The 115,343-nt window shown below is 55.1% G+C and carries 101 protein-coding genes, 1 tRNA gene, 1 pseudogene and 1 riboswitch (1 of these 104 running past the window's edge); of the genes and pseudogenes, 57 read left to right on the top strand and 46 right to left on the bottom strand.

Annotated features, from left to right (window positions below):
- From yqhD to phnE (HX778_RS06565), 6 genes are all read left to right on the top strand, one after another.
- A protein-coding gene (gene yqhD, locus HX778_RS06590) for an alcohol dehydrogenase (RefSeq protein ID WP_176981565.1) crosses the window boundary here: on the top strand, nt 1-151 show its end. 1,013 nt of this gene lie to the left of the window's left edge; the window shows 151 of its 1,164 coding nt (coding positions 1,014-1,164); its start codon lies beyond the left edge, outside the window; it ends in the stop codon at nt 149-151.
- Nucleotides 152-254: 103 nt separating this feature from the next.
- Entirely contained in the window at nt 255-1,082 is an 828-nt protein-coding gene (dkgA, locus tag HX778_RS06585; RefSeq protein ID WP_176981564.1) for a 2,5-didehydrogluconate reductase DkgA, read from the top strand.
- A gap of 219 nt (nt 1,083-1,301) precedes the next feature.
- Nucleotides 1,302-2,144 carry a phosphonate ABC transporter ATP-binding protein gene (gene phnC, locus HX778_RS06580; protein ID WP_176981563.1) on the top strand — a complete coding sequence of 281 codons (843 nt, stop codon included), beginning with the start codon at nt 1,302-1,304 and terminating at the stop codon, nt 2,142-2,144.
- A 35-nt stretch (nt 2,145-2,179) separates the two neighbouring features.
- Complete coding sequence (gene phnD, locus HX778_RS06575; protein WP_038478866.1) at nt 2,180-3,121, top strand: phosphonate ABC transporter substrate-binding protein; 942 nt, start codon at nt 2,180-2,182, stop codon at nt 3,119-3,121.
- A 100-nt stretch (nt 3,122-3,221) separates the two neighbouring features.
- Complete coding sequence (gene phnE, locus HX778_RS06570) at nt 3,222-4,091, top strand: phosphonate ABC transporter, permease protein PhnE (protein WP_038478862.1); 870 nt, start codon at nt 3,222-3,224, stop codon at nt 4,089-4,091.
- Complete coding sequence (phnE, locus tag HX778_RS06565; RefSeq protein ID WP_176981562.1) at nt 4,088-4,969, top strand: phosphonate ABC transporter, permease protein PhnE; 882 nt, start codon at nt 4,088-4,090, stop codon at nt 4,967-4,969. Before phnE (HX778_RS06570) ends, phnE (HX778_RS06565) begins: the two co-directional genes overlap by 4 nt.
- Before the next feature lie 41 nt (nt 4,970-5,010).
- On the opposite strand, the gene HX778_RS06560 is transcribed toward phnE (HX778_RS06565), so the two are convergent.
- The 6 genes and pseudogenes from HX778_RS06560 to HX778_RS06535 form a co-directional block, all read right to left on the bottom strand.
- Entirely contained in the window at nt 5,011-5,673 is a 663-nt protein-coding gene (locus tag HX778_RS06560) for an HAD family phosphatase (RefSeq protein ID WP_176981561.1), read from the bottom strand.
- 120 nt (nt 5,674-5,793) lie between these two features.
- Nucleotides 5,794-8,012, bottom strand: a pseudogene (locus tag HX778_RS06555) (YgiQ family radical SAM protein); the annotation flags it as partial.
- A gap of 96 nt (nt 8,013-8,108) precedes the next feature.
- Entirely contained in the window at nt 8,109-9,521 is a 1,413-nt protein-coding gene (gene ftsP / locus HX778_RS06550; RefSeq protein ID WP_038478853.1) for a cell division protein FtsP, read from the bottom strand.
- A 62-nt stretch (nt 9,522-9,583) separates the two neighbouring features.
- Entirely contained in the window at nt 9,584-10,339 is a 756-nt protein-coding gene (locus tag HX778_RS06545; RefSeq protein WP_038478850.1) for a 1-acylglycerol-3-phosphate O-acyltransferase, read from the bottom strand.
- 90 nt (nt 10,340-10,429) lie between these two features.
- The gene (parC, locus tag HX778_RS06540) at nt 10,430-12,700 is read right to left on the bottom strand and encodes a DNA topoisomerase IV subunit A (protein WP_038478847.1); all 2,271 of its coding nucleotides are present in this window, start codon (nt 12,698-12,700) and stop codon (nt 10,430-10,432) included.
- A gap of 147 nt (nt 12,701-12,847) precedes the next feature.
- A complete protein-coding gene (locus HX778_RS06535; RefSeq protein ID WP_176981559.1) occupies nt 12,848-13,249 on the bottom strand; it encodes a YgiW/YdeI family stress tolerance OB fold protein in 402 nt (133 codons plus the stop codon).
- A gap of 191 nt (nt 13,250-13,440) precedes the next feature.
- Between HX778_RS06535 and qseB the strand changes: the two genes are divergently transcribed.
- From qseB to HX778_RS06515, 4 genes are all read left to right on the top strand, one after another.
- Nucleotides 13,441-14,103, top strand: a complete 663-nt coding sequence (gene qseB / locus HX778_RS06530) for a quorum sensing response regulator transcription factor QseB (RefSeq protein ID WP_176981558.1) — start codon at nt 13,441-13,443, stop codon at nt 14,101-14,103.
- A complete protein-coding gene (gene qseC / locus HX778_RS06525; protein ID WP_176981557.1) occupies nt 14,097-15,458 on the top strand; it encodes a quorum sensing histidine kinase QseC in 1,362 nt (453 codons plus the stop codon). Before qseB ends, qseC begins: the two co-directional genes overlap by 7 nt.
- A 116-nt stretch (nt 15,459-15,574) precedes the next feature.
- A complete protein-coding gene (locus tag HX778_RS06520; protein WP_038478839.1) occupies nt 15,575-16,156 on the top strand; it encodes an NAD(P)H-dependent oxidoreductase in 582 nt (193 codons plus the stop codon).
- Nucleotides 16,157-16,186: 30 nt separating this feature from the next.
- A complete protein-coding gene (locus HX778_RS06515) occupies nt 16,187-16,504 on the top strand; it encodes a putative quinol monooxygenase (protein WP_038478836.1) in 318 nt (105 codons plus the stop codon).
- A 65-nt stretch (nt 16,505-16,569) separates the two neighbouring features.
- On the opposite strand, the gene parE is transcribed toward HX778_RS06515, so the two are convergent.
- The 5 genes from parE to nudF form a co-directional block, all read right to left on the bottom strand.
- Nucleotides 16,570-18,462: a DNA topoisomerase IV subunit B gene (parE, locus tag HX778_RS06510; RefSeq protein ID WP_038478833.1), complete on the bottom strand. Its 1,893-nt coding sequence runs from the start codon at nt 18,460-18,462 to the stop codon at nt 16,570-16,572.
- A gap of 45 nt (nt 18,463-18,507) precedes the next feature.
- Entirely contained in the window at nt 18,508-19,083 is a 576-nt protein-coding gene (gene yqiA / locus HX778_RS06505; RefSeq protein WP_176981556.1) for an esterase YqiA, read from the bottom strand.
- Nucleotides 19,083-19,910, bottom strand: coding sequence for a 3',5'-cyclic-AMP phosphodiesterase (gene cpdA, locus HX778_RS06500; protein ID WP_176981555.1), 828 nt, complete (start codon nt 19,908-19,910; stop codon nt 19,083-19,085). Before cpdA ends, yqiA begins: the two co-directional genes overlap by 1 nt.
- 159 nt (nt 19,911-20,069) lie before the next feature.
- Nucleotides 20,070-20,495 (bottom strand): DUF1249 family protein, encoded by a 426-nt coding sequence (locus tag HX778_RS06495; RefSeq protein ID WP_038478824.1) that lies wholly within the window; start codon nt 20,493-20,495, stop codon nt 20,070-20,072.
- Between the two features lie 2 nt (nt 20,496-20,497).
- Nucleotides 20,498-21,130: an ADP-ribose diphosphatase gene (gene nudF, locus HX778_RS06490; RefSeq protein WP_038478821.1), complete on the bottom strand. Its 633-nt coding sequence runs from the start codon at nt 21,128-21,130 to the stop codon at nt 20,498-20,500.
- 212 nt (nt 21,131-21,342) lie between these two features.
- On the opposite strand from nudF, the gene tolC reads away from it, so the two are divergent.
- The 3 genes from tolC to HX778_RS06475 all read left to right on the top strand — a co-directional run bounded on the left by tolC (nt 21,343) and on the right by HX778_RS06475 (nt 24,838).
- Entirely contained in the window at nt 21,343-22,827 is a 1,485-nt protein-coding gene (gene tolC, locus HX778_RS06485; protein WP_038478818.1) for an outer membrane channel protein TolC, read from the top strand.
- A 169-nt stretch (nt 22,828-22,996) separates the two neighbouring features.
- The gene (locus HX778_RS06480; protein WP_038478815.1) at nt 22,997-23,671 is read left to right on the top strand and encodes a DUF1190 family protein; all 675 of its coding nucleotides are present in this window, start codon (nt 22,997-22,999) and stop codon (nt 23,669-23,671) included.
- 6 nt (nt 23,672-23,677) lie between these two features.
- Entirely contained in the window at nt 23,678-24,838 is a 1,161-nt protein-coding gene (locus HX778_RS06475; RefSeq protein WP_038478812.1) for a glutathionylspermidine synthase family protein, read from the top strand.
- Between the two features lie 35 nt (nt 24,839-24,873).
- Here the strand turns inward: HX778_RS06475 and ygiD are convergent, their stop codons facing one another.
- Both ygiD and ribB read right to left on the bottom strand, forming a co-directional pair.
- Nucleotides 24,874-25,662, bottom strand: coding sequence for a 4,5-DOPA dioxygenase extradiol (gene ygiD, locus HX778_RS06470; RefSeq protein ID WP_176981554.1), 789 nt, complete (start codon nt 25,660-25,662; stop codon nt 24,874-24,876).
- Nucleotides 25,663-25,839: 177 nt separating this feature from the next.
- Complete coding sequence (gene ribB / locus HX778_RS06465; RefSeq protein WP_038478806.1) at nt 25,840-26,493, bottom strand: 3,4-dihydroxy-2-butanone-4-phosphate synthase; 654 nt, start codon at nt 26,491-26,493, stop codon at nt 25,840-25,842.
- Nucleotides 26,494-26,586: 93 nt separating this feature from the next.
- Nucleotides 26,587-26,735, bottom strand: a riboswitch (FMN riboswitch).
- Nucleotides 26,736-26,857: 122 nt separating this feature from the next.
- On the opposite strand from ribB, the gene HX778_RS06460 reads away from it, so the two are divergent.
- Nucleotides 26,858-27,118, top strand: a complete 261-nt coding sequence (locus tag HX778_RS06460) for an accessory factor UbiK family protein (RefSeq protein ID WP_038478803.1) — start codon at nt 26,858-26,860, stop codon at nt 27,116-27,118.
- 114 nt (nt 27,119-27,232) lie between these two features.
- Nucleotides 27,233-27,817, top strand: coding sequence for a hypothetical protein (locus tag HX778_RS06455; protein WP_255483353.1), 585 nt, complete (start codon nt 27,233-27,235; stop codon nt 27,815-27,817).
- A 43-nt stretch (nt 27,818-27,860) separates the two neighbouring features.
- Here HX778_RS06455 and tsr read toward each other — a convergent pair whose 3' ends face one another.
- Nucleotides 27,861-29,525, bottom strand: a complete 1,665-nt coding sequence (tsr, locus tag HX778_RS06450; protein ID WP_176981553.1) for a methyl-accepting chemotaxis protein — start codon at nt 29,523-29,525, stop codon at nt 27,861-27,863.
- A gap of 213 nt (nt 29,526-29,738) precedes the next feature.
- Here tsr and fimW point away from each other — a divergent pair, with 213 nt between their 5' ends.
- The 4 genes from fimW to fimZ all read left to right on the top strand — a co-directional run bounded on the left by fimW (nt 29,739) and on the right by fimZ (nt 33,247).
- Entirely contained in the window at nt 29,739-30,341 is a 603-nt protein-coding gene (fimW, locus tag HX778_RS06445) for a fimbria biosynthesis transcriptional regulator FimW (protein WP_038478794.1), read from the top strand.
- A 252-nt stretch (nt 30,342-30,593) separates the two neighbouring features.
- Nucleotides 30,594-31,301 (top strand): EAL domain-containing protein, encoded by a 708-nt coding sequence (locus HX778_RS06440; protein ID WP_038478791.1) that lies wholly within the window; start codon nt 30,594-30,596, stop codon nt 31,299-31,301.
- A gap of 8 nt (nt 31,302-31,309) precedes the next feature.
- Nucleotides 31,310-32,050 (top strand): DNA-binding response regulator, encoded by a 741-nt coding sequence (locus HX778_RS06435; RefSeq protein ID WP_176981552.1) that lies wholly within the window; start codon nt 31,310-31,312, stop codon nt 32,048-32,050.
- 564 nt (nt 32,051-32,614) lie between these two features.
- Nucleotides 32,615-33,247, top strand: a complete 633-nt coding sequence (fimZ, locus tag HX778_RS06430) for a fimbria biosynthesis transcriptional regulator FimZ (RefSeq protein ID WP_038478785.1) — start codon at nt 32,615-32,617, stop codon at nt 33,245-33,247.
- 75 nt (nt 33,248-33,322) lie between these two features.
- On the opposite strand, the gene sfmF is transcribed toward fimZ, so the two are convergent.
- The 6 genes from sfmF to fimA all read right to left on the bottom strand — a co-directional run bounded on the left by sfmF (nt 33,323) and on the right by fimA (nt 39,431).
- Nucleotides 33,323-33,844, bottom strand: coding sequence for a fimbria assembly protein (gene sfmF, locus HX778_RS06425; protein ID WP_038478782.1), 522 nt, complete (start codon nt 33,842-33,844; stop codon nt 33,323-33,325).
- Nucleotides 33,845-33,854: 10 nt separating this feature from the next.
- Entirely contained in the window at nt 33,855-34,859 is a 1,005-nt protein-coding gene (gene fimH / locus HX778_RS06420; protein WP_176981551.1) for a type 1 fimbria D-mannose specific adhesin FimH, read from the bottom strand.
- Between the two features lie 27 nt (nt 34,860-34,886).
- Nucleotides 34,887-37,481 (bottom strand): fimbrial biogenesis usher protein, encoded by a 2,595-nt coding sequence (locus HX778_RS06415; RefSeq protein WP_176981550.1) that lies wholly within the window; start codon nt 37,479-37,481, stop codon nt 34,887-34,889.
- A gap of 31 nt (nt 37,482-37,512) precedes the next feature.
- The gene (fimC, locus tag HX778_RS06410) at nt 37,513-38,175 is read right to left on the bottom strand and encodes a type 1 fimbria chaperone FimC (protein WP_370527356.1); all 663 of its coding nucleotides are present in this window, start codon (nt 38,173-38,175) and stop codon (nt 37,513-37,515) included.
- Nucleotides 38,176-38,252: 77 nt separating this feature from the next.
- On the bottom strand, nt 38,253-38,798 hold the full coding sequence (gene fimI, locus HX778_RS06405) for a type 1 fimbrial protein subunit FimI (protein ID WP_038483179.1): 546 nt from the start codon (nt 38,796-38,798) through the stop codon (nt 38,253-38,255).
- Between the two features lie 78 nt (nt 38,799-38,876).
- Entirely contained in the window at nt 38,877-39,431 is a 555-nt protein-coding gene (gene fimA / locus HX778_RS06400; protein ID WP_038478773.1) for a type 1 fimbrial major subunit FimA, read from the bottom strand.
- A gap of 589 nt (nt 39,432-40,020) precedes the next feature.
- On the opposite strand from fimA, the gene nepI reads away from it, so the two are divergent.
- Nucleotides 40,021-41,202 (top strand): purine ribonucleoside efflux pump NepI, encoded by a 1,182-nt coding sequence (nepI, locus tag HX778_RS06395; RefSeq protein ID WP_038478770.1) that lies wholly within the window; start codon nt 40,021-40,023, stop codon nt 41,200-41,202.
- A 43-nt stretch (nt 41,203-41,245) separates the two neighbouring features.
- Here nepI and tauD read toward each other — a convergent pair whose 3' ends face one another.
- The 8 genes from tauD to HX778_RS06355 all read right to left on the bottom strand — a co-directional run bounded on the left by tauD (nt 41,246) and on the right by HX778_RS06355 (nt 49,844).
- A complete protein-coding gene (gene tauD, locus HX778_RS06390) occupies nt 41,246-42,094 on the bottom strand; it encodes a taurine dioxygenase (protein ID WP_038478767.1) in 849 nt (282 codons plus the stop codon).
- Nucleotides 42,091-42,918: a taurine ABC transporter permease TauC gene (gene tauC, locus HX778_RS06385; protein ID WP_038478764.1), complete on the bottom strand. Its 828-nt coding sequence runs from the start codon at nt 42,916-42,918 to the stop codon at nt 42,091-42,093. The genes tauD and tauC overlap by 4 nt, the downstream gene beginning before the upstream one ends.
- A complete protein-coding gene (tauB, locus tag HX778_RS06380; RefSeq protein ID WP_176981549.1) occupies nt 42,915-43,682 on the bottom strand; it encodes a taurine ABC transporter ATP-binding subunit in 768 nt (255 codons plus the stop codon). Before tauB ends, tauC begins: the two co-directional genes overlap by 4 nt.
- A gap of 21 nt (nt 43,683-43,703) precedes the next feature.
- The gene (gene tauA, locus HX778_RS06375; RefSeq protein ID WP_176981548.1) at nt 43,704-44,678 is read right to left on the bottom strand and encodes a taurine ABC transporter substrate-binding protein; all 975 of its coding nucleotides are present in this window, start codon (nt 44,676-44,678) and stop codon (nt 43,704-43,706) included.
- 173 nt (nt 44,679-44,851) lie between these two features.
- On the bottom strand, nt 44,852-46,303 hold the full coding sequence (gene murP / locus HX778_RS06370) for a PTS N-acetylmuramic acid transporter subunit IIBC (protein WP_176981547.1): 1,452 nt from the start codon (nt 46,301-46,303) through the stop codon (nt 44,852-44,854).
- A 2-nt stretch (nt 46,304-46,305) separates the two neighbouring features.
- Nucleotides 46,306-47,214: an N-acetylmuramic acid 6-phosphate etherase gene (gene murQ, locus HX778_RS06365; protein ID WP_176981546.1), complete on the bottom strand. Its 909-nt coding sequence runs from the start codon at nt 47,212-47,214 to the stop codon at nt 46,306-46,308.
- 152 nt (nt 47,215-47,366) lie between these two features.
- Nucleotides 47,367-48,557: a cystathionine beta-lyase gene (metC, locus tag HX778_RS06360; RefSeq protein WP_038478751.1), complete on the bottom strand. Its 1,191-nt coding sequence runs from the start codon at nt 48,555-48,557 to the stop codon at nt 47,367-47,369.
- A 42-nt stretch (nt 48,558-48,599) separates the two neighbouring features.
- Nucleotides 48,600-49,844: a dicarboxylate/amino acid:cation symporter gene (locus tag HX778_RS06355; protein ID WP_176981545.1), complete on the bottom strand. Its 1,245-nt coding sequence runs from the start codon at nt 49,842-49,844 to the stop codon at nt 48,600-48,602.
- 225 nt (nt 49,845-50,069) lie between these two features.
- Between HX778_RS06355 and HX778_RS06350 the strand changes: the two genes are divergently transcribed.
- Both HX778_RS06350 and HX778_RS06345 read left to right on the top strand, forming a co-directional pair.
- On the top strand, nt 50,070-50,993 hold the full coding sequence (locus HX778_RS06350; RefSeq protein ID WP_176981544.1) for a LysR family transcriptional regulator: 924 nt from the start codon (nt 50,070-50,072) through the stop codon (nt 50,991-50,993).
- A gap of 208 nt (nt 50,994-51,201) precedes the next feature.
- Complete coding sequence (locus tag HX778_RS06345; protein WP_038478742.1) at nt 51,202-51,459, top strand: YjhX family toxin; 258 nt, start codon at nt 51,202-51,204, stop codon at nt 51,457-51,459.
- Between the two features lie 71 nt (nt 51,460-51,530).
- Here HX778_RS06345 and HX778_RS06340 read toward each other — a convergent pair whose 3' ends face one another.
- From HX778_RS06340 to HX778_RS06330, 3 genes are all read right to left on the bottom strand, one after another.
- On the bottom strand, nt 51,531-51,731 hold the full coding sequence (locus HX778_RS06340; RefSeq protein ID WP_038478739.1) for a glycogen synthase: 201 nt from the start codon (nt 51,729-51,731) through the stop codon (nt 51,531-51,533).
- A 139-nt stretch (nt 51,732-51,870) separates the two neighbouring features.
- On the bottom strand, nt 51,871-53,151 hold the full coding sequence (locus HX778_RS06335) for a CyaA/EF/ExoY family adenylyl cyclase toxin (RefSeq protein WP_255483352.1): 1,281 nt from the start codon (nt 53,149-53,151) through the stop codon (nt 51,871-51,873).
- A gap of 46 nt (nt 53,152-53,197) precedes the next feature.
- Nucleotides 53,198-53,530, bottom strand: a complete 333-nt coding sequence (locus HX778_RS06330) for a YegP family protein (RefSeq protein ID WP_176981543.1) — start codon at nt 53,528-53,530, stop codon at nt 53,198-53,200.
- 217 nt (nt 53,531-53,747) lie between these two features.
- Between HX778_RS06330 and HX778_RS06325 the strand changes: the two genes are divergently transcribed.
- The 13 genes from HX778_RS06325 to HX778_RS06265 all read left to right on the top strand — a co-directional run bounded on the left by HX778_RS06325 (nt 53,748) and on the right by HX778_RS06265 (nt 69,844).
- Complete coding sequence (locus HX778_RS06325) at nt 53,748-54,446, top strand: Crp/Fnr family transcriptional regulator (protein WP_370527351.1); 699 nt, start codon at nt 53,748-53,750, stop codon at nt 54,444-54,446.
- Nucleotides 54,447-54,504: 58 nt separating this feature from the next.
- Nucleotides 54,505-55,251, top strand: coding sequence for a nucleoside phosphorylase (locus HX778_RS06320; RefSeq protein WP_038478733.1), 747 nt, complete (start codon nt 54,505-54,507; stop codon nt 55,249-55,251).
- 2 nt (nt 55,252-55,253) lie between these two features.
- A complete protein-coding gene (pnuC, locus tag HX778_RS06315; protein WP_176981542.1) occupies nt 55,254-55,970 on the top strand; it encodes a nicotinamide riboside transporter PnuC in 717 nt (238 codons plus the stop codon).
- A 470-nt stretch (nt 55,971-56,440) separates the two neighbouring features.
- Complete coding sequence (gene sodC / locus HX778_RS06310) at nt 56,441-56,968, top strand: superoxide dismutase family protein (RefSeq protein ID WP_218167033.1); 528 nt, start codon at nt 56,441-56,443, stop codon at nt 56,966-56,968.
- Nucleotides 56,965-57,489, top strand: coding sequence for a DUF3455 domain-containing protein (locus HX778_RS06305; RefSeq protein ID WP_176981541.1), 525 nt, complete (start codon nt 56,965-56,967; stop codon nt 57,487-57,489). Before sodC ends, HX778_RS06305 begins: the two co-directional genes overlap by 4 nt.
- A 200-nt stretch (nt 57,490-57,689) precedes the next feature.
- Nucleotides 57,690-57,950 carry a helix-turn-helix domain-containing protein gene (locus HX778_RS06300; RefSeq protein ID WP_370527350.1) on the top strand — a complete coding sequence of 87 codons (261 nt, stop codon included), beginning with the start codon at nt 57,690-57,692 and terminating at the stop codon, nt 57,948-57,950.
- Between the two features lie 3 nt (nt 57,951-57,953).
- Nucleotides 57,954-59,255: a type II toxin-antitoxin system HipA family toxin gene (locus HX778_RS06295; RefSeq protein ID WP_176981540.1), complete on the top strand. Its 1,302-nt coding sequence runs from the start codon at nt 57,954-57,956 to the stop codon at nt 59,253-59,255.
- A gap of 596 nt (nt 59,256-59,851) precedes the next feature.
- Nucleotides 59,852-60,139 carry a helix-turn-helix transcriptional regulator gene (locus HX778_RS06290; protein ID WP_176981539.1) on the top strand — a complete coding sequence of 96 codons (288 nt, stop codon included), beginning with the start codon at nt 59,852-59,854 and terminating at the stop codon, nt 60,137-60,139.
- A 79-nt stretch (nt 60,140-60,218) separates the two neighbouring features.
- The gene (locus HX778_RS06285) at nt 60,219-61,217 is read left to right on the top strand and encodes an endonuclease/exonuclease/phosphatase family protein (RefSeq protein WP_255483351.1); all 999 of its coding nucleotides are present in this window, start codon (nt 60,219-60,221) and stop codon (nt 61,215-61,217) included.
- A gap of 333 nt (nt 61,218-61,550) precedes the next feature.
- Entirely contained in the window at nt 61,551-62,720 is a 1,170-nt protein-coding gene (locus HX778_RS06280; protein ID WP_176981537.1) for a restriction endonuclease, read from the top strand.
- 97 nt (nt 62,721-62,817) lie between these two features.
- Nucleotides 62,818-65,181 (top strand): class I SAM-dependent DNA methyltransferase, encoded by a 2,364-nt coding sequence (locus HX778_RS06275; RefSeq protein ID WP_176981536.1) that lies wholly within the window; start codon nt 62,818-62,820, stop codon nt 65,179-65,181.
- Nucleotides 65,181-66,599, top strand: a complete 1,419-nt coding sequence (locus HX778_RS06270) for a restriction endonuclease subunit S (protein ID WP_176981535.1) — start codon at nt 65,181-65,183, stop codon at nt 66,597-66,599. Before HX778_RS06275 ends, HX778_RS06270 begins: the two co-directional genes overlap by 1 nt.
- Nucleotides 66,596-69,844 (top strand): type I restriction endonuclease subunit R, encoded by a 3,249-nt coding sequence (locus tag HX778_RS06265; protein WP_176981534.1) that lies wholly within the window; start codon nt 66,596-66,598, stop codon nt 69,842-69,844. Before HX778_RS06270 ends, HX778_RS06265 begins: the two co-directional genes overlap by 4 nt.
- Before the next feature lie 53 nt (nt 69,845-69,897).
- Here HX778_RS06265 and HX778_RS06260 read toward each other — a convergent pair whose 3' ends face one another.
- The gene (locus HX778_RS06260) at nt 69,898-70,953 is read right to left on the bottom strand and encodes a hypothetical protein (RefSeq protein ID WP_176981533.1); all 1,056 of its coding nucleotides are present in this window, start codon (nt 70,951-70,953) and stop codon (nt 69,898-69,900) included.
- Between the two features lie 143 nt (nt 70,954-71,096).
- Nucleotides 71,097-71,181: transfer RNA gene (locus HX778_RS06255), tRNA-Leu, on the bottom strand.
- Nucleotides 71,182-71,447: 266 nt separating this feature from the next.
- Here HX778_RS06255 and HX778_RS06250 point away from each other — a divergent pair.
- From HX778_RS06250 to HX778_RS06235, 4 genes are all read left to right on the top strand, one after another.
- Nucleotides 71,448-72,470, top strand: a complete 1,023-nt coding sequence (locus tag HX778_RS06250; protein WP_176981532.1) for an HNH endonuclease — start codon at nt 71,448-71,450, stop codon at nt 72,468-72,470.
- A complete protein-coding gene (locus tag HX778_RS06245) occupies nt 72,470-73,048 on the top strand; it encodes a bifunctional 2-polyprenyl-6-hydroxyphenol methylase/3-demethylubiquinol 3-O-methyltransferase UbiG (protein WP_176981531.1) in 579 nt (192 codons plus the stop codon). Before HX778_RS06250 ends, HX778_RS06245 begins: the two co-directional genes overlap by 1 nt.
- 20 nt (nt 73,049-73,068) lie before the next feature.
- Nucleotides 73,069-74,127 carry a Gfo/Idh/MocA family protein gene (locus HX778_RS06240; protein WP_176981530.1) on the top strand — a complete coding sequence of 353 codons (1,059 nt, stop codon included), beginning with the start codon at nt 73,069-73,071 and terminating at the stop codon, nt 74,125-74,127.
- 81 nt (nt 74,128-74,208) lie between these two features.
- On the top strand, nt 74,209-75,228 hold the full coding sequence (locus tag HX778_RS06235; protein WP_154188442.1) for an NAD(P)-dependent alcohol dehydrogenase: 1,020 nt from the start codon (nt 74,209-74,211) through the stop codon (nt 75,226-75,228).
- 34 nt (nt 75,229-75,262) lie between these two features.
- On the opposite strand, the gene HX778_RS06230 is transcribed toward HX778_RS06235, so the two are convergent.
- Nucleotides 75,263-76,903, bottom strand: a complete 1,641-nt coding sequence (locus HX778_RS06230; RefSeq protein WP_176981529.1) for a dihydroxyacetone kinase subunit DhaK — start codon at nt 76,901-76,903, stop codon at nt 75,263-75,265.
- A 136-nt stretch (nt 76,904-77,039) separates the two neighbouring features.
- On the opposite strand from HX778_RS06230, the gene HX778_RS06225 reads away from it, so the two are divergent.
- Entirely contained in the window at nt 77,040-78,542 is a 1,503-nt protein-coding gene (locus HX778_RS06225) for a helicase HerA-like C-terminal domain-containing protein (protein ID WP_176981528.1), read from the top strand.
- Between the two features lie 179 nt (nt 78,543-78,721).
- On the top strand, nt 78,722-79,951 hold the full coding sequence (locus HX778_RS06220; RefSeq protein WP_038478661.1) for an amino acid permease: 1,230 nt from the start codon (nt 78,722-78,724) through the stop codon (nt 79,949-79,951).
- Nucleotides 79,952-80,014: 63 nt separating this feature from the next.
- On the opposite strand, the gene lptG is transcribed toward HX778_RS06220, so the two are convergent.
- Together lptG and lptF are read right to left on the bottom strand one after the other, a co-directional pair.
- Nucleotides 80,015-81,094: an LPS export ABC transporter permease LptG gene (lptG, locus tag HX778_RS06215; protein WP_038478658.1), complete on the bottom strand. Its 1,080-nt coding sequence runs from the start codon at nt 81,092-81,094 to the stop codon at nt 80,015-80,017.
- Nucleotides 81,095-82,195 carry an LPS export ABC transporter permease LptF gene (gene lptF / locus HX778_RS06210; RefSeq protein WP_038478655.1) on the bottom strand — a complete coding sequence of 367 codons (1,101 nt, stop codon included), beginning with the start codon at nt 82,193-82,195 and terminating at the stop codon, nt 81,095-81,097. It lies immediately after the preceding gene.
- A gap of 274 nt (nt 82,196-82,469) precedes the next feature.
- On the opposite strand from lptF, the gene pepA reads away from it, so the two are divergent.
- The 4 genes from pepA to HX778_RS06190 all read left to right on the top strand — a co-directional run bounded on the left by pepA (nt 82,470) and on the right by HX778_RS06190 (nt 88,050).
- Nucleotides 82,470-83,981, top strand: a complete 1,512-nt coding sequence (pepA, locus tag HX778_RS06205; protein WP_038478652.1) for a leucyl aminopeptidase — start codon at nt 82,470-82,472, stop codon at nt 83,979-83,981.
- A 117-nt stretch (nt 83,982-84,098) separates the two neighbouring features.
- Entirely contained in the window at nt 84,099-84,557 is a 459-nt protein-coding gene (locus HX778_RS06200; protein ID WP_038478649.1) for a DNA polymerase III subunit chi, read from the top strand.
- A gap of 6 nt (nt 84,558-84,563) precedes the next feature.
- Complete coding sequence (locus HX778_RS06195; protein ID WP_176981527.1) at nt 84,564-87,419, top strand: valine--tRNA ligase; 2,856 nt, start codon at nt 84,564-84,566, stop codon at nt 87,417-87,419.
- Nucleotides 87,420-87,540: 121 nt separating this feature from the next.
- Complete coding sequence (locus tag HX778_RS06190; protein WP_038483156.1) at nt 87,541-88,050, top strand: GNAT family N-acetyltransferase; 510 nt, start codon at nt 87,541-87,543, stop codon at nt 88,048-88,050.
- Nucleotides 88,051-88,070: 20 nt separating this feature from the next.
- Here HX778_RS06190 and HX778_RS06185 read toward each other — a convergent pair whose 3' ends face one another.
- The 8 genes from HX778_RS06185 to rraB form a co-directional block, all read right to left on the bottom strand.
- Nucleotides 88,071-88,523, bottom strand: coding sequence for a DUF1198 domain-containing protein (locus HX778_RS06185; protein ID WP_038478642.1), 453 nt, complete (start codon nt 88,521-88,523; stop codon nt 88,071-88,073).
- 156 nt (nt 88,524-88,679) lie between these two features.
- Complete coding sequence (gene uhpT, locus HX778_RS06180) at nt 88,680-90,071, bottom strand: hexose-6-phosphate:phosphate antiporter (RefSeq protein WP_038478639.1); 1,392 nt, start codon at nt 90,069-90,071, stop codon at nt 88,680-88,682.
- Nucleotides 90,072-90,209: 138 nt separating this feature from the next.
- Nucleotides 90,210-91,538, bottom strand: coding sequence for an MFS transporter (locus tag HX778_RS06175; protein ID WP_038478635.1), 1,329 nt, complete (start codon nt 91,536-91,538; stop codon nt 90,210-90,212).
- Nucleotides 91,539-91,547: 9 nt separating this feature from the next.
- Nucleotides 91,548-93,050 carry a signal transduction histidine-protein kinase/phosphatase UhpB gene (uhpB, locus tag HX778_RS06170; RefSeq protein ID WP_176981526.1) on the bottom strand — a complete coding sequence of 501 codons (1,503 nt, stop codon included), beginning with the start codon at nt 93,048-93,050 and terminating at the stop codon, nt 91,548-91,550.
- Nucleotides 93,050-93,640: a transcriptional regulator UhpA gene (gene uhpA / locus HX778_RS06165; protein ID WP_038483153.1), complete on the bottom strand. Its 591-nt coding sequence runs from the start codon at nt 93,638-93,640 to the stop codon at nt 93,050-93,052. The genes uhpB and uhpA overlap by 1 nt, the downstream gene beginning before the upstream one ends.
- Before the next feature lie 92 nt (nt 93,641-93,732).
- The gene (locus HX778_RS06160; protein WP_038478629.1) at nt 93,733-94,548 is read right to left on the bottom strand and encodes a hypothetical protein; all 816 of its coding nucleotides are present in this window, start codon (nt 94,546-94,548) and stop codon (nt 93,733-93,735) included.
- Nucleotides 94,549-94,559: 11 nt separating this feature from the next.
- Nucleotides 94,560-95,321 (bottom strand): tRNA isopentenyl-2-thiomethyl-A-37 hydroxylase MiaE, encoded by a 762-nt coding sequence (locus tag HX778_RS06155; RefSeq protein ID WP_176981525.1) that lies wholly within the window; start codon nt 95,319-95,321, stop codon nt 94,560-94,562.
- 47 nt (nt 95,322-95,368) lie between these two features.
- Nucleotides 95,369-95,797 carry a ribonuclease E inhibitor RraB gene (gene rraB / locus HX778_RS06150; protein ID WP_038478623.1) on the bottom strand — a complete coding sequence of 143 codons (429 nt, stop codon included), beginning with the start codon at nt 95,795-95,797 and terminating at the stop codon, nt 95,369-95,371.
- 163 nt (nt 95,798-95,960) lie between these two features.
- Between rraB and argF (HX778_RS06145) the strand changes: the two genes are divergently transcribed.
- The 9 genes from argF (HX778_RS06145) to ridA all read left to right on the top strand — a co-directional run bounded on the left by argF (HX778_RS06145) (nt 95,961) and on the right by ridA (nt 105,269).
- Nucleotides 95,961-96,965, top strand: a complete 1,005-nt coding sequence (gene argF / locus HX778_RS06145) for an ornithine carbamoyltransferase (RefSeq protein ID WP_176981524.1) — start codon at nt 95,961-95,963, stop codon at nt 96,963-96,965.
- 650 nt (nt 96,966-97,615) lie between these two features.
- Nucleotides 97,616-98,836 carry an arginine deiminase gene (arcA, locus tag HX778_RS06140; RefSeq protein WP_038478617.1) on the top strand — a complete coding sequence of 407 codons (1,221 nt, stop codon included), beginning with the start codon at nt 97,616-97,618 and terminating at the stop codon, nt 98,834-98,836.
- Between the two features lie 13 nt (nt 98,837-98,849).
- A complete protein-coding gene (locus HX778_RS06135) occupies nt 98,850-99,764 on the top strand; it encodes a carbamate kinase (protein WP_176981523.1) in 915 nt (304 codons plus the stop codon).
- 184 nt (nt 99,765-99,948) lie between these two features.
- The gene (argF, locus tag HX778_RS06130; protein ID WP_038478609.1) at nt 99,949-100,953 is read left to right on the top strand and encodes an ornithine carbamoyltransferase; all 1,005 of its coding nucleotides are present in this window, start codon (nt 99,949-99,951) and stop codon (nt 100,951-100,953) included.
- 73 nt (nt 100,954-101,026) lie between these two features.
- The gene (gene arcD, locus HX778_RS06125; RefSeq protein ID WP_176981522.1) at nt 101,027-102,496 is read left to right on the top strand and encodes an arginine-ornithine antiporter; all 1,470 of its coding nucleotides are present in this window, start codon (nt 101,027-101,029) and stop codon (nt 102,494-102,496) included.
- Between the two features lie 155 nt (nt 102,497-102,651).
- A complete protein-coding gene (locus HX778_RS06120; protein WP_038483150.1) occupies nt 102,652-103,131 on the top strand; it encodes an arginine repressor in 480 nt (159 codons plus the stop codon).
- Nucleotides 103,132-103,398: 267 nt separating this feature from the next.
- Nucleotides 103,399-104,331 carry an aspartate carbamoyltransferase gene (pyrB, locus tag HX778_RS06115; RefSeq protein ID WP_038478601.1) on the top strand — a complete coding sequence of 311 codons (933 nt, stop codon included), beginning with the start codon at nt 103,399-103,401 and terminating at the stop codon, nt 104,329-104,331.
- Nucleotides 104,332-104,347: 16 nt separating this feature from the next.
- The gene (gene pyrI / locus HX778_RS06110) at nt 104,348-104,809 is read left to right on the top strand and encodes an aspartate carbamoyltransferase regulatory subunit (RefSeq protein ID WP_176981521.1); all 462 of its coding nucleotides are present in this window, start codon (nt 104,348-104,350) and stop codon (nt 104,807-104,809) included.
- A 73-nt stretch (nt 104,810-104,882) separates the two neighbouring features.
- Nucleotides 104,883-105,269, top strand: a complete 387-nt coding sequence (gene ridA, locus HX778_RS06105; RefSeq protein ID WP_038478595.1) for a 2-iminobutanoate/2-iminopropanoate deaminase — start codon at nt 104,883-104,885, stop codon at nt 105,267-105,269.
- Between the two features lie 54 nt (nt 105,270-105,323).
- Here ridA and HX778_RS06100 read toward each other — a convergent pair whose 3' ends face one another.
- Nucleotides 105,324-107,714 carry a beta-N-acetylhexosaminidase gene (locus HX778_RS06100; protein ID WP_176981520.1) on the bottom strand — a complete coding sequence of 797 codons (2,391 nt, stop codon included), beginning with the start codon at nt 107,712-107,714 and terminating at the stop codon, nt 105,324-105,326.
- Nucleotides 107,715-107,829: 115 nt separating this feature from the next.
- Nucleotides 107,830-110,547: a magnesium-translocating P-type ATPase gene (gene mgtA / locus HX778_RS06095; protein WP_176981519.1), complete on the bottom strand. Its 2,718-nt coding sequence runs from the start codon at nt 110,545-110,547 to the stop codon at nt 107,830-107,832.
- 504 nt (nt 110,548-111,051) lie between these two features.
- On the opposite strand from mgtA, the gene treR reads away from it, so the two are divergent.
- From treR to treC, 3 genes are all read left to right on the top strand, one after another.
- Nucleotides 111,052-111,999: a trehalose operon repressor TreR gene (gene treR / locus HX778_RS06090; protein ID WP_176981518.1), complete on the top strand. Its 948-nt coding sequence runs from the start codon at nt 111,052-111,054 to the stop codon at nt 111,997-111,999.
- A 120-nt stretch (nt 112,000-112,119) separates the two neighbouring features.
- On the top strand, nt 112,120-113,538 hold the full coding sequence (gene treB, locus HX778_RS06085) for a PTS trehalose transporter subunit IIBC (protein WP_038478582.1): 1,419 nt from the start codon (nt 112,120-112,122) through the stop codon (nt 113,536-113,538).
- A gap of 52 nt (nt 113,539-113,590) precedes the next feature.
- On the top strand, nt 113,591-115,249 hold the full coding sequence (gene treC / locus HX778_RS06080) for an alpha,alpha-phosphotrehalase (protein WP_176981517.1): 1,659 nt from the start codon (nt 113,591-113,593) through the stop codon (nt 115,247-115,249).
- Nucleotides 115,250-115,343 lie beyond the last annotated feature (94 nt).

Genomic DNA, 115,343 nt, shown 5'->3' with positions numbered 1-115,343 from the left:
CACCGCGACTCGCCTGTCCGCCTACGGCCTGGACGGCAGCTCCATCCCTGCTCTGCTGGTGAAACTGGAAGAAAAAGGCATGACTAAGCTGGGTGAACATCAGGACATCACGCTGGACGTTAGCCGCCGCATTTACGAAGCCGCTCGCTAAGAGAATCCTGGTGATGGCTTTCATTGCCTGAGTTTCGACTAGACTTAATAAAAAACTTACACCGGGCTTGCCCGGTGTTTTTCGCACTATTAAGGAGGTACGTATGACTCATCCAACCTTAATCAAGCTCCAGGATGGCAACGTGATGCCGCAGCTTGGGCTCGGTGTCTGGCAGGCAAGCAACGACCAGGTCAGGACAGCCATTGAGAAAGCGCTGGAGGTGGGGTACCGCTCCATTGACACCGCCGCCGCCTACAAAAATGAGGACGGCGTAGGCGCCGCGCTGAAGAGCGCAGGCGTTGCGCGTGACGACCTGTTCATTACTACAAAGCTATGGAACAGCGACCAGCAGCGGCCTCGCCAGGCGCTGGAAGACAGCCTTGAAAAGCTGCAGCTCGACTACGTCGATCTCTACCTGCTGCACTGGCCGGTGCCGAGTAAGGATCGCTACCTCGAAGCCTGGAAAGGGCTGATTGAGCTGCAAAAAGAGGGCCTGGTGACGAGTATCGGGGTGTGTAACTTCAATATTAATCATCTCCAGCGGCTGATCGACGAAACCGGCGTTAGCCCGGTTATTAACCAGATTGAGCTGCACCCACTGCTGCAGCAGCGCCAGATTCATGCGTGGAACGCTACCCATAAGATTCAGACCGAGTCATGGAGCCCGCTGGCTCAGGGCGGCGAAGACGTGTTTGATCAGAAAATCATTCGTGATTTAGCGGAGAAATACGGCAAAACGCCGGCGCAGGTTGTGATTCGCTGGCACCTGGATAGCGGACTGGTGGTTATCCCTAAATCGGTCACGCCTGCTCGTATTGCCGAAAACTTTGAGGTGTTCGACTTCCGGCTGGACAAAGACGAGCTGGCTGAAATTGCGAAGCTCGACTGCGGCAAACGTCTTGGGCCAGACCCGGATGTGTTTGTCGGCTAAGTCCAGATTTTCTTTCCCAAACCACCTTCGCCTTAACGGGCCGGGTGGTTTTTTATTTCCTGTACACCCCCTGCCCAAGCGGTTTCTACGCGCAACACATCCGTTCTGACGGTGACTGAATTTTCACGGCGTTCATTATTTGTTCTTTTAGCCGTAATCAAAAAGTCACACAACACCACGATAAATAGGGCCAGCTTCGCTAACTCATTTGGAATGGTTATGAACAGATCCCTTGCCGTTGTTACCAACTCTGACCTGGAGTCTCTGCCGCAGTTTGCACCCGCTCCGGGCCGTAAAGTACTGAGCGTTAAGAGCCTGAGTAAGGCCTATAACTCCCATCAGACCGTGCTGCACGACATTAACTTCGACCTGCATGCCGGTGAGCTGGTTGGCGTGATTGGCCGCTCAGGCGCGGGCAAATCCACGCTGCTGCATATTCTTAACGGTACGCATACTGCCACGTCGGGCGAGATCCTCAGCTTTCCAGAAGTCGGGATGCCGCACGATGTGTCTAAACTCAGCGGTCGCGCTCTGAACCAGTGGCGCACCGAATGCGGCATGATTTTCCAGGATTTCTGCCTGGTGCCGAGACTGGACGTGCTGACTAACGTGCTGCTGGGCCGCCTGAGCCAGACCTCCACGCTGAAATCCCTGTTTAAAGTTTTCCCTGAGGCAGACCGCGCCCGCGCCATTTCCCTGCTGGAGTGGATGAACATGCTGCCTCACGCCCTGCAGCGCGCCGAGAACCTTTCCGGCGGCCAGATGCAGCGCGTAGCCATTTGCCGGGCGCTGATGCAAAACCCAGGCATCCTGCTGGCCGATGAGCCGGTAGCTTCCCTCGACCCGAAAAATACCCAACGCATCATGAAAGTGCTGCGTGAAGTGTGTGAGCAAGGCATTAGCGTGATGGTGAACCTGCATTCCATCGAGCTGGTGAAGGAGTACTGCACCCGCGTTATCGGGGTTGCAAAAGGAAATATCGTGTTTGACGGTCATCCGGCGATGTTAACGGAGGACGTGCTGCATCTCTTGTACGGCGATGAAATCAATCAAGTGCATTAATTCTCTCTCCAATTGATACAACACAGGCAATGATAATGAAAAAGCAACTGACTGGCGCATTACGTTTATCTGCAGTGATTACTGGCCTTGTGATTGCAGGCCACGCAATGGCTGCTGACCAGCCGCGCGAACTGAACCTCGGGATCCTCGGCGGGCAGAATGCGACCCAGCAAATTGGTGATAACCAGTGTGTGAAGCAGTTCATGGATAAAGAACTGAATGTCGACACTAAACTGCGTAACTCTTCTGACTACTCTGGCGTTATTCAGGGCCTGATCGGCGGTAAAGTCGACCTGGTGCTGAGCATGTCCCCTTCTTCCTACGCTTCGGTGTACATGAACGATCCGAAAGCGGTGGATATCGTTGGCATCGCGGTTGACGATAAAGATCAGTCCCGCGGCTACCACTCTGTGGTTATCGTTAAGGCCGACAGCCCGTACAAAACCATCGAAGATCTGAAAGGGAAATCCTTCGGCTTCGCCGATCCTGACTCCACTTCAGGCTACCTGATCCCTAACCACGAGTTCAAACAGAAGCTCGGCGGCACTCCGGACAACAAATACAACAACTTCTTCTCCAGCGTGACCTTCTCCGGCGGCCACGAGCAGGACATCCTGGGCGTGCTGAACGGCCAGTTTGCCGGCGCGGTGACCTGGGCTTCAATGGTCGGCGACTATAACGACGGCTATAGCGCCGGGGCGTTTAACCGCCTGATCCGTATGGATCACCCTGACCTGATGAAGCAGATCCGCATCATCTGGACTTCCCCACTGATCCCGAACGGCCCGATCCTGGTCAGCAACAAGCTGCCGGCTGACTTCAAGGCCAAAGTCGTGGATGCGGTGAAGAAACTGGATAAAGAAGATCACGGTTGCTTCGTGAAGGCGATGGGCGGCACCCAGCACATCGGCCCGGCATCTGTGGCTGACTTCCAGCAGATCATCGACATGAAGCGTGAGCTGGTTAGCGCCCGCTAATTGCGAACGCCGCATAAAAATCGCACCCCGGCGACCTGCCAGGGTGCTTTTTTATCAGGACGGGGCGACCCGTCACCGGAAACAAACCGGATAATAAGTGATGATGTTGAATACGGAATTTGAACGTTACTATCACCAGATCAGAATGCGCCAGAAGCGCGACACCCTGATTTGGTCTCTGCTGCTGGTAGGCCTGTATCTTACCGCCGGTCACATCGCTGAGTTCAGCCTGACTACCATCTGGCAATCACTACCAAACTTCTTCGACTACATGTTCGAAACCCTGCCGACGCTGCACCTGTCGGTTCTGCTGGCCGACGTCCACACCAAAGGCTCACTGGCCTATTGGGGCTACCGTCTCCCCATTCAGCTCCCGCTGATTTGGGAAACCCTGCAGCTGGCGCTGGCTTCGACGCTGATTTCGACCTGTATTGCCGCCGTGCTGGCATTTCTTGCCGCCGGTAATACCTGGACGCCGCCCGCCGTACGCTTCGGCGTTCGCGCGTCGGTTGCGTTTCTGAGAACCATGCCGGAGCTGGCGTGGGCGGTGATGTTCGTGATGGCCTTTGGTATCGGCGCCATTCCGGGATTTCTGGCGCTGGCGCTGCACACCGTTGGCAGCCTGACCAAGCTGTTTTACGAAGCCATCGAAAGTGCATCTGACAAACCGGTACGCGGGCTCATGGCCTGCGGCGCTACGCCACTCCAGCGCGTACGCTTCGCCCTGTGGCCTCAGGTAAAACCTATTTTTCTGTCCTACAGCTTCATGCGTTTTGAGATTAACTTCCGTTCCTCCACCATCCTCGGCCTCGTGGGCGCGGGCGGGATTGGGCAGGAGCTGATGACCAACATTAAACTCGACCGCTACGACCAGGTCAGCATCACGCTGCTGCTGATTATCGTGGTGGTTTCGGTCCTCGATGTCCTGTCCGGCAGGCTGCGCCGCTGGGTTCTGGAAGGGAAAAAATGAATACTTTTCAGGCAACGCCGGATATCACCCAAAGCCGCGAGCAGCACCGCGAACTTTACCGTATGCAGGGGCGTTATCTGCGCCACATCGGCCTGCTGGCCGCCGCCATCCTCGGCTACTACATCTGGTTCTTTTTCACCTTCGGCATCGACTCCGGGCAAATTCTCAGCGGCATGGTTCAGCTGGGGCGCTACTTCCTGCGTATGTTTGTCTGGCATGATTTTATGAACTGGCCGTTCGCCTATTACTTCTCGCAAATCGCCATTACGCTCGCCATCGTTTTCGCCGGGACGTTAACCGCCACGGTGCTGGCGCTGCTGCTATCGTTTTTTGCCGCCCGCAATATCATGCAGGGCCCGGTAGCACGCATCGTCGCGCTGCTGGTGCGCCGCCTGTTTGACCTGCTGCGCGGCGTCGACATGGCCATTTGGGGGCTGATTTTCGTACGTGCGGTTGGGCTTGGCCCGCTGGCAGGCGTGCTGGCAATTATCATGCAGGATACCGGGCTGCTGGGCAGGCTGTATGCCGAGGGGCACGAAGCGGTAGAGCGCTCTCCGAGTCGGGGATTAACCGCCGTGGGCGCGGCGGGCATTCAGAAACACCGCTTCGGGATTTTCACCCAGTCGTTCCCGGCGTTTCTCTCTCTCAGCCTGTACCAGATTGAGTCCAACACCCGCTCGGCGGCAGTGCTGGGCTTTGTTGGAGCGGGCGGCGTAGGCCTGGTGTACGCCGAGAACATGCGGCTGTGGAACTGGGACGTGGTGATGTTTATCACCCTGATTCTGGTCTGCGTGGTGATGGCGATGGATGCTGTTTCTGCCTGGCTGCGCCGCCGCTATATCACCGGGAAGCCGGTGCCGCTCTATTCTCCGCAATAACGTCTAAAACGGGGCGCGGTCTTCGCCGTGCCCCGCTCATGCTACAAAGACCAGTTCAGCGTTTGCCAACCGTAGCGTGCGCCCTGCGCCGCAAGCTTCTGGCAAGGATTGACCATCAATACCCGGTCGGCCTCCAGACACAACGGCAGATCGTTAATGGAATCGGTATAAAACGTCAGTTCCCCGCTGTATTCCGGATTCACCTGCAGCCACTCCTTCAGGCGGGTAATTTTCCCGGTCTGGTAGCTCGGCACGCCGCTTATCACGCTGGTGTAAGCGTTATTGCCGGTCACCAGGTCGATACCTATCGCATGTTTAATGCCAAGCCGTGGTGCAATGGCTTTCACCAGCAGGCTGACGGACGCAGAGATAATCATCATCTGCTGGCCCTGGGCGTGCAATTGCTCAATCAGGCGCTTCGCCTGCGGGTAAACCAGCGGCAGAACGTCGGTTCCTACGCAGCGGGCAACGAGGGTGTCCACATCGGCAATCGTCATACCCGCCAGCGGAGCCAGCGTCACGCCAACGTATTCGTGGATATTCATTTCGCCGCGCTGATAATCGAGCATCAGCTTGTGTTCTTTAGCCAGATAATCGGGGTCTTTAATCAGCCCTTCGCGGGAAAGGAAGCGGCTCCAGAGGGTGCTGCAGTCGGCGTCTATCAGGGTGTGATCGAGGTCAAAAACGTAAAGCGGGTTAGACATGTTCATTTCTCATTTCAGCAAAGAGGCCGCCGGGCAGCTTAGCGCCAGGCCCGGCGATCAAGGGTTCCCTACCCTCTTTGTCGCAGAAAAAAATGACAGCGGCATGAAAGCACGCCGTTACTTCCCGAGCGGCTTCCTCTTTCCTGCTGCTGCCGTGCGGCGCTGATGCGCAAGCGGGGTATGCTTTGTGAGCGCCGGGCGGGCGTGACGGGTGTTTCGGCGGGCCTCACGCATCTCCTCGAGCGTCGGAGAAGGCACCAGGCATTCGCGTCTGCCGCCGATCAGGTGCTTTTTGCCCATCGCCTCCAGCGCCTCGCGAATCAACGGCCAGTTCGCCGGATCGTGATAGCGCAACAGTGCCTTGTGGAGACGGCGCTGACGATCGCCGCGCGGCACCACGATATCCTCGCTTTTATAGCTCACCTTGCTCAGCGGATTTTTGCCGGTGTAATACATGGTGGTGGAGTTAGCCAACGGCGACGGATAGAAGTTTTGTACCTGATCGAGGCGGAAACGATGCTGCTTAAGCCACAGCGCCAGATTCACCATATCCTCATCACGCGTTCCAGGGTGAGCGGAGATAAAGTATGGGATCAGATACTGTTCTTTGCCAGCCTGCTTCGAATAGGTATCAAACAGCTCTTTAAAGCGGTGATAGCTCCCCATCCCCGGCTTCATCATTTTCGACAGCGGCCCTTCTTCGGTGTGTTCAGGGGCAATTTTCAGATAGCCACCAACGTGATGAGTTGCCAACTCCTTGATGTAACGCGGATCGGCTACCGCCAGATCGTACCGCACGCCGGAGGCGATTAAGATCTTTTTGACGCCCTTAAGATCGCGTGCACGACGATAGAGATCGATAGTCGGCTGATGGTTGGTGTCCATATGCTGGCAAATTTCCGGGTAAACGCACGACAGGCGGCGGCAGGTTTGCTCCGCGCGCGGCGACTTACAGCGCAGCATATACATGTTGGCCGTTGGGCCGCCCAGGTCTGAAACCACGCCGGTAAAGCCCGGTACGCTGTCGCGCATCGCTTCGATTTCGCTGATGATGGAATCTTCGGATCGGCTTTGAATAATGCGGCCTTCGTGCTCTGTGATGGAGCAGAAAGAGCAGCCGCCGAAGCAGCCACGCATAATGTTTACCGAGAAGCGGATCATCTCATAGGCCGGAATACGCGCCTTGCCATAGGAAGGGTGAGGGATGCGTTGGTAAGGCAGCGCAAACACGCTGTCCATTTCCTCGGTTGAAAGCGGGATCGCCGGTGGGTTGATCCAGATATAGCGATCGCCGTGCTTCTGCATCAGCGCTCTGGCACAGCCGGGATTGGTTTCGTGATGCAGGATCCGCGAAGCGTGAGCGTACATCACCTTATCCGCCTTCACCTTTTCAAAGGACGGCAGCAGGACATAGGTCTTCTCCCACGGTTTTGGTCGCGGTGGCTGCACGGTAACGGCTTTGGCTTCATCCGCCTTTGGCTCGTTCGGTTTATTGCCGTCGGCACAGGGGAGATCGTCGCCGTAAGGATGTGGGATCGGATCGATTTTTCCTGGCGTATCAAGACGGGTGGAATCTACACCTGCCCAGCCGGGCATCGCCTCTTTGCGCATGATGGCGGTATTGCGCACATCACAAATTTCAGCGATCCCTTCTCCGTTCGCCAGACGATGCGCCACTTCCACCAGCGGGCGCTCACCATTGCCGAAAATCAGCATATCCGCTTTGGCATCCACCAGAATCGAACGGCGCACGGTATCGGACCAGTAGTCATAATGCGCGGTGCGGCGCAGGCTGGCCTCTATGCCACCAAGGATCACCGGCACATCGCGCCACGCCTCTTTGCAGCGCTGGGTATAGACCAGAGAAGCACGATCGGGACGCTTGCCTGCTACGTTATCCGGCGTGTAGGCATCGTCATGGCGCAGCTTACGGTCTGCCGTGTAGCGGTTAATCATCGAGTCCATGTTCCCTGCGGTGACGCCAAAGAACAGGTTTGGCTTGCCGAGGCGCATAAAGTCCTGCTTCGTGGACCAGTCCGGCTGGGAAATAATACCAACGCGGAAGCCCTGCGCCTCCAGCATACGGCCGCAGATCGCCATCCCGAAGCTTGGGTGGTCAACATAGGCATCACCGGTAACCAGAATGATGTCGCAGCTGTCCCAGCCGAGTTCATCCATCTCCTCACGGGACATGGGTAAAAACGGTGCCGGTCCAAAACAGGCGGCCCAGTATTGTGGCCACGAAAAGAGTTCGCGATCCGGCTGGATCAGGCTTTTGACGCTCATAGGATGTCCGAAAAGATGATGTAGAAATGAACAAAAGGGCGGCGATTATACGCCTATTAGCAGTAATTTTTGAAGGGTTATTCTGGGTTTTATGCCCCCTCACCTCAACCCTCGCCCCTTTGGGGAGAGGGTTAGGGTGAGGGTAAAAACTACGGAGCGGGCTGAACCAGCAGTTGACCAATAGAACCGCGGTCGGCAAGCTCCAGCGTCTGGCTGGAATAAAGGAACGGGAAATGCTCCCAGGACGGCTGGCCAAAATAGACCAGAAGCTCGACCTGCCCGTCTACCCACACGGTATCCTTCCACCCGCGATCTTCCCCAAATGGCGAAGCCCCGTTGACGTTACGAACCAGGAAACTGACGCCTTCAATGTGGAAAGACTGCGGCGTGTCTGCGCGCACCGTCCAGCGCTCCCAGGTTCCCTGCTGGGTCTGAATATCAATACGCTTCATATCCCACAGCTGGCCGTTAATACCGGGATCGTCACCGAGGGTGATTTCACGGCTGCGCGTCGGGTTACCGCCCATGATCTCTTCCGGCAGCAGGCGCATTGGCAGCGTATCGGTGACCAGCGGCAGCAGCCCTGTCGGACGCAGCGTTAACACCAGCGTGGAAATCAAAATGCTCGACGGCTCAAAGAAGCCGCGAATGCGGTCCATAATGCCGGCAGCTTCACCGGCGGTGATCGACACTTCTTTCCCTTCGGTCATGTCGATAAGAATTTCCCGACGCTCTCCCGGCGCCAGCGACAGCTGTTTGACCGAAACCGGCGCAGGCAGGAAGCCCTGATCGCTGGAAATCACCGCTATCGAACGGCCGTCGCTCATTTGCAGCTGATAGCGGCGAGAGTTGGATGCATTCAACAAGCGCAGCCGCACCCAGCCGCGGGACACTTCAACGTATGGACTTTGCACCCCGTTAACCAACAGCGTATCGCCAACAAAACCCCCGCTGCCCGGCTCCTGGTATTCTGGCGCACCGAAATTATCGAGACGTTTGTCCTGGATGATGATCGGGAAGTCGTCGACGCCGTAGTGGTTAGGAATGGGCAGGGACTTGCTGACCTCGTCCTCAATCAACCACATCCCCGCCAGGCCGTTGTAAACCTGCCTTGCGGTACGATTTGGCGTATTGGCGTGATACCAAAGCGTTGCGGCTCGTTGGCGAATGGGCAGCACGGGTGCCCAGTCCACGTTAGGCGACATCATACGTGCAGCACCGCCAATCAGCGGGCCCGGCACCTGCAGGCCAGCAATGGTCATCGCGACGTTTTCTTGCAGGCGGTTGCTGTAAATCATCTTCACGTCGTCACCGCTCCAGACGCGAATCGTTGGCCCCATATAGCGCCCGTTTAAGCCCCAAACGGGGGCTTTTGCGCCACCGGTAAATGACCAGTGGGCACGCTGCAACGTCAGGAATAACGGCTGGCCACGGCGAGATTCAAGCAGGGGGGGAACCGGTAAAGGTTGCTGCTGCCCTGCCGCGTTTGCCCTCAGCGGCACCGAGCTGGCACAAAGCGCAACTCCGGATGCCTGAATAAACTGACGCCGACTGAGTGACATAATTGCTCCATGTAAAACTGAATAACGAGGGGCGATACAAACCGTACCGCCAAAGTCGGCGATTAATGCGCCTGATTCTTTTCAACTTTGCCGGCGGCTTCACGCGCGGCGACTTCCTGATTTAGTTCGTCGATTTTGGCCATCATCAGTTCACGACAGTCGGTGGCCAGCTTACGTACCTGATCTTTACCATAAGCGCTGATATCAACAGGCGGCAGCATTTCGACAATGACTAAGCCGTTGTTCCAACGGTTTAGCTTAATTTTATTACTGGTATTGGAAACACACACCGGAATAATCGGGACACCCGCCGCAATGGCCGCATGAAACGCACCGGTTTTAAACGGCAGCAGGCCACGCCCGCGGCTACGGGTGCCCTCTGGGAACATCCAGATAGACACGTTGCGCTTGCGAATCTGGTCAACAACCTGAGAAATGGTGCTGTGGGCTTTTGCCCGGTTATCGCGGTCAATCAGCAGGTTGCCCGTCAGCCAGTAAAGCTGGCCAAAGAACGGGATCCACATCAGGCTTTTTTTCCCGACCGTAACCGTTGGCGGCTGGACGATATTAGCGGCGGTGACCATATCGTAGTTGTTCTGATGGTTCCCGATGTATATCGCAGTAGGGTGATTTTCAGCCCCGGCAGGTAAGCGGGTTTCTACCTTAAGACCAAATACCGGCGCAAGACGCCCGAAAAGGTGCCCAAAGGTTGCCACATGGCGCGGATTACGTGGGCTAAACAGACAATAAATTGAACCTAAGATGCATACCAGGATGCAGTAAATAACGACAATAATAAAACGTACAATCGCTAGCATAACTACCTCATGAGCCGAAGCCGTTGATAAGTATATCGGCTTTAGCGTAAAACACACCGGACGGCGGCAACCTCGCCGCCGTACCCCGGATTATTCTTCGCTGTCTCCAGCCCCTGCCCGCATTGGGGAGTCGACATCTACCCGATCTATGCGCTGCAGGCCGCGCATTAACGTCCCGCGACGACCTCGCTCACCGGTGATTTTCTGCAGTTCTTCAGGGCGCAGCTTAATTTTGCGCTTGCCAACGTGCAGGGTCAGGGTGCTCTGCGGCGGCAGGATAAACAGGTGCGCCAGCTTATCTTCACCTTTGGCCGCTTCTGCCGCCGGAATAGAGATAATCTTATTGCCCTTACCTTTAGACAGTTCCGGCAAATCACTCACCGGGAACATCAGCATACGCCCGGCGGCAGTGATAGCCAGCAGCATGTCGTCTGCGCTATGAATTTCCAGCGGTGGGAGGATGCGTGCATTATCAGGCAGGGAAATCAGCGCTTTACCTGCGCGATTACGCGACACGACGTCGTTAAAGGTACAGACAAAACCATAGCCTGCATCCGAAGCCATCAGCAGTTTCTGATCGTCTGCAGCCATCAGAACATAGTCCACGGTCGCGCCCGGCGGCGGCGTAAGTTTACCCGTTAAAGGCTCACCCTGACCGCGCGCTGACGGTAAAGTGATTGGGTCCAGCGCATAGCTTCTTCCCGTGGAGTCGATGAACGCCACAGGCTGGTTGCTTTTGCCTTTGGCTGAGCCCAGATAGCTGTCACCGGCTTTGTAGCTCAGGCCCGGTGCGTCAATATCGTGGCCTTTGGCGCTACGCACCCAGCCCATCTGCGACAGCACGATGGTGACCGGTTCAGACGGCACCATGTCGTGCTCGCTCATCGCTTTCGCTTCGCCGCGCTCATGCAGTGGAGAACGACGAGCGTCGCCGTAGGTATCGGCGTCTGATTGCAGTTCTTTTTTCAGCAGGGTGTTCATTTTACGCTCGGAAGCGAGAATGCCCTGCAGCTGATCGCGTTCTTTTTCCAGCTCGTCCTGCTCACCGCGGATCTTCACTTCTTCGAGCCTGGCGAGGTGGCGAAGTTTCAGCTCAAGGATGGCTTCGGCCTGAGTTTCGCTGATACCAAAACGGGACATCAGCGCCGGCTTGGGCTCATCCTCGCTACGAATGATGTGGATCACTTCGTCGATATTGAGGAACGCCACCAGCAAACCTTCGAGGATATGCAGGCGCTTGAGGACTTTTTCCAGACGATAGTTCAGGCGACGGCGCACCGTATCGCGGCGGTAAACCAGCCATTCGCTGAGGATCTCCAGCAGGTTTTTCACCGCCGGACGACCGTCCAGACCGATCATGTTCAGGTTAATGCGATAGCTTTTTTCCAGATCGGTGGTTGCGAAGAGATGGTTCATCACCTGTTCGACGTCCACGCGATTAGAACGAGGCACAATCACCAGGCGCGTCGGGTTTTCATGGTTCGATTCATCCCGCAGGTCTTCCACCATCGGCAGCTTTTTAGCGCGCATCTGGCTGGCAATCTGCTCCAACACGCGAGCACCGGACACCTGGTGAGGCAAGGCGGTAATCACCACATCACCGTCTTCTTTACGCCATACCGCACGCATGCGGACTGAACCGCGCCCGTTCTGGTAAATTTTGCGGATATCTTCACGCGGCGTAATGATCTCAGCCTCGGTCGGATAGTCAGGACCGTGAACGATATCGAGCAGGTCGTCGAGCGTAGTTTTAGGCTGATCAATGAGCGTAATGGCGGCCTGAGCAACCTCACGCAGGTTATGCGGAGGAATGTCGGTTGCCATACCCACGGCGATCCCGGTTGTCCCGTTAAGCAGGATGTTCGGTAAACGCGCAGGCAGCATTTTCGGTTCCTGCAGCGTACCGTCAAAGTTCGGGACGTAATCTACCGTTCCCTGACCGAGTTCCCCGAGCAGCAGCTCCGCGTATTTCGACAGGCGAGATTCGGTATAACGCATCGCGGCAAAGGACTTAGGATCATCCGGTGCCCCCCAGTTCCCCTGCCCGTCTACCAACGGATAGCGGTATGAGAATGGCTGCGCCATCAGGACCATCGCTTCATAACAGGCGCTGTCGCCATGCGGATGGTATTTACCCAGCACATCACCCACGGTACGTGCAGATTTTTTGAATTTCGCGCTGGCGTTTAGCCCCAGCTCTGACATCGCATATACGATTCGACGCTGAACCGGCTTAAGCCCGTCACCGATAAACGGCAGGGCGCGGTCCATGATGACGTACATGGAATAGTTGAGATACGCATTTTCCGTGAATTCGTGCAGCGCAAGACGCTCAGCACCATCATGAGTCAAATCACTCATTGCTCATTCATCCTCAAACTGACGAGCCGATTGTGGCCACAATCGACGTAATTGCCGCCGATAGTACCTTATCTGGCCTGTCGAGTCATAGCGATGAATAGCTTTAAACGAAGCGGTAGCCCGAGAAGGCTTACCGCTTTTTTGGCGTTACTTCAGTTTGTTAATTTGCTTTACGTCGATTTCAATCGAGTTCCAGTCTTTATCGACCTTACCCTGAATTTCGACGGTATCCTGCGGGGTAACAGTCTGGCCGTTCCAGCGCTTATGGTCGATGTCCACGTTGATGCTGTCGGTCGCGTCACGGAAGATGTAGTCATCACCACCAATGCGCTGTTCGACTTTACCGGTCAGCGTTACCCAGGTGTCATCAGAGAATGTTTTTGCCTGCTTCACCGTGGTTTTACTGCCCGTTGGGCCAACGAAGCCGCCCTGCTGTACCGGCTGAGTTTGCACAGCCGCATTCGGGTCAACAAAACCGCCCGTTTGCGCGGCAAAAAGAGGGGCGGAAGTTAAAGCAATAATGGCGAACAAAGCTGCAGTCTTTTTCATAATGTTATTCTCCTTTCGTTTCTTAGCCCCTATTAAAGCGCCCAAATCTTAGCGGGATCTTAATCCTTGCGGCATAAACTGTTTTTTTTATGCATTTGCGATTATTGCCGAAGGCCCGGGCTTTTCTTCTGTACACACAAGCGCTTCGGGTATTTACTTCACCTCTCAACGGCAGCAACAAGGAGTGCACCATGCGCCTACTATTAATTGAGGACGATCCGCTGATTGGCGACGGCATCAAAGCCGGGTTGATCAAAATGGGGTTTGCGGTCGACTGGTTTAGCGATGGAGCACAAGGGCGTGCCGCGCTCGGCCAGGCACCTTACGACGCCGTCGTACTGGACCTAAGCCTGCCGGGCATGGATGGTCTGGACATTCTACGAACCTGGCGTAAAGAAGGGCACAACGAACCGGTGCTGATTTTAACGGCCAGAGATTCTCTGGACGAGCGCATTGAAGGTCTCCAACTGGGTGCGGATGACTACCTTTGTAAACCTTTTGCGCTTACCGAAGTGGCTGTCCGGCTGCAGGTACTCATTCGCCGTGCGCACGGCCACGCACAGCCTGAACTGACCTACGGCAACGTCGTGCTTTCCCCGACAAACCTCACCGCCTCGCTCAATGGTGACCCCTTACAGCTAAAGCCTAAGGAATTTGCCCTGCTGGAACTGCTGATGCGAAACGCCGGACGCGTTCTGCCACGCACGTTAATCGAGGAAAAAATCTATAACTGGGACGACGAAGTGTCACGCAATGCCCTTGAAGTCCACATCCACCATCTACGCAAAAAGCTGGGTAGCGGCTTTATTCGCACCGTGCATGGTATTGGCTATACGTTGGGTGATACATGCTGAGGACGTTGACCAAAAGCCTGCGCACCCGCCTGACAGTAGGTTTTATCGTGCTTACCCTTGCAGCAGCGGCCTTTGCCAGCACCGCCGCGTGGTACGAAGCCCGTAAATCACTAAACAAGCTTTTCGATACGCAGCAACTGCTGTTTGCCAAGCGGTTAAGCGTGCTGGATTTTGACGTCGCGACAAACGCTGAATCACAGCTTCCCCGCAGTAAAAACATGCTAAAAAAACACCGCGGTAAGCTTGATGATGACACGCTCGCTTTTGCCATTTTTACCGCAGACGGCAGGCTTGTACTCAATGATGGCGATAGCGGTAAGGGGCTGACTTACTCCTGGCATAGAGACGGATTTGTTGATGGGCAACTTGAGCACGATGACGATCTGTGGCGGCTGGTATGGCTGACAACGCCGGATGGGCGTTATCGCATAGTGGTCGGTCAGGAGTGGGACTACAGGAACGACATGGCCCTGGATATTGTTTCTGCTCAGTTAACGCCCTGGCTAATCGCGCTGCCGCTGATGCTGGTATTGCTGATTTGGCTAGTCACTGCCGAACTGGCCCCGCTGCGTAAACTGGCGCAGAAGCTACAGCACCGCCCGCCGGGCGACAACAGCCGGCTGGAAACACGGCCGCTCCCGCTTGAAGTCAGACCGCTTGTTGAAGCACTAAACCAGCTATTTGATCGCACAGAGGCGTTCATGCAGCGCGAACGACGCTTTACGTCCGATGCCGCCCACGAACTCCGCAGCCCGCTGGCTGCCCTGAAAGTACAGGCTGAGGTGGCCCAACTGGCAGAAAATGACGCTCAGGTCAGGGAACAAGCGCTTAATCACCTCCACCAGGGCATTGACCGTGCGTCACGCCTTGTTGAGCAACTGCTGACGCTGTCGCGGTTAGATTCCCTGGCCGGGCTCAATGACGTACAGGAAGTCTCGCTGCAGAAGCTGCTTCAGGAAAGCGTGATGGAAGCCTGGCACGGCGCTCAACGCGAGCAAGTCGATATTCGCCTGCAAATGCAGGAGCAACCGGTTATTCGCCGTGGTCAGCCACTTCTTCTCGGGCTAATGCTGCGTAACATTCTCGATAACGCCGTACGCTACAGCCCGCCTGGCAGCATTGTGCACGTCGTTTTACGCGAACATGCGCTGGAGATCATCGACAATGGGCCTGGCGTAAGTCCTGAGCACCTGACCTCGCTGGGCGAACGCTTCTTCCGACCTCCGGGCCAGCTTAAAACCGGCAGCGGACTGGGATTATCCATTGTGAGTAGAATTGCCGCTTTGCACGATATGCAGACCGCTTTCGGTAACGCGGAGAACGGCGGTTTCCGGGTTTGCATCAGCTGGCGCTAACCTACTCACAGCTGATTATTGCTTGTACAGCAAAAGTCTTTGCACATTTTAGCCATTTTTTCGTGATGACGATCTCATTACAATGGTTGTCAAACGTAATTATTTAAGGGCTAACGATGAGCAATATCCTGATTATCAACGGCGGTAAAAAATTCGGTCACTCCAACGGCCAGCTTAATGACACCCTGACTGAAGTCGCGGAAAGCTATTTGCGCGACCTCGGGCATGATGTTCAGGTGACCCGCGCGGACAGCGAATACGACGTCAAAGCGGAAGTTGAGAAGTTCCTCTGGGCTGACAGCATCATCTGGCAGATGCCGGGCTGGTGGATGGGTGCCCCGTGGACGGTCAAAAAATACATCGACGATGTGTTCACCGAAGGCCACGGCTCCCTGTACGCAAGCGACGGCCGTACCCGTTCAGATGCGTCTAAAAAATATGGCTCCGGCGGCTTGATTCAGGGTAAAACCTACATGATCTCCCTGACGTGGAACGCGCCTTTAGAAGCTTTCACCGAAAAAGATCAGTTCTTCCATGGCGTTGGCGTAGACGGCGTGTATCTTCCGTTCCACAAGGCTAACCAGTTCCTGGGCATGGAAGGGTTACCTACCTTTATCGCTAATGACGTCATCAAATCTCCGGACGTGCCACATTATGTAGCAGAATATCGCAAGCATCTGGCTGGTATTTTTGCTTAACTGTTTGCCGGACAACATAAGGAGTTAGTCATGCTGACAGTGATTGCAGAAATTCGCACACGTCCCGGTTCACACCACCGCCAGGCTGTGATTGCGGCATTTGAGAAGATTATTCCAACCGTACTGCAAGAAGACGGCTGCCACGGCTACGCGCCGCTGGTCGATCACAACGCCCAGGTCGCATTCCAGACCACCGCCCCGGATTCCATCTTCATGCTGGAAAAATGGGAAAGCGTTGCTCATCTGGAAGCCCATCTTCAGACTACGCACATGAAAGAGCATAGCGCTCGCGTGAAAGAAGACGTGCTGGAAGTACATATCCGCATTCTCGAAGAAGCCGTGAAATAACCGGCTGGCTGGAATGCAAAAAGGGATGGCTATGGCCATCCCTTTTACGTTTTGGATAAAGGTTTTTAACCCTCGATATCGGCCATGTCGCCTTTTTCTTGCAGCCAGTTACGACGGTCTTCTGAACGTTTCTTGGCAAGCAGCATATCCATAGTCGCCAGGGTGCGCTGATCGTCTTCATCGCTGATGGTCAGTTGAACAAGACGGCGGGTATTAGGATCAAGCGTGGTTTCGCGCAGCTGAAGCGGGTTCATCTCGCCCAGGCCTTTAAAGCGCTGCACGTTTGGCTTCCCTTTCTTACGCTTAAGCTGTTCCAGCACGCCCGCTTTTTCTTCTTCGTCCAGCGCGTAATAAACCTCTTTACCCAAATCGATGCGGTAGAGCGGCGGCATTGCCACATAAACGTGACCGCCTTTCACTAACGACCGGAAGTGGCGTACAAAGAGCGCGCACAGCAGCGTGGCAATGTGCAGACCGTCGGAGTCCGCATCCGCAAGAATACAAACTTTGCCGTAGCGCAGCTGGCTCAGATCTTCGCTGTCAGGATCGATACCGATCGCCACGGAGATGTCGTGAACTTCCTGCGAGGCCAGCACTTCGTCAGAGGAAACTTCCCATGTGTTCAGGATCTTACCTTTCAGCGGCATGATCGCCTGATACTCACGGTCGCGAGCCTGCTTCGCAGAGCCTCCCGCCGAGTCCCCTTCCACCAGGAAAAGTTCGGTGCGGGTTAAATCCTGCGCGCTACAGTCCGCCAGCTTGCCAGGTAACGCCGGGCCGCTGGTCAGCTTCTTACGCACAACTTTTTTCGCCGCACGCATACGCCTCTGGGCGCTGGAAATAGCCAGCTCGGCCAGCTGTTCCGCCGCCTGCACGTTCTGGTTCAGCCACAGGCTGAAGGCATCTTTCACTACGCCAGAGACAAAAGCCGCACACTGGCGCGAAGACAGACGTTCTTTGGTCTGACCGGCAAACTGAGGATCCTGCATTTTGACCGACAGCACGTAGGCGCAGCGCTCCCAGATATCTTCCGCAGAAAGCTTCACGCCACGCGGCAGAATATTGCGGTATTCGCAGAACTCCCGCATCGCGTCGAGCAGGCCCTGACGCAGGCCATTGACATGCGTCCCGCCCTGCATGGTTGGGATCAGGTTGACGTAGCTTTCCGTCAGCAGCTCGCCGCCTTCCGGCAGCCAGAGCAGCGCCCAGTCAACCGCTTCGGTATCGCCAGAAAAATTGCCGATAAATGGCGCTTCCGGCAGCGTTATCAGGCCATTCACCGCTTCGCACAGGTAATCGTTCAGGCCATCCAGATAGCACCAGCGCTGCTCGGTGTTATTCACTTTATCGGTAAAGGTAATTTCTACCCCAGGGCACAGCACGGCCTTCGCTTTCAGCAGGTGGCTGAGGCGTGAAACGGAAAAACGCGGGCTATCGAAGAAGCTTTCATCCGGCCAGAAGTGAACGCTGGTGCCGGTATTACGCTTACCGCAGGTGCCAATCACTTCCAGATCCTGCACTTTATCGCCGTTTTCAAAAGCGATGCTGTATACCTGAGCGTCACGGCGGACGGTCACTTCAACGCGTTTGGAAAGGGCGTTAACCACGGAAATCCCTACGCCGTGAAGGCCGCCGGAAAACTGGTAGTTTTTATTGGAGAATTTACCGCCTGCGTGCAGGCGACAAAGGATCAGCTCAATGGCCGGAACCTTCTCTTCGGAATGGATATCAACAGGCATCCCTCGCCCGTCGTCAATGACTTCCAGAGACTGATCGGCATGCAGGATGACGTCCACGCGTTTGGCGTGGCCCGCCAGCGCTTCATCCACGCTGTTATCAATGACTTCCTGCCCTAAATGGTTAGGACGAGTGGTGTCGGTGTACATCCCCGGGCGGCGGCGAACTGGCTCAAGCCCGGTGAGCACCTCTATATCATCGGCATTATAGGATTGCGTCATGGTTTATTCATTCAGATAGCGAAACAGGAAATCGGCCGTCTGGCCTCAGCGTAAGCCGAGGAAGTCGACAATCTGTGTGAAATAATCTTCGAAGCCCGTAAAAGCGTGATTGCCTCCGGGTTTCACCGTCTGGCGGCAAAGCGCGTAGTACGCAACGGCCTGGCGGTAATCAAGCACCTCATCGCCCGTTTGTTGCAGCAGCCAAATCAAATCTGGCGCTTCCAACGGGTCAATCTGCATGACTTTCAGATCGTAAATATGGCGTGACTCTAGCACATATTGCTGCCCGGTGTAGGGGTTCTCGTTCTTGCCGAGATAATCCACCAACAGCTCAAAGGGGCGGACGGCCGGGTTGACCACCACCGCAGGCAGCGTGAAGCACTGCGAAAGCCAGGTTGCGTAATAGCCGCCCAACGAGGAACCAACAATGCCCAGCGGCTCACCGCCGCGTTCAAGCACCAGCGACTCCAGCAGCTCGGAGGCATCCGCCGGGTACGGTGGAAGCTGTGGCACAATCATTTCTATTTCGGGGTGATGCTGCGTCAGCCACGCCTTAAAGCGGGTAGCCTTCGCGGAAGCAGGCGAGCTGTTAAACCCGTGCAGATAAAGTAACGCCGGCATTAATAACCCTCAGAAGCCGTGTCAGGGCTGAATTTACCGGTTTGCAGTCGACAAACTTCGGTAGTCAGGCTGCCATCAGGATACAGATCGAGCCAGCGCCAGCCGGGTTCAATGGTGTCGAGCGTAAAATTAGCGCAGTGCGGTTTGAACTGGACGCATGTCGAAGGCGTCGCCAGCATTCTGCGGCCGTTCCAGTCGAGATCCAGTTCCTGATGAATATGCCCGCAGAGCAGGGTTTTCACCTGCGGCCAGGGCCTGAGTACCGCATCCAATGCCGCAGCGTTACGCAGGCTATGCTGATCCAGCCAGCTACAACCAGCAGGCAGAGGATGATGGTGCAGCAGAAGTAACGTGTGGCGTTCCGGCGCAGCGGCCAGCTGTCGCTCCAGCCATTCCAACTGATAGTCGCTTAGTTCACCATGAGGAACGCCGAAGACCTGACTGTCCAGCAGCAAAATTTGCCAGTGGTCGCCGATATAGACCCGCTTTGCCGGGGAAATGCCGGCTTCCTGCAGGGCGCCAAACATCGCCGGCTGGAAATCATGATTGCCCGGGAGCCAAACGCAGGGCGCAGCAATACTGGAGATCCCTTCAGCAAAATGCTGATAAGCCTCCACGCTGTGATCCTGAGCCAAATCGCCGGTTGCCACCAGCAAGTCACAGGTACGCTGTTCGGCGTGGATAGCGGCCAGCACTGCCTGATAGCTCTTCCAGGTATTAATACCGAGCAGCGTTTCGTTCTTCCCAGCGAACAGATGGGTATCGGTTATTTGCAATATCCTGATTCGGCCCCCATCGGCCACAGGAAGGGTTAACAGGCTTTCCAAATGGTGTCCTTAGGTTTCACGCACACTTACTCCCCACCATACTTACTACCCACCGCACTTAAGCTGCTGATATCCAGGCCGCAGCTCGGTTCATTCAGGGTATTAATACCATCCATTATTCAGGGCGTAGTGCCGTTAGCCGTCCTCGTCCCTAAAAAACTAGGTATAAACCGGAACCGCCATTGCTCCATGCGCTAAACAGTAGCGCAGCCAATCGGCAAGAAACTGGTTAATTTGATGCTTTTCGTCGCGTTGATGCAACTTTTTATTCGGATAATCATAACGTGCTTTGAAGCGAAAGATCTGCTGGCTTGAACACACTTCCGCGACCATCGCATCGTGATACAGCCTGACCGACATCGACGGCAGGCTCCAGTAACTCACGGCGGGCAGCGTTTGTTCTATTTCCACAAGGGTTGTATAACGTGTTGATTCTGAAATAGTTAATCGATATCTGGCGCTATTAACCTGATATGTTACCGTTTCGCCTGGCGCATCATTTTGCGGCAGCAGGCGGCGCAGCTGCGCGAAGTTGGTTTCGCACAAACGCATCATTTCAGGGAAGTCAGGGGTATAGCGCTTCATAATCAGTGATTCCACTCTTTTCTTAGTTGCTCATAATGCAGCTGCAGCCATTGCAAAGCGATGACCGACGCCGCGTTGTCGATGCTCCCCTCTTCAACACACTGGTAAGCCTGCTCCCGGCTGACCACATGAACACGAATATCTTCGTTTTCTTCCACCAGGCCATGAATACCTTTGGCCTGAGTGGCGTCCACTTCGCCTACTAAGATAGACAGCCTTTCGCTGGTGCCGCCGGGGCTGGCCAAATAGCTCAGTACCGGTTTGGTGCGGCCAACGACCAGGCCTGCTTCTTCTACTGCTTCACGGCGCGCAACATCTTCTACGCTCTCGCCCTCTTCAATCATGCCGGCGACCATTTCCAGCAGCCACGGCGTTTCGCTGGAGTCCCAGGCGGCGATACGAATCTGCTCTACCAGCACGACTTCATCACGCACAGGGTCATAGGGTAGCAGCACCGCAGCGTGACCGCGCTCAAAAATTTCACGCCTCACTTCACCGCTCATTTCGCCGTTAAACAAGCGATGGCGAAAGCGATAAAGATCGAGTGAAAAAAAGCCACGATAAAGCGTTTCACGTGCAATAATTTCTACATCCTTTTTGGCGAAAGTAGCCACTTGCTTTACTGACTTGTTCATAGATGATGTCCTGATGGCAAATGGGCGCTGGCCGGGCGATTTCAACCCCGCACAACTGCCCTTTCAATTTTGATGTGGTAGATTGGTGAAAATTAAGGTAGATGGCACTTTACGCCAACCTGCCCGGCTGACGGAATCTGTAGAATTGGCGATCATATTTGACTCCTGTCGGCGTTAAACAAAATAATTCTGCTTCACAACAAGGAATGCAAATGAAGAAATTGCTCCCCATTCTTATCGGTCTGAGCCTGGCAGGTTTCAGCGCTATGAGCCAGGCAGAGAATCTGCTGCAGGTTTACCAACAGGCCCGCACCAGCAACCCGGATCTGCGTAAATCCGCTGCTGACCGTGACGCCGCATTCGAAAAAATTAATGAAACACGCAGCCCATTACTGCCACAGCTGGGTCTGGGTGCAGATTATGGCTACGGCAGCGGCTACCGCGACTCTAACGGCGTTAACTCCAACGCGACCAGCGCAACGTTACAGCTGACGCAAACCATTTTTGATATGTCAAAATGGCGTGCATTGAGCCTGCAGGAAAAAACCGCAGGCATTCAGGACGTCAGCTTCCAGACAGACCAGCAGGCGCTGATCCTGAATACCGCGACGGCCTATTTTAACGTGCTGAGCGCGATTGATGCACTCTCCTACACCGAAGCGCAGAAACAGGCTATTTATCGCCAGTTGGATCAAACCACTCAGCGCTTTAACGTAGGCCTGGTTGCTATTACCGACGTGCAGAACGCCCGTGCGCAGTACGACACCGTGCTGGCGAATGAAGTCACCGCCCGTAATAACCTGGATAATGCGGTGGAGTCTCTGCGTCAGGTCACCGGTAACGACTATCTGAACCTCGCGTCTCTGAACGTTGATGGTTTCAAAACCACCAAGCCAGATGCGGTAAACAGCCTGCTGAAAGAAGCCGAAAAGCGCAACCTCAGCCTGCTGCAGGCTCGCCTGAGCCAGGACCTGGCTCGCGAGCAGATTCGTCTGGCAGAAGATGGCCACCTGCCAACGCTGAGCCTGACTGCCTCCACCGGTGTATCTAACACCAGCTATAACGGCTCTAAAACCAGCGATCAAACTCGTTACGGCAACAGCTACGATGGCCAAAACAAAGTGGGCCTGAGCTTCTCCCTGCCGCTTTATCAGGGCGGCCAGGTTAACTCTCAGGTTAAACAGGCTCAGTACAACTTCGTGGGTGCCAGCGAGCAGTTGGAAAGCGCGCACCGCAGCGTAGTCCAGACCGTACGTTCTTCCTTTAACAACGTGAATGCCTCCATCAGCACCATCAACGCCTACAAACAGGCCGTTGTGTCTGCGCAAAGCTCATTGGATGCCATGGAAGCCGGTTACTCCGTCGGGACTCGTACCATCGTTGACGTCCTGGATGCTACCACCACGCTGTATAACGCGAAGCAACAGCTTTCCAGCGCACGTTATAACTACCTGATTAACCAGCTGAATATCAAATCAGCGCTGGGTACGTTGAACGAGCAGGATCTGCAGGTTCTGAACAGCGCCCTAGGCAAGCCGGTTTCTACGGCGGCTGACAGCGTGGCGCCAGAAACGCCAGATCAGGATGCCCGTGCCGACGGTTACAACACAACCGCCGCCTCCGCATCGACTAAACCGGCTCATGCCACTCCGGCAGCGGCCACCAGCGGTAAAAAAGCCAACCCATTCGGCAATTAATCGCGAAAACATCATTATCAGGGGCGTGAAAACACGCCCCTTTTTTTTCGCCTCACGTTTAAACGTAAGGCAACGTAAAGATCCCCTGCCAACAGGCCGACATCGCTTCAATTTCAACCGCTCATCCCCTATCCTTAGCACCAAACCTACTGGGCTCAGGACTGATTAAATGAAACGGACAAAAAATATAAATCATTCATCGTTCCGCAAAAGCTGGAACGCTCGCCATTTAACGCCGGTGGCGTTGGCCGTCACCGCCGTCTTTATGCTGGCTGGCTGTGAACAAAGTGACGAAACCGTCTCCATGTATCAAAACGCGGATGACTGCTCGCAGGCAAACCCGAGCAAAAGCGCGGAATGTACCACCGCCTATAACAATGCGCTGAAAGAAGCCGAGCGCACCGCGCCGAAGTACGCCTCACGTGAAGCCTGTGTCGCCGAGTTTGGCGAAGGTCAGTGCCAGCAGGCGCCAGCTCAGGCAAGCCTTGCCGGCGAAAGCCAGGCTCAGGCCCAACCGCAGCAAAGCGGCAGCTTCTGGATGCCGCTGATGGCGGGCTACATGATGGGTCGCCTGATGGGCGGCGGTGCGGGCTTTGCTCAACAGCCGCTGTTCAGCTCGAAAAATCCGGCCAGCCCGGCTTACGGTAAATACGCCGATGCCAGCGGCAAGAGCTACGGCGCAGCCACGCCAGGCCGCACCACCACAGTACCAAAAACCGCTATGGCACCAAAACCAGCCACAACCTCTACGGTCACTCGCGGCGGCTTTGGTGAGTCAGTGGCCAAACAGTCCACCATGCAGCGCAGCAGCGCCTCCGGCACCAGCCGTTCGATGGGCGGCTGATAAATCATGGAAAGAGTTTCTATTGTCGAGCGCCCTGACTGGCGCGAAAAGGCCACGGAATACGGCTTTAACTTCCACACCATGTACGGCGAGCCGTACTGGTGTGAAGATGCCTATTACAAGCTGACGCTGGCGCAGGTTGAACGCCTGGAAGACGTTACCGCCGAGCTGCATCAGATGTGCCTTCAGGTCGTGGAAAAGGTGGTTGCCAGCGACGAGCTGATGGCCCGCTTCCGCATTCCGAAACACACCTGGGAGTTCGTGCGTCAGTCATGGCGCAGCCAGCAGCCGTCCCTTTATTCACGCCTGGACCTGGCGTGGGACGGCGTGGGTGAACCCAAGCTGCTTGAAAACAACGCCGATACGCCAACGTCACTGTACGAAGCGGCGTTCTTCCAGTGGATTTGGCTTGAAGATCAGGTCGCGGCGGGCAACCTGCCCGAAGGCGCAGACCAGTTCAACAGCCTGCAGGAAAAGCTGATTGAACGCTTCGCAGAGCTAAAACAGCAGCACGGCTTTAACCTGCTGCATTTCGCCTGCTGCCAGGACACGGTAGAAGATCGCGGGACGGTGCAATATCTGCAGGACTGCGCCACTGAATCAGACGTCGCCAGCGAATTCCTCTTTATTGAGGAAATTGGTCTTGGAGAGAAAGGGCAGTTTACCGATCTGCAGGATCAGGTTATCAGCAACCTGTTCAAGCTCTACCCATGGGAGCACATGCTGCGCGAGATGTTCTCCACCAAGCTGGAAGATGCGGGCGTACGCTGGCTGGAGCCAGCGTGGAAAAGCATTATCTCCAACAAGGCCCTGCTGCCGATGCTGTGGGAAATGTTCCCGGATCACCCTAACCTGCTGCCGGCTTACTTCGCCGAAGATACCTTCCCGCCGATGGAAAAATACGTCGTGAAGCCCATCTTCTCCCGCGAAGGTGCCAACGTGAAGATCATCGAAAATGGTCAGGAGATCGCGCGCGTTGACGGGCCGTACGGCGAAGAAGGCATGATAGTTCAGCAGTTCTATCAACTGCCTAAATTCGGCGACAGCTATACGCTGATTGGCAGCTGGCTCATCAACGATCGGCCCGCCGGGATCGGCATTCGCGAAGATCGCGAGCTTATCACGCAGGATCTTTCACGCTTCTACCCGCATATTTTTGTTGAGTAAAGCAGTAAAAAAGCGCCCATTGGGCGCTTTTTCGTTTATCCAATAACAACCGACAGCATGCTAAGCGATCCCATCTCTATTCCGTCTACCGGAATCGTCACCGGCTCTTTACCGTCCCACGCGCCTAAAATATAAAGCAGCGGCAGGAAGTGATCCGCCGTCGGGTTCGACAGTGAGCCACCTTCGTGGTCGAGATAGTTCACCAGCGGATGCTGCCCGGCAGGCCCCTGCCATGTCAGGTTTGTTTTCACGTAATCGTTAAACGACTCGGCCCACGGGTATGGCGTATTTTCACCGTGCCAGCGCGCTGTGCGCAGGTTGTGCACAACGTTACCGCTCGCCACCAGCATAATGCCCTGGTCCCGCAGCGTGGCCAGTTTGCGGCCCATCTCCAGATGCCAGGCTGCAGGCTTGGTGCTGTCGATGCTCAACTGCACCATCGGGATATCCGCATTCGGGTACATTTTAATAAGCACGCCCCACGAACCGTGGTCAAAGCCCCAGGCTTCTTTATCCAGCGCGACCGGAACCGGAGCTAGTAACTCGACCAGCTGCTGCGCCAGTTCAGGCGAGCCGGGGGCCGGGTAATGCGTGTCATACAGCGCCTGCGGAAAACCGCCAAAGTCGTGAATCGTTTTCGGAGCTTCCATCGCCGTCACGCCCGTCCCCCGGGTGAACCAGTGGGCCGACACCACCACAATCGCTTTTGGCCGCGGCAGCGTTTCACCAAGCTGCGCCCAGGCGCGGGTATAGCGGTTATCTTCCAGCACGTTCATCGGGCTACCGTGACCAAGGAACAGCGCGGGCATACGTTGGGTTGTCATGAGGGTGTCCTTAAATGGCTAAGCTTTAATGCACACAGATTACGCCCAATTTTTGGGGGAAGAACTCAGATAAGCATGATGATGATCATCAGAAATTTTGAACAGGTCTGAACGAGCGGAAAACGGTGAGGCGGAGGTGAGAAGTAAAGCCCGATCGCGCTGACCGGGCTTTATTTTTTAGCTGGCTTTGCGCGCTTGCGCCTGGCGGTATTCCACCAGATCTTCAATGGTCACAACGGCCATATTGTGTTTGCGGGCGAACTCCATGCACTCCGGCGCACGCGCCATGGTGCCGTCGTCGTTGGTCAGCTCACACAGGACGCCAGCAGGTTTGAAACCGGCCAGAGAAACCAGGTCGATAGTCGCTTCGGTGTGGCCGCCGCGGGTTAACACGCCGCCCGGCTGCGCGCGCAGCGGGAATACGTGACCAGGGCGATGCAGATCGCTCGGTTTCGCGCCGTCGGCAATCGCCGCGCGTACGGTGGTCAGGCGGTCAGCAGCAGAAACGCCGGTCGTGACACCGTGAGCGGCTTCAATGGTCACGGTAAAGCCTGTGCCAAAAGCGCTGGTGTTGTTTTCGACCATCATTGGCAGATCGAGCTGTTTACGGCGTTCGTCGGTCAGGCACAGGCAGACAATACCGCTGCCGTGGCGAATGGTCAGCGCCATTTGCTCAACGGTCATGGTTTCAGCCGGGAAGATCATATCGCCTTCATTCTCACGATTTTCGTCGTCGAGAACCATGGCGCCACGGCCTTCGCGAAGCGCATCAAGAGCACGCTCAACGCGCTCAGTCGGGGTGCCAAATGCAGAAAGTAGCGTCTGATTCATGGTAAAAAAACCTCATTAAAATTATGGTTACCAGAATCAGGGCAGTCTTAGGAGCTAAAAAAATAACGCGGGCAGGCCGAGGCCTGACGTGATCGTTACTCTCTCCCATCCGGACTTTAACCGTCGGCCCCGGAATTACACCGGATCTGCTGACCTTCAGGCCAAGCCTGAAGCGCTCGCGGGCTTTCAGCGTAAGCTGATTTACCGCCGGTGGGGAGTTTCGCCCCGCCCTGAGAATAAGCAGGTTCACTATAGCGCTAATCATTTTTGTGGGCAACGATTACGCAGGCAACATTTCCAGTTTATCCCCTGGCAATCAGGCATTACAATTAGCCCAATCACCCGCCAGATAATGGAAGCCGCTATGATTGACCCGAAAAAAATTGAACAAATCGCCCGTCAGGTCCATGAGTCAATGCCGAAAGGGATTCGTGAGTTCGGGGATGATGTGGAGAAGAAAGTACGCCAGGTGCTGCAGTCTCAGCTAACCCGCCTCGACCTGGTGAGCCGCGAAGAGTTTGACGTCCAGACTCAGGTCCTGCTGCGCACCCGTGAGAAGCTGGCTCTGCTGGAGCAACGCCTGACCGAGCTGGAAAATCGCGAAGCCCCGAAAGACACAGAGTAATACCCCGGCCCCTCGCCTGCCTGGCGAGGGGTACATCGCCTATTCAAATACCTACCAAAACGGCCGATAATAATAACGTCTCATTAAACTCAACAAATTGGGTTCTCGCTGAACATGGACGTCAAAAGCAAAATAAATAAGCTGCTTAGCTATATTTTTTCTAAACAATTCATGGTGACAGCCGTCTTCATGTCTTTTTTTGCCGCAATAATGTGGTACATGCTCTGGGCCATGTCTATCTCGCACTACACCGTTTTGGTAAAAGACTTTCCTGAGCTCCGAATTTACCTTGGCTTTGGGTTCTCTATAGGCCTGATATTGACGCTTGGCTCCCTGCGCCACCTGCCCACAACAAAAAAGCTCAAATATTTAGGTGAAAAGTTTTTCGGCTACTCTACGGTATTCACCGTCCTGGTATTAAACAGCGCGGATGTTTATGTTTATCTCTTCCCCGACAAAACCATCGGCTACCTTTCCGAATATGACGTCGAGTTTCCAGGCCCGGCCAGAGGCAAAAGCGGCCACTGCGAGGCTGGACTGTGGATTAAAGATCCCCATACGGACAGATGGAAAGAACTGTGCACCAGCAAAGCAGCATTACTTGTGGAACGAAGACAAGGCATGGATGCCGTGTGGGTCACGGCGAGGGTGAACAAACTGGGCTCTTACATTGTGAACTACGAGTTTGCTTATAAATAACCACGGCAGCACAGGCCGCCGTAGTTTACTTAACGTCATTAAATCAGAAGGTTTCCCAGTTATCGTCAGACGCGGCGGCAACGGCTTTGCGCGGGGCAGGCGTCGTCGCGACGGACTTAGGCGCGGCAGACTGTGCTTTTGCCTGGCGCTCCTGAGCGATACGGAACACGGACACGGACTGAGTGAGGCGACTGGCCTGCTCTTCCAGCGCTGCGGCTGCGGCTGCGGACTCCTCGACCAGCGCGGCGTTTTGCTGAGTCACGCGATCCATTTCTGCAACGGCTAAGCCAACCTGATCGATACCACGGCTTTGCTCGTCGGACGCGGAAGCGATTTCCCCCATGATATCGGTCACGCGGGTTACCGCATTGACGATCTCACCCATTGTTTCCCCGGCACTTTCAACCAGCGTCGAGCCGGTATCCACTTTGCTGACCGAGTCTTCAATCAGGGTTTTAATCTCTTTTGCGGCCTGGGCGCTGCGCTGCGCCAGGTTGCGAACCTCACCGGCTACAACCGCAAAACCACGCCCCTGCTCACCCGCACGAGCGGCTTCAACGGCGGCGTTCAGCGCCAGAATATTGGTCTGGAAGGCGATACCGTCAATCACGCTAATAATGTCGGCAATTTTCTGCGAGCTGCCGGCAATTTCGCTCATGGTATGCACCACGTTATCCACGACTTTTCCGCCACGCTGGGCGGTTTCAGAGGCGCTCAGCGCCAGTTGGCTGGCCTGACGAGCGTTTTCAGCATTCTGCTTAACCGTGGCGGTCAGCTGTTCCATGCTCGCGGCAGTTTCCTCAAGCGAAGCTGCCTGCTGCTCGGTACGAGAAGAGAGATCGTTGTTACCGATAGAAATCTCGCTGGCGCCGCTATAAATCGCGTTCGCGCCGTTACGCACTTCGCCCACGGTGATAACCAGCTCGTTTTGCATATGGCGCAGATTCTCAGCCAACTGCCCCATCTCGTTGGTGCCTTCAACGTCGATTTTGCACACCAGGTCACCGCCAGCAATATGGCGGATGCTTTCAATCAGGCGGTTAAGCGGAGAAATAAGCGTCGTGCGGATCCCTTGCCAGACCACAAGAATCACCACCAGGACGACAATCAGCACGCCAATCAGGATCCAGATAGCCATGCTGTAAGAGCTGTTGCTGCTGTCTACGGCTTCCTGATACAGATGGTCGTTTTGCTGCAGGTAGTTAACGTATTGCTTCTCAAAACCGTCCTGATACCCCTGAGTCGGCTGATCGAAGAATTCATTAATTTTGCCCGCGCCAAGCAGCTGAATCAGCTCCGCCAGCGCGCCATGATAAATGTCGTAGTTGCGCTTAATTTCCTGCGCGGCGGCATCGCTCTGGCGCGGGTCACGCGGCAGGGCTTCATAAGCCGCCCACTCGACCTCGGCCTGTTTCAGCGAGGTGCTGGCAATCGCCATCAGCTCTTCAACGGTCGAACCGCTGCCAATTTTATTGGCATCCATCATATAGCGGATGCCCGCGCGATTCAGGGTATTACGGGTTTGCAGCAGCGCAACCCAGCTGCCGTTTAGCGTTGACTGCTGCTGACGAATAGTTTGTAAAACGGTGAAATTTTCTTTGTCCTGCTTCAGCGCGTTAAAGAACAATCCGCCGGAAGCTATCTGCAAAATGCCAAACAGCCCCAGGACGACCAGTAAGCTTGTAACGATTTTGATACGGTTTAACATTGCTTCTCATTCCCTGTAAGACAAGTCTTAATCATCGGCGTAACAGCAGAAAACTTTACCCAAAGCGTTTTTTTGCCGCTTTTTCTGCTACTCCCAGGAAATGGCCTGGCAATAATTCATCCTCCACTACCGCGGGGTTAAGTCGTAACACATTCATAATCCGAGTTTTTTTCACTATCATTTTTTTAATAGTCAACCAGCCCGGAGGAAGGCATGCTTACCGTTGCTATCTGTGAAAGAAATAGCCATTTTGCAAATGGCATTAAAATTATTATCCAGCAGCTCTGTCGTCAGTTTAGCGAGACTTATCATTTCTTACCGTTGGCGCACCAGGACGTCGCCGACCTGGTATTTTTCGCGCTCGATGACAACTGGTCCACCGCCAACTGCTACAAAATCCCGCAAACGACGCGCCACCAGCGGGTGATCCTCATCTGCCGTAAACAGGATCAGGAAAACCTGATGTTCCGCCCTTGCCTGTATATGCTGCCGTCAATTTATCGGGAGGATGAGGTCGAGGATGTCAGGCTCAAACTGGCGCCCTGGGTTGATCCCGAGCGGCGTAGAAAAAATACCCTGCCGGTCCCAACGTCTATTTGCCACTACTGCACAACCCGGCATTTCAACCTGCAGGAACGCGAATTGCTCAAGCTTATGGCCTGTGGCTACTCGCTGGTCGATGCGGCCTTTATTATGCATATTGATGAAAATGTCGCTCGGGATAAACGACTGTCGATTATGAAAAAACTTAATATCAAGAACCAATATAAACTCATGAATTATATCAAGCTCAATTTACCTTTCTTGCTGGACTGAAGTATTTAATTAAGTCTTTTCTTATTACGTCAGGGAATTAATCTTAATTATTAAAAAAATCACCCCTTCACATATCAGGGTTGCGAATTTTCGCAACCTGGAATAAGTCATCCCCGGTATTCACCCCGTCAAGGCACTGAGAGAATACCTTCAGAATAATCTCCAAATTAGCTGGATGCACACCGCCTCTTCCTCTCAGGTCCCTGATCGTTCAGCAATTCAGTTCTAGTTGTCACAATTAGCGACAAAATAATGATAAATATTTCTGCCGATAACATTTTATTATCTGTTAACCAACATATATCCGGACTCCGCCTGGAGCCGATTGTTAATTTATTTAGCGGGCAGGTGATTAGCCACGAAGTCCTCAGCCAGTTACCGCCGTCGCGCGATCCTGAAGCTTTTTTTGCAAAACTACCGGTTACCGATAGCGTGGCGCTCTTTTGCCATCAGGTTGACCTGCTAAAGTCTCTGCAAAAATCTGGCAGATACTTTCTTAACCTTCCCCTTAAGGCGCTGATTGACGATCGGTTGTTCGCGCGGCTGCTTGATGTTTGTGAATCGTGGATAACAATTGAGATACAGGATGCCCCACTTTTTGGCACGCTCGCCCGGCAGCATCAGCGCTGCCTGTGTGAGCGAATTAAGCTACTACAGCAAGAAAGGATATCGGTATGGCTTGATGACCTTACCGACCGCTGTATGGAAAGCTTCCATCGCTACGCCTTTGATGTCGGCGGAGTAAAAATTGACAAGTACGCATTCTGGGCCCTCTGCAATAACCGCCGGGCGCTTCGGCAATTGGTTGCACAATGCGCGGATATTTCGCCTCAAATTGTTATCGAAGGTATCGAAGACTCGCTTCATCTTGAGCTGGCCCGGCAATCCGGCGCCAACCTCGGGCAAGGCTATTTATGGCCGCATAAACGCTGGTCACTCACCGATTCATTGCCGTTGTGAGGGGGCTTATGTGCGCTGCTATCAGGCGAAATAAACACCGCCGTAGTCGGACAGATTATTTTCTAAACCCCGCCAACTACACCGCGCCGCTTTTTTTCGATCGACTTGAATATCTTCAGCAGCAATTAATCGGAGGACAAAAACCAAAGAAGCCCGACGCCATCCTGGTGTCTGCCGACGGCTTTCTCAGTAGCGCAATCACCGGCAGCCTTTTTCATCACCTTAACATTCCGGTTTACCCTTCACTGGATGACGTCGTCGCGCACCAAACCCTTTCTTCTTTACCGCGTCTGATTATTGACCTCGACAGCCTGGAGACGCCTATGCTTGAAGTCCTGAAAGCTATTCGCCAACAAATTATCACCACGCCACAGCACCAGATAACCCTGCTTAGCGCCCAGCGCAAGCCTGAGATTACACGATTTATTCGCTATGCCGTCGACTGCCAGATAGTCGAACGCCGTCTTTCCCCCGAGGGGCTGAAACAGGCGTTAAGCAGCAGCCCGTCCGATTTAGTCGCGCTTTACAGCACGCCTCGTTTTTCCATTAGAGAATGGATGATTTTGCTGGCTCTGAGCCGCGGGGAGTCATTGAAATCTATCGCTCTTTTTCTGGAGAGACCCTATCATCACGTCGTTTACCGCTTCAACGTTTTGTTGGCCAGGCTGGCGCTTGAAAATCGCAGTAAATTGCTGCACCTGCTTAATGAAATTTCTGTTGCAGGTAGTGTGCATTGCCGTTCGAACTAACCTACTGAGCGGTAAGATATTTTAGGAATTTACTTAATTTTTATGTTTGATGTGGGTTAAAAATAAACAAAACAATAACAAGTATAACTATTCCTGGAAGCAATTTTTCCGCTCTGCCGCCAATCAGCACTTTTTGATCCAAAACAAATCAACAACAATCAGAACTAAATGTCATTTTTTCTAGAATAAAAAGTCTTTTCAACCACCCTAACTCAAAATTAAGGTTTCTTAATTCAATTTATAAAAATGACGATCAATTACGCAGCATTTCGTATTGACTCTGATTAACCCCAGGAACATCAGACTTTTCCCACAAGAACTGCGCTGTATAATCACCTCATCACATATTTATATTTGCCAGGGCATTTATAACGTTTAAATGTGAAGTTATTTAGGCAGTCGTTCTCCAGCCATGAATAACGAATTTAAAAAGGGATAAGTATTAATATAAACAAGGAGGTTCCCGCATAAAGACCGGCAACCGCCAACTCACTGTTTATCACTTTCGCTGCCATTGACGCTGTGTCAAAGCGATGTTTTTATCAAACACTCGAGGCAAAAAAAATGAAACCGGCATCCGTAATCATTATGGACGAACACCCTATTGTCAGAATGTCGATAGAAGTGCTGCTCCAGAAGAATAAAGATATTAATGTTGTTTTAAAAACAGATGATGGTCGGGAAGTTATCGACTATATGCGAGCGAATCCCGTCGACCTGGTGATTCTTGATATTGAACTCCCAAACACCGACGGCTTCACATTACTCAAGAGAATCAAAGGAATACAGGAAAAAACCAAGATCCTTTTCCTGTCATCAAAATCAGAGTCTTTTTACGCCGGACGCGCGATTCAGGCGGGTGCCAACGGATTTGTTAGCAAACGTAAGGAGCAGGAAGATATATTTAACGCGGTGGAAATGCTGCTGTCGGGCTACTCCTTTTTCCCTTCGGAGACGCTGCATTTTATCAGCAGCCATAAATCTCGCCGGGGAACGATGGACGACATGCCATTATCCAACCGTGAGGTAACCGTGCTGCGCTATTTGGCAAATGGGCTATCAAATAAAGAGATTGCCGAGCAACTCCTGCTTAGCAATAAAACCATTAGCGCACATAAAGCGAATATATTCTCTAAACTTGGACTCACTTCAATTGTCGAGCTGATTGACTATGCCAAGGTGCACGAGCTGCTATAAGGGACAATCGAGCGCTGGAAGCGGAAATACCGGGAACGCTCCTCCCGGTTATTTTCTGGAACCATCTGGATTCTTTTAGTTGTAGTTAATCAGAAACGTCGCATCGGCATTGGCCAGCCCGGCATCGGCGTTGTCCGCCGTCGCTATATAGTTTGCCCAAAACTTCATCGTTACGTCACCGTTAGCATCCACTTGCATCGTTTTACTGGCGTTATTCAGCAACAGCCGGGACTTATCCTCATTGAGAAGTTCAATCGCCACGTTCTTCGCCGTGCTGGCCGCGTTCAGCGCCAGCAGCCCGCTGCCGGTATCCTTTCCGGTAAAGGTTATCGACGCAGCGCCGCCTGGCGGGCAGCCGGTTAGCTTCAGGTTGAACGGCATGGCCTGTGTCGTGCTACCTGCGGTGCGCAGCTGTTTGGTCGGCCACGATCCCAGTTTCACGGTCTTGTTGTCGCTCGCCGTCTCAATGACACAGGTGTAATCCACAATATTGCCACGCAGCTCAACGTTGATTTCCCCCAGCGGAGAGGCCGCTTTGGCCATGGGATTCAACAACGCTGAAAACAGAGTCAGCGCGGCCAGGGATAATTTTTTCATCCTTTTCCCCTTAATCAAAATCAACACGCAGATAGCCGCGGGCGGTGAATGGCCCTTCTTTCGGCTTAACGCCCGTGACGCTCACCGGCCAGGCGCGAATCCCCACCCTTGCCGCCGCCGTATCATCAAGCTGGAAATTAATCTTGCTGCCCAGGTTGTTTGGCGTCAGCGGCGTGCCGCTGGAGTTGGCCACGATAAAGCCGAGATCGCTGTTATCGGACACCATCATATTGCCGCTGGCCTTTTCGGCTTCAAGACGCAGCGTAAGGTAAGCCTGAGCGTCAATATTGGTGCATTTGATGCCGACGGTTTTGCTCTGCGGCGTCACGCTTTGCGGGCGATTACCGGCTCCGGCCTGGCTGAACAGCGATGCGCCAATGCTGCCAAAGTCGAACTCGACCACCTGGCCGGCGTTGATTTCACAGGTCTGCGGCACTTCAACTTTGCCGCTATAGCTGATGGTGTAAACCACCGTACTTAACGGATCGCCGGTAGTGGTCGTGACGTAGACACGGAACATCGTCTGGCGTGGGATCGGCACCATATTGATAAAACGGCGGGTAACTTTAAGACGAAATACCAGTTTCGAATCTGTGACCCCAAAAGGCTTATTCTTCGACACGTTAGGGTGAGAGCCCATCTGCATGTAGTTCACAGGAGGATAAAAATCACCGGCATAGCTGTCGTTGATTTTCATCGCGCCGTTAAGACAATCATTTATTTTTAGATACTTATAACTACCCACTACTTCCTGGATAGGTAAATCTGTCACGTAGCTACGCTTGGTGGTATTCCCCGATGTTCCCTTAGGGCAAACCGCATTCACGCCAATCAGACCTGATTTTTCAGACAGGGTCACAATCTGCCCGACGTTGTTATTGCTGCTATTAAATTTGTCAGACAAATCATAAGCAATATCGGTCGGAATGCCTTTCTCGTTTGAGCAAACCGTCGCCGCAGCGGGCCCCGCGCAGGCCAGCAGCAGCCCGCCGGTAATCAAAGTGTTCAGTTTCATCTTCATCTTCCTGAATCTCTCCGCACGCTATGAGCAGGTGGCGGTCGCCATGACGACAGCCTGCTTCAGGCTCTCCTCCGGCAGGGAGTAGTTGGCGCGGCACTGGGAACCCTTCCCGTCGCCCCATTGGATCAACAAGTTACCTTTCAACGGCAGGCCGCTGAGGTAGATTTGCCCGTCGTCGCCGGCCATGCTGGTCACGCCGCTTTGCACCTCCCGCACCACTGAGCCGAACGGCACCGGGCGGTCACCGCGCTTAACGGTAATGATGGCGCGCACGCCGATACGGGCATCGAAAGCGGCTCGCACCAGCGCGCCTTCGGTCGGCACCACGCTGCTGACGTTATTTTCAATGTCGGTGTGGTTGTCCATTGTGTTGGTATCCAGCGCCACGCGGTTGTAGCGGTAAACCGTGGCGTACGGCATCACGGCATAGCCGCGCCAGTCCGTTTTCACACCGGTCTGGTTTTCAATGCTGACGCCGGAAGCGCCGGGCGCTTTGATCAGCACGTTGGTGTCGCCCAACGGCTGGCTGAAGGTCACCCCGTCAGCATGCCCCACTACGCCGCCGGAAGCCTGCCAGTTGAAGTCATGCTGGCTGCGGTCATAGTTGTAGCCCAGGCCAAGCGTGCCGTAAGTCGCCTGCCAGTTGGCGGTGGCGCTGCCGGAATAGCCGTTAGTGCTGGTATGGCCCTGGGTAACGCTGTAGTTCAGGTTACGGCCTTCCAGCAGCGTCCCGCCGACCCCGCTTTGCCAGCTGTTTTTGCCGTCAGAGCTGCGGCTTGTGGCCATCGTGGCATAGGCACGATCCAGCGCCGTATCGCGCGAATAGCCGTGACCAAGCAGCGTGCTAAACGGAACCGAGAGGTTAAACGCGATGATGCGGTTGGTGTCTGAAAGGCCGAGGGATTTACTCCAGGACAAGGAAAGCGAATAGCTGATGCCGCGCCAGCCGCTGGAATAACCCAGCTGATACCAGGTGTTGTCCTGATCGGTTCCCCAGTAGGTTTGCTGGCTGCCGGAAACATAGACCGAGCCGTAATCTCCCAGAGACTGAGAAATGTTGACCTGAAACCGGCCCTTTTTGTTGTAGCGCAGGTTGTGATAGCTGGTCGCCACCAGCTCCTGCCGGTTGCTGTCGTTGTTTTGCCACTCATACTGGTAGCCTTCCATGTTGCGGTAGGCCACGTCATCCAGCGTGTAAAAACCACGCGTGGAGTAGCGGTAGCCGAGCAGCTGGAAGTTGGTGCCATAGTCGCTCAAGGATTTTGCATACAGGAAGCGCAAGGACTGCCCCTGATGCTCACTGTCATCCGCCAGCTTGCTGCGTGCGTGGGTCAAATCAAGGGAGATAGCCCCCCAGTCGCCAAGGTTTTTACCGGCACCTAACGCAACTGCGGTATAGCGTTCAGCCAGCTGCGTCCCGCCGTAGGCGGTATAGCCGTTCGGCAGACCGGCAACCAGCGTCCCCTGGGTAAAGAACGGTTTATCCTGCTGGTTATTCCCGCTGCGGAAGTCGCCCATCACCACGTCATACTTAAAACGCCCTTCACGCTGCAGCAGCGGAACGGTGGAATAAGGCACGGTATATTTCTGCTGGGTGCCGTCTTTCTCCTCAACCGTCACCTCAAGGTCACCGCTTGAAGAGGTCGGGTTAAGGTCGCTAATGGCAAACGCGCCCGGAGAGACATAGCTCTGATAAATCACATAGCTGTTTTGACGAATGACGATCTTGGCGTTGGTGCGAGCAATCCCACGCACGGTCGGCGCGTAGCCCTGCAGGCTGTCCGGGTACATGCTGTCTGAAGAATAAAGGCGCGCGCCGCGGAATCCGAGGCTGTCGAACACGTCACTGCCGGTGTTGCTGTCGCCCATGACCAGCTCACCCTTAAGCGGAATAATCGTGCGCTGCAGCGTGGTGCTGATGTTCTGCCACTGATTCTGACGGCGGCCATCGCCGCTGCTGTAGTTCCAGGCCCCGTTATTACGCAGGCGCCACGGGCCGAAATTCAGGCCGCTTTGCAGGTTCAGATAATAGCTATCGTTGTAAGTCCCACGGTTGCCGGTAAAGGTGTAGTTCAGCAGCGCGGCAGGGATCCCTTCATCCCACTGATCCGGCGGAATGTAACCACGGGCGCTGTTGATAAGCGAAGCCTGAGGCAGGCTAATATCAAGGCGCAGGCGAGAAAAGTCGTAGCTAATCTCGGCTCCCGGCACCGCCGTCGTCACCGGCACGCACTCCCCGGGCTTAAATTTTGCCAGCTCGGGATAGGCGAGCATATTCAGCCCAAGGCGCTTGAGCCATTCGGTGTCCAGGCAAGGCGTTAGTCCGCCGGATTTCACGGCTTCAGAAGCAGACAGTTTCTTATCCGCCGCAGCAAAGTTCACGTCTTCGGTGGCAACAAACTCATCGTTACGCCAGATGTCCACGCGGTAGACGCCCGGCGGCTGGCTGCTGCCTTTTTCGAAACGAGACAGATCCGCCACCGCCGCGGTATCGTCCGACAAGAATGCCGGGTTGAAATAGCTCTCGGCGACGGCGAGTCCAGGCCAGAGTGATGCCAGGATGGTCGCCGTCAGCGGCGCTAGCGTAAAAACCTTACGCGAGACTGATGTCTTCATGATTTACCTGCTTCCCTTTGCCAGCCCGGCTTTACTGCATGACACCCGCTTGTGCTTTCGTCACCGCGCCGTAATCGTTCACGCTCTGGAAGCTCACGGCGCCCTGAACGCCAGACGGCACGGCAACCTGCACGCTATTTTTTGGTGCCACCATGGTGTTAGGCAGCTTCTCGTTGCCCATCTTCAGGTTGACCAGCGACACATAGTAAGGAGAAGGGTTGCTGATTTTCAGGTACTGGCCGCTGCGGGCGAAGCGAATCTGCTTGAGGGCGTCTTCGGGCTGCATCTGCAGGTTTTTAGGACGTACAAACAGCTTAATGCGGGAGAGAACCGCCAGTTGGAGGACGTTCTTGCCCTCAACACTGTTTTTATCCACCGAAGGAATCGCCTTAACGTTCATCCAGAAGATGGACTCACGGTCGCTCGGCAGCTGCGGTCCGGCATAGATAATACGCAGCGTGTTCTCGCTTTTTGGCTCGCTGACAAACAGCGGCGGCGTGACCACGAAGCTTTTCTCTTTCTGCCCCAGATCGTTTTCAATCCAGGAGTTCACCAGAAAGCGTTCTTTAGGATCGCTATTGGTGATGGCCAGCGACGTTTGTTTCGCATCGGCCGGGTAAATAACGCGCGTGGCGCCCAGGGCAATACCGCCCGCAGCCTGCGCATTAAGAGAGGTAATCATTAAAGAGAGCATCAGCGCCGAAGCGGCTTTATATAATTTGTTCATCACGACAGGTACCATCAAAATAGCCAGAATGGAGAAGCAGAGGTTCAGGGATAAACCAGCGTGAACCAGACGTCGGAGCGAATATTTCCGGGCGACATGTGCTTAGAAACCGAACGATAACGCGCAGTAAAATGAAAGCTCATTTCCTGCGTGGTTATTGGCGAATATGAAGCCGGTTCGCTATTTGGAATAATCAACTGCTGCTGTTGGTCAAATAACGCCAGGCCAATCCCGCTGCTGGCGTCATTGCCGCTTACGCTGGATGTAGCCAGAAATACCTGAGGATCTTCCGCCGGGGTTGAGCCCTGGAACGCGATACCAACATGGTCATAAACCTCCGGGCGGCAGTCCGTCAGCCGAAGGGTAAAAGGGATGCTGGGCGGCGCGTAGCTGCCAACATCTTTAAAAACGTTGCTTGGGTACTGACCCATTTGCACGGTCATTTCCTGACTTTCAGGCGCGACGGCGCAGGCGCCGTTGACCAACTCGCCCTGCATGTGCACTTCACCGCCGTGGATAACCACAATGCGCTTTGCCTGAACGGGATTCACCGCTGCCAGAATAGCCAGGAGCAGGATTTTCCTTGTCATCATCGTCCTCTCTGGACTCACGTCGGACAAGCCTCGTCCCTGAGGCTGAATCATCCTTGTGCTATCAGCTGTCGCTGATTATTCGTATTTCATTACGAAGGTAGCGTCCGCGTTTGCAGCACCGGCAGTGGCGGTAGCAGCAGTAGCTTTATAGCGAGCGGTGAACGGAATGGTGTTCTCACCGTCGTTCAGAGTCTGAGCGGTAGAGAACACGGTCCCGTTTGGAGACAGCGTCTTAGAACCACGATCCAGGATCTCGATACCTACGCCTTTCGCGGTGGTAGCGTTACCGCCTGAGTTCACCGCCAGCAGGGTTGGATCGGTTGCATCAGTCTGGCCGGTGAATGCCACAGAAGCGGTAGCCGCAACGGTGCTATCGCAATCGGTCAGCACGATGTTGAATGGAATCTGGGAAGAGGTATCGCCCACTTTGGTGAAAGCGGCGGTACGGTACTGGCCCAGCTTAACGATCTGGCCGTCGGACTGAGTGCTTACTGCGCAAGCGGCGTTAACCAGCTCGCCCTGGAAATGCACGGTACCGCCATTAACGGTAACTGGATCTGCTGCGTTAGCGGCGCCGCTTACCAGAGCAACGGTGGCGATCAGTGAAGAGGCGATTTTGCTTAATTTCATGGGTATTCCTTCATATATAAAACGCACATCGGAGCAATGCATCCTTCATTACGCCGTTTGAATCATCATCGGTCTTAAATGACCGCATAACGCATTTCCCACATCCTGTGGGAATTCCTTAGAATGCTCAGTATTTTCATGAGAATTAAAGACAAACGATTCCCCGGCCCGTTATTTCATGGCCGTAAAGAAGTCATCCTTAATAATCAAAAATAAAATTTATATATATTCGCACCAGGTGACGAAGTGGGGCTAAATTAAGCCAAATTTGAATTAAGTAATAGATGCCAATTCTTTATGTTAGGTAAGTCCGGTCTTAATAACGCCTAAGAAATCACCAGGACAACCTTTCGGGAATACGGGGATAAAGCAGCAAAAACCTCGTTTATTTAGGGGGTTATGCGTCCCTCCAGGCATGAGAATATTGTATATTTATTGTTAAATTTGTTTATTTTTTGTTTAACACAGGAAAGGGAATCTTGAACGCCAAATGCGCAATACCGTGCAAAGTTGCCAAAACGTTAAAGTCGTTGCGCAAGCGGTGATACACTGGAGGGCTTGCCATCGAAAACTTACCCAGGACTTCAGGATGAATGAGACCGCTCCCCACGCCATTCCGGCGACCTCGATAACCCGCCCCAATTGGTCAGCAGTATTTGCTATCGCTTTTTGCGTCGCCTGCCTGATTACCGTTGAGTTTTTGCCGGTTAGCCTGTTGACCCCTATGGCACAGGAACTGAATATCTCCGAGGGCGTTGCCGGGCAGTCGGTCACCGTCACCGCGTTTGTGGCCATGTTCGCCAGCCTGTTTATCACCAACCTCATTGGCTCCACCGATCGCCGCCGCGTGGTGCTGCTTTTTGCCGTCCTGCTCACCGCCTCCTGCCTGCTGGTTTCATTTGCCGGTAATTTCTCCCTGCTGCTTTTGGGCCGCGCCTGCCTCGGGCTGGCGCTTGGCGGCTTCTGGGCCATGTCGGCTTCGTTGACCATGCGCCTCGTTCCTGCCCGCACGGTGCCAAAGGCGCTGTCGGTTATCTTCGGCGCGGTGTCGATTGCGTTAGTGATTGCCGCCCCGCTGGGCAGCTTTCTCGGCGGAATAATAGGCTGGCGCAACGTCTTTAACGCCGCGGCGCTGATGGGCGTAGCCTGTATTATTTGGGTCTGGAAGGCGCTGCCTTCGCTGCCGGGTGAACCGGCGCACCAGAAGCAAAACATGTTTGGCCTGTTAAAGCGGCCGGGCGTGCTGGCGGGCATGCTCGCCATCTTCATGGCGTTTGCGGGTCAGTTCTCGTTCTTTACCTATATCCGTCCGGTTTACATGACGATGTCGGGCTTCGACGTTGACGGCCTGACGCTGGTGCTGCTGAGCTTTGGTATCGCAAGCTTCGTCGGCACCTCGCTTTCCGCGCCTATTCTGAAACGCTCGTTAAAGCTGGCGCTGGCCTGCGCGCCGCTGATTCTCGCCGTTAGCGCTGCGGTGCTGGTGCTGTGGGGAACGAATAAAACGGTGGCTTCGGTGATTGCGGTTGTCTGGGGCCTGGCCTTTGCCCTGGTGCCGGTAGGCTGGTCAACGTGGATCACCCGTTCGCTGGCGGACCAGGCGGAAAAAGCCGGGTCGATTCAGGTGGCCGTTATTCAGCTGGCCAACACCTGCGGCGCGGCGGTGGGCGGCCTGGCGCTGGATAACCTCGGCCTGCTGGCTCCGCTGATGCTATCCGGCAGCCTGATGCTGCTGACGGCCCTGCTGGTTGCGGTGAAGGTTCGGGCTTAAAAAAATCTAAAAATAGCGCCTGATATCAGGCGCTATTTTTTTATCAACCGCGCCAGAAAGGCTTATCGCCCAGAATAGTCGCGCGGTGCATGATGCGGCGAGCCGGGAGATAATCAGCGTTGGCATAATGCTGGGTGACGCGGTTATCCCAAATGGCAATATCGTTTTGCTGCCAGCGCCAGCGCACCTGGAACTCCGGTTTGGTGATGTGGGCAAACAGGAAGCCCAGCAGCGCCTCGCTCTCTTTTTCCGTCAGGTTGACGATGCGGGTGGTAAAGCCTTCGTTGACGAAAAGCGCCTGCTTGCCGCTGACCGGATGAGTACGAATCACCGGATGGCGCAGCGGCGGGTTCTTCGCCACGGCTTCGCGCCAGCGCTGGTGCTCGACCTCGTTATGGGAGTACTTGTACTCCTGGAACGATTTGCGGAAGTCATGTTCTGCCTCCAGCCCGGACAGCAGCTTTTTAAACGGCTCCGACAGCGCCTCAAAGGCAGCAATCCCGCTGGTCCACAGCGTATCCCCGCCGGTTTCCGGCAGCTGCTTCGCGGCCAGAATCGCCCCGGCAGGCGGCGTTTCAATAAAGGTCACGTCGGTGTGCCAGTTGTCGTTATCCGGCGGATTATCGTTGTGGGTATCCAGCACGATAATTTCTTCCACACCTTCCGCATGCGGGTAAACCGGATGGATATGCAGGTCGCCGAAGCGCAGAGCCAGCGCGCGCTGCTGAGAAGGCGTTATCTCCTGTTCGCGGAAGAACAGCACCTGATGGCGGATCAGCGCGTGGTAAATCTGCTCGAACTGGTTATCGCTCAGGCCACGCGTCAGATCCACGCCGCTGACCTGCGCCCCGATGTACGGCCCCAATGGCTTAACGTTCACTTTTTCACTCATTGCCCTTCTCCATGCCACGGGGTCAGGCGGCGCTGTAGCGCCCGCAGCCCCAGTTCTAAACAAAATGCGATGACGGCTATTACGCCGATCCCGGCCAGTACCACATCTGTTGCCAGAAACTCACCGGCCGACTGCACCATAAAGCCCAGCCCGCGCGTCGCGGCAATAAGCTCTGCGGCCACCAGCGTGGACCAGCCCACGCCCAGCCCGATGCGGAAGCCGGTCAGAATTTCAGGCAGCGCTCCCGGCAAAATCACATGCCAGATGACCTGCAAACGGGACGCGCCCAGCGCCTGGGCGGCACGAATACGGACCTGCTTCGCGCTGCGCACGCCCGCCATGGTGGACATGGCTACCGGCGCAAAAATCGCGAGGTAAATCAGCAGGATTTTGGAGGTCTCGCCGATGCCAAACCAAATCACCATCAGCGGCAAATAGGCCAGCGGCGGCACCGGACGGTAAAGCTCGATCAGCGGATCAAGGATGCCGCGCACGGTGGAGCTCAGCCCCATCGCAATGCCCACCGGGATGCCTATCAGCACCGCAGCGGCAAGCGCGGTAAGAATGCGCCCCAGGCTGGCGGCCAGGTGCTGCCACAGCGTGGCGTCCATAAAGCCCTGCGGCCCGGCTATGGTAATCAGCTTCGAGAGCACCTGCCCCGGCGGCGGAAGAAACAGCGGGCTGACCCAGTGCTGAGAGGCAACCCACCACCACAGCAGCACCAGAGTCACCAGCGTTGCCGCGCTAAGCGTCAGCTGCCGGGAAAACGGCCAGCGCAGCGTAAGGCGGCGGCGCACAGGTTTGTCCTGAATGACTACGCTCATAAGAAGCCCTCCCGCTGTTCAAACACGCGGCTCAGCACGTATTCGCGCTTAGCGATAAATTCAGGGTCAGATTTGATGCTGCGGCACGGCTCTCCGGCGGCAAAACGACGACCGAAATCAAGCTGTAGCCGCTCCAGCACGCGGCCTGGGCCCGGTGACAGCAACACTAACTCTGTCGCCAGGAACACCGCTTCCTCAATATCATGAGTAATCAGCAGCACCTGACGGCGGCTCTCGTGCCACAGCTTTAGCAGCAGGGTTTGCATCTGCTCGCGGGTAAAGGCATCCAGCGCGCCGAAGGGTTCATCCAGTAGTAAAAGCTGAGGCTTTGTTGCCAGCGCGCGGGCAATGCCCACCCGCTGCCGCTGCCCGCCGGAAAGCTGCCAGATGGCGCGTTTGGCTTTATCTTCCAGGCCAACCTTGCGCAGCATGTCGAGCGCAAGCTCTTCACGCTGCGGCTTAGGCTGCCCGGCAAGCTGCAGCCCGAAAGCCACGTTATGCAGCACCGAGCGCCAGGGCAGCAGCCCCTCGTTCTGGAAAACAACCCCGCGCTCGGCGCCAGGGCCCTCAACCGTTTTGCCCTGCAGCGTAATACTGCCGGAGTGATAGGGGACGAAACCGGCGATCAGGTTAAGCAGCGTGGTCTTACCGCAGCCGGAAGGGCCGAGCACCACCAGCAGTTCGCCCTCGTCCACCGTCAGATTAATGTCGTCGAGTACCGCTTTACCGCCGTACTCCGCGCTAAGATGCGAAACCTGTAGCATCGCCGTGCCTCCTGTTAACGGTTACTGCGCCAGCGGCTTCACGAAGCGGTCGGTCACAAACTGGCTATAGTCGGTTGCCACCGCAGGTACTTTGCCCTGCTCTTTCAGGAACTTCGCGGTATCGACGATAGCTTTATTCACCGGGCCGCTAAGCTGCTCGACCTGCTGTTTCGCCGTCAGGTAGGTATTGCCCTTCACCAGCCCAGGGACGTCGGTTTCCGGCACGCCGCTCAGGCGCGAGAGCTTGCTCAGGTTGTCCGGCTGCTTGAGCCACTGCTCCGGGTTGTCGATATAGCCTTTTTGGGCCGCAATGGCGCTGCGGGCAAAGGCGGTGACGACATCAGGGTGTTTTTCGGCGAAGTCTTTACGCACCACCCACACGTCGAGCGTTGGGGAACCCCATTTGCCCACCTGCGCAGAGTCCGTCAGCACGTTGCCGTCTTTTTCCAGTTCTTTCACCGCGGGCGCCCAGACATAGGCGGCGTCGATGTCGCCGCGCTGCCAGGCGGCAATAATTGCCGGAGGCTGTAGGTTAAGAATTTGAACCTGATCCGGCTTAATACCCCAATGCTTGAGGGAAGCCAGCAGGCTGTAATGGGTGGTGGAAATAAACGGCACCGCGATACGTTTACCGATGAGATCCTGCGGAGATTTGATGCTTTTTTTGACCACCAGCGCTTCCGAATTACCGAGCTGGGAGGCCAGCAGGAAGACCTCAATCGGCACGTTCTGGCTGGCCGCCACGGCTAGCGGGCTGGAGCCGATATTGCCGATTTGAACGTCGCCGGAAGCCAGCGCGCGAACCACGCTCGCGCCGCTGTCGAATTTGCGCCATTCCGCTTTTGCCCCGCTGTCTTTGGCAAAAGCATCATCGGCTTGCGCAACTTTGGCGGGTTCGGCGGAAGTCTGGTACGCCACGGTGACGTCCACCGCGTGGGCCTGAGCTGCGATTAAGGCCAGTGCAACCAGCCAAAGTGAGTGTCGTTTTGCTGCCATGATTCTGCTCCTGTCTCGGGGGAGAAAGCAGTATTTCCAACGGCAACGATTCCATAAAAGAATAAAAAATTATCGCTAATGCTTTTCTGTCCTTAGAAAAAAAGTGGGTAACGATAGATGTGAAGTGGGAATAATGCCGCCCGCAGAGCGCGGGCGGGCAGAGGTATATTAACTTAAGTTAAATCAACGTTCTTGCTGCCAAAGAACCAGGTCATGATAAAACCGGCGGCGTAGGCGATAATAATCCCGGCGACGTAAACCGCCATCCCGGCGAAGATCCCCTGACTTGAGGTCATCAGCGGAATCGACACTAATCCGGACGGGCCAAAGACGGTATTCAGCCCGACGGGCAGCCCGAGCCAGGCCACCAGCCCGATGAAGAACCCACCAATCCCGCCGCCGATACAGGCGGTGATAAACGGCTTAAGGCGCGGCAGCGTCACGCCGTAAATCAACGGCTCACCAATGCCCAGCAGGCCGGGAATAATGGCCCCTTTGATTTGCGTGCGCAGCATCGAGCCTTTTGGAGAGCGGGCAAACAGGGCCAGCGCCGCGCCTACCTGCCCCGCACCGGCCATCGCCAGAATAGGGAACAGCGAGTTGAAACCCTGGGCATCCATCAGCGCGAAATACACCGGGACAAAGCCCTGATGAATACCAAATACCACGGCAATCAGGAACAGCCCGGCCAGAATCGCCGTCCCGAATGGGTTGCCGTTCAGGTGCATAAACAGCCACGACATGCCTTTGAACAGCTCGCCGCCGATGGGCATGATCGCCACAAAAGTGATAGCCCCGGTGATCAGCAAGGTGATCGTCGAGGTAAGGATCATGTCCAGGTTATCCGGGATCATCCGCCGCACCTGGCGTTCGATCCACGCCCCCAGAATACATGCCAGCAGTACGCCAATGATGTTGCCGCGCGGGTCGATTGTCAGCCCAAAGAAGGTATCCATCCCGGCGTAATAGCCCACTTTGCCTTCCGGCACGTAGCGCAGAATAAACAGCGAGGCGATGATGGCCCCGTTCACGCCGGTGCCGCCGAAAGCCTTCTGGGTATTGAAGCCGATAAGAATGCTCAGGAAGGTAAACAGCCCGATGCTGAACACCTTCATATAGGCAATAAGCTGGGTCAGCCACGCCGCAGGGGTTGTGCCTTCCACCACCAGCGTTTGCTGCAGCAGCGTGGCAATCCCCAGCAGCAGCCCGGCGGCAATAAAGCCCGGGATCAGCGGCGTGAAAATGGTGGCAAACTTGGTGAGGAAGTTATGCACCGCGCTGTTCTGCTTCGCCTTCATCTGCTTTTTGTTCTGGCTGGCGAGCGCGGCCAGATCCGCACTTTCGCCGTTCTCCGGCTCGCTTTGGCCGCCCTGCTTCAGCATCGAATTCATCAGCTCGCTGGCGGTTTGCGCTTTGCCAGGGCCGAGAATGATTTGCAGCTGATCGTCGCCGTTGACCACGCCCATCACGCCGGGAATTTTTTTCAGTTCGTCGTGTTGGACGAGATCTCTGTCTTTGAGCGTCAGCCTGAGGCGCGTCATGCAGTTGCCGCAGACAAGAATATTGCCGCTGCCGCCCGTCAGGCGCAGGACTTGTTCCATCATCGAGCCGGTGATTTTCGCCATAGCTATCCTTTTAACCCCTGCAATGCTTTGCGTATAAAGCCCTGATTTTTCGCCAGCAGCTCGCTGGCCTCTGCGGCAGACAGGCCGCTCAGCAGCATGAAGATCGCCGTTTTACAGTGACGGTGGCAGGCATTGAGCGCCTCTTCTGCCTGCGCAGGGCTGGAATCGGTAGCCTCAACCACGATATTAATCTGGCGCTGAATCAGCTTGGCGTTGGTGGCTTCCACGTCAACCATCAGGTTGCCGTAGACTTTGCCGCTGCGGATCATCGACCCGGTGGTGATCATATTCAGGATCAGCTTTTGCGCCGTGCCCGCCTTCATGCGTGAAGAGCCGGTGACGACTTCGGGGCCGACCACGGGTTCGATGGCGATATCTGCCGCCAGGCTCATTTCGCTGCCGGGATTACAGGAGATTGCCGCGACGGTGGCGCCCATGCTTTTTGCATAGGCCATGGCGCCGAGCACGTACGGCGTGCGGCCGCTGGCGGCAATCCCCACCAGCACGTCTCGCGCGCTAAAGTTCAGGTTCCGCAGATCCTGCTCGCCCATTTCACGGCTGTCTTCGGCGTTCTCCACCGCCTGCAAAATGGCCGGATGCCCGCCGGCAATCAGGCCGACCACCTGCTCACGCGGGGTGCCGAAAGTTGGCGGGCACTCACTTGCATCCAGAATACCCAGCCGGCCTGATGTCCCTGCGCCGCTGTAAATCAGCCTGCCGCCCCGGGCGAATGCGGCCACGACTTTATCGACGACCTGAGCCACCTGCGGCAGCGTTGCCTCAACCGCCAGCGGCACCTGTTTGTCTTCGTTATTGATAACTTTGAGCATGTCTAAAGTGGGCAGCGTATCGATTTCCGCGCTCGCCGTATTGCGGCTCTCAGTGACCAGTTTGGTTAAATTAATCTTCATCGGGACATCCATTAGTGTGTTCTGCAGTGCATAGTATGGAATATTTTATTCCAAATGCGTGCGCATTATCACGAATATTTTATTCCAATGGAGAGGGAATAGCGGAATAACTCGGGCGAAAAGGCCGCCCTTGCGAGCGGCAAAGGAGGGAATCAGACGAGGCGGGCGAAACCGGCTTCGAGGTCGGCAATCAGTTCTTCAACGTTTTCCAGACCGATATGCACGCGCACCAGCGTGCCGCTGAAGTCTACCTTTCCGGCCGGGCGGATTTCATTCAGCTCTTCCGGCTGGTTGGCCAGGATAAGTGACTCAAACCCGCCCCAGGAATACGCCATATGGAACAGCGCGAAGTTGTCGAGATAGCCAGCAAGCTGTTCGTCCGTCAGGCGCTGTTTCAGCACAAAGGAGAACAGGCCGGAGCTGCCGGAAAAGTCACGTTCGAAGAACGCATGCCCAGGGCATTCTGCCAGCGCGGGATGGTTAACCCGCTCCACCTGTGGATGCTCTGACAGCCAGCGGGCAATCGCGAGGCTGCTTTCTTCATGCTGCTTCAGCCTCACCCCCAGCGTGCGCAGGCCACGGGCGGCCATATACGCCGTATCGGCATCCAGCGTCTGGCCCATCAGGTAGGAATTTTCACGCAGGCGATCCCAACAACGCTCGTTGGCCACGGCCGTCCCCAGCATGCCGTCCGAATGGCCAATGGTGTATTTGGTCCCGGCCTGAATCGAGATATCTACGCCATAATCCAGCGCGCGGAACAGCACTCCGGCGGCCCAGGTATTGTCCAGCATGATGACAATGTCCGGTCTAACGGCACGAATCGCCTTAATCATGCCGGGAACGTCCTGAACTTCCATGGTAATTGAACTCGGAGACTCAAGGAAAACGACGCGGGTATTGGGCTGGATAAGTTCAGCTATCCCGGCCCCAATCATCGGATCGTAGTACGTCGTTGAGACGTTAAATTTGCTCAGGATCTTATTGCAGAAGTCCTGTGTTGGCTCATAGGCCGCGCCGGTCATCAGGATATGGTCTCCGCCGCTGACGAAGGCCAGAATCGCGTTGGTGACCGCCGCCGCACCGCACGGATAAAGCGAGCACCCGGCGCCGCCCTCCAGGTCGGTCATCGCCTTCTGGAAGGAGAAATGCGTCAGCGTGCCTCTGCGACCATAGAACAGCTCGCCGTTTGCCCGGTTGGCAGTGGCAAATTTTTTGTCTTTTACGCTGTCAAAAACCAGCGAGGAAGCGCGCTGAATCACCGCATTTACCGCGCCCTGGGTGTAGCGTTTCTCCCGTCCGGCGGTGACCAGTTGGGTTTCAAGATGCATTTTCTGTTTCATAAAAATCTCCCGTTATTTCCTGATTCATTCCATTCAAAGGGCTTAGCCCGCAATACCGTCCGCCGCCAGCGGGGCGCTTGCCTGAGGTTCAGTGCGCTTCTTTCCGGCGAAGCGCTCAACGATTTGTGCCGCATTAAGATCGTGAATCACGTTGATGAGCGTGGCCGGGGCGTCGGTAATGGTGCCAAGCACCACCAGCAGCGGGATGGCCTCCATCGGCAGACCCAGCGTGGTCACAATAAAGATTTCCCCGAGGAACGCGCCGCCCGGCACGCCGCCAACGATAATGGCCGACAGCACGGCAATCAGCATCGCGAGGAAGAAGGTTTCGCTGGTAAACGGCAGGCCGAGAACCGAATAGATAAAGACGATTTTCAGCGCGGCAATCATCGCCACACCGCCTTTATTGAGGTTAACCAGCAGCGGAATCGAGACATCGACGATTTCAGGGTTGATACCCATCGCCTTGCCCGCGCGCAGCGTAACCGGCAGCGTCCCGAGCGAAGAACAGGTGCCCAGCGCGGTGGCTGAAGGTTCAATGGCGTGCCGCCAGAACGCTTTCACCGCCGGGATCCCGCCGCCAATCCACGAGTAGAAAATGGAGCCAAGCACGTAATAGATAAGCGTTGCGGCCATAAACAGCCCGATGGCGCGGGCAAAGGTCATCAGCAGCGCGGCATCCTGACTTGCCATGGTGGCCGCGAAGTAGCAGCCCAGCCCGACCGGTGCCATCTGCATGATAATCGAGACAATTTTCATGATAACGGTGTTGGCGTCCTGCAGCAGAGCGGCGATGCGCCTGCCCGCGTCCGCCGACTGGCCAATCGCTACCCCGGCAATAATCGCGATGACGATCAGCGCCAGAATGTTCGACTTGGAAAACAGGCCAACGAAGTCGCTGGTGGTCACCATGCTGACAAAATCCATCTCCCCCGAGCCGCCTTTCACCGAGTGAGAAAGATCGATGGTCACGCCCTGAGCCGGGTTGTACCAAAGCGCCAGCAGCACAATGCCTGCGGCGGGAATAAGCGCCATGGCGATGGAGACAATAAAAATAACCACCATGATGCGGCCCAGCCTTTTAAGATCGGTCATGCCGGCAATAGAAGACATCACGCTGACGCCAACCAGCGGCACAATAATCATAAACAACAGGTTGAGGAATATTTGCCCGACGGGCTGTAATTTAATGGCGTAAGTCGGGGCATAAATACCCAGCAGGCCACCGACAATAAGAGCAAATAAAAGAACAAATGATGATTTGTAGGGTTCGAGGCGTGTCCACATAAAGGATACCTTCTCAATAAAAGTAATAATAACTGGGACGAAAATCACAATTACCAACTGCTGCAATTAAATCCCCGGGCTTTTGTGATGCAAATCACTAATGATGTATAAAATTCATTTTCTAACTTCTTTATTTACTACAACGCAATAGTTACACTTTTGAAATTGGATTGGTATGGGGAATTAATACCGTTTCCGCAAATCACTTGTGAATAAAAGGAAAGAATGAGCGCGCCAATTTCACTCAAGCATCTCGAGGTGTTCGTCAAAATTATCGATTGCGGTGGGCTGTCTGAAGCGGCAGCTCAGCTCAGCGTGTCGCCTTCGGCGGTGAGCAAGAGCCTGGCGGCGCTGGAGGATTTGCTGGGAACAACGCTTATCAAAAGAACGACCCGCAGCATTACGCTGACCGATGCGGGGCAATATTTGTTTAAGCGCGCTAATAAGTTAATTAAAGAGTTCGACGATACGCTAAATACCACATCCAGCTATTACAATAATCCGCAGGGGGAATTACGCATCACCTGCTCGATTGCGTTCGGCTACGCCAGGCTGGTCAACCTGGTTGATAAATACCGGGCGAACTTCCCCGACGTGAATCTTTATATCGACCTTAACGATAACTTTATTAATCTTAATGAATCCGACTTTGATATCGCCCTGAGAATATCCACCTCTCCGCCGCAAAATTATGCCATGCGCAAACTGGCGCCGGTACGCTGGGCCTACTGCGCTACCGCAGACTACCTCAGCAAGAAAGGGATGCCGGGCAAACGCACGGACCTGGTGACGCACGACTGCCTGGTTTACCCTGGGTTAACGCCGCAGATTAAAACTACCGACGAGCACGAGCGGCAGCACCTGCTAAAAATGCGCCCCCCAATCCAGGCCAACAGCAGCCTGGTGCTGCTTAAATCCGTACTGGAAAATCAGGGCGTCGCCTACCTGCCCACCTACCTGATTGGCGACCATATTCAAAAGGACGAGCTAACCCCGCTGCTGCTGGACGGGATCATCACCTACGAAACCCACGCGCTGTACGCCCTCTATTTCCCGAGCAAATACAGCAACCCGAAGGTCCGGTCGTTTATTGATTTCCTGGTAGAGCAACTTGCGCCGCAGCCCGCGTGGGACAGCTGGATCCCTTGACTATTCCCCTCTAGTTTTTATGTGTTATTATCCGCCCGTTTCCTCAACCGAAGTCACTCAGAGGCCTGATGCTGGAGAATGTAATCATCAGATAATCAGCTCCCCGCCCACCACGGGACGGACTGATTATCACTGCGCTTAATCCGTATGCGAACACACGCGTTGTGTTGGCACGTTTTGCACATGATGATGAAAAGGCTTTTCCAGTATGAATTTATCCCGTCAGGAACAACGTACCCTTCACGTTTTAGCGAAAGGGGGACGCATCGTTCACACCCGCGACAGCTCTGGCCGCGTCACCGCCGTTGAATGTTATACCCGTGAAGGGTTGCTGCTTAGCGACTGCACGCTGGCCGTGTTCAAAAAACTCAAAACCAAGAAGCTGATTAAATCCAGCAACGGGCAGCCGTACCGGATCAATACGACCGGCCTGAACAATGTGCGTGCCCAGTTGGATAACCGATAATTAGCGATGAGTCTGGATGAGTAAACGCTTTGAAGGGCTAAAACAAACAACGGGCCTACTGGCCCGTTGTTTCAGTGTTCGAGCGCGGCGGCTCGGGATTCTTCGATGCAATAATGGTTGAAGCGTTCGCAGAACCACATTTTTTGCTCGTGGCTCATGTTGCCGGTCACGGCCTGGAGATTCACCTGCTGCCCCGAAGCCTGCATATGCGCGAAGCTGCGCGCCAGAAAATCAAAATTCTTTACTGCCTGTAGATCTCTTTTCATCAGCATATCCCTTTGTGAGTTAACTTTTGGGTAAGTCATATGCTTCTGTTTTCAGTATCGACCCGTCCGCGATCATTTTTTGAACAATGGGTGCGCTTTTGAGCTTTTTTCGTTCGATATATCGGCACGCCTCGCAAAACACATCTCAACGCTGCCGAACCGGCCTTGCTAACTGCGCCGCCTCCAGCGTCAGCTTCGCGGCGGTAAACCTGTCGCTTCGCACGCCAAGCACCTCTTTTTCCCACAGCGGATTCAGCGGCACGTGGTAGCCCGCGTTCTTCGCCTGCATCACCAGCTCGGCCAAATCGTCTTTATTCTCAATGATGCACAAAGGCTCGAAGCGTCCGATTTTGCACGGCAGCGCAAACGTGGCCGGATAGTTGCTCTCCGGGTCGGTCACCGGGTTGGCGTTGTCGGTTGCGTGATGCACGACTTTTTCGCCCTCTCCTGCCAGCGCCTGGTTAAGCACGCCGATCATCCGGCGAGCGCGTTCGCTGGCATTGCCTATCTCACCGTCGCTCTTGCGGTAGAAGCTCGCCGGGTCGTCATAGTCCTGCCGCAACGCCGCGTGCTCGGGAAGCGTGCGGTAATTTTCCAGCCGCTGGCGAAAAACCTGATGCGACACGTCCGGCACCTGCAAATTGTCTTCCGGCCCTAGCTCGCTAACGTGCGGGGCGATGACCAGCAAATCATAATCTGCTGTGAAGGGCCTGGCTTCGGCATGCGGAGCAAGCACCTCCAGCGGCGTACCATGATGGGAAATTCGATATCGCGCCTCTCCGTTCCCCGGCAGCCGTTGGGCCTCAAACGCATAGCGCTCGCCGCCCGGCCCGCTGGCCCTGAGATGGCTCACGCCGCGGGTATTCTCCGGGGAAAGCTTATCGATAAGCCCCTGCTCAAACAGGTTATGCAGACGGCTTTGGGAAACCTCCAGCGGCACGGCTACGGCATGCCCTTCGGCGATACAGGCCTGCGTCTGCAAGTTGAATTTTGCGATTCGCTCGGGCGAGGCGTTCTCCAGCTTGCTAAAACTCTGCTCCACGCAGATAAACCCTGCCTGCGGCCCCCACGAGGCGCTTTTCCCCTTGATGTGAAAACCTTTGGTTGGATGACCGGCCTCAATCAGCGCCGTCGCCAGCTTGTCCACCGGGCGAATGCCGATAATGCAGTTGTGCTCCGAGGCCACGCGCTGGAGCGAGATAAGGTGTGCAGGCACGATGCCTGTTTTGTCTTTGACCTGAGAAACAAGCTGCTGGAGACTCGTGCCGGGGATTTTATTCTCTGCGGGCAGATGAAGCCCGGCATGGCGATACGCCACGGGGGTAGATTCCACTTTCATTTTTACGGCCAGGCTCCCGGCGATAAACAACAAGCCATTGAGGCTGCGGCCGGGAAAAGGCGGCCGGGGCAGCATCACGCGAAACATCACCCAGGTGAATGCTCGCGGATTGCCCCGCCGCCCCAGGCTTTGGTTAAGTCTTATCTTTCACCGTTTCGGTTCCACCGTTATTTTTCACCGAGGCAACGCCTTTGTCGCGGGATTGCTCCGTGGCGTACATCTGGCTGGTGCCAATCACCTGATGATTCCCGGCCTTGAGGTTAAAATAGAACTTCCCGTTGCTGGCGACCTTCTTGTCGTAGCGCTCGTCCAGCGGGCTGTTGGTGCGCACCGAGGCGATGCCGTTGTCCGCCGAGGCGCGGGTTTTATACAGCTCGCTGGTGAGGACCACTTCCCCGTTACCGGCCTTGAGCACAAACTTGAACTGCCCGTCGCTGCTTTTGCTTAATTCGAACCAACCAGACATGTTAACTCCTTGATTAAAATCATAAACAGTTAATAGATTGGGTGAACTTCAAAAACAGTATGTACGAAAAAAGAGCAAATCGCCCACTCCGTCAGCGAACCGGCGGGACAAATGTCCCGGCCACGATGCGGATTTCAGATCCCGCTGGCAGTTTTCGCGCTAATCTGTGGGCAGCGCGGGACGGGCGTCCTGTCCTTATTTGACGGGAAATTTTATAGTGAACACCATGAAAAACGAGAGCAGACAAAGCGACTGGCTCAGCGTCATTGAAAGAGTGACCGGCGACCCGACGCTGTATGAGCTGCTGAAGTATTGCCCGCTGGATATTCTGCGCAGGTGGCAGCTAAAACATTACCCTCGTGGCTCGCTGATCTTCCGCCAGGGTGAAACCTGCGATGAGTTCCACCTGATCGTTAAAGGGGAAATTGACGTTTTCACCACCGCCGACGACGGGCGAAAATATTCCCAGGCGCGCTATAAAAAGGGCGACATGCTGGGCGAGCTGGAAATCTTCGAGCGGCGGCAATACATCTGCTCGGTAGAAGCGGTTAGCGACGCGGCGCTATTAGTGCTGACGCGGGAAGATTTTATTCGCTGGCTGGCGTTAGACAATTACTTTAATCAAAAAATATTACAGGCCGTCAGCGATCAATATTATCAGCTCTCCAAAAAGGCCGGAGAAGACATTCTTTATTCGTTACATCAGCGTATTTGCCTGGCGTTATGGCAAAAACACCAGCAGATCCAGGGCGACATCCTGCTTAATAAGCAGCAATTAAGCGAGCAGTTTGCGGTGGCGCCGCGCAGTATCAACCGGATTTTATCCGAGCTGCGGGAAGAAAATATTATTGTGATTCACGGCGAGCATATTCAGGTTATCGATCCTCAACGCCTGCGCCAGCACGCCGAACATTAAAAACAGCAGTAAATCCTGAGCCCGTTTACAGGGCTCGTTTAACGCCAGGTAAAACATCATGACCCAACTCCAGCCCCATATCCGGCTCAGCCGGGAGATGACGCACGCCCGTTATGCGCTCCTGCCGGGCGATCCTAAACGCGTGGAACACGTCGCTCAGTTTCTGGAAAACGTAGAAGACTTCGGTAGCAACCGGGAATATCGCGCCCTGCGCGGCTGGTTCCGTGGGGTGGAAGTGCTGGTGATGTCCACCGGCATGGGCGGGCCTTCTACCGCCATCGCCGTGGAAGAGCTGCGCCAGATTGGCGTCACCAACCTGATCCGCATCGGCAGCTGTGGGGCGATGCAAAACCATATTCGCCTCGGCGACCTGGTGATCGCCACCGCCGCCGTGCGGGACGACGGCACCAGCAATATGTACATCGACAAAGGCTACCCGGCCTGCGCGGACATCGGCCTGGTGCATCATCTTGCTCAACAGGCCAGACGCCTGGGCTACGCCAGCCACTGCGGCTACGTGCGCAGCCACGACAGCTTCTACACCGAACGCGAAGACGAGATTAACCAGTTCTGGTCCGGCAAGGGCATCCTCGCCGCGGATATGGAAACGGCGCCGCTAATGGTGGTCGGCGCGCTGCGCGGCTTACGCATTGCCTCCGTGCTCAACGTGGTCGTGGAGCACAGCGGCAACCTTGAAGAAGGCATTAACAACTACCAGCAGCAGGAACAGTCCTGCCTGCAGGGTGAATCCCGCGAGATCCTACTCGCCCTCGAAGCGCTCTACCTTGACAGCCAGGAGCAGTAATCATGGATTTCTTCAGCATTAAGAATGTGATGGTCACCATTCCGCTTGGCGAAGGCGGCTACGCGCTCTCGTGGATCGAGGCCATCGGCACCGTTTTCGGCCTGCTCTGCATCTGGTTCGCCAGCAAAGAGAAAATCATCAACTACCTGTTCGGCCTGATTAACGTCACGCTGTTTGCGGCGATTTTCTTCCAGATCCAGCTTTACGCCAGCCTGCTGCTGCAGGTGTTCTTCTTCGCCGCTAACCTTTACGGCTGGTATGCGTGGAGCCGCCAGAACGAAGCCAACGAGGCCGCCCTGAAGATCCGCTGGCTGCCGCGCAGCAAGGCATTCACGCTGGTGGCGGTATGCCTGGTCGCCATCGCGCTGATGACCTTCTTTATCGACCCGGTCTTCGCCGTGCTGACCCGCATTGCGGTGGGCATTATGCAAAGCCTAGGCGTGGCGGTTGAGATGCCGCAGCTCCAGCCGGACGCCTTCCCGCTGTGGGATTCCGCGATGCTGATCCTGTCGATCGCCGCGATGGTGCTGATGACCCGTAAATACGTTGAGAACTGGCTGCTGTGGGTGGTTATCGACGTGATTAGCGTGGTGATTTACGCCATTCAGGGCGTGTATGCCATGTCGCTGGAGTACATCCTGCTGACGGCGATTGCGCTGATGGGATCTATGGCGTGGATTAAGAGCGCCCGAATGATTGGCTCCCGCCCGCTGGCTTAAATCGTTTTATTCACTTCAAGGGCCGTTTAACGGCCCTTTTTTATTCGGATATATCTTATTTATCAAGCCGGATGAAAATTAAAGGCTTTTTAACAATCTCGCGATTTTTAGCAACCGTATTCAACCCGCTCAGCGCAATCATCTATGCTTTAGTTAAGGCATAGCAGTCAAATAATTTTTAACGATCGTTAGCCGGTCGTTTGCACTCTCTCTTATCACCGCTATATACGCTTTATTTTTCATTCAGGCCTCTCCCTTTAATCGTTCCCGACCACAGGATAAGCTCATGAAAATATTGTTTTTAAAAATCTTCACGCTGAATTTCAACCCACAATTTTACCTATCAGAGCAATCAAACACGCCGCAAAACGGTTTGTTATAACCAGCTTGCTGCCGCGCATAAGCCCGTAGCACAAAATTTTGCGACATCTGTCTCTTTGCATCATCCGATAAAAATACAGGGTTAAACGATGAACACGTTAAAAACGCTAAAACTGACGCTGTGTATTACCGCCCTCGCCTGTACCGGGCTGGCGCAGGCCGCCACCGTGACCATGAACACCGTGGACGCCAACGGCACCTCAACCCCAGCGGGCACAATTGAATATCACGCCACCCAATATGGGGTGGTCTTTACGCCAAACCTGAAAGGCCTGCCGCCGGGTATTCACGGCTTCCACGTTCACACTAATCCGAACTGCGGCCCCGGCATGCAGGACGGCAAAATGGTGGCAGGCCTGGCGGCGGGCGGCCACTTAGATCCGGCCCACACCGGCAAACACGAAGGCCCGTGGGGCAACGGCCACCTCGGCGACCTGCCTGCGCTGTATGTAGACAGCGACGGCACGGCAACCTACCCGGTGCTGGCTCCTCGCCTGCGAATGTCTGACCTCAAAGGCCACTCGCTGATGATCCACGCCGGCGGCGATAACCACTCTGACCACCCGGCAATGCTCGGCGGCGGCGGCGCGCGTATGGTGTGCGGAGTGACGTCATGAGCAAGCGCTTCTTAACGGCCGTGTGTTTCACGCTGATGACAGGCGGGCTTCCGGCCCTGGCGAACGCCGCAGAGACTTCTATCGATGCGCCAAAAGGCGAGCATCTGCAAACCGAGCTTTATGCCCGTGGCGTGCAAATCTACCGCTGCGCGGCAACGGACGCCGGGGCCAAAACCGGGAGCTGGGTATTCCAGGCCCCGGAAGCGGACCTGTTCAGCGACAAAGGCCTGAAGCACCTCTTCGGCAAACACTTCGACGGCCCGCACTGGCAGGCCACGGACGGCAGCGTGGTCGCCGGAGCGCTGAGCGCCACTCGCCCGACGAAAGATAAAGGCTCTATTCCGTGGCTGCTGCTGACCGGCACCTCAGAGGCCCAGCCAGGCCTGTTCGCTAACGTGAGCAGCATCCAGCGAGTGGACACTCGCGGCGGCGTAACCGGCCCGACGAACTGCGACCCGGCAACGTTTGGCGCCACGCTGAAAGTGCCTTATACGGCGACTTATCGGTTTTATACGAAGTAGCAGCTTGCAAAGTCCTGGCCGGGAGGCCGGGGCTTCTGTTTAATGGACGTGACTTTATGAGTCACACCAGAACCCATCTCTGCCAGCCCATCAAAAAACCTTATCCTCTATAAAGGATAAATTGCATTTAACCCCCACAGAGGATAATCTTATTTTAACCCCTACAGGGGATTTTATTAAAATATCCGCTAAAGGGGATAATGATGAAAGTAACGTCACCGACCTCACTGGCTTACGCAGTCAAAGACCAACGAAAAATCAATAAACTGACTCAAACCAAAACCGCGGAGATGATTGGAATCAAGCAAACAACTGTCTCTGATTTCGAGAACAGACCAGAGTCCACCAAGCTGGAGACATTATTTAAAATCCTCTCAGCACTGGATCTTGAACTGCATGTGGTGAAAAAAGACACAAACATGGATGAGAGAGCAGCCGGGTACTGGAAAAAGGAGTGGTAAGAGATGAGAACACAAACTCTGACCGTGGCCATGAACGGCGATGTGGTGGGCACATTGTACCGGGACGGCAGCGGCGCGATGTCATTTCAGTACGTACCCGAGTGGCTGTCTGAACCCGGTGCACGCGCCATCTCGTTGTCACTACCCCTCCAGCATAGCCGCATAAGAGGAAAAGAAGTTTTCAATTTCTTCAGCAACCTTTTACCCGACTCCGAGGCGATTATTGCCCGGATGCAGGCCCGCTTCCATGTAGAAACAGCACACCCTTTCGATCTGTTAGCAAGTGTCGGGCGTGACTGCGTGGGTGCCATACAGCTTTACCCTTCTGGAAGTGACATCCCCTCCGTAATGGAAACGCTGGCAGAGCCGTTGGATGACTCTCAGATAGAAACCCTACTGGATAGTTACCAGATGGCTCCGTTGGGAATGGAAGAAGGCGCTGATTTTCGTATTTCATTAGCCGGAGCCCAGGAAAAAACAGCCCTACTCTGGTACCAGGCACGCTGGCAAAGGCCGCAGGGTAGCACCCCGACCAGCCACATTTTCAAACTCCCGATTGGCAGAATAGAGCAGAACAACATTGACCTGAGTGAAAGCTGCGAAAACGAGTGGCTGTGTTTGCGTATTGCCAGAGCGTTTGGATTCCCGGTTGCAAATGCAGAACTTGCCGTATTTGGTCAAAAGAAAGTGCTGGTAGTCGAACGTTTTGACCGAAGATGGTCTCGCGATGGTTGGCTGCTGCGGCTGCCCCAGGAGGACTTTTGCCAGGCATTGGGCGTTGCCCCGGCCCTGAAATATGAGTCACACGGCGGACCGGGCATCGCGGATGCAATGAAATTATTGTTAGGCTCTCGTGTTGCAACGCAGGATCGTGAAATATTCTTTAAAACACAGATCCTCTTCTGGATGCTGGCCGCTATCGACGGTCACGGGAAGAATTTTAGCTTGTTCATCGAGCCAGAGTCATCATTTCGTATGACCCCCTTGTACGATGTTATGTCTGCCTTCCCGATCTTTGAAACGGGCGGGATCCCTCTCCAAAAAGCGAAGATGGCAATGGCATTACAAGGGAAGAATCGGCAGTACCATTTCTCGATGATCCAACCCCGGCATTTCATCAGCACTGCCGATCATGTCGGATTTTCTCCGAAAACGGCGTTCGACCTTATGCAGGAAATGGCCGCTCGTACAGAGGAAGTTATCGCCACAGTTACAGCAGAACTGCCAGCCGACTTTCCCCAACAAATCAGCGATGCTATTTTCAATGGACTATCCCACCAGGCGGCGCGGATTATCAGAGGATAATATTTTAGACTGGCAGCCTTGCATCAGGTGGCTAACGCACTCCGTTAGCCGTGAAGCCGATAACCGGCATAATTGCGACAAGCAACAGCAGCACGCCGGTTAAGGTGTAGTGGAGCCGCTTAATAGCCGTATTTTTTGCATAATCTATTCCCTGTTTAATCCAGAACTGGTCGTGTGGGTCGTCTCCATACGGGAATGGACCATACCATGCTCCCCATTACGGTTGCGATGTTCCGGCACGCTTATATCATCAGAGATAATGTCTTCTTAGTTATTCAACTCCATAAATTAACCCTCTTACTTAAACACCCAATAATAAATAAAATCATCCACACGACGTTTAAATAGATTTAAATTTTGTGACCGAAAAACATTCTAAGACATAAAAAACCAGATAACATAAAAACATTAATCATTTAGCATCAATTAGTTAGCCATGTAAAAAGAAACGATAATTTAAGAACCCAAGACTTTCTTGCCGATTTGACTCTCATAACTATAAAGCTACGTTCTTCGTAGTATCCAGCCACTTTCATTTATTTTAAGTTAGATCACGCACTAAGAAATAACCGTTAGATAAATAAGTGGAGGGAGTTATGAATGAGAATTGGCATTCAGCAGATATTATTGCGGGTTTACGTAAAAAAGAAACATCACCGGCAGCCGTTTCGCGAGCAGCCGGGCTGGCTTCTTCGACATTAGCAAACGCGCTTACACGCCCATGGCCAAAAGGTGAGTTTTTAATTGCCGGTGCGCCTGGTGTGCATCCGCGTGAAATCTGGCCGGATAGATACGCCGCACAGGGCGATAACCGCCAGCTGCGAGAAGCTTTGACACAAACATGCAGCCCCGCCGTTAAAGATGAGGCGACGGAAAGTCATTAAAGATTCACCCTTTACGGCTGGTTTACCCTGACCAGCTATATCCATTCATCCTTTATAAGATCGCGAAGGAATGCCGTTTATGAAATCTACATTACTACGAACAATCGCTACATCAGGAATAACAAAAACACCAAACCCAAAAAGCGCCAGCCGTCATTTACGAGCTGCCGGGAAAATTATCCTCAGCCTGGTAATCATCAGCTCTATTCCGGCCAGCTACGCCGCTGAACAAACTGCGGCCAAAGAAAGTAAATTGGTGGTGCTCACCCCTGGAAAAGTCGGAACCCCAAATAAAATCTACCCATCCGCAAAGGCACCTGAACTTACCGTTGCCACCTACAACATAGCGGCGGTACGAGTTGGCACAATCGACGCCGTAGCCAGGGCGATTAAAGCTTTAAATGCCGACATCATCGCCCTGAGCGAAGTGGATAAAAACACTCGACGCAGCGGCGGCGTTAACCAGCTTGAACAGTTAAAAAAGCTGACAGGCATGTACGGCGTCTTTGGCAAAACAATTGATTTTGAAGGTGGGGAATATGGCATAGCCGTGCTTTCACGTTACCCAATCACCCGCCACGAAGCGTTCCCGCTACCATCACCAAAAGTAGAACAGCGCATAATGCTGGCGACCGAAGTACAAAAACCCGGTTTCAGCAGCCCGATAGTATTCATCGCCAGCCACCTCGACTGGCAGGAAGACCCGGCCATACGCATGCAGCAGATGTACGCTATCAACGACTTTGCAGCCGGGAATATCACTTCCAGCTTCCCCAACATTGAAACGTCCATAAAAATACTGGCAGGCGATTTCAACGATGTATCCGGCAGCCCGGTAATGCAGGGGTTCCAGCGCTACTGGCAAAGCCAGGTATCGCCTGAGTTTGATGCCAGGACCTGGCCTGCCATAAACCCGGCCGCAGCCATCGACCACATCCTGACATTTAAGGGCCAACGCTGGGAAACTACCGAGATCCTTCTGCCTACAGGCAAGCAGCAGCAATTAAAAGGCATCAACTGGCCTGCGGTAAGCGATCATTTGCCTTTGGTTATGCGTTTGAAATTGCTGGAGCAGTGATTTTTTCTGATGTTTGCGTTCACCAAAGGGGCTTAGCGCCCCTTTCGTCTTTGGGCAGAGGAATTCTATGGCATGGCGGTGAAAGATTGAGTGCATGGAGAGCTTGAGGTATATCCCTTTGGGATATGGCCTGAGCGATATGTTGGGGAGAATGGGGTGATTGTTGATCGGGCAAAACGCATCAGATAAGCACTATTCCTTTCACTATGTGGAAACATAACCGATTGTTTCCACATCTCAATAGACTCTCCTCTCAAATATCAGTGCTATCAAATGCATAAATAAGGCTCGTATAATCCCCTGAAGCGATAATTCGTTCGTTGAGGGATAAACGTGCAAAACTACAAAGTCATCACTCCACTCTTTCCTACTTATGCTCAGGCTAGCGCGATGATGAAAGCCACTTCCGGGATCCAGCTGCAATCCGTCCGAAACATGATTACGGCCATTCATGAGCAAACAGGCACGCCGCAAAACCCTGTGGACTGGTCAGAGCCGGACAGCTGGATCAAAGCCCGCCTCAAGGGTGAAGATGCTGATTTAGCCCAGGCAATATGGAATACAGACGGTCATATTTTAAATCCACGGCACAGCTACGGATGCTATCTGTTTCTTAACCTCCCAAAGTTTGACCTGATGGAAACCACGGCTGAGGGTGCCTGGGTGCCCACAGAGACCGGCAAACTTTTTCTAAAAGGTGATGAAAAAGTTCTGCGATCCCTGGACGATCAGGAAGGTTTGCTGCAGCTTCTGGAACTCCTGGCAGGCCGCGAAATGGCTAAGCGCGCTGATTTGCTGCCTGAATGGCAGGCATTTTTGCATCAGCATTCAAAATTTGCCTCAGCCAGCTCCATCAAAAGCACGCTTTATTCCCGCTTATACAACTTGATAGACCGGAAGATGGTCGCTCGCGAAGGCATGAGCTACCAGATAACCGACACTGGCCGCCTGTGGCTGGGGAAAGCACTTCCGGCCCGCAAGACAGATCCTCGGAAGGAATTGCTGGAGGCGGTCAAACGCTACAACGAGAAGCAAAAAGAACTGCTTCACGAGCAAATCAGCACCATGAATCCTTACAAGTTTGAGCATCTTATCGGCCAGCTTTTGGAGGCGATGGGCTACGAGCAGGTTGAAGTCACCAAAGCCTCCGGCGACAAAGGCGTCGACGTTGTCGGCCAGGTGCAGGTTGGCATCACCACGATTACTGAAGTTGTGCAGGTCAAGCGTATGCAGGGCACCATCACGCGGCCTTTTATCGACCAGCTACGCGGGGCACTTCCCTACCATAAAGCCATTCGGGGCACTCTGATTACCACCGGTAAGTTTGCCGCTAAGTGTGCAGAAGCCGCGCTTTTCCCTGGGGCTGCGCCAATCACGCTTATCGACGGAGAGCGGCTGGTCGAGCTGTTGATTGAAAATAACGTCGGCATTCGCCGCAGCAATGCCGTTGAGCTGCTTGACGTTGATCTGCAGCTTTTTGATGAGTTTGAGATAGAGCAGTAAAAACGCAATGACCTTTTCTGGTGGGGGGAATGCCGTGCGAACGGGTAGCGGCTCTGTATAATCCTCCTCTATAACTGCAACTGTTTTGGTAACTTTCATGACTAACACAAACTTCTCTCAGACTGCGGCCTTTATCTGGGCCGTTGCCGACCTGCTTCGCGGTGACTTCAAACAATCCCAATATGGGCGTGTGATCCTGCCCTTTACGCTGCTGCGCCGCCTGGAGTGTGTGCTGGCGGAGAGTAAGGACGCGGTGGTTGCAGAAGCTGTAAAGCTAAAGTCCAGTCCGCTGCCGGAAGAAGGCAAAGAGAAGCTTTTGTTACGCGCGACCAATAACCTGTCGTTCTACAACACCTCCCCGATGGATCTCGGCAAGATGGGGCAGAATGATATTAAAGCCAACCTCGAGAACTACATTCAGTCGTTCTCAAAGGATGCGCGCGAAATATTCGAGCACTTCAAATTCAGCGAATTTGTTGGCCTGCTGGAAGACGCCAACCTGCTCTACAAAGTGGTGAAGAAATTCGCCACCACCGATCTCAGCCCGAAGGCGATTTCCAACCATGAAATGGGCCTGGTTTTTGAGGAGCTAATCCGTCGGTTTGCGGAAAGCTCCAACGAGACGGCCGGGGAGCACTTCACCCCGCGCGATATCGTGCGTTTAACCACTTCGCTGGTATTTATGGAAGATGATGAAGCCCTGTCTAAGGACGGCATCATCCGCACTATTTACGACCCGACAGCAGGCACGGGCGGCTTCCTCTCTTCCGGCATGGAATACGTGCACGAGCTGAACCCCAATGCGGTAATGCGCGCTTTTGGTCAGGAACTGAACCCGGAATCCTACGCTATCTGTAAAGCCGATATGCTGATCAAAGGTCAGGACGTCAGCCGCATTAAGCTGGGTAACACCCTATCTAACGACCAGCTGCCGCTGGATCAGTTCGACTACATGCTGTCTAACCCGCCGTTTGGCGTGGACTGGAAGAAGATCGAAGGCGAGATTAACGACGAACATACGCAGAAAGGTTTCAACGGCCGTTTCGGGCCTGGCCTGCCGCGCGTTTCCGACGGCTCCCTGCTGTTCCTCCTGCACCTGATCAGTAAAATGCGCGACGGCCACAATATCGACGGCAGCGTGAGTAACGGCGGGCGTATCGGGATAATCCTTAACGGCTCCCCACTGTTTACCGGCGGCGCAGGCAGCGGTGAAAGTGAAATCCGCCGCCATATACTGGAGGCCGACCTGCTGGAAGGCATCGTCGCGCTGCCAACGGATATGTTCTACAACACCGGCATCGCCACCTACGTCTGGATCCTATCCAACAAGAAAGCGCCTGAGCGTAAGAGCAAAGTGCAGTTGATTGATGGCACCAATCTGTGCGGAAAAATGCGTAAGTCTTTAGGCTCCAAGCGTAACCTGATGGGCGAGGACGACATCCGGCTTATTACCGAGACATTCGGTGCATTTGAGGTCGTGGACGCGACACCGCTGGAAGAGCTGGGTCTGGAAAAAGCCGCGGAGCAAAAATCTAACCGGGGCCGTCAGCCTGCTACCGCTAAAACCGAAGCGTCGAAAACCTTCGCCAGCAAAATCTTTAACAGCACCGACTTTGGCTACCGCCGCCTGACCATTGAGCGCCCGCTGCGGTTGTCTGCTCAGGTGACCGATGAAGCGATTGCCAGCCTGCGCTTTGCGCCAAAGCCGTTCAATGCACCGATGGAACGCCTGTATGAAGAGTTCGCTGCCCAGTGGCAGGCAGAAAGCTACGGTGATTTCTCCAGGATTGAAGCGGAAGCACGCGCCATCATCAAAGCTGAATTCGCCGAACTGAAAGAGAAACAAATCAAAGACCTGCTCGACAGCAAACTGTGGCTGGCCCAGCGCGGATTGATGGAAAAAGCGCAGCAGATTCAGACGGCGCTGGGCGCACTGGCTGGTGGCAAAGAAGTGGTCAGTAACGACTTCAACCAGTTCCAGTTAACCCTGAAAGGGGCTTTCAAAACCGCAGGCGTGAAGCTGGACGCCAAAGAGAACAAGCAGTTTATCGACGCCATCACCACCAAAAACCCGGATGCCGAGCCGGTGGTTAAGAAGGAGCTAAAAGAAGCCGCCCAGCCGCTGTACGGTGCGTTTGAATACAAAGGCAGAGTGGTCGAGTTTGAACAAGATGGCGATCTGCGCGATAACGAGAACGTGCCGCTGAACCCGGCAGTGTCCACCAGCGACCTGATTGAAAATTACTTCAAAGCAGAAGTCCTGCCGCACGTAGCGGATGCGTGGATCAACGCCGATAAACGTGATGCGAAAGATAATGAGGTGGGGATTGTCGGTTATGAAATTCCGTTTAACCGCCATTTCTACGTTTATCAGCCACCGCGCCCGCTGGAAGAAATTGATGCCGACCTGGATGCGGTCAGCGCCGAGATTATGAAGCTGCTGCAGGAGGTACATTCCTGATGGCTAAGTATAAGGCGTATCCGGAGTATAAGGATTCTGGGGTTGAGTGGTTGGGGGATATTCCAAGTCATTGGATTAAGTCCAAATTTGGTTATTTAAAGACAATACTAACTGACTATACGGCTAATGGTTCTTTTGCAGACCTAAAGTCTAATGTTACATATTTAGATGACCCGTCATATGCTAGATTAGTTCGTCTAACAGACCTTAGGCATGATTTAAATAATAGCAACGGGGTTTGGGTTGATAAAAATTCTTATAATTACCTAAGTAAATCATCGCTTTATGGCGGAGAGTTTCTTTTAGCTAATGTTGGGGCATATGCTGGATTGTTTTATCAAATGCCTTACAACAAAGGGCCAGCTTCTTTAGCTCCCAATATGTTCATGGCAAAGTTTTCGCACAAAAAAATTTCTAGCGAATTTATTGCATATGTAGGACAGGCTGACAACATTTCCAAGCAGTTGATTTTAAAAGCAACCGCGTCCTCTGCTCAGCCAAAATTAAATAAAGATGACTTTAAATCTATATACTGTTGTTACCCCCCATTAAATGAACAGAAAATAATTTCTGTATTTCTCGATCACGAAACCGCAAAAATCGACAACCTGATCGAGAAACAACAACAACTGATTGAACTGCTGAAAGAAAAACGTCAGGCAGTAATTAGCCATGCCGTCACCAAAGGGCTAAACCCTGATGTGCCGATGAAAGATTCTGGTGTTGAGTGGCTGGGGGAAGTACCGGAGCATTGGACCGTAACCAGGCTGGGTTATCATGCTATAAAAATAGGAAGTGGCAAAACTCCAAGAGGTGGTTCAGAAATATACCTTGATGAGGGAGTACTCTTCTTAAGAAGTCAAAATATCTACGATGATGGACTTAGGGTAGGATCTTCAGAGTGCGTTTTTATCGACTTTAAAACACATAATGACATGAAAGGAACTCGTGTTCTTGAAGGTGATATATTACTTAATATTACCGGTGGTTCGATTGGTCGTAGTTGTATAGTTCCCACACCATTTATTGAAGCTAATGTGAATCAACACGTTTGCATATTACGTTTCACTGAAAATATTCGTGACTTTATTTCATATGCCATGAAATCGTCCTCAACCAAGGAACAGATTGAAGCATGCCAGGTCGGTGGAAACAGGGATGGGCTCAATTTTGAGCAGACCTCAAAAATTAATATATGTTTACCACCAGAAGAAGAGATTGGTGCAGTTTTAGGGTATCTAAAAATTAGATTACCACAATTAGATACTCTTGAAAAAAATGCGAAAAATATTATTCTGCTGCTCCAGGAACGTCGCACCGCCCTTATTTCCGCCGCCGTCACCGGAAAAATCGACGTCCGCGACTGGGTAGCGCCCGCCACTCAAGACACAGAGGTATCTCAGGAGGCAACCGCATGAGCATGGATAGCACTAAAGAGCTGATCTTCCAGGATGAAATGATCGCCCAGATGATAGCTACCGGCTGGATTCGTGGCAAAACCGACGGTTACGATCGCGAACGTGCGCTGTACTCGCAGGATGCACTGATCTTTGTGCAGACCACGCAGCCGCAGGAGTGGGAGAAATTTGCCAAGATTTACCCTACCGATACCGAGCGTCATTTCCTCGATGTGCTGGTAGCCCAGCTGAAAAAAGCGGACATCAACGCTACCGATATGCTGTCGCGCACTTATGGCACGCTCGGCGTGCTGCGCCATGGGATTAAAAGCCATAACGCCCGTTTTTCCCTGTGCCAGTTCAAGCCGGAGCATAATCTCAACCTGGAAACCCTGGCTCGCTATCAGCAGAATATCTGCCGCGTTGTGCCGGAGCTGGTTTACAGCCCACATGCCTCTAAAAGCGTGTTTGAAGAAACAGGCGCCAAAGCGAAAAAATGGCGTATCGACCTGGTATTGTTCGTCAATGGCCTGCCGATAGCGACGCTGGAGCTGAAGTCTGAATTTAAGCAGACGGTGCAAAACGCCATCACGCAATATAAGAAAACGCGTTTGCCGAAGGACCCCGGGACCAATAAACTCGAACCGCTGCTGACCTTTAAGCGCGGGGCGCTGGTGCACTTTGCCGTCAGCCAGTACGAAGTTTTTATGGCCACCAGGCTCGACGGCGATAAAACCTTCTTCCTGCCGTTTAACAAGGGTACGCATGACGGCGGGGCGGGAAACGACATCCCGGAAAATGAAAACGACTACGCCACCAGCTACCTGTGGAATGAAGTGTTGCTGCCAGACAACCTGCTGAAAATTATTGCCAGCTTTGTGCACCTGCAAATCGAAGAAAAAGAAGAGTGGAACGGCCTGAAGGGCAAAAAAGAGAGCCTGATTTTCCCGCGCTATCACCAGTGGGACGTGGTGAATAAACTGCTCACCGCCGCGACTGTAGAAGGCACGGGCAATAAATACCTGATTCAGCACAGTGCGGGCTCCGGTAAATCCAATTCGATTGCCTGGACCGCGCATCAGCTTTCCCGCCTACACGACGAGAAAGGCGAAAAGCAGTTCCACTCGGTTATTGTCGTAACGGACCGAACGGTGCTGGACGATCAGATCCAGGACACTATTTATCAGTTTGAACATCAGGACGGCGTCGTCGGGCGCATCAACAATAAAGAAGGCGACGGCTCGAAATCTGAGAAGCTCGCGTTCGCGCTGGAAAACTCCCAGCCGATCATTATCGTCACCATTCAGACCTTCCCGTTTGTATTAAAGGCGATTGAAAACAGCGTCAGCCTTAAGCAACGTAAATATGCGGTTATTGCCGACGAAGCACACTCCTCACAAAGCGGCTCTACGGCACGGCAGCTGAAAGAAGTGCTGATGAAAGAAGAGGCGGATGACGATGTAGAGCTGTCTTCGGAAGATATTCTGGATGCCACCGTCGCCGCACGTAAAGGCAGCAATAATCTGAATTACTATGCTTTTACCGCCACGCCAAAGGCCAAAACGCTGGAGCTGTTTGGTCGCCGCCCTAACCCGCTTGAGCCCGCCTCAAAAAGCAACAAACCCGAAGCGTTCCACGTTTATTCCATGCGCCAGGCCATCGAAGAAGGCTTTATTCTCGATGTGCTAAAAAATTACACCAACTACAAAGTGGCCTATAAGCTCCTGCAAAAACTGAACGATCCAGACCGGGAAGTGGACAGCAAAAAAGCGAAGGTCAGACTGAACCAGTGGGTCACGCTTCACGACCATAATGTTTCGCAAAAAGTGAAAGTCATCGTCGAGCATTTCCGTAAGCATATCGCACATCTGCTTGGCGGGCAGGCCAAGGCCATGGTGGTCACCAGCTCACGTAAAGCCGCGGTCCGCTATAAGCTGGCGTTTGATAAATACATCGCCGAGAACAAGTACCAGAAGATTAGCGCCATGGTTGCGTTCTCCGGCGAGGTCGAATTCTTTGAAAGCGACCATAACAGCCTCGCGCTGCTGAACCAGAAGTTTACCGAAACGAACATGAATCCAGGGCTGAAAGGCCGCGATATGCGTAAAGCGTTCGATAGCGATGATTACCAGGTCATGCTGGTCGCCAACAAATTCCAGACTGGTTTTGATCAGCCTAAATTGTGCGCCATGTATGTGGATAAAGCGCTGGGTGGAGTGGAATGCGTTCAGACGCTCTCACGCCTTAATCGAACTTATCCCGGTAAGAAAGAATCCGGGACCTTTGTGCTCGATTTCTATAATGACCCGGACGAAATTTTGGGCTCATTCCAGCCTTATTACCAAACGGCAGAACTGACGGACGTCAGCGACCCGCAGCAGGTTTTTGAGCTGTATGAGAAGCTGCGCACCAGCGGTATTTTCCTGTGGAACGAAGTGGAGCAGTTCTGCGAAGCGTTCTTCACCAAAAACAAATCCAATGCGGCCATTAGCAATATCTGCAAACCTGCGGTGGAACGCTGGAAACAGCGTTACAGCTCGGCTATTGACGCTTATGTGCTGGCAAAAGAATTGTTCGAACGCACCAAAAAAACCGGCGATACGGTACTGATCACCAACGCAGAAAATAGCTTTAAGGCCTGCAAGCAGGAAAAAGACAAACTGGATATCTTTAAAAAGGATCTCGGCAGCTTTGTCCGTTTCTACGAGTTTATGTCGCAAATTGTCGATTACGACGACAAAAACCTCGAGAAGCTGAGCCTGTTTGCCCGCCACCTTCGCCCTCTGCTGCATGAACAACGCGTAGAGGAAGACGAGATTGATTTAAGTAACGTGGAGATGAGCCATTACCGTTTATCGAAGCTCCACGAACAACATCTCAAGCTACAGGAAGATGCAGAAGACTACAAAATCACCCCAGCCAACGATATTGGCACTGCAAAACCGAAGGACAAGAAAGAAGAGTTTCTGTCGAATATTCTGGCACGCCTGAACGACCTGTTTATCACCGACAACCTGAGCGACAAAGACATGATTAACTACGCCTTTACCGTTCGGGATAAGTTATCGGAAAACAAGGCAGTGATGACTCAGATAGCCAACAACACGCGTGAACAAGCCATGCTTGGGGACTTCCCCAAAGCCATTGATGATGCCGTAATGGACAGCAACGATGCTCAGCAGGAGATGATGATCCAGTATCTTTCCAACCCGGAAATCGCTCAGGGATTTGCTCGGGTTGTGTTTGATATGTTGAAAGGGGCTTGATTGCATTTATCAGGACTGCCTCCACAATTTATGTGAGAGACAGTCCTGATTATTTATTTAGGACAGGATATCTGCATTAAATTACTATTTTTAAACCTTAGCGTTGCTTTTGGCTCTGGCTGATCATTAATGCTCAAGTAATAAATATCATCAATATTAGCAACCACAAAGATTTTTGCTATTTTTTCATTTGACGTATTCTTTACATACTCACCAGGAATACTAGCCTTTTTTATTTCATTAGCCTGATAGCATCTTGCTTCAAAACCAAGACCAGCAGTTTTTGCAACTTTATCCGATATGAAATCATTTAGTGGTATAGACAACACAAAAAACACAAAAATTATTATACCGAACAAAACCTCCTTCGCCACAGCTGTAGTTTTCTTTGTTATAGATGATTTAATAGCCAGATACGAAAGTGAAAAAACAATCAGTGATGTTATGAACAAAACCAGTGCAGCAGGCGCATCAGACAAATATCTTTTAAAGATCTGAATGAAAAGCAAGAAGCATAACATTCCTAGAAATACTGGTATGCACAGAAAGAATACAATTGTTAATTTTTCAATTAATCCATTATAGAATGATAAATGCCTAAAGTTAAAATTAGACTTCCCAGTAAAAAAAATTACATACAAACCGAAAAATAATGGCATCATTAAAAATAGCACTGTCCACAACATAGTATTTTCAATGATAAAGATCAACGGCCATAAAGAAACAAAAAAACAAAGGATTATTAATGCAAAATCTTTATACTTCCTTAAAAAACCAACCCTTGATCTTCTAATAAACGTTTTATATACAGCATTACCAAAGGAAAAATTCCAAATCAAAACTGAAAATGGAAGAAATATAATCACAGATGTTAAAATAAAAAACAAAATCCCATAGGTAAAAATAACGTTTGATTTTGCCAAATCTAAGAAAGAGATATGATACTGGTTAGAAAAATTAAAAAGCTGAAAAGAACCATATATAGTTGAGAAAAAAATCAATACTGGGATGACTTTCCCAACCACTTCGAAATAATGAATAAAATCTTTAATTCTTTTTTGATTTTTTAACTTTACATCAAAATCTTTTCCAAACTGAGATAGGCCCATGTTTAATATTGTTCCTTTTAATACATTAAAGAGTAATCAATAAACGTAAAAGAACGATCAGATATAATATGATTATTTAGTTTATTTCAGTGAGCTCTGACACAAAAAAAGCCACCCGTAGGTAGCTTCAATTTGCATATCGATGGTGCCGAAGGCCGGACTCGAACCGGCACGTATCTCTACGGTTGATTTTGAATCAACTGCGTCTACCGATTTCGCCACTTCGGCACTGAAGGGGTATGCGGAAACGTTGTGGATTATACCTGTCGCTGGCCGCCTTGCAAGCAGTGCTGCACGTAAGTCTCGTTAAGTGCTGAATTTTTCAGCGTTCCCCTTTGCTCTGCCCTGCCCGCCGGATAAGCGCTCCCTCACTTCACATATTCAGTAAATCTATCGCTCTACGGTTTACATCATCTTTCATTTGTTATGTGATCCAGTTACGGGTTCTCGTACCCACCTCCCTTTGCACTAGCAAACCGTAACCAGGAAAACGTATGCGTTTTTACCAGGTCGATCCTGCGCTGGAAAACTACTGGCGGGGCGTGATCCTCTTTGGGAACAACTTCGCCACCTACAAGTTTGCGCTGGCCCATGCGCTATACGATGTCGAGCGCAATAACACGCTGGTGATGCTGGAAGATTTAGCTGTGCCGTTCAGCAAACATATCTGCGAGCATCTGAAGCTAGCGCCAAAACAGACGCTCAATATGAGCAAACAGGGGCCATTTTTAACCGCAGCCGTCCAGTACAACAACGGTGAGATTTCGCACAGCCAGCTGATTCAGGCGACGGTGAAACACGGCTTTAAAGTGGTGCTGGACGCCTTTCATAACATCAGCGGCAGCCAAATTGATAAGCAGTTTTTTATCAACGAGGTACGGAGCAGCCAGGGCATCCGCCTGACGGATGATTTTTACCGGCTGACGGAGACATCGCAGTTTCACAGCCTGATTCATGAAACCGATGCCCGTTGGTGTCTGGTCGAGAAAGCCTGGGAGATGAGCCTGCCTGCGCAACTGCTGGACGTGCATTTCGATCCACAGCAGGAAACGCTATTTACCCAGCTAGCCAACAGCCGCATCACGCTAACCAGCTGCCGTAACAGCCTGAACGGCTATCAGAAAGGCCACTGTTTCTACTGCCACGCCCCTATTGGTCTCGAAACCGGCCACCCACTGCTGGCCGATGTCGATCACTTCCTGCCGCTGGTTGCTCAGCATGGCATGCCGGGGACTAACCTCAACGGCGTCTGGAACCTTGTTCTTGCCTGCCAGAACTGCAACCGGGGTGAACAAGGCAAGTTTGCCAGAGTGCCACACATCGATCTGCTTTACCGGCTCCACGCCCGAAATGAATACTTCATTAACAGCCGCCTGCCGCTGCATGAGGCAATCATCAACCAGACGGGCAATAATGAGGCGAAGCGCAGAGCATTTTTAAACGACAGGTGGAACGAGGCACATGCCTGCCGCCTGCAAACCTGGCAACCGCCTGTGCAGAAGGAACTGATTCTCTGATGAACTCCAGTTATTACCAGATTCACGCCAAGGCCTTCTTCGAAGGCACGGTAAACGTGGATATGTCCTCGCTGTATGAAGCGTTTACCAGCCGCCTGCCTGCCCAAGCAAAAGTGCTGGATGCAGGTTGCGGCTCCGGGCGGGACGCGCTGGCCTTCACGCAGATGGGCTACCAGGTCGATGCCTTCGATGCGTCTTCTGAACTGGTGGCGCTGGCACGGGAGCATAGCGGCCTGTCGGTGAAGAAAATGACTTTTGCTGACGTAGAGGCCAGTGAAGAATACGACGGTATCTGGTGCTGCGCCTCGCTGCTACATGTGCCTTTTGCGGAGCTACCCGGCGTAATGCAGAAGCTGGCGGCGGCCTTAAAACCCGGTGGCATCTGGTACTTCTCGTTTAAATATGGTGATAGCGAGCGCGAGAAGGATGGCCGCAGCTTTACCGATATCAACGAGGCAAGGCTAACAACCTTGTTAAAGGATCTGCCCGATCTGGAGATAGCAGAGCAATGGCTCACCCACGATGTTCGCCCCGATCGCGATGAGATATGGCTGAACGTGATACTTACTCGTCGCTAACCTACCCACCGGAGTCCCCCATGCCCAACCCAACCACAACACCCTCCATGCGAGTCGCCATCATCGGGCCGGGGCAGATCGCCGAGAACGTTCACGCGGCTTACTACGCTACCAATCCATCGCTGACGTTGGCGGCGGCCTGCGGGCGCGACCTTGCGCGTACTCAGGCGTTTGCGGATAAGCTCGGCATTCCGGCGGCGTATGACGATGTCGGGCAGATGCTGCGTGAAGCGAAGCCGGAGATCGTCAGCGTTTGCTCGCCCAATATTCTGCACTACGAGCACGTGATGCAGGCGCTGGAGGCCGGTTGCCATGTGCTTTGCGAGAAGCCTCCGGCGATGACGGTGGCCCAGGCCGACGAGATGCGGCGGGCGGCGCAAAAGGCGAATCGGGTGCTGGCCTACAATTTCCACCATCGCTTTGCGCTGGACAGCGCCCTGCTGCGCGAACAGGTTCAGGCCGGTGAGCTGGGCGATGTCTATGTCACCACGGCGAAAGCCCTGCGCCGCAGCGGCGTGCCGTCGTGGGGGAATTTCATCAGCAAGGATTCGCAGGGCGGCGGCCCGCTGATCGATCTCGGCATCCATATGCTGGACGCCGCGCTTTATGTGCTCGGCTTCCCAAAGGTGAATCGGGTGATGGCCCACAGCTTCCGCAAGCTGGGCAACAGTAAAAATAGCGGCCAGTTTGGTGAGTGGGACCCGGCTCTTTATACAGTGGAAGACGCGCTGTTTGGCGTGGTCGAGTTCGAGGGCGGCGGCATTCTGCGGCTGGATACTTCTTTTATCCTCAACGTGGAAGAAACCTCGCAGATGAACATCGAGTTCTGCGGCGAACGCGCCGGTGCCACACTGTTCCCGGCGCATATTTACCATGATCGAGACGGCAAGCTGGAAACGCTCCAGCGCCGCGAAGCCGCCGACGATCGCCGCCATTTTCGTGCCATGGAGAGCTTTGTGCGCCGCGTTCAGGGCGAGGCGGCAATGGTGGCCGATGCCGAACAGGGTTATGTGGTGCAGCAGATCGTCGCCGCGCTTTATGCTTCGGCTGAACAGGGCGGTGGCTGGGTAACGCTTTAGCGCATCAGGGCACATTCCACCAGGTTCCGGTCTCGCGCAATGTTCTAAACTGGTTGCAGAGCCAACACAGAGGAAGAGCGAATGTCTGTCATCAAAAGTTATGCCGCGCCAAAGGCCGGTGCGGAGCTGGAGCTTCAGGATTTCGACGCGGGCGATCTGCTGCCGGAAGATGTCGAAGTTAAGGTCGAATACTGCGGTATCTGCCATTCGGATCTGTCGATGATCGACAACGAATGGGGGTTCTCGCAGTATCCGCTGGTCGCCGGGCATGAGGTGATTGGCCGCGTGCATGCGCTGGGCTCGGCGGCACAGAGTAAAGGGCTGAAAGTTGGGCAACGCGTGGGCATCGGCTGGACGGCGAGAAGCTGCGGCCACTGCGACGCCTGTATCAGCGGCAGCCAGATCAACTGCCAGCAAGGTAGCGTGCCGACCATCGTGAACCGCGGCGGCTTCGCCGATAAAATTCGCGTGGACTGGCAGTGGGCGATCCCGCTGCCGGAGTCCATCGATATCGAGTCCGCCGGGCCGCTGCTGTGCGGCGGCATCACGGTGTTTAAACCGCTGCTGATGCACCACATCACCGCCACCAGCCGCGTGGGCGTGATCGGCATCGGCGGCCTCGGGCATATCGCCATCAAGCTGCTGCACGCCATGGGCTGCGAGGTGACGGCGTTCAGCTCTAACCCGTCCAAAAAAGAAGAAGTGCTGGCGATGGGCGCGGATAAAGTGGTGAACAGCCGCGATCCGGAGGCGTTAACCGCGCTGGCGGGCCAATTCGATCTGATCATTAATACCGTCAATGTCGATCTGGACTGGATGCCGTACTTCAAAGCGCTGGCCTGGGGCGGCAACTTCCACACGGTTGGCGCGGTGATGAAGCCGTTCGAGGTGCCGGCCTTCACCCTGATTGCCGGGGACCGTAGCATCTCCGGGTCGGCAACCGGCTCCCCGCACGAGCTGCGTTCGCTGATGAAGCTTGCGGGCCGGGCAAAGGTTCAGCCGCAAATCGAGCTGTACCCGATGTCGAAAATCAACGAGGCCATCCAGCACGTGCGCGACGGCAAAGCCCGCTACCGCGTGGTGCTGAAGTCAGACTTCTGATGTGATAAAGGCTCCCAATCGGGAGCCTTTTTAGTTACTTCACCAGCCCGGCAAATACCGCCGCCACGGCGACGGCTCCGGGGTCTTTCACCCCATCCAGGTTATCGCTGTTCACGTAGGACGAGCGCCCGGCGTTGGCTTTTTGCATCTTCGCCGTGTCGTCCGCGCCTTTCTCTGCTGCCTTTGAAGCGGCCTTCAGATCTTTATCTCTCAATGCCTCCAGCGCCGGTTCCAGAGCGTCGATCAGCGTTCTGTCGCCCAGGTCCGCGCCGCCGTAGCGCTTCATCTGCGCCAGGCCAAACAGCAGGGACTCGGCCAGCGGCTGCTTCTCGCCCACTTTCTGCCCGGCGGCGGTGAAGAAGATAGACATCAGCACCCCGCTGGAACCGCCCATCACCGTTGCCAGCCGCTCGCCCACCAGCCCCAGCAGCGCGGCGGCGTCGTTCAGCGGCAGCTTGCCTTTGTCGTTAAGGTTCGCAATGTCGCGCGCGCCTTCGGCAAAGGTTGAGCCGGTATCGCCATCGCCCACTTTGGCGTCCAGCGCGTTGAGGTGGTTTTCCTGCCCGATAAGCGTTTTGGTCACGCTCGCCACCAGGGCTTTCACTTCGTCGTTAGCGGAAGGCTTCACTTCGCGATCTTCGCGGATAGCGCTCTGCTTCTGCTCCGGCATCTTGTGGTACTTCACCATCGGCTGCCAGCCTGCGGTTTCCACGTCTGACTCCAGCGCCTGTATAAAGTCCGGGGTCAGCTTAATGGTGGAGAGCGAAAAACCTTTCATATCGAGGGCGCTCACCAGCGGCGCGGGGCCGATCAGGTATTTGATCTGTGAGCCAAGATCAGAGTGCATCAACTCTTTGGTCAGCAGCGCCATCTCCAGCGACGAGACGCCGCCGAGGTTGTTGATCAGCACCGCCAGGTCGCTCTCCTTGCCGGTGGCTTTACGCAGATGCTTAGCCAACGTGGCAATCACCTCTTTGCTGTTTTGGCTATCCACCGTGCTGGCGCCCGGCTCGCCGTGAATGCCCAGCCCAAGCTCGACGTGGCCGCCCTTAATGCGCCCTTCTGCCTCATCGCTGCCCGGCAGGTTGCAGGTTTGCATCGCCACGCCCATGCTGGCAATGCTGTCGCAGGCTTTTTGCGCGATGTCCCGAACTTCGCCGAGGGATTTGCCCTGCTCTGCGGCAAAGCCCGCAATTTTATGCACTAATGCCGTGCCGGCTATGCCGCGCGGCTGTTTGTTATCCGGCAGCGAGATGTCGTCGCCGACGATCACCATCTCGACCTTCAGGCCGTGTTTTTTGGCTTTTTCGGCAGCAAGGCCAAAGTTCAACCTGTCGCCGGTGTAGTTTTTGACGATCAGCAGGCAGCCACGGTCGCCGGTGACGCCCACGATGGCGTTCAGCACCGCGTCCACGCTCGGCGAAGCAAACAGGTCGCCGCATACCGCCGCGGTCAGCATCCCTTTTCCAACAAAGCCTACGTGCGCCGGTTCGTGGCCGGAGCCGCCGCCGGAGATAATCGCCACTTTGCTTTTGTCCCAGTCGCTGCGAGCGACCACGCGAATCGCCGGATCTATATCCAGGCGCACAAGGTTGCGGTAGCGGGAACTTACAATCACGCCTTCGATGGCATCGTTGACCAGTTGCTTACGATCGTTATAAAAGAATCTGGACATAGCTTTCCCTGGTTTTGTGTGAAGTCTGCCAAGCATAGCCCTTTGGCGGGTCGACGAGGTAAACATGGGAAGATCCTGATGCTCAATTTGTGCGGAAAGCTATGCTTTAGACAAATGTTGCCACAGGGAAACGCTGATGACTGAACCACTGCTGATTGCCAGAACTAAAGAGACTGAACTGCATATTCTGCCCAACATGGCGAACCGCCACGGGTTAATCACCGGCGCGACCGGGACGGGCAAAACCGTGACGCTGCAAAAGCTGGCTGAGTCATTCTCGGAGATCGGCGTGCCGGTGTTTATGGCCGACGTGAAGGGAGATTTAACCGGCGTCGCCGAAGAAGGCGCTGAGTCTGAAAAGCTTCTCGCGAGGCTGGCCAATATCGGCGTAACGGACTGGTCGCCGCACGGCAATCCGGTGGTGCTGTGGGACATCTTCGGCGAGAAAGGCCACCCGGTTCGCGCCACCGTGTCTGACCTCGGGCCTCTGCTTTTAGCTCGCCTGCTGAACCTGAACGACGTGCAAAGCGGCGTGCTGCAAATCATCTTCCGCATCTCGGACGACCAGGGCCTGCTGCTGCTGGACTTTAAAGATCTACGCGCCTTAACCCAGTACATCGGCGACAACGCCAAATCCTTCCAGACGCAGTACGGCAATATCAGCAGCGCTTCCGTGGGCGCTATCCAGCGCGGGCTGCTTTCCCTTGAGCAGGAGGGTGCAGAGTATTTCTTCGGCGAGCCAATGCTGGATATTAAAGACTGGATGCGAACCGACTCAAACGGCAAAGGGATCATCAATATTCTGTCGGCGGAAAAGCTCTACCAGATGCCGAAGCTTTACGCCGCCAGCCTGCTGTGGATGCTGTCCGAGCTTTACGAGCAGCTCCCGGAAGCGGGCGATCTCGACAAGCCGAAGCTGGTGTTTTTCTTCGACGAGGCGCATTTACTGTTTAGCGATGCCCCGCAGGTTCTACTGGATAAAATCGAGCAGGTGATTCGCCTGATCCGCTCGAAAGGCGTGGGCGTGTACTTCGTGACGCAAAACCCGGCGGATATTCCAGACATGGTCCTCGGCCAGCTCGGCAACCGCGTGCAGCATGCCCTGCGCGCCTTTACGCCAAAAGACCAGAAGGCGGTGAAAGCGGCGGCACAGACCATGCGGGCGAATCCGGCTTTCGATACCGAAAAGGCTATTCAGGAGCTGGGCACCGGCGAGGCGCTGATTTCCTTCCTCGACGCCAAAGGCAGCCCGACGGTGGTCGAACGCGCGATGGTGATCGCCCCTTGTTCGCGCATGGGGCCGGTGACGGACGACGAGCGTAACGGCCTGCTGAATCATTCCCCGCTGTACGGCAAATATGACGAAGTGATTGACCGGGAATCGGCCTACGAAATGCTGCAAAAAGGCGTGCAGGCCGCGGGCGATAAGCAGGATGCGCCGCCGGCCAAAGGCCAGAGCGTGGAGGTGGACGACGGGATCCTCGGCGGGCTAAAAGATATTCTGTTTGGCAGCACCGGGCCGCGAGGCGGCAAGCGCGACGGCGTGGTGCAAACGATGGCGAAGAGCGCGGCGAGGCAGGTCACAAACCAGATTATTCGCGGCGTGCTGGGCAGTATTATGGGAGGGCGTAAGCGGTAGTTTCCGTCATTCCCCCCTCACCCTAACCCTCTCCCTCCAGGGAGAGGGGACTTTCCCTTTCAACCCTTTCCCCGATAGTTGGTAATAAAACCTGCAATAACAGCCACATGACTCACCAGGTCAGTTTTGTGCTAGATTACGCCGGTTTTTAGAAATCAGTCAGAAGAAAAGATTAAATAATGCGCAAATTCTGGACAAAAGAAGAAACTTTGTGGAGTTTCGCCTTATATGGTACTGCCGTTGGCGCAGGAACCCTTTTTCTCCCTATTCAGCTCGGCTCCGCCGGGGCTATCGTTCTCCTCCTTACGGCGTTGATTGCCTACCCGCTGACCTACTGGCCACACCGGGCGCTCTGCCAGTTCATCCTGTCGGCGAAAACGTCGGGCAGCGGCGGCATCACCAGCGCCGTGACCCACTACTACGGCAAAACCATCGGCAACCTGATAACCGGGCTCTACTTCGTCGCGTTTTTTGTGGTGATCCTGATTTATGCCGTCGCCATTACCAACTCGTTGATCGAGCAGCTGGCCAAACACGGGCCGATTACGACCACGGTCAGGGTGCTGGTGAGCCTCGGCGTCGTTGCGGCGCTGAACCTGATCTTCCTGATGGGGCGGCAGGTGACCATCAAAGTGATGGGGTTCCTGGTGTTCCCGCTGATTGCTTACTTCCTGTTTTTATCGCTGTATTTGACCAGCAGCTGGCAGACCTCGTTGTTGACCGAAGGCCTGGTGCTCGACCGCCACGCGTTGGGTGAGATCTGGATGTCGATTCCGGTGATGGTCTTTGCCTTCAGCCACACGCCGATTATTTCTACCTTTGCGGTGGCCCAGCGCGAAAGCCATGGCGAAGGGGCGATGAATAACAGCAAGAAAATCATGCGCGTCGCCTATTTTGTGATTTGCTGCAGCGTGCTGTTCTTCGTCTTTAGCTGCTTCCTGTCGATTCCGGCTCAGGATATTACCGCTGCGAAGGCGCAGGGCCTGACTATTCTGTCCGCCCTGTCGATGGTGCCGGGCACGCCTGCATGGCTGGGCATTTCAGGCTTTATCGTCGCGATAGTGGCGATGTCCAAGTCGTTCCTGGGCACCTATTTTGGCGTGATTGAAGGGGCGACGGCGATTGTTAAGTCCACGCTGGGCGCGGCGGGTATGAGCCGAAGTCGGGCTTTCTGCCGGGCGCTTTCTATTACCCTGATTTCGCTGCTGACCTTCGTGGTGTGCTATATCAACCCGAATGCGCTGGCGATGATTTACGCCATCAGCGGGCCGCTCATCGCGCTGATTCTGTTTATTATGCCAACCCTGTCGACTTATCTGGTGCCTGCGCTTAAGCCGTGGCGTTCGCTGGCGAATCTGCTGACGCTGATTGTCGGGATTTTGTGTGTGTCGGTGATGTTTATTCACTGATTCCCCTCACCCCGGCCCTCTCCCCAAAAGGGAGAGGGGGGTAAAGAAAGGTGAGGGTAAAACTTATCCCGCTCTTTTCGTCAGCATCCAGAGGCTGATCAGCAGGAAGGTCACGCTAGGCAGCAGCGCGCCGACAATCGGTGGGATGTTGTAAACCAGCGTTAGCGGGCCGAAGACCTGATCCAGCACGTAGAAAATAAAGCCGAAGCTTATCCCCGTCACCACCCTCACGCCCATCGGCACGCTACGCAGTGGGCCAAAGATAAACGACAGCGCCATCAGCATCATGACCGCTACCGAGACCGGAGCGAAAATCTTGCTCCACATATTCAGCTGGTAGCGTCGGGAGTCCTGACCGCTGGTTTTCAGGTACTTCGTGTAATCGTACAGGCCGCTGATTGACAGTGAATCCGGGTCCAGCGCCACAACGCCAAGCTTGTCCGGCGTCAGGTTGGTTTTCCACTCGCCGCTGACGGTTTGTGAGCCGGTGATCTGCTTTGGATCGGAGAGGTTAGACTCGTCAACCTGCGACAGGCGCCAGACTTTATGCTCAGCGTCGTACTTCGCCGCCGCCGCATTACGTACCGAAAGCAGGCGACGCTCGCCGTTGAAGTGATAAATCATGATGCCGGCAATTTCAGAATCATTGTTCACATGATCGATATAAACGAAGTCGTGGCCATCTTTCGCCCAAATAGCGTTGGTCGTGGAAAGCAGAGAGCCACCCAGCAGCATTTGGGCACGATAGTTACGCGCCATCTGCTCACCCTGCGGAGCTACCCACTCGCCGATTGCCATGGTCAACAGCACCAGCGGGATCGCCGTTTTCATCACCGAGGAGGCGATCTGCATGCGGGTAAAGCCAGAAGCCTGCATCACCACCAGTTCGCTGCGCTGAGCCAGCATTCCCAGCCCCAGCAGCGCGCCTAATAACGCAGCCATCGGGAAGAAAATCTGAATATCTTTCGGCACGCTGAGCAGGGTATACATTCCAGCGCCCGCCGCAGAATAAGAGCCCTGCCCCGTTTTCTTCAACTGGTCAACGAACTTAATGATCCCCGACAGCGATACCAGCATAAACAGCGTCATCATGATGGTGTTTAGGATGGTTTTACCGATGTAACGGTCAAGTACACCAAACATTTAAGCCGCTCCTTTGTAGCTAAAGCGGGCACGCACTTTGCGCATCGGTACCGTATCCCACAGGTTCAGGACGATAGCCAGCGCCAGATACGTCAGGTTCACTGCCCACATCCAAATCATCGGATCCAGCTTCTCCTTTGCCCCACTAGAGCGTAGCGAGCTTTGCAGCAGGAAGAAGACCAGATACAACAGCATGGCCGGTAGCATAGATAACACACGCCCCTGACGCGGGTTTACCACGCTCAGTGGGACAACCATCAGGGCCATAAGAATCACTGACATGATAAGCGTCAGCCGCCAGTGCAGCTCGGCGCGTGCGGAAGGATCAGGGCTGTTCCAAAGCTCACTCATGCTCATCTGGCTGGTATCGGATGGGTCCAGCATTACCGCCTGATGGCCTATCACGGCCTGGTAATCTTTGAAATCAGTAATGCGGAAGTCGCGCAGGGTAGAGGTCCCTTCAAAGCGGGTGCCGGTATTTAACTTAACGACCTGAGTGCCGTCCGGACGCTGGAAGATTTGGCCTGAATCTGCAACCACGACAGAGGGACGCGTGTTGCCCTTAGGACGCATCTGGGCAAGGAATACATCTTTAAATTCTTTCCCCTTCGCGCTTTCGATGAACAGCACCGCGTTACCGTCCGTCGCGACCTGGAACTGCCCCTGCGCCAGCGCGGCCATGCCCGGGTTGGCTCTGGCTTCAGCCAGCACTTCGTCCTGATGACGAGCGGACCACGGGCTCAGCCACATGACGTTCACGGTGGCCACAATGCCGGTGAAGAGTGCAAGTACCATCGCAGCTTTTACCAGTACCGCTTTACTCAGACCGCAGGCATGCATTACCGTGATTTCACTCTCGGTGTACAAACGCCCAAGCGTCATCAGCAAGCCGAGGAAAAGGCTCAAGGGGAGAATTAGCTGCGCCATTTCGGGCACCCCTAATCCAAGCAGAGAAAGCACCAGATTTGTCGGGATTTCGCCATCGGCGGCAGCGCCCAGGATCCTTACCAGCTTCTGAGCAAAGAAAATCAGCAGCAGGATAAAAAGGATCGCCAGCTGGCTCTTAAGCGTCTCCCGAACCAGATATCTTATGATAATCACATTAAATACGCCTGTGAAAACGAGTCTTTTTGCAGGAAAATTGCTTGTTTCATCGCTTATACGTCATTTATTCTCTTTAATCGTCGAAAACATCGCTAAGATTAGATAGCCCGGCGAACTCGCATAACGGGACGATGTTCAGACATAATAGAAAACGTAGATCCATTCGTTAAGATTAACACGAAGTCATCGCAACAGCGGAGATGAGTTACGAAAGCTTGCAATTCTAGCCTGTAGCCCCCGCCGTTGTCTTTAAGATTCAGGAGCGTAGTGCATGGAGTTCAGTGTAAAAAGCGGTAGCCCCGAGAAACAGCGTAGTGCCTGCATCGTTGTGGGAGTCTTCGAACCGCGTCGCCTGTCCCCGATCGCAGAACAACTCGATAAAATCAGCGATGGCTACATCAGCGCGCTTCTGCGCCGTGGTGAGCTGGAAGGAAAACCAGGGCAAACCTTGTTGCTTCATCACGTGCCAAACGTGCTGTCTGAACGCATTCTGCTGATTGGCTGCGGCAAAGAGCGCGAGCTCGATGAGCGCCAGTACAAGCAGGTGATTCAGAAAACAATCAATACGCTTAACGACACCGGTTCAATGGAAGCCGTCTGCTTCCTGACCGAGCTGCACGTTAAAGGCCGCAACACCTACTGGAAAGTGCGCCAGGCGGTTGAGACGGCGAAAGAGTCGCTGTACAGCTTCGATCAGCTGAAAACCAACAAAACCGAACCACGTCGCCCGCTGCGTAAAATGGTATTCAACGTGCCAACGCGTCGTGAGTTGACCAGCGGTGAGCGCGCAATTCAGCACGGCCTGGCCATCGCTTCCGGCATCAAAGCCGCGAAGGATCTTGGCAACATGCCGCCAAATATCTGTAACGCCGCTTACCTGGCCTCTCAGGCTCGTCAGCTGGCGGACTCGTTCAGCAAAAACGTGGTCACCCGCGTGATTGGCGAACAGCAGATGAAAGAGCTGGGCATGCACTCCTACCTTGCGGTAGGTGAAGGCTCGCAGAACGAATCACTGATGTCGGTGATTGAATATAAAGGCAATGCGTCCCCGGATGCTCGCCCAATTGTGCTGGTCGGCAAAGGCTTAACCTTCGACTCCGGCGGTATCTCCATCAAACCTGCCGAAGGCATGGATGAGATGAAGTACGACATGTGCGGCGCCGCTTCCGTTTACGGCGTGATGCGCATGGTTGCCGAGCTGAACCTGCCGGTGAACGTGATTGGCGTGCTTGCAGGCTGTGAAAACATGCCGGGCGGCCGCGCCTATCGTCCGGGTGACGTGCTGACCACCATGTCCGGCCAGACCGTTGAAGTGCTGAACACCGACGCCGAAGGCCGCCTGGTGCTTTGCGACGTGCTGACCTACGTTGAGCGCTTCGAGCCGGAAGTGGTTATCGACGTCGCTACCCTGACCGGCGCCTGCGTGATTGCCCTTGGCCACCACATCACCGGCCTGATGTCGAACCACAATCCGCTGGCGCACGAGCTGATTAGCGCGTCCGAGCAGGCGGGTGACCGCGCATGGCGCCTGCCAATTGGCGACGAGTACCAGGAACAGCTGGAGTCCAACTTTGCCGATATGGCAAACATTGGCGGCCGTCCTGGCGGGGCGATTACCGCGGCATGCTTCCTGTCTCGCTTTACCCGTAAGTACAACTGGGCTCACCTGGACATCGCCGGCACCGCATGGCGCTCCGGCAAGGCAAAAGGTGCAACCGGTCGTCCTGTCGCCCTGCTGTCTCAGTTCCTGCTGAACCGCTCCGGATTTAACGGTGAAGAGTAATTTGTAAAACTGACCCTCACCCTGGACGGGCGTAAAAAACTCCGTTTGGTTCCCTCGCCCCTTTGGGGAGAGGGTTAGGGTGAGGGGCAACAACATTCAACTTAACAAGCTGGTCTCATGAAAAACGCAACGTTTTACCTGCTGGATAACGACACTCACGCCGATGGGCTCAGTGCCGTGGAACAGCTGGTGTGCGAGCTGGCAGCGGATAGATTCCGTGCAGGTAAGCGGGTGCTGGTCGCCTGTGAGAACGAGCAGCAGGCGATTCGCCTCGACGAAGCGCTCTGGCAGCGAGATGCCCAGGCATTCGTCCCGCACAATCTGGCAGGTGAAGGCCCGCGCTACGGCGCGCCGGTTGAGCTGGCATGGCCTCAGCGCCGCGGCAGCGCCCCTCGAGATCTTCTGATTAGCCTGTTGCCGCAGTTCGCAGATTTTGCCACCGCTTTCCTGGAAGTGATAGACTTCGTACCTTACGAAGAATCCCAGAAACAACTGGCCCGCGAGCGCTACAAAGCGTACCGCGTTGCCGGTTTCCACTTGACTACGGCGACCTATACCCCGCCGGGAACGACATAGCAGACAATGGAAAAGACATATAACCCGCAAGATATCGAACAGCCGCTTTACGAGCACTGGGAACAGCAGGGCTACTTCAAACCGAATGGCGACACCAGCCAGGAAAGCTTCTGCATCATGATCCCACCGCCGAACGTCACCGGCAGTTTGCATATGGGTCACGCCTTCCAGCAAACCATCATGGACACCATGATCCGTTACCAGCGCATGCAGGGCAAAAACACCCTGTGGCAGGCGGGCACCGACCACGCCGGTATCGCGACCCAGATGGTTGTAGAACGCAAAATCGCCGCCGAAGAAGGTAAAACCCGCCACGATTACGGCCGTGATGCGTTCATCGACAAAATCTGGCAGTGGAAGGCAGAGTCCGGCGGCACTATTACCCGTCAGATGCGTCGTCTCGGTAACTCCGTAGACTGGGAGCGCGAGCGCTTCACCATGGACGAAGGCCTGTCCAACGCGGTGAAAGAAGTGTTCGTCCGCCTGTATAAAGAAGACCTGATTTACCGTGGCAAACGCCTGGTAAACTGGGACCCGAAACTGCGCACCGCGATTTCCGACCTCGAAGTTGAGAACCGCGAGTCCAAAGGCTCCATGTGGCACCTGCGTTACCCGCTGGCCGATGGCGCGAAAACCGCAGACGGTAAAGATTACCTGGTGGTCGCCACCACTCGCCCGGAAACCGTACTCGGTGACACCGGCGTGGCCGTTAACCCGGAAGATCCGCGCTACAAAGACCTGATTGGCAAATTCATCGTTCTGCCGCTGGTTAACCGCCGCATTCCTGTCGTTGGCGACGAACACGCCGATATGGAAAAAGGCACCGGCTGCGTGAAAATTACGCCTGCGCACGACTTCAACGACTACGAAGTTGGCCGCCGCCACCAGCTGCCAATGATCAACGTTCTGACCTTCGACGGCGATATCCGCGAAGCGGCAGAAGTTTTCGATACCAACGGCGAAGAGTCCGACGTTTATGCGTCCGACATCCCGGCAGAGTTCCAGAAACTGGAACGTTTTGCCGCGCGTAAAGCCGTGGTTGCGAAGTTCGACGAACTTGGCCTGCTTGACGAAATCAAACCGCACGACCTGACCGTCCCTTACGGCGACCGTGGCGGCGTAGTTATCGAGCCAATGCTGACCGACCAGTGGTACGTGCGTACCGCGCCGCTGGCAAAAGTGGCGGTAGAAGCCGTTGAGCAAGGCGACATCCAGTTCGTGCCTAAGCAGTACGAAAACATGTACTTCTCCTGGATGCGCGATATTCAGGACTGGTGTATCTCCCGTCAGCTGTGGTGGGGTCACCGTATCCCGGCCTGGTACGACGCAGAAGGCAACGTGTTCGTTGGCCGCAACGAAGCGGAAGTCCGCGCCGAGAACAACCTGGGTGCCGACGTTGAGCTTCACCAGGACGAAGACGTGCTGGATACATGGTTCTCCTCTGGCCTGTGGACCTTCTCCACCCTGGGCTGGCCGGAAAATACCGAAGCGCTGCGCACCTTCCACCCGACCAGCGTCATGGTCAGCGGCTTCGACATCATCTTCTTCTGGATTGCCCGCATGATCATGCTGACCATGCACTTCATCAAAGATGAAGACGGCAAGCCGCAGGTGCCGTTTAAGACCGTCTACATGACCGGCCTTATTCGCGATGACGAAGGCCAGAAGATGTCAAAATCCAAAGGCAACGTTATCGACCCGCTGGACATGGTGGACGGCATTTCTCTGGAAGATCTTCTCGAGAAACGTACCGGCAACATGATGCAGCCTCAGCTCGCGGAGAAAATCCGCAAGCGCACCGAGAAACAGTTCCCGAACGGCATCGAGCCACACGGTACCGACGCCCTGCGCTTCACCCTGGCAGCGCTGGCCTCTACCGGCCGCGACATCAACTGGGACATGAAGCGCCTGGAAGGCTACCGTAACTTCTGTAACAAACTTTGGAACGCCAGCCGCTTCGTGCTGATGAACACCGAAGAGCAGGATTGCGGCTTCAACGGCGGTGAAATGGTGCTGTCTCTGGCCGATCGCTGGATTCTGGCCGAGTTCAACCGTACCGTGAAAGCGTACCGTGAAGCGCTGGACAGCTACCGCTTCGACATCGCCGCCAACATTCTGTACGAGTTCACCTGGAACCAGTTCTGTGACTGGTACCTGGAGCTGACCAAGCCGGTCATGAACGCTGGTACTGAAGCGGAACTGCGCGGCACCCGTAATACGCTGGTGAACGTGCTGGAAGGCCTGCTGCGCCTGGCGCACCCGATCATTCCATTCATCACCGAAACCATCTGGCAGCGCGTGAAAGTGCTGAAGGGCATTACCGCAGACACCATCATGCTGCAAGAATTCCCGGCCTACGATGCGTCTCAGGTTGATGAAGCGGCCTTCGCGGATACCGAGTGGCTGAAGGACGTGATCACCGCGGTGCGTAACATTCGCGCCGAGATGAACATTGCCCCAGGCAAGCGTCTGGACGTGCTGCTGCGCGGCTGTAGCGAAGAGGCGATTCGTCGCGTGAGCGAAAACCGCACCTTCCTGCAGAACCTGGCTCGTCTGGAAAGCATCACTATTCTGCCTGTCGATGACAAAGGTCCGGTTTCCGTGACCAAGATTATCGATGGCGCAGAGCTGCTGATCCCGATGGCCGGCCTGGTTGATAAAGCCGCGGAGATCGAGCGTCTGGCGAAAGAAGTCGTGAAGATCGAAATCGAAATCGGCAAGATCGAAGGCAAGCTGTCCAACGAAGGCTTTGTGGCCCGTGCCCCGGCTGACGTTGTCGCCAAAGAGCGCGAGCGTCTCGAAGGCTTTGCCGACGCCAAAGCTAAGCTGATTGAACAGCAGGCGGTTATCGCCGCCCTGTAATCAGTCGCACTGCATAATCCGCCCTGCACTTCGGTGTGGGGCGTTTTTTATCCAGCTTGCACCCTCCGTAATGAAGTGCTATTAACTCCTTTTATCCTTCCCTAAGCCTATGAGTCGCATGATGAACACCACTGCTCCGGTTGATATGAAGCTCCAGCTGCGCCGGATTACTGCCGAAGATAATTCGGCGATCGCCCGGGTTATTCGACAGGTATCGGCCGAATACGGCCTGACCGCCGATAAAGGCTATACCGTCGCGGACCCTAACCTTGATGAGCTGTACCAGCTCTACAGCCAGCCAGGCCATGCGTACTGGGTGGTGGAAATTAATGGCGAAGTGGTGGGCGGTGGCGGCGTGGCGCCGTTATCGTGTAGCGAGCCGGACATTTGTGAACTGCAGAAGATGTATTTCCTGCCGGTGGTTCGCGGCAAAGGCCTGGCGAAAAAGCTGGCGCTACAGGCGCTGGATCACGCCCGTGCCCAGGGCTTTAAGCGCTGTTATCTGGAAACCACGGCGTTCCTGAAAGAGGCCGTTGGTTTATATGAACACCTTGGCTTCGAGCATATTCCTGCCCCGCTCGGCTGCACCGGCCACGTGGATTGCGAAGTCACGATGCTCAAAGCGCTGTGATCACAGCGCAAAAACGAGTCTCAGTGCAGCCAGTGGACGCCATCTTCAGGCTGGAAGTAGCCGTTATAGCGCATCTGAAAAGCGCTAATATCTGACTTATCCGGCTCCATTTCACGTAAAAAGCCCAGCGCCAGGCGAACCTGAGCGTCGGTTATCGGCGTGGCAAGCCGGGCCTTTTGCAGCCTCCGGTACCACTGCTGGAGATTTTGATCGCTGCCGTCCACAATCACCATCTGCCAGACAAGCAGCACCTGAGCGGCATTTTGCAGATGAGACTCGTCCGGGCGGTGTAGATACTGCAAAAACGCGTCGCCCTGCGCTTTCCCCATCTGATCGATCATCGACTCAACCGGCACCACATCGATCCCCAGCCGCTCACTCAGCCGGCGGATCGCCCGTCGGGAGTCAGAGGTGAGTACCCGAAAGCCGACAACAAACACCACACATAGCGTGGCCAACATAATCCAAATCATAAAGTTAGATACCCGGCAGCTTGACGACAATTTGCTAGCAATGAATGCCGGGCAGTATAGCGCAATCACTTTTCTCCGTAATGCCTCTCGCCGGGGTTAACCGCAGGCATAAAAAAGCCCGGCGTTATGCCGGGCTGGAAGCGTTCACCAGGACGCTTAGGCTATCTTCAGCTGCTGGATTTTTTTCTCACGGCGAATTTTACGCTCTTCAAAAATCGCCACGATGGCCATCAGCACAATACAGCCGATTGCGGCAGCATCGAGCGCGGCAAAGGTGCCCGCCCAGCCGGTCAGGCCGAAAATCGGCGTGCCGTCGGCAATCATCCCCAGGCCCAGCTTGGCAAAGCTGTCGCCAATCAGGTAAGCGAAGGTGCCCTTGATGCCGTCTGCTGCACCGATGGCTTTCTTAGGTACGAAGCCCACGGCGGCCACGCCAATCAGCAGCTGCGGCCCGAAGACCAGGAAACCAAGCGCGAACAGCGACGCCAGGTAAACGTACTGGTTGCTCGCATGCTGATACACGCCCAGCGTAGCAATGATCAATGCCAGCGCCACGCAGGCCACCAGCGCACGGCGGCCGTTGGCGAGGTCAGACAACCAGCCCCACAGCAGGGTGCCAACCAGCGCGCCCACTTCAAACAGGGTGAAGCCCTGAATCGCCACTTCTTTGGAGAGCTTCAGCTCCTGGAAGGCGTACACGGTGGACCACTGGTCGATGCCGATGCGCACCACGTACAGGAAGATGTTGGAGAAGCACAGCAGCCAGATCACTTTGTTTTTCAGCACATACTCAACAAAGATCTGCCATTTGGTCATCGAGTTATCTTCGGCTTCTTTATCTTCTTCGCTGACCTCTTCGCCAAACAGCTCTTCGGCGGTGCCGAGACCGTAAGACTCCGGGGAGTCGCTGCCGTAGCGCAGGGCAATAAAGCCAACAATCAGCGCGATAACGGACGGGAAGATAAACATCCCGATGACGTGGCCGTCAAACAGGTAGTTCGCGCCAAACAGGGCCACACCGGCCGCGCCTGCGCCGCCGAGGTTGTGGGAGATGTTCCACATACCCAGGTAGCTGCCGCGCTTGCGGCGTGGCGTCCATTTGGTGATGGTCGAATAGCTGCACGACCCGCCGGTGCTCTGGAAGAAGCCGCTCAGCGCGTAGAAGGCGATCATCAGGAACAGGCTAACCGAACCCGCGCCCATGCTGGCGCTGAAGCCGAGCATACAGATGGCGGAAAGGATCAGCATAAACGGCAGGAACTGCTTGGTGTTCTTCCCGTCCGCATAATACGAAACCAGCGTTTTGCCCACGCCGTAGGTGATGGAGAAGCCAAGGCCGATCATCCCCAGCTGCGTCATGCTCAGCCCGTAGGTGGAGATCATGTCGTTCTGGGCGATGTTAAAGTTTTTGCGGATCAGGTACATCGTCAGGTAGCCAATAAACACCACCAGATACGACTGCATAAACGGTTTGAACCACATTTTGCGCCGCACTTCGAGCGGCAGATCCAGGGTGGGCTTGCGCACCTGGTTTAGAAAGGCCAGCATGGATGACTCCTGATATGAATACCTGCTTAATGGCAGGCATTGTAAAAATCAGCGAGCAAACTGGCCTGAGACAGCATCCAGGCCGAACCGGGAATATTTCTTAGTTTTGCCCTTCTTGGGGCAAAAGGGTGAGATGCATCACGCTTCGCTGGCGGCGCGCGGCGCCTGGGCGTTTAAAAACGGCAGCAGCAGCAAAGCCGATATCCCGGCGGCTATCGCGATCACCGCGAAGAAGCCGTTCCAGTGCCAGATGTCGATCACCCGCGCCAGCGGCCAGCCGGAAAGCGATGCCCCCAGGTAGGCAAACAGCCCGACAAACCCCGTGGCCGCCCCCGCCGCCTCTTTGTGCGAGCACTCGGCCGCCGCCATGCCAATCAACATCTGCGGGCCAAAGACGAAGAAGCCGGTGGTAAAGAAGCAGGCCGCCTGCATCACGTAGCTGGCAAAAGGCATCAGCCACAGCGAGCCAACGGAAAGCAGAATCCCGGCGGCGAAGATCAGGTTCATCGGCCCGCGATTGCCGTTGAACAGTTTGTCCGAACCCCAGCCCGCCACCAGCGCGCCGATAAATCCGCCCAGCTCAAACATCGTCACCGCCGAGTTGGCGGTAACCAGCCCGACGCCGAGCGTCTCCGACATATAAAGATTGCCCCAGTCGTTGATAGCCGCCCTCACCACGTACACCAGCACGTAGCACAGGGACAGCAGCCAGATATAAGGGTTAACCAACACATACTTGTAGAGGATTTCTTTGCGCGTCAGCCCTGCACCTTCCTGCTGCTGGGCGATTTCCAGCTCGTCATGCTGCCAGTCGCCGACCGCCGGTAAGCCCACGGTTTGCGGCCTGTCGCGCAGCCGCCAGCACAGAAACAGCCCGGCGATAATCGCCAGCCCGCCGGCAATCATCATCCCGACGCGCCAGCCGTACTGTAACGCCGCTGCGCCCATGATGATGGGGATTAACGCCCCGCCCACGTTGTGCGCCGTGTTCCATACCGCCCACCAGCCGCCGCGCTCGCTGCGGGAATACCACGCCGTCAGCAGGCGGGCGCAGACCGGCGACCCCCAGCCCTGGAAAAAGGCGTTCAGCGCCCACAGCAGCGCAAACGCCCAAAGCGAGGTCGAGAAGCCAAACAGGATATTCACGATGCCGGTGGCTATCAGCCCGATGCCCATAAAGTAACGGGCATTGGAGAAGTCGCTGACGATCCCGGAGAAGAACTTCGACAGGCCGTAGGTGATGTAAAACAGCGTCGCCAGCAGGCCGATATCGGTGCGCTCCATCACGCCGGTGGCGAGGATTTCCGGCGCGGCGGCGTTAAAGCTTTTGCGGGTAAAGTAAAACAGCGCGTAGCCTAGCCAGATAGTTATCAGGATATGACGGCGCCAGTAGCGGTAGCGGGCATCAATCTCACTTTTGTCGCTAAGCGGCGCGACGCTGGGCGGTACTTTTAAAAAACTGAACATGCTTGCCCCTTAGAGATAGCGCAATGGCAGGCTTACGCTGACGCGCGTGCCGTGAGTGCAGGAAATCGCGAACGTTCCGCCCAGCGCCGTGACGCGTTCGCGCATCCCGGTAAGCCCAAAGCCCTGCTGCCCGGACCCCGGCGGCAAACCGCTGCCGTCATCTTCAATCACCAGCATCAGCCGCTCTGCCTGCTGCCAGCCCTGCAGGGTTACCGCGCTGGCGCTGGCGTGCTTCACAATGTTGTTGAGCCCTTCCTGACAAACGCGGAACAGCGTCACGCGCTGCCCTTCGCTAAGCAGGGGCTCATCGATTTGCCAGTCGATATGGCCGACGATGCCGCGGCTTTCGAGCTCCATTTCACGCATCAGGGAGCGTACGGCCTGCTCAAGGGACAAATCATCCAGCTGGCGCGGACGCAAGCGCCCCAGCAGGCGACGAACCGAGTCATAAACGCCAAGCGAAAGCTGTTCGATATGCGCCCCGCTGCGCTTCACGCCTTCGTTTTCCGGCGCCTGACGCTGGACAATACCGGCCTGGGTGCGAATCGCCGTGATCGTCTGCCCGATATCGTCGTGCAGCTCGCGCGCCACTTCCCGCCGTACGCTCTCTTCGGTTTCCAGCAGGCGTTCGGCCAGGCGGCGATTCCGCGCCAGCTCCGTTTGCAGAGACTGGTTAAGCTCGCGCAGACGCTGGATCCCCGCGCCGAGCAACAGCCCGGTCAGGCTTTGTGCCAGCAGCGACAGCAGCAGATCCACCGGATGATCGTGCCAGGTCTGGCTGGCTATCAGCGCAATGGCGTTCATCAGGGTAGCAATCAGCGCCCCCTGCCAGCCGTAGTGCCAGGCGAGGGCGATAATCGGCAGCGCGAGGCAGAACGGCGTAAAACGGGAAAGTTCGGCGGGCAAACCCAGCTGTAGCCAGAGGCTGACGGCAAACAGCAGCAAATACCAAATCAGGTGACGCCCGCGCCAGTTGACCGGCTGGGAAACCAGCGCCGGACCGAGAGGCTGCCAGACGGTGCTGGTCAGATAGTGCCAGAGCACCAGGCAGGTCGGCGCCAGCGTTAAGCCACCGGTCAGCGTCAGCAATAGCGCATTGAGGGATTCTTGCCCCTGGCCCAGCCAAGGTAGCGACTGGAGCAGCGCGGCGGCGATAAGCGCCGCACCTTGCCGCAGCAGGGTGCGCCAGTCACGCTGATGGCGATAGCGGGAAATCAGCGCCACCGGCACGACGGTGAGCACCCCTCCCAGCATCAACAGCGGCAGATGGGCCAGGGCCACTTCCTGCGCGAGCCAGGCCAGCATCAGCCATTCTGCACCCAGCAGAACCGGCCAGTAGCCGCGCGGGCATTGCAGCATCAGCCCTAAACGCAGCCCAAAGGGAAACAGCAGCACCGCCAGCTCGGGCCTTTCCACCAGATGCAGGCTAATGCTCCACAGGCAAAACCAGCCGGCGGAGAAGATAAAGAAACTGGCGATAACGGCGATCAGCCGGGAGAGGAAAGTCCGCATTACCAACCGTCAAACAGACGTCGCGCCAGCGCCACATCGTTGCTGACGTCGAGCTTTTCCATCAGGTTGGCGCGGTGCACATGCACGGTCTTCGGCGACAGCCCCAGCTCGGTAGCAATCTCTTTAACCGCCATGCCCTGCGCCAGCTTTTCCGCGACCTGCCGCTCGCGCTTCGTCAGCGGATCCTGCCGCCCGGCCGCCAGCTTCATGGCGATATCCGGCGTCAGGTAGCAGCCGCCCGTCGCCACGGTGCGCACGGCAGCAATCAGTTCGTCCGGGCTGCAGCGTTTGGATAAAAAGCCGCGCGCCCCGGCGTTCAGCGCCTGCTCCACCAGCGCCGGGCTGTCGTGCACCGACAGCATGATGATCGCCATCCCTTTCGGCAGTTGGCTAAGCAACTCCAGCCCGGAAATATCCGGCATCGAGATATCGCAGATGCAGACCTGCACGCCGTGCCCCGGCAATCCCGCCAGCGCCTCGCGCCCTGAACCAAACTCGGCCACAACCTGAAAATCAGCCTCGAGCCCAAGAAGTTGGGCAAAGCCGGAGCGGACGATAAGGTGGTCGTCGATAAGGGCAATGGCGGTCATGATGCTTTCCAGGAAGGTAAAAAAACGCGCATACCTTAGCGATAAGCGCGTGACTGTTCAAGTCTTAAGCGATTTTGAGGCTGCGCAGCGGGCTACTCCAGCGCAACCGACAGGCGGATAATCCCGGCCGCACGGGCCGGAGGAAGCTGCAGCACGTTGCGCCACAGTTCCTGCACCTGATTACAGACCAGCCCCTCTTTGCCCACCGCTTTGTGCGGCTCGGACATCAGCTGCAGATCGCTGCCGTAGCGCTTCGTCAATTGCCGTACGATAGGCTGAATGTCCTGCCGTGCCTGTTCGCGTTCGGCGTCGGTGACGCTGTGTTTGTCCGGGCCGTAGGCGGAGCGCATCATCGCCGCATCCACCTGCATACGGCGCATCGTCACGTCGCGAGGCAAGATTTTCGGGGAGTTGATCCCGCCCTTCACGCCCGGGAACAGGAAGCGGAAACAGGCGTCATCGCTGGACTTCTGCACCATCGCCGTTTGCTGCATGTTCACCTGCATAAACGCCACCACGTTGTCATCCGTCGCGCTTTGCAGACGCTTCGTCTCCACGGCGAGGATTTGCGGCTGGATGGTGTCGATAACCTCCTGCTCGGTTTTCCCCTGCCGGTGCATCTCCACCGCCTGCTGGCGAATAGACATCCACAGCGCGGGCTCCTGTTCCTTCAGCACCTGGTAAACCGGCATCCGGGCCATAGCATCGTCAAGTTCGGCCAGTTCCTGCCCGGATCTGTCGCGTGGAATCAGATATTTTACGTCAAGGATGTTCCACGCCATGATGGCGACCAGCGCAATGACCACCGCGCCCACTTTGCCGACCCAGCCCTTCTTTCGAAATATCGCCACCACTGCGGCGATCGCGGCGCCGACATAGCCTGCAATAATGACGTGGGTCCAGTTCATGGTTCATCCTTCTAGTCTGCGGGCACGCCGCTGTGAAAACGAAACTCGTCGTCGTGGCTTTGGATTAGTTCAGCCTCGACGCGGCCAAAAAAGCGAACGCGTTCGCTGATATCGCCCCCGGCAATCTGTTCTGCCAGCGTTAAATAATCCTGATAATGCCGAGCTTCGGAACGCAGCAGCGACAGGTAAAAACGCTGTAATTCATCGTCCAGGTGCGGCGCCAGCGCGGCAAATCGTTCACAAGACCGCGCTTCAATGTAAGCCCCGCAGATAAGCTTATCGACCAACATCAGCGGTTCATGAGTGCGGGTTTCACTCAGTAAACCTTTAGCGTAGCGGCTGGCGGTGATTTTGGCGTACGGGATGTTACGGGCAATCATGATTTCCCGCACCTGCCAAAAATGGTGCAGCTCTTCTTTGATCAGCAATACCATGCTGTCGATAAGCTGCTGCCCCCAGCCGTGCTTCGTTTTCGGCATGATGCTTTTGTTCAGGCCTTTATGAAGCGCCAGAAAATCGGGTTCTTCACCGTCGCGAAAAGCAAAAGCCTCATAGGGCTGCAGCCAGGCCAGCAGCGCCTGCGAACCTTCTTTATCGGCAACGTATTTACGGATGAACAGCATCGCGGTTTGCGCGGCTTTCAGTTCGCAAATCATATGATCGGTTAACAGCAGGGGCAGATTTTCCGGGCGACGGGCTTTTTGAATCCACGCTTCGGGCGTTGGGCACAGCAGGAATTGGTTTATCGGGGAGAGGAGTTGCTGGTAGTCCATGAGGTATCCTGAAGCGCAGCGGCCGAACGCCGCTGCACCGCTTACTTTTAGTGACGCACGCCGTCGTCGTCTTCGTCCTGATATTCGTCGCCTTCTTCGCCTTCCTCACCCTCTTCGCCGTTCGGGTCTTCGAAGTAGGTGCCCCAGCCGTCGTATTCCACGCCGAATTTCTCTGCCAGATTCAGCAGCTGTTCAACCTGGGCACCGATCAGTTCAGCGTTCAGCGCGCATTCGCTCAGAATGTCGCAGCAGATGACGGTATCGCCTTCTTCAACTTCCAGCTCTTCCGGGTCGGTGACTTCATAACCCAGCTTGAAAGCTTCAACGGCGGCTTTCTCCAGCGTTTCGAAATCATCCGCAGAAAGGTGGTGTTCGATGGTGTACAACGCGTCCGGATCGCTACCGTCGTCCAGCAGTTCTTCAATGATTAAACGTGTTTCTTCGCGCTGTTCTTCCAGCTGTTCTGGATTTGCCATGGCCCTTTCCTCAAATGTGTAGGCAGATACTCTCATTTTCACACACGCCGGGGTTTGCCTCCACCTTTCACGGCAAAGTTTTAACTCGCGGGGTTGCAATTGAATATTCATACATATAAATTGAATTTTAATTCAATAAAGACTTGTGCCACGCGAGGAAAAAATGAGTCACTTCTATCAGAAAAATTTTCTTAAGCTGCTCGATTTTACCCCTGCTCAACTTAACGAATTACTGGTCCTTTCCGCCAGGCTGAAAAGCGATAAGAAAAAAGGAAATGAGATTCAGCAGCTTACTGGTAAGAATATTGCGCTCATCTTCGAAAAAGATTCGACTCGTACTCGCTGCTCTTTCGAAGTTGCCGCTTACGACCAGGGCGCGCGCGTCACTTACCTCGGCCCAAGCGGCAGCCAGATTGGGCATAAAGAATCAATTAAGGATACGGCACGCGTGCTGGGCCGTATTTATGACGGCATTCAGTATCGCGGCTATGGTCAGGATATCGTCGAAACCCTCGCCAGCTATGCGGGCGTGCCGGTGTGGAACGGGCTGACCAACGAGTATCACCCTACGCAGCTGCTGGCAGATTTGCTCACCATGCAGGAACAGTTGCCGGGCAAAAACCTGAATGAGATGACGCTGGCGTACGCCGGGGACGCGCGCAACAACATGGGTAACTCCATGCTTGAGGCCGCCGCGCTGACCGGCCTTGATCTGCGCCTTGTGGCGCCGAAAGCCTGCTGGCCGGACGAAAAACTCGTTGCCGAATGCCGGGCCATGGCCGAAAAAACCGGTGGGAAAATCACTCTAACCGAAGACGTTGCCGCGGGCGTTAAGGGCGCGGACTTCATCTATACCGACGTTTGGGTCTCTATGGGCGAAGCCAAAGAGAAGTGGGCCGAGCGTATCGCCCTGCTGCGTCCTTACCAGGTTAACAGCACCATGCTGGCGTTAACCGGCAATCCGCAGGTCAAATTCATGCACTGTCTGCCGGCGTTTCACGATGATCAAACCACGCTGGGCAAGCAAATGGCGCTGGAGTTTGACCTGCACGGCGGCATGGAGGTTACCGACGAAGTCTTTGAGTCTTCCCACAGCGTCGTATTCGACCAGGCTGAAAATCGGATGCACACCATCAAGGCCGTTATGGTCGCCACGCTGGCAAAATAGTTTTTTCGCTCCCAGGGCTTATCCTGGCCCCTCGGCGGCTTTCCCGTCCGAGGGGTTTTCTTTTCCTCCGCATGTTTATTACTAAAGATGTTGCGTGTCTGGTGCATCACCCGCGTTTTTTATGCACAAAAAAGGCATAACCTCATACACCGTCAGTTTGAACACACCGCCAACACCTTGTTTTATCGTAAGTAATAAGAAAAAACTCTTCCCGCTCACAGTTTCCATTCACTGCATTCATGTCAGATTGAAAATAACTATTGTTCTATTTTCTTCCCTGCACGGCATTAAACAAAATCCACAATGAATAACCATTCAAACTGAGAATAAATAACATTAATAATCAATGCATTAAGAAATTCCTGTTTTCGCATAAAATCACAACCCTTTAACACTCAGAAATAATCAAAACCCCTTCAGCGAGTAATTATGCATTTATCACCACCCGTATAATTGCTATTTCCTGACACCCATCAATTAATAACAAGACAAATAAAAACAGCCTTGAACACGTGATAAACCTCACATTAAATGGTTGTGAAGAAATTAAGATACGCCACGAAGACAACTTAACGGGTTATTAAAATCGCGACGCAATATTCATTGCGCCACAGGCACTTTTATCTCCAGATTAATGCAAAGGAATAGTCATGGACAAACATTATGTCGGTTCCGAAATAGGTCAATTACGTAGCGTGATGCTGCATCGCCCAAACCTCAGCCTGAAAAGACTTACCCCTTCAAACTGTCAGGAATTATTATTTGACGACGTGCTGTCGGTTGAACGTGCCGGTGAAGAACATGATGTGTTCGCCAACACCCTGCGCGGCGAAGGCGTCGAGGTTCTGCTGCTCACCGACCTGCTGACGCAGACGCTGGACGTCAGCGATGCCAAGGCCTGGCTGCTGAACACGCAGGTTTCAGACTACCGTCTGGGGCCGGCTTTCGCCTCCGATGTGCGCGGCTGGCTGGCCGATATGCCACATCGTGAACTGGCGCGCCGCCTTTCTGGTGGGCTGACCTACGGAGAAATCCCAACACACATAAAAAATATGGTGGTGGATACTCACGCCGCGACCGATTTTATTATGAAGCCACTGCCAAATCATTTATTTACCCGCGATACATCCTGCTGGATTTATAACGGCGTCTCTATTAATCCAATGGCGAAAGCGGCTCGCCAACGTGAAACCAATAATTTAAGAGCAATTTATCGCTGGCATCCGGCATTTACCGACGGAAAATTCATTAAATATTACGGCGATGAAAATATTAATTACGACCATGCCACGCTGGAAGGCGGAGACGTATTAGTCATTGGCCGCGGTGCGGTATTAATTGGCATGTCCGAACGCACCACGCCTCAGGGCATAGAGTTCCTCGCTGAATCATTATTCAAACACCAGCAGGCAACCCGCGTAATTGCCGTCGAGCTGCCGAAACACCGCTCCTGCATGCACCTCGACACCGTCATGACCCATCTCGATATCGACACCTTCTCCGTTTACCCGGAAGTCGTCCGCAAAGACGTGCAGTGCTGGACCTTAACCCCTGACGGCCACGGCGGCATCAAACGCCACCAGGAAACCAGCCTGGTAAACGCCATCGAAAAAGCGCTGGGTATCGATCAGGTCAAGCTCATCACCACCGGCGGCGACGCCTTTGAAGCCGAACGTGAGCAGTGGAACGACGCCAACAACGTGCTGACCGTTCGCCCCGGCGTCGTTATCGGCTACGAACGCAACATCTGGACCAACGAGAAATACGACAAAGCCGGGATCACCGTTCTGCCGATTCCTGGCGATGAACTGGGGCGCGGGCGCGGCGGCGCACGCTGCATGAGCTGCCCGCTGGACCGCGACGGAATTTAAGGGAGCAAAGCATATGGAACTAAAACCCACGCTGGTTGTGGCGCTCGGCGGGAATGCTCTGCTGAAACGCGGAGAACCGCTGGAAGCCGACCTGCAGCGCAAAAACATCGAGCTGGCGGCGAAAACTATCGCCCGGCTCACCAGCGACTGGCGCGTTGTGCTGGTGCACGGCAATGGCCCGCAGGTTGGCCTGCTTGCCCTGCAAAACAGCGCCTACCAAAACGTGAGCCCTTATCCGCTGGACGTTCTTGGCGCAGAGAGCCAGGGAATGATCGGCTACATGTTGCAGCAGGCGCTGAAAAATCATCTGCCTGACCGTGAAGTCAGCGTGCTGCTGACGCAGGTTGAAGTGGATCCGCAGGACCCGGCCTTCAGCAATCCGACCAAGTATATCGGCCCGGTGTACAGCAAGGAGCAGGCGGATGAGCTGGTGCGTGACAAAGGCTGGTCGGTAAAAGCTGACGGGCAGTATTTCCGCCGCGTGGTGCCGTCACCGCAGCCCAAACGCATCGTCGAGAGCGATGCCATTACGGCTCTGATTCAGCGTGACCATCTGGTCATTTGCAACGGCGGCGGCGGAGTGCCGGTGGTGGAGAAAGCCGACGGCTACCACGGGATTGAAGCGGTCATTGATAAGGACCTTTCCGCCGCGCTGCTGGCCCGCCAGATAGAGGCCGACGCCCTGCTGATCCTGACCGACGCCGACGCGGTTTACCTCAACTGGGGCACGCCGGCGCAGCGCCCGCTCACCAGCGTGACACCGACTGAGCTGGAAGGGATGAGCTTTGACGCCGGATCGATGGGCCCCAAAGTGGCCGCCTGCAGCCGCTTTGTCGCCAGCTGCCACGGCATCGCCGGGATTGGCGCGCTGGAAGATGGCCCGGCGATTCTGGCCGGTGAGAAAGGCACGCTTATTCGGGGGCGGTGAAAACCCCTCACCCTAACCCTCTCCCCCGAGGGGAGAGGGGATAAAACAGAGTCGCCTGCACTTCCCCCCTCTCCCTTTTAGGGCGAGGGGATAAAACAGAGTCGCCTGCACTTCCCCCCTCTCCCTTTTAGGGCGAGGGCCGGGGTGAGGGTCAGCAAACTATTACTCTTCAAGGATAACGAAAATGACTATCAACTTAAAAAACCGTAATTTCCTGAAACTCCTCGACTTTAAACCTGCAGAAATTCAGTACCTCATCGACCTGGCTCGTGACCTGAAGGCCGCCAAACAGGCCGGTACTGAGAAAAAAACGCTATGCGGTAAAAACATCGCGCTGATCTTCGAAAAAACCTCCACCCGTACCCGCTGCGCCTTTGAGGTCGGCGCGTTTGACCAGGGCGCGCTGGTGACCTACCTCGGGCCAAGCGGATCGCAAATCGGCCATAAAGAGTCGATGAAGGACACCGCTCGCGTGCTGGGGCGCATGTACGACGGGATTGAATACCGCGGCTATGGCCAGGACATCGTCGAAGAGCTGGGAGAATTCGCGGGCGTGCCGGTGTGGAACGGGCTGACCAATGAATTCCACCCGACCCAGATCCTCGCCGACCTGATGACCATGCTGGAACATGCGCCGGGCAAAAAACTGAAGGATCTCTCCTTCGCCTATCTCGGCGATGCCCGCAACAACATGGGCAATTCCCTGATGGTGGGTGCCGCCAAGATGGGCATGGACATTCGCCTGGTAGCGCCAAAAGCCTTCTGGCCTGAGGCGGCGCTGGTCGAACAATGCCGCGCCATCGCCAAAGAAACCGGCGGGCGCATTATGCTGACCGACAGCGTAGCGGAGGGTGTTGCGGGGGTAGATTTCCTCTACACCGACGTTTGGGTTTCGATGGGTGAACCTAAAGAAGCCTGGGCCGAACGCGTGAGCATCATGACGCCGTACCAGATTAACCAGAACGTCCTCAACGCGACCGGCAACCCGAACGTCAAGTTCATGCACTGCCTGCCCGCCTTCCACAACGAACACACCAAAGTCGGCAAAGAGATCGAAGAAACCTACGGCCTGAAGGGGCTGGAAGTGACCGAAGAGGTCTTTGAGTCAAAACACTCCATCGTCTTCGACGAAGCCGAAAACCGTATGCACACCATCAAAGCCGTGATGGTTGCCACGCTCGGCGCGTAACGCTGTCGGGCAGTGAGAACCTCTCGCTGCCCGTTTTGCCCTTATGCTGCCTGGCGCAGCGGGAGAAAAGGAAATGGCCGATGTTACCCATGAAGGTGCCACAGACACCTCCGCAAGCAGTGAGAGAAAACTCGGGCTCAGCGCGCTGGTTGCGCTGGTTATAGGCTCAATGATCGGCGGCGGCGTGTTTAGCCTGCCGCAAAACTTTGCTTCAGTAGCCTCACCCGGCGCGCTGCTGATTGGCTGGGTGATTACCGGCGTGGGCATGCTTTGCCTCGCGTTTATTTATCAGAATCTCAGCGCCCGTTGCCCCGATCTTGACGGCGGCGTTTACAGCTATGCCCGCGCCGGGTTTGGCGACTTTATCGGCTTCCAGTCCGCCTGGGGCTACTGGTTCTCCGCCTGGCTCGGCAACGTCTCTTATGCGGTGCTGCTGTTCAGCGCCATGAGCTTTTTCATCCCGGTTTTTGGCGATGGAAACAACCTGCCGTCGATTATCGGCGCCTCCATCGTGCTTTGGTTAGTTCATGCCCTGGTGCTTCGAGGAGTGCGTGAAGCCGCCTATATCAACACCATTCTTACCGTGGTGAAGGTCATTATTCTGCTGGTGTTTATCGTCGCGGTGTTGATTGCCTTCCGGATTGGCGTGTTCACGGCAGATTTCTGGGGCCGCATGATGCTGGTCGAAGGGTCACGCCCGGAGATTTTCGATCAGGTGAAAAACACCATGCTGGTGACCACCTGGGTGTTCATCGGTATTGAAGGGGCGACCGTCGTTTCCGCACGTGCCGCAAAACGTGAGGATATCGGTAAGGCCACGGTTATTGGGCTGCTGGGCGCGCTGGCGATTTACGTGCTGGTTAGCGTGCTGTCGATGGGCATTCTCGATCAGGCGAGCCTGGCCGGGCTGAAAAACCCGTCAATGGCCGGCGTGCTGGAAAGCGTGGTCGGGCCGTGGGGCGCTAAGTTCGTTGCCGGCGGGGTGATTCTTTCGGTTGCCGGGGCGCTGCTGGCCTGGACGCTGTTCGCCGCAGAATTACCGCGTGTCGCCGCTATTGACGGCATTTTCCCCAAAGTTTTTGCGAAAGAAAATGCCCGCCATTCGCCCTCATTTTCGCTGTGGATCACCAATGGCTTAATTCAGATCTTCCTGATCCTGACCCTGTTCTACGCCGCGGGCTATCAGGCGCTGTTTTCCATCGCCACCGCGGCCATTTTGCCGCCCTACCTGTTCAGCGCCGCCTACGGGTTAAAGCTGGCCTGGACCGGAGAACGCTACAAACAGGGCGAATCGCGCACCGGTGGCATTGTGCTTGGCCTGATTGCGACGGTTTACGGCTTCTGGCTCTGTTACGCCGCCGGTGACTCAATGCTGCTGAGCTCGCTGCTGTTTACGCCTGGGATTCTGGTGTTCCTGTGGCAGAAAAAGTCCCAGGGCCAACCGCTGCTGAAAAGCTATGAGCTGGCCATAGCGATTGCCATCCTGGCGCTGGCCGCGTGGACATTAAAACTGGTGATAAGCGGAAATTTACAGATATCCTGACGACATTAACGCCACATTAGTGGCGTTAAGTTCTTTAATTCAACAAATTGACGATATTTTTAAACGATAAGATCGGCAAAGGCTTTTCTATCAAACGGTTTCAGACATCCACCATGTCTGGTAACGCGCCAGCAATCAAAGGAGTGGTGAATATCATGAGGATCTCCCGACTCTCGTCCGAGAAAGAGCAGCGCCAGCTTGAGCTATGCCAGCAGCTCATCAGCCATAAGAGCTATCACTCCCAGGAGCAGCTACGTCATGACCTGAAGCAGCACGGCTTTGAAGCCATCAGCCAGTCCACCGTCTCCCGCCTGCTCAAGCTGCTGGGCGTCATCAAAATGCGTAACGCTAAAGGACAAAAGATCTATGCCCTCAGCCCGATGACCCTGCCGCAGCCGAATGCGGCACGCTCGGTGGCCGAAATGGTTATCAGCGTTGAGCACAACCGCGAGTTTGTGATGGTTCATACGGTATCCGGCTACGGCAGAGCGATAGCAAAAATACTCGATCACCACGCCATCGCCGAGATTTTAGGCGTGGTCGCCGGCAGCAGCGTCGTGTGGATTGCCCCCCGTGAGATCCGCAAAACGCCGCAGGTGCATCACCGTATTATGCGCACGCTGGGTTTAGCATAGGCTCGCCGCAACCGATTGCCGCCCCCCTAAAAAGTGTGATTTTAGCGCTTGCAGAGAACACGTACGCGCGTATAATGCGCCACAATTTGCCGGGAGGAAGCATGGTCCACTGTGTTCAAAAAAATGCCGCAGCGCGCCGTCTGAAAACAGACGCGGCAGGGCGTTTTTCTTCCCGTTGCAGCGTCGAATTTCTAAATTCCCAAATTGCTAAGGCCCCTCGTTGAGGGGCCTTTTTTTTGCCCGTCGGACCGAGAACAGGAGAGAAACATGACTAACCCGCTCTATAAAAAACACATCATTTCCATCAATGATCTCAGTCGCGAAGAACTTGAACTGGTGCTGGCAACCGCGGCAAAGCTGAAGGCTAACCCGCAGCCGGAGCTGCTGAAGCATAAGGTTATCGCCAGCTGCTTCTTTGAAGCATCCACCCGCACCCGCCTCTCTTTTGAAACCTCCATTCACCGCCTGGGCGCTTCGGTGGTGGGTTTCTCCGACAGCAGCAACACTTCGCTGGGCAAGAAAGGCGAGACGCTGGCGGATACCATTTCCGTCATCAGTACCTACGTTGACGCCATCGTGATGCGCCACCCGCAGGAAGGTGCGGCTCGCCTGGCCACCGAGTTTTCCGGTGAGATCCCTGTTCTGAACGCAGGCGACGGTGCCAACCAGCACCCAACCCAAACCCTGCTGGACCTGTTCACCATTCAGGAAACCCAGGGCCGCCTGGAAAACCTGAATATCGCCATGGTCGGTGACCTGAAATATGGCCGCACCGTGCACTCTCTGGCCCAGGCGCTGGCGAAGTTCAACGGCAACCGCTTCTACTTTATCGCCCCGGCCGCGCTGGCGATGCCGCAGTACATTCTCGATATGCTGGATGAGAAAGGGATTGCCTGGAGCCGCCATGAGTCCATCGACGACGTGGTAGGCGAGCTGGATATTCTGTACATGACCCGCGTGCAAAAAGAGCGCCTCGACCCGTCCGAGTACGCCAACGTTAAGGCGCAGTTTATCCTGCGCGCCGCCGACCTGACCGGCGCACGCAGCAACATGAAGGTGCTGCACCCGCTGCCGCGCGTGGATGAAATAACCACCGATGTAGACAGCACGCCGCACGCCTGGTATTTCCAGCAGGCAGGTAACGGCATTTTTGCTCGCCAGGCGCTGCTGGCGCTGGTTTTGAATCGCGAACTGGTTTAAGTGAGAGGACAATAAGATGACGCACGATAATAAATTGCAGGTTGAAGCCATCAAGCGCGGCACCGTTATCGACCATATTCCGGCTCAGGTTGGCTTTAAGCTGCTGACGCTGTTCCAGCTGACCAAAACCGACCAGCGCATCACCATCGGCCTGAATCTGCCGTCCCGCGAGCTGGGCCGCAAAGATCTGATTAAAATTGAGAACACCTTCCTGACCGACGAGCAGGTGAACCAGCTGGCGCTGTATGCCCCTAACGCGACGGTAAACCGCATCGACGAATACGAAGTGGTGGGTAAAAGCACCCCGAGCCTGCCGGAGCGTATCGAGAAAGTGCTGCACTGCCCGAACACCAACTGCATCAGCCACAACGAGCCGGTAGCGTCTTCGTTCGCCGTGAAGCAGCGCGCCGACGATATCAGCCTGAAGTGCAAATATTGCGAGAAAGAGTTCGCCCGTCACGTCGTGCTGGCAGATTAACGACCGACTAATGACAAGCAAGCTCCCATCCCTATAATGGGCGGGAGTTTATATCCAATACTAAGGAGAAAGTATGTCACGTACGCTTAGCACGGAAAACGCACCGGCCGCTATCGGTCCTTATGTTCAGGGCGTAGATCTTGGCAGCATGATCATCACCTCCGGGCAGATCCCGGTTAATCCAAAAACCGGCGAAGTGCCGGAAGACGTAGCCGCTCAGGCTCGTCAGTCCCTCGAAAACGTGCAGGCTATCGTTGAGTCCGCGGGCCTGAAAGTTGGCGATATCGTAAAAACCACCGTGTTCGTTAAAGATCTGAACGATTTCGCGACCGTTAACGCTACCTACGAAGCCTTCTTCAACGAGCATAAAGCGACCTTCCCGGCTCGCTCCTGCGTGGAAGTGGCTCGTCTGCCTAAAGACGTGAAAATCGAAATCGAAGCTATCGCCGTTCGCCGCTAATTCGCCGCAGCGCTTTTGCTTCTGGCCCCGCTTTCGCGGGGCTACTTTATTGCCTTACTTCACAACGGCCCGCAGCAGTTTTTCCAGCGGATAAACCGCCGCAATCACCACTTCATCTCGAGTCTGCGCCGCAGCATCCAGCTGAGCCTGAATGGCCTTAAGCTCGTCATCGTTGAGCGATCCTTGCTTCGCTACCAGATCCGTCAGCCTTAAGCCCAGCCCGGCAAGCTTATCCACATCTTCGGCAACCGGCTTGAGCGGCTTCAGCACGTAATTGCCGTCGATCAGCGCCAGTACGTCCGGGGTATTGCTCTGCCAGCGAGAGAAGATATGGCGCAGCGCCTCCGCGCTGTTGCTGTCTTCCGGGTCGGCAATCAGTTTATCCACCCAGCTATTAATTGCCCTCACCTGACCGCTTTCTGCCCCCAACGCGTCGGCAAAGCGGTTCAGCGGCTCAAAGTGATTGTAGTTTCCGGCCTGGAACTTGAGGTGTTGACGCGTGTAATACTGCGCGGGTTCAATCGCCTGAGCGAGGATCTGCAGCGGCATGATCTCCGGCGTACCGGCAAGGCGCGTCAGCTGAGTGACGGATTCGGTGTGCTGACGCAGGCCAACGGACACCGTCGACCAGGCGTCAATCGCCTGCATACGCTGGTACATGTTGTCGACGTCGGTTACGTCTTTCGCCGACCACTGGCGCTCGGCTACCGCAAAGGTACGCGGCCACAGCTTGATATCCAGCAGCGGAGAAATGATGTTTTCCGCCCACAGGGCCGCTTCGCCGCCGAGAATATTGCTCATCTGCGCTTCGGTCGGCACCACAGGTTGCTTGCCGTCCGGAACACCTTCCAGCTTCTGCCCGGTGGCCGGATAGCGCACGTTGCCCACGAGGAAGTAGCCGCTAAGCTTGTCGTTTTCCACCGTCACAACCGGGCGAGTTTCCCCCATCCAGGTATCCACCGTGAAGGTCACCTGGGTTGGGCTCAGCCATTTCACATCGTGAACCGCGCGGCGGGATTTGCCCTTGAAGTCGATAAACCCGCGCCAGCCGCCGTCGTTTTTCACCAGCGTGAAGCTGCCTTCCACCGCGCTGCCTTTCAGGCGAGGCATGCTGAAGAACCAGCTTTGCGCGCTGTCGGCTTCGCTAATATGATCCACGCCGTTCAGCCCCACCGGCAGCACTTCATTGCGGTAGTGGTAGGCGGTTGACTGAGGCTGGTCGAGATAAAAGCCCGTCGACAAAATGCCTTTGTAGCCGTTAGCCGCGATCGCGCCCAGCGAGTCCTGCCCCTGCCAGGACTGGATCAAAATGTTTTTCGGCAGATCCGGGTGATAAATCTCGTCCCAGCCCATCATCTGACGCTTATGTTTTTCGAGGATCTTCTCCAGCCGCTGGTTGAAATAGGTTTGCAGCGCGTGGGAGTCCGCCAGATTATGCTGCTTCATAAACTGCTGGATGGCGGCGTTTTCTTTCCACTGGCTGTCATCTACCTCATCACCGCCGATATGTAGATAACTGTCCGGGAAAATAGCGGTAACTTCGCCAATTAGCGTATCCACAAACTTATAGGCGGCTTCGTTAGCCGGGTTCAGCAGCGGTTTCAGAACGCCCCAGTTGCGCTCCATCTGGTAAGGCCCCGGCGCGCTCATCAGCTCCGGATAAGCCACCGCCAGCGCTGAGCCGTGCCCAGGCAAGTCAATTTCCGGCACCACGCGAATGCCCAGCGATGTGGCATAGCGCACAACCTGCTTCATCTGCGCCTGAGTGTAGAACTGCCCGTCGCTCGCCAGCTGCTGTAACTTCGGATAATGAGTGGAAGCGAAACGCCAGCCCTGATCATCCGTCAGGTGCCAGTGGAAAACGTTCAGCTTGGCGGCGGCCATGCCGTCCAGCTGGCGCAGAATGTCGTTCACCGGCATAAAGTGGCGGGCCGAGTCGAGCAGCAGCCCACGCCAGGGGAAGCGCGGTACATCTTTAATGTCTACATAAGGAATCGACGTATTCTGCGGGCCATTTTGAATCAGCTGCAGCACGGTTTCCATGCCGCGCATCGCCCCAAAGCGCGTGTTCGCGGTGAGCTTTACTCCCTCTGCGGTGACGCTTAGCGCATAGCTTTCGTCGCTGTCGGCTTTAGGCAGCGGATCGACTACTTGTTTGATTTGGATAGCAATCGTGGGTTTCGCCGGCTGCGTGACGGCAGGCTGTAGCTGCCAGCCGGTTTGCAGGCTAATGCGCTGACGCCAGCGATCGACGGCCCCGTCCAGCTTGTCGCCGCTAATGGCGATAGAAACAGCGTTAGTCAGCGGCAGGCTGCCCTGCGTTGCCGGAAGCTCGACCTGCTGCGGCCAGGGCATGAGCGGTAAGTCCCCTGCCGGAGTGGCGTGTGCCTGGCAGGCAACGGCGATACCTGCGGCCAGCAGGCTAAAACGAAGCGATTTGAACATGAGTAATCCTTTCACGTGACGGGCCAGAAAATAGCAAAAACAATCTGTTATCACGTGAAGGATTTTTCAGCAAGGCGGCGGCGAGATGTGGATCACATCTCGCCATTTTTTGAGATTACTGCCAGCCGTAGCGGCGGCTGTAGAAGCCTTTCACGGCCTGGGTCAGCATCACGTAGCCCGCCAGAATAACCACCAGCAGCGGGAAGTAGCTCAGCGGCAGCGCCTGCAGGTGCAGGTACTCAGCCAGCGGTGAGAACGGCAGCGCAATCCCCAGCGCCATCACCAGCAGCGTCATCATCATCAGCGGCCACGCCGGGCGGCTTTGCAGGAACGGAATACGGCGGGTACGGATCATGTGCACAATCAGGGTTTGCGACAGCAGGCCTTCCACGAACCAGCCGGACTGGAACAGCGTTTGCGCCTCCGGGGTATTCGCTTTGAAAATCCACCACATCACGCCGAAGGTGACGATGTCGAAGATGGAGCTGAGCGGCCCGAAGAACACCATAAAGCGGCCCAGGTCGGCCGGGTTCCAGCGCTGCGGCTGTTTGATTTGCTCATCGTCGACGTTATCAAACGGAATCGCCACCTGAGAGACATCGTACATCAGGTTCTGGATCAGCAGGTGAATCGGCAGCATCGGCAGGAACGGCAGGAAAGCGCTGGCCACCAGCACGCTGAAGACGTTACCGAAGTTGGAGCTGGCGGTCATTTTGATGTATTTGAGCATGTTGGCGAAGGTACGACGACCTTCGATAACGCCCTCTTCCAGCACCATCAGGCTTTTTTCCAGCAGAATAATGTCGGCGGCTTCACGGGCGATATCCACCGCGCCGTCTACGGAAATACCGATATCCGCCGCACGCAGGGCCGGGGCATCGTTAATGCCGTCGCCCATAAAGCCCACCACGTGGCCTTCACCGCGCAGCAGGCGAACGATGCGCTCTTTGTGCATCGGCGTCAGGCGGGCAAACAGCGTGGTTTGCAGCGCAACGCGCGCCAGCTCGTCATCGCTCATCTCTTCGATGTCGCTGCCGACGATCAGGTCGCCGACTTCCAGCCCGACTTCACGGCACACTTTCGCCGCGACCAGCTCGCTGTCGCCGGTCAGGATTTTTACCGCAATGCCGCTGGCTTTCAGCGCTTTTAACGCCGGTGCGGTGGTTTCTTTCGGCGGATCGAGGAAGGCAATGTAGCCTTCGAGGATCAGGTCTGACTCATCCACGCGGCTGTAGTCTGCGCTGCGGGCAGGCAGGAATTTGGTGGCGACGGCAACCACGCGCAGGCCCTGGCTGTTCAGCGAGTCGGTCACGCTGCGAATGCGTTTCAGCATCCCTTCGCTGAGCGGAACAATCTCGTCGCCGTGGCGCACGTGAGTACAAACGTTGAGGATCTCCTGCAGCGCGCCTTTGCAGATAAGCTGATGCACGTCTGACTGCTCGGAGACCACAACCGACATGCGGCGGCGGTCAAAGTCGAAGGGGATTTCATCTATTTTGTGCCAGCGGGCAACCGCCGTGCGGGCGTGGTCGGCATCAACGCCTTCAAGTACCGCCACGTCCAGCAGGTTTTTGAGCCCGGTTTGGTAGTGGCTGTTCAGCCAGGCGGTGTGCAGCACGCGATCGCTTTGCTCGCCGAAGATATCGGTGTGGGTTTCCAGCACGATGCGGTCCTGGGTCAGGGTACCGGTTTTATCGGTACACAGGATGTCCATCGCGCCGAAGTTCTGGATAGCGTCGAGGTGCTTCACAATGACTTTTTGTTTCGACAGCTTCACCGCCCCGCGCGCCAGCGTGGAGGTGACGATCATCGGCAGCATTTCCGGCGTCAGGCCGACGGCAACGGAGAGTGAGAACAGCGCCGCTTCCCACCAGTCGCCTTTGGTGAAGCCGTTGATCAGCAGTACCACCGGCACCATCACCAGCATAAAGCGGATCAGCAGCCAGCTAACGCGACTGATCCCACGCTGGAAGGCGTTAGGCTCGCTTTCCTGCTGGGTGACCCGCCCGGCCAACTGCCCGAACCAGGTGTTACCGCCGGTGGCGATAATCATAGCCAGCGCCGTGCCGCTGACGACGTTGGTGCCCATAAAGCAGAGGTTGTCGCACTCCAGCGGGTTGTGCTGATCGTGCTGGCGGCTGACGGCCACTTTCTCGACCGGCAGCGACTCCCCGGTCAGCGAAGCCTGCGCCACAAACAGGTCACGCGCCTGCATAACGCGCAGGTCGGCTGGGATCATGTCGCCTGCGGCAAGCTTGACGATATCCCCCGGCACCAGCTGGTCCAGCGGGACTTCTACGTAGGCATATTCACCCTGTTCGTTGATAACGCGCAGCACGGTGGCGGTGTTGCTGACCATCGCCTTGAGCGCATCCGCCGCACGGGTGGAGCGGGTTTCCTGAATGAAGTTCAGCAGCGTGGAAATCACCACCATCAGGGCGATAACGCTTGCGCCAAACAGGTCGTCTTCCGTGGCGTAGGAGAAAATCCCCAGCGCCGTTAGCAGCAGGTTGAACGGGTTGCGGTAGCAAACCCAAAGGTGCACAAACCACGGGGAAGGTTTCTGCGCCGGGATCTGGTTCAGGCCGTGAGCTTCGCGCGCCTTTTCCACTTCGCGCTCGTTGAGCCCTTCCGGATGGCTGCCAAACTCAATATAGAGCTGCTCTTCGCTGGCGGCGGCATATTTCAGGCAGGCCTGAGTCAGCGTCGCCGGAATGTCTGCGGCTTTGGCCACGACGTTGCCGTCGGGCATAGGATCGCGCTGCACCAGGCGGCGAGGCAGGTGGCGGCTCAGCTGGGACATCAGCTGACGGGTGAGGTTTTTAAATTGCATAAACGTCCTTAGCACCGTCATGAGCGGTACCTAAGTTTCCTGCAGGCGCAACAAAGCTGCACCAGGCAGGAGAGCATCAACAAGCAGGGACGTATAAAGAGGGGGTCGTCACTGCCTTACAAAACCGGTAAGGCAGCGGGCGTTAACCTGTGGCTTACCGGAAAATTCCTGTTATTTCAGGGTGAGGACTGGGATCGGGTTCCATGTCATCTCCGGTAGCGTTGAAAGATAAATAGCATTACGCCTTCTGGCATAATGAGAATGCCCGGTATACTACGCCCGTGAAACTAAACCTTTTGTAAACCAGATTTTGCCCATCGTGGGAACGGGATACTGAGTTAAAATTTTACTCTTACTAAGTATATTCTAAATAATCAGGATTACAGGTTGGTGGCAAACGAGTGACAATCACTGCGCTCGTGGCCCTAAAGAAGCGGCACTCGCCGCCAGGCCTGATGAAGAACGAGCTTTTTTGCACCGTGACCGCCAGGAAAAAGAACTGCTATGCAAACTCGCCTTACCATTAAAGATATCGCCCGCCTCAGCGGCGTTGGGAAATCTACCGTTTCTCGCGTATTGAACAATGAAAGCGGCGTCAGCGCCCGCACGCGTGAACGGGTTGAAGCGGTGATGCAGCAGCACGAGTTCTCCCCTTCCCGCTCGGCGCGCGCCATGCGTGGGCAAAGCGATAAAGTTGTCGCCATTATTGTCACCCGTCTGGACTCCCTGTCGGAAAACCTGGCGGTGCAAACCATGCTGCCGTCTCTTTACGAGCAGGGTTACGATCCCATCATGATGGAAAGCCAGTTTTCGCCGGACATGGTTGAAGAACACCTCGGCATGCTGCGCCGTCGCAACATTGACGGCGTGATTCTGTTTGGCTTCACCGGCATCGACGAGAAAATCCTGCAGCCCTGGCGCTCCACGCTGGTGCTGATGGCGCGAGACGCCAGCGGCTTCGCCTCGGTGTGTTATGACGATGAAGGCGCCATTCAGATCCTGATGTCGACGCTTTACCAGCAGGGCCACCGCGACATCAGCTTCCTCGGCGTGCCCCACGGGGACGTAACCACCGGCTACCGCCGTCATCAGGCTTATCTCGCTTTTTGCCGTGACCACGATATTGCCCCTAATGCCGCCCTGCCGGGCCTGGCCATGAAGCAGGGTTACGACCACGTTGTTGAAGTGCTGACCCCGAAAACCACCGCCCTGCTGTGCGCCACCGACACCCTGGCGCTGGGCGCGAGCAAGTATCTCCAGCAGCAAAACCTCAGCGAGATCAAGCTGGCGAGCGTGGGCAACACGCCGCTGATGAAGTTTCTGCATCCTGAAATTATTACCGTCGACCCAGGCTATGCCGAAGCCGGTCGCGCCGCGGCTTTACAGCTGATCGGGCAGATCTCCCAGGGCCAACAGCTGCGGCAAATCGTCGTCCCAAGCCACCTGCAATAAAACCTCCCCTAAGCGGGATTTTGTGATCTTCGCCCGATTTCGGGAACGTTCCCATTTTCGTAAAATAGATTCCCGGCTACCCTTACTACAGGTCATTACCTCCTACCCAGGGTGTTACTTATGAGCAAAGTAAAACAACAAGACATCGATAAACTGATCGAACTGGTTGGCGGACGCGAGAATATCGCCACCGTCAGCCACTGTATTACCCGACTGCGTTTTGTACTGAACCATCCCGAAAATGCCCATCCTAAAGAGATCGAAAACCTGCCAATGGTGAAAGGCTGCTTTACCAACGCCGGCCAGTTCCAGGTGGTTATCGGTACCGATGTGGATGATTATTACAAAGCGTTGATTGCCACTACCGGGCTCGACTCCGCCGACAAAGAGCAGGCCAAAACGGCGGCCCGCCAAAACATGAAATGGCACGAACAGCTGATCTCGCACTTCGCGGAGATCTTCTTCCCGCTGCTGCCAGCGCTGATAAGCGGGGGTTTGATCCTCGGCTTCCGTAACGTGATTGGCGACCTGCCGATGAGCAACGGGGAAACCCTTGCCCAGATGTATCCGGCGCTGAAAACCGTGTACGACTTCCTGTGGCTGATTGGCGAGGCTATCTTCTTCTATCTGCCGGTGGGTATCTGCTGGTCTGCGGTGAAGAAAATGGGCGGGACGCCGATCCTCGGCATCGTGCTGGGCGTCACGCTGGTGTCACCGCAGCTGATGAACGCCTATGAGCTTGGCAGCAAGATCCCGGAAGTGTGGAACTTCGGCTGGTTCACCATCGAGAAAGTCGGCTACCAGGCACAGGTTATTCCTGCGCTGCTGGCGGGCCTGGCGCTCGGCTTCATTGAAACACGCATGAAACGCATCGTGCCGGATTACCTTTACCTGGTTATCGTGCCGGTCTGCTCGCTGATCCTCGCCGTATTCCTGGCGCACACCGTGATTGGGCCATTCGGCCGCATGATCGGTGACGGCGTTGCCTTCGCGGTTCGTCACCTGATGACCGGCAGCTTCGCCCCTGTTGGCGCCGCGCTGTTTGGCTTCCTGTATGCACCGCTGGTTATCACCGGCGTTCACCAGACCACGCTTGCCATCGACATGCAGATGATTCAGAGCATGGGCGGCACGCCGGTCTGGCCGCTGATTGCGCTGTCTAACATCGCGCAGGCTTCTGCGGTTGTCGGCATCATTATCTGCAGCCGCAAGCAAAACGAGCGTGAAATCTCCGTCCCGGCGGCTATCTCTGCCTACCTCGGCGTCACCGAGCCGGCGATGTACGGTATCAATCTGAAGTATCACTTCCCGATGCTGTGCGCGATGGTAGGTTCCGGCCTGGCCGGCCTGCTGTGCGGACTGAACGGGGTCATGGCAAACGGCATCGGCGTTGGTGGCCTGCCGGGTATTCTGTCCATTCAGCCTAAGTTCTGGGGCATCTACGCTATTGCGATTGTTATTGCAGTCATCGTACCTATTGTTCTGACATCTGTGGTGTATAAGCGCAAATTACGTCAGGGCACATTGTTGGTGGTTTAATTCGATTTACCGGGGGGCAGCAATGCCCCCCTTCAGCTAGCAGGAATTCGTTATGAATATCACTCCTCCTTGGTGGCAGACCGGCGTCATCTATCAGATTTACCCGAAGAGTTTCCAGGACACGACCGGCAGCGGTACCGGCGATCTGAAAGGCGTGATTAAGCGTCTGGATTACCTCAAGACGCTGGGCGTCGACGCCCTCTGGATTACGCCGTTTTATGTCTCACCTCAGATAGATAACGGTTACGACGTAGCCAACTACTGCGCCATCGACCCAACTTACGGCACGCTGGAAGACTTCGACTTACTGGTCGCTGAAGCCCACCAGCGCGGCATTCGGCTGGTGCTCGATATGGTGTTCAACCACACCTCTACCGAGCACGACTGGTTTAAGCAGGCACAGGATAAACACAGCCCGTATCGCGAGTTCTATATCTGGCGCGACGGCACGCCGGATGTTCTGCCGAATAACTGGCGTTCGAAGTTTGGCGGCAACGCCTGGCAGTGGCAGGCGGAAACCGGGCAGTATTACCTGCACCTGTTCGCCCCCGAGCAGGCCGATCTCAACTGGGAGAACCCGGAGGTTCGCGCCGAACTGAAAAAGGTCTGTGAGTTCTGGGCCAACCGCGGAGTGGACGGCCTGCGTCTCGACGTGATTAACCTGATCTCCAAAGATCAGCAGTTCCCGAACGACGTTGACGGAGGTGATGGCCGCCGTTTTTACACCGACGGACCGCGCGTTCATGAGTACCTGCAGGAATTCAGCCGCGATGCCTTTAAGCCGCTCGGCCTGATGACCGTCGGCGAGATGTCCTCCACCTCGCTGGATAACTGCCAGAAATATGGCGCCCTCGACGGCAGCGAGCTGTCGATGACCTTTAACTTCCACCACCTGAAGGTCGACTATCCGGGCGGCGAGAAATGGACGCTGGCAAAACCAGATTACGTGGAGCTGAAGTCCATTTTCAACCACTGGCAGCAGGGCATGCACAACGTGGCCTGGAACGCGCTGTTCTGGTGTAACCACGACCAGCCACGCATTGTTTCCCGTTTTGGTCACGAAGGCGAGCTGCGCACAACGTCGGCGAAAATGCTGGCGATGGTGCTGCACGGCATGCAGGGTACGCCGTACATCTACCAGGGCGAAGAGATTGGGATGACCAACCCGCATTTCTCCAGCATCGATCAGTATCGCGATGTGGAAAGCCTCAATATGTTTGCCGAGCTGCGCACGCTTGGGCGCGACAGCGACACGCTGATGTCTATTCTCGCCAGCAAGTCACGCGACAACAGCCGCACGCCGATGCAGTGGGATGCGGGCAACAATGCAGGCTTTAGCGAAGGCACGCCGTGGATTGGCCTGTGCGATAACTACCAGACGGTCAACGCCGAAACGGCGCTGAAAGACAGCGACTCGGTGTTCTATACCTACCAGCGGCTGATCAAGCTGCGTAAGGCTGAGCCGGTGCTGACCTGGGGTGACTATCAGGATCTGCTTCCGGAGCATCCGCTGGTGTGGAGCTACAGCCGGCAACACGAAGGGCAAACGCTGGTGGTTGCCGCTAACCTCAGCGGTGAAGCACAGTGGCTGCAGCTGGAAGGCCATGACGGTGAATGGGAAGTGCTGATGAGTAACTACTCTGACGCCGCCGCTAAGCCGGGCGAGATGAGCCTGAGGCCGTTTGAGGCGGTGTACTGGGTTAAGCGTTAACCTGGTACTTGCTCTATTTATGCAGAGCAGGCGAATATTCCGTTCACTTCAAATACAGTTTCACATGCCGCCATCGAACCGGTGAACGTCTCGG

It is taken from the genome of Cedecea sp. P7760, assembly GCF_013386425.1.
Classification (GTDB): Bacteria; Pseudomonadota; Gammaproteobacteria; order Enterobacterales; family Enterobacteriaceae; genus Cedecea; species Cedecea selenatireducens.
Note: the sequence above shows the minus strand (reverse complement) of the source record. Positions and strands in the feature narration are given on the sequence as shown.

Bases quoted from the DNA above. Each gene is read 5' to 3' on its own strand.
- dkgA (WP_176981564.1), top strand. From the start codon at position 255: ATGACTCATCCAACCTTAATCAAGCTCCAGGATGGCAACGTGATGCCG.
- phnC (WP_176981563.1), top strand. From the start codon at position 1,302: ATGAACAGATCCCTTGCCGTTGTTACCAACTCTGACCTGGAGTCTCTG.
- phnD (WP_038478866.1), top strand. From the start codon at position 2,180: ATGAAAAAGCAACTGACTGGCGCATTACGTTTATCTGCAGTGATTACT.
- phnE (WP_038478862.1), top strand. From the start codon at position 3,222: ATGATGTTGAATACGGAATTTGAACGTTACTATCACCAGATCAGAATG.
- phnE (WP_176981562.1), top strand. From the start codon at position 4,088: ATGAATACTTTTCAGGCAACGCCGGATATCACCCAAAGCCGCGAGCAG.
- HX778_RS06560 (WP_176981561.1), bottom strand. From the start codon at position 5,673: ATGTCTAACCCGCTTTACGTTTTTGACCTCGATCACACCCTGATAGAC.
- ftsP (WP_038478853.1), bottom strand. From the start codon at position 9,521: ATGTCACTCAGTCGGCGTCAGTTTATTCAGGCATCCGGAGTTGCGCTT.
- HX778_RS06545 (WP_038478850.1), bottom strand. From the start codon at position 10,339: ATGCTAGCGATTGTACGTTTTATTATTGTCGTTATTTACTGCATCCTG.
- parC (WP_038478847.1), bottom strand. From the start codon at position 12,700: ATGAGTGATTTGACTCATGATGGTGCTGAGCGTCTTGCGCTGCACGAA.
- HX778_RS06535 (WP_176981559.1), bottom strand. From the start codon at position 13,249: ATGAAAAAGACTGCAGCTTTGTTCGCCATTATTGCTTTAACTTCCGCC.
- qseB (WP_176981558.1), top strand. From the start codon at position 13,441: ATGCGCCTACTATTAATTGAGGACGATCCGCTGATTGGCGACGGCATC.
- qseC (WP_176981557.1), top strand. From the start codon at position 14,097: ATGCTGAGGACGTTGACCAAAAGCCTGCGCACCCGCCTGACAGTAGGT.
- HX778_RS06520 (WP_038478839.1), top strand. From the start codon at position 15,575: ATGAGCAATATCCTGATTATCAACGGCGGTAAAAAATTCGGTCACTCC.
- HX778_RS06515 (WP_038478836.1), top strand. From the start codon at position 16,187: ATGCTGACAGTGATTGCAGAAATTCGCACACGTCCCGGTTCACACCAC.
- parE (WP_038478833.1), bottom strand. From the start codon at position 18,462: ATGACGCAATCCTATAATGCCGATGATATAGAGGTGCTCACCGGGCTT.
- yqiA (WP_176981556.1), bottom strand. From the start codon at position 19,083: ATGCCGGCGTTACTTTATCTGCACGGGTTTAACAGCTCGCCTGCTTCC.
- HX778_RS06495 (WP_038478824.1), bottom strand. From the start codon at position 20,495: ATGAAGCGCTATACCCCTGACTTCCCTGAAATGATGCGTTTGTGCGAA.
- nudF (WP_038478821.1), bottom strand. From the start codon at position 21,130: ATGAACAAGTCAGTAAAGCAAGTGGCTACTTTCGCCAAAAAGGATGTA.
- tolC (WP_038478818.1), top strand. From the start codon at position 21,343: ATGAAGAAATTGCTCCCCATTCTTATCGGTCTGAGCCTGGCAGGTTTC.
- HX778_RS06480 (WP_038478815.1), top strand. From the start codon at position 22,997: ATGAAACGGACAAAAAATATAAATCATTCATCGTTCCGCAAAAGCTGG.
- HX778_RS06475 (WP_038478812.1), top strand. From the start codon at position 23,678: ATGGAAAGAGTTTCTATTGTCGAGCGCCCTGACTGGCGCGAAAAGGCC.
- ygiD (WP_176981554.1), bottom strand. From the start codon at position 25,662: ATGACAACCCAACGTATGCCCGCGCTGTTCCTTGGTCACGGTAGCCCG.
- ribB (WP_038478806.1), bottom strand. From the start codon at position 26,493: ATGAATCAGACGCTACTTTCTGCATTTGGCACCCCGACTGAGCGCGTT.
- HX778_RS06460 (WP_038478803.1), top strand. From the start codon at position 26,858: ATGATTGACCCGAAAAAAATTGAACAAATCGCCCGTCAGGTCCATGAG.
- HX778_RS06455 (WP_255483353.1), top strand. From the start codon at position 27,233: ATGGACGTCAAAAGCAAAATAAATAAGCTGCTTAGCTATATTTTTTCT.
- tsr (WP_176981553.1), bottom strand. From the start codon at position 29,525: ATGTTAAACCGTATCAAAATCGTTACAAGCTTACTGGTCGTCCTGGGG.
- fimW (WP_038478794.1), top strand. From the start codon at position 29,739: ATGCTTACCGTTGCTATCTGTGAAAGAAATAGCCATTTTGCAAATGGC.
- HX778_RS06440 (WP_038478791.1), top strand. From the start codon at position 30,594: ATGATAAATATTTCTGCCGATAACATTTTATTATCTGTTAACCAACAT.
- HX778_RS06435 (WP_176981552.1), top strand. From the start codon at position 31,310: ATGTGCGCTGCTATCAGGCGAAATAAACACCGCCGTAGTCGGACAGAT.
- fimZ (WP_038478785.1), top strand. From the start codon at position 32,615: ATGAAACCGGCATCCGTAATCATTATGGACGAACACCCTATTGTCAGA.
- sfmF (WP_038478782.1), bottom strand. From the start codon at position 33,844: ATGAAAAAATTATCCCTGGCCGCGCTGACTCTGTTTTCAGCGTTGTTG.
- fimH (WP_176981551.1), bottom strand. From the start codon at position 34,859: ATGAAACTGAACACTTTGATTACCGGCGGGCTGCTGCTGGCCTGCGCG.
- HX778_RS06415 (WP_176981550.1), bottom strand. From the start codon at position 37,481: ATGAAGACATCAGTCTCGCGTAAGGTTTTTACGCTAGCGCCGCTGACG.
- fimC (WP_370527356.1), bottom strand. From the start codon at position 38,175: ATGCTCTCTTTAATGATTACCTCTCTTAATGCGCAGGCTGCGGGCGGT.
- fimI (WP_038483179.1), bottom strand. From the start codon at position 38,798: ATGACAAGGAAAATCCTGCTCCTGGCTATTCTGGCAGCGGTGAATCCC.
- fimA (WP_038478773.1), bottom strand. From the start codon at position 39,431: ATGAAATTAAGCAAAATCGCCTCTTCACTGATCGCCACCGTTGCTCTG.
- nepI (WP_038478770.1), top strand. From the start codon at position 40,021: ATGAATGAGACCGCTCCCCACGCCATTCCGGCGACCTCGATAACCCGC.
- tauD (WP_038478767.1), bottom strand. From the start codon at position 42,094: ATGAGTGAAAAAGTGAACGTTAAGCCATTGGGGCCGTACATCGGGGCG.
- tauC (WP_038478764.1), bottom strand. From the start codon at position 42,918: ATGAGCGTAGTCATTCAGGACAAACCTGTGCGCCGCCGCCTTACGCTG.
- tauB (WP_176981549.1), bottom strand. From the start codon at position 43,682: ATGCTACAGGTTTCGCATCTTAGCGCGGAGTACGGCGGTAAAGCGGTA.
- tauA (WP_176981548.1), bottom strand. From the start codon at position 44,678: ATGGCAGCAAAACGACACTCACTTTGGCTGGTTGCACTGGCCTTAATC.
- murP (WP_176981547.1), bottom strand. From the start codon at position 46,303: ATGGCGAAAATCACCGGCTCGATGATGGAACAAGTCCTGCGCCTGACG.
- murQ (WP_176981546.1), bottom strand. From the start codon at position 47,214: ATGAAGATTAATTTAACCAAACTGGTCACTGAGAGCCGCAATACGGCG.
- metC (WP_038478751.1), bottom strand. From the start codon at position 48,557: ATGAAACAGAAAATGCATCTTGAAACCCAACTGGTCACCGCCGGACGG.
- HX778_RS06355 (WP_176981545.1), bottom strand. From the start codon at position 49,844: ATGTGGACACGCCTCGAACCCTACAAATCATCATTTGTTCTTTTATTT.
- HX778_RS06350 (WP_176981544.1), top strand. From the start codon at position 50,070: ATGAGCGCGCCAATTTCACTCAAGCATCTCGAGGTGTTCGTCAAAATT.
- HX778_RS06345 (WP_038478742.1), top strand. From the start codon at position 51,202: ATGAATTTATCCCGTCAGGAACAACGTACCCTTCACGTTTTAGCGAAA.
- HX778_RS06340 (WP_038478739.1), bottom strand. From the start codon at position 51,731: ATGCTGATGAAAAGAGATCTACAGGCAGTAAAGAATTTTGATTTTCTG.
- HX778_RS06335 (WP_255483352.1), bottom strand. From the start codon at position 53,151: ATGTTTCGCGTGATGCTGCCCCGGCCGCCTTTTCCCGGCCGCAGCCTC.
- HX778_RS06330 (WP_176981543.1), bottom strand. From the start codon at position 53,530: ATGTCTGGTTGGTTCGAATTAAGCAAAAGCAGCGACGGGCAGTTCAAG.
- HX778_RS06320 (WP_038478733.1), top strand. From the start codon at position 54,505: ATGACCCAACTCCAGCCCCATATCCGGCTCAGCCGGGAGATGACGCAC.
- pnuC (WP_176981542.1), top strand. From the start codon at position 55,254: ATGGATTTCTTCAGCATTAAGAATGTGATGGTCACCATTCCGCTTGGC.
- sodC (WP_218167033.1), top strand. From the start codon at position 56,441: ATGAACACGTTAAAAACGCTAAAACTGACGCTGTGTATTACCGCCCTC.
- HX778_RS06305 (WP_176981541.1), top strand. From the start codon at position 56,965: ATGAGCAAGCGCTTCTTAACGGCCGTGTGTTTCACGCTGATGACAGGC.
- HX778_RS06300 (WP_370527350.1), top strand. From the start codon at position 57,690: ATGATGAAAGTAACGTCACCGACCTCACTGGCTTACGCAGTCAAAGAC.
- HX778_RS06295 (WP_176981540.1), top strand. From the start codon at position 57,954: ATGAGAACACAAACTCTGACCGTGGCCATGAACGGCGATGTGGTGGGC.
- HX778_RS06290 (WP_176981539.1), top strand. From the start codon at position 59,852: ATGAATGAGAATTGGCATTCAGCAGATATTATTGCGGGTTTACGTAAA.
- HX778_RS06285 (WP_255483351.1), top strand. From the start codon at position 60,219: ATGAAATCTACATTACTACGAACAATCGCTACATCAGGAATAACAAAA.
- HX778_RS06275 (WP_176981536.1), top strand. From the start codon at position 62,818: ATGACTAACACAAACTTCTCTCAGACTGCGGCCTTTATCTGGGCCGTT.
- HX778_RS06270 (WP_176981535.1), top strand. From the start codon at position 65,181: ATGGCTAAGTATAAGGCGTATCCGGAGTATAAGGATTCTGGGGTTGAG.
- HX778_RS06265 (WP_176981534.1), top strand. From the start codon at position 66,596: ATGAGCATGGATAGCACTAAAGAGCTGATCTTCCAGGATGAAATGATC.
- HX778_RS06260 (WP_176981533.1), bottom strand. From the start codon at position 70,953: ATGGGCCTATCTCAGTTTGGAAAAGATTTTGATGTAAAGTTAAAAAAT.
- HX778_RS06250 (WP_176981532.1), top strand. From the start codon at position 71,448: ATGCGTTTTTACCAGGTCGATCCTGCGCTGGAAAACTACTGGCGGGGC.
- HX778_RS06245 (WP_176981531.1), top strand. From the start codon at position 72,470: ATGAACTCCAGTTATTACCAGATTCACGCCAAGGCCTTCTTCGAAGGC.
- HX778_RS06240 (WP_176981530.1), top strand. From the start codon at position 73,069: ATGCCCAACCCAACCACAACACCCTCCATGCGAGTCGCCATCATCGGG.
- HX778_RS06235 (WP_154188442.1), top strand. From the start codon at position 74,209: ATGTCTGTCATCAAAAGTTATGCCGCGCCAAAGGCCGGTGCGGAGCTG.
- HX778_RS06230 (WP_176981529.1), bottom strand. From the start codon at position 76,903: ATGTCCAGATTCTTTTATAACGATCGTAAGCAACTGGTCAACGATGCC.
- HX778_RS06225 (WP_176981528.1), top strand. From the start codon at position 77,040: ATGACTGAACCACTGCTGATTGCCAGAACTAAAGAGACTGAACTGCAT.
- HX778_RS06220 (WP_038478661.1), top strand. From the start codon at position 78,722: ATGCGCAAATTCTGGACAAAAGAAGAAACTTTGTGGAGTTTCGCCTTA.
- lptG (WP_038478658.1), bottom strand. From the start codon at position 81,094: ATGTTTGGTGTACTTGACCGTTACATCGGTAAAACCATCCTAAACACC.
- pepA (WP_038478652.1), top strand. From the start codon at position 82,470: ATGGAGTTCAGTGTAAAAAGCGGTAGCCCCGAGAAACAGCGTAGTGCC.
- HX778_RS06200 (WP_038478649.1), top strand. From the start codon at position 84,099: ATGAAAAACGCAACGTTTTACCTGCTGGATAACGACACTCACGCCGAT.
- HX778_RS06195 (WP_176981527.1), top strand. From the start codon at position 84,564: ATGGAAAAGACATATAACCCGCAAGATATCGAACAGCCGCTTTACGAG.
- HX778_RS06190 (WP_038483156.1), top strand. From the start codon at position 87,541: ATGAACACCACTGCTCCGGTTGATATGAAGCTCCAGCTGCGCCGGATT.
- HX778_RS06185 (WP_038478642.1), bottom strand. From the start codon at position 88,523: ATGATTTGGATTATGTTGGCCACGCTATGTGTGGTGTTTGTTGTCGGC.
- uhpT (WP_038478639.1), bottom strand. From the start codon at position 90,071: ATGCTGGCCTTTCTAAACCAGGTGCGCAAGCCCACCCTGGATCTGCCG.
- HX778_RS06175 (WP_038478635.1), bottom strand. From the start codon at position 91,538: ATGTTCAGTTTTTTAAAAGTACCGCCCAGCGTCGCGCCGCTTAGCGAC.
- uhpB (WP_176981526.1), bottom strand. From the start codon at position 93,050: ATGCGGACTTTCCTCTCCCGGCTGATCGCCGTTATCGCCAGTTTCTTT.
- uhpA (WP_038483153.1), bottom strand. From the start codon at position 93,640: ATGACCGCCATTGCCCTTATCGACGACCACCTTATCGTCCGCTCCGGC.
- HX778_RS06160 (WP_038478629.1), bottom strand. From the start codon at position 94,548: ATGAACTGGACCCACGTCATTATTGCAGGCTATGTCGGCGCCGCGATC.
- HX778_RS06155 (WP_176981525.1), bottom strand. From the start codon at position 95,321: ATGGACTACCAGCAACTCCTCTCCCCGATAAACCAATTCCTGCTGTGC.
- rraB (WP_038478623.1), bottom strand. From the start codon at position 95,797: ATGGCAAATCCAGAACAGCTGGAAGAACAGCGCGAAGAAACACGTTTA.
- argF (WP_176981524.1), top strand. From the start codon at position 95,961: ATGAGTCACTTCTATCAGAAAAATTTTCTTAAGCTGCTCGATTTTACC.
- arcA (WP_038478617.1), top strand. From the start codon at position 97,616: ATGGACAAACATTATGTCGGTTCCGAAATAGGTCAATTACGTAGCGTG.
- HX778_RS06135 (WP_176981523.1), top strand. From the start codon at position 98,850: ATGGAACTAAAACCCACGCTGGTTGTGGCGCTCGGCGGGAATGCTCTG.
- argF (WP_038478609.1), top strand. From the start codon at position 99,949: ATGACTATCAACTTAAAAAACCGTAATTTCCTGAAACTCCTCGACTTT.
- arcD (WP_176981522.1), top strand. From the start codon at position 101,027: ATGGCCGATGTTACCCATGAAGGTGCCACAGACACCTCCGCAAGCAGT.
- HX778_RS06120 (WP_038483150.1), top strand. From the start codon at position 102,652: ATGAGGATCTCCCGACTCTCGTCCGAGAAAGAGCAGCGCCAGCTTGAG.
- pyrB (WP_038478601.1), top strand. From the start codon at position 103,399: ATGACTAACCCGCTCTATAAAAAACACATCATTTCCATCAATGATCTC.
- pyrI (WP_176981521.1), top strand. From the start codon at position 104,348: ATGACGCACGATAATAAATTGCAGGTTGAAGCCATCAAGCGCGGCACC.
- ridA (WP_038478595.1), top strand. From the start codon at position 104,883: ATGTCACGTACGCTTAGCACGGAAAACGCACCGGCCGCTATCGGTCCT.
- HX778_RS06100 (WP_176981520.1), bottom strand. From the start codon at position 107,714: ATGTTCAAATCGCTTCGTTTTAGCCTGCTGGCCGCAGGTATCGCCGTT.
- mgtA (WP_176981519.1), bottom strand. From the start codon at position 110,547: ATGCAATTTAAAAACCTCACCCGTCAGCTGATGTCCCAGCTGAGCCGC.
- treR (WP_176981518.1), top strand. From the start codon at position 111,052: ATGCAAACTCGCCTTACCATTAAAGATATCGCCCGCCTCAGCGGCGTT.
- treB (WP_038478582.1), top strand. From the start codon at position 112,120: ATGAGCAAAGTAAAACAACAAGACATCGATAAACTGATCGAACTGGTT.
- treC (WP_176981517.1), top strand. From the start codon at position 113,591: ATGAATATCACTCCTCCTTGGTGGCAGACCGGCGTCATCTATCAGATT.